This window comes from Phycicoccus sp. Root101 (genome assembly GCF_001426245.1).
Taxonomy (GTDB): domain Bacteria; phylum Actinomycetota; class Actinomycetes; order Actinomycetales; family Dermatophilaceae; genus Pedococcus.
On the sequence record NZ_LMCM01000010.1, the window covers coordinates 111,954 to 222,327 of the forward strand.

Genomic DNA, 110,374 nt, shown 5'->3' on the forward strand with positions numbered 1-110,374 from the left:
TCGCTTCTTCATCGACCACGGCATGGGGGTCGTCATCGGCGAGACCGCAGAGGTCGGCGATGACGTCATGCTCTACCACGGGGTCACGCTCGGCGGCCGGTCGATGCAGAAGGTCAAGCGCCACCCGACCGTCGGCAGCCGCGTGACCATCGGCGCCGGTGCCCGCGTCCTGGGCCCGGTCGACATCGGTGACGACGTCCAGATCGGCGCCAACTCGGTCGTCGTCAAGGACGTCCCCACCGGCGCGATCGCGACGGGGATCCCCGCCGTGATCCGCTTCCCGGAGGGTCGCGAGGACCCCTACGAGCTCATGTTCAAGGACCCGGCCATCTGGATCTGACGCCCTTCCGTGGCCTGGGGCAGGGTCAGTTCTCCTTGTGCCAGAACGGGATTCAGGCCGGCGTATGCGGTGCAGCCCAGTCCGCGCCGTACAGGCAGAACGCGCGGGCTCCCGGGTGCTCGGCCACGGTGACCGCGAGGGCCCGGGCGGCGGGGACCCCGCTGCTGAGCCGGCGGTGGTAGTCGACCATCGCGACCGCGGCCACCTCGTCACCCACCGGTGCCACCGCCGCCACGACGGAGCGCGCACCGAGCGAGAGCAGCGCTGCGGTGAGGCCGAACGGTTCGTCGCCGGGGCGCAGGTCCGACTGCCCGACGTCGCACGCCGACAGCACGACGTGCCGTGACCGCAACGGCCTGGGCAGCTCGTGCGCGAAGACCGGGCCGTCGGCGAGGTGCAACGAGGAGAAGAACGGGTTCTGGCGCTCGTGCGTCCCGTGCGCGGCCACGTGCACCACGGTGTCGGTGGCCAGGGCGGTGACGAGTCGCTTGCTGTCCTGGGTGCCCCCGTGGTCGGCGCCGCTGCCCGAACCCCAGACCGCGGCCACGTCTGCTGCCTCGGCGACCGCCCTGCGCAGGCTCGGGCCGGCGAGCGAGGTCACGGTGGTCGGGCCCTCGGCCGGGGGTTCGGGGGTGGCCCAGCGGGTCAGCGACGCGGCCACGGTGACGGGGCGGCCCGCGGCACCTGGCAGGGCGGTCCACGGCACGCTGGCCAGGGCGCGGCTCGGTGCCACGACCACCCCGCACCCGTCGGGGAGCCGGAGGTCGCCGAACACGACCCGGTCGAGCTCGGCGAGCGAGGCGTCGACGGCCCGTCCGACCGCTGCGGCCAGCGCGGGGTTCGTCGCGGCGAACGCCTGTGCGCGCAGGTCGCGGACCAGCCGGTCGGCCAGGGTGGTCACCGTGGCGACCGTCCCGAGGTGGCGCACCCGGCTCCGACGGTGCGCCCCGACCTCGAGGACGTACTGCTGACCCGCGTGTGCGAACAGCACGAGGGCGACCTCGTCACGCTCGCCGAGGGCGGCCCGCGTGCCGGTGAACCCCGCCGCCTCACCCGGGGTCCGTCCTGACGCGGTGCCCGCCACCGGCGCCGGCTCGTCCTGGGTTGCGTTCCGCTCGCTACGACCGGACGTCGACCAGTCGCGCTCGGCGATGCGCCCCTCCAACGAGGCCACCTGCGAACGCAGGGAGGCCTCCTCCTCGCCCGGCGCGGTGCTCCCGAGGCGCAGCCTGGCCTGCCGCAGGTGCGCCATGAGCTCGGCCGTCTCCGCGTCGGGCGGGGCGGACACCGGCGGCAGCCGGTGGGACACGGCACGCCACCGCTCGACGCTGTCGAAGATGCGGCGGGCGGACCCGCTGGAGAGGGCGTCACCGAGGTCGAACTCGCTGAGCCGCCTACCGTGCAGGGCGAGGGCGGCTCGCACCTCCAGGCTCTGGGTGGGCGCCGCCCGCCGTCCGAGCCGACGTGCGGAGGCGTGCACCTCGCGTCGAGCGCTGCGCGAGTCGCCCTGTGCCGCAGCAACCTTGGCGAACAGCAACCGGTCGTGCATGTCCCCGGCGAGGCCCTGGTGGGCCGCGCCACGGAGCCGCTGGGCGGCATCTGCGGCTCCGTCGACGTCGCCGCGCAGCAGCAGGGTCTCGACGTGGACGCGGGCCGCGAGCCGCTCCTCGGCGGTGACGGGGCGACCGGTCTGCAACCACGGCACGAGGAGGTCGTCGACGCCGCGCGGCACCCGGCCGCTGCCGAGGTCGACGGCCGCCCGGAGCAGCAGGGTGCTGCGTTGGCGACCCTCGGCTCCCCGAGCGCGGTAGATGCGGATCGCAGCCCCCAGCTCGTTGCGCGCGCTCGTGGCGTCGCCCTCGACGAGCGCGCAGGCGGCCAGGTCGAGCCGGATGTCGGCCTCCTCGAGGGCGAGGTGCTCGGTGCGGGCCTCCGCGAGGGCGCCGTGGAGCGTGTCGCGGGCCTGGGTGAGCAGCCCGGACTCGAGCAGCACCTGGGCCAGGTCCTGCTTGGCCCGGGCCCGGGCGACCGGTACCTCGACGTCGTCCGCGGCCCGCATGAGGGAGATCGCCTCGGGGAGGTTGCCGGCGTAGAACTCCAGGCACCCGAGGTTGTGGCGGGCCTTGAACTCCTGCTCGACCACCCCGCCCTCGACCGCGAGGGCGAGCGCCTCGTGCAGCTCGGCCCGGGCCTCGCCGAGCTCGAGCAGCGAGAGGTGGGACAGGCCGCCGTTGAGGAGCGCCGAGGTGCGTTCGCGTGGGGCGAGCAGCTGCATCGAGGCGTCGTCGACGTGCGCCAGGGCCGCGAGCGCGGACCGCCAGTCGGCCAGGGACACGTGGACCACGGCCTCCTGCACCCAGGTCAGCGCGTGCAGCCGGGGCGAGTCGGTGAGAGCGCGCACCTCCTCGAGCAGGGCCAGCGCCTCGTCCCGGCCGTGCAGCGCCACCGTGGTCCAGGCCAACGTGATGAGGATGCGCGACCGCGCCGTCACGGACCCACGCGTGGGCGACGAGGCGTCGAGGCGCAGTGCCCTGTGCAGTGCTGCCTCCGCCTCCCGGAAGCGCCCGATCCCGTTGAGGTGGCGTGCCCGGGTGAACAGCTCCTCGACCGCCGGGTCGACGACCTCGATGGCGTCCCCTAGATCTCGATGGCCGGGGTGATGACCGGCCTGCTGTCGGGCAGGTCCAGTCGTCGCAGGAGCAGGTGCACGAGCCCACGCTCGACCTTGGCGAAGCTGAACCGTCCCTCGGCGTCGGTCTCGGTGCTCTGGGTGCGCGAGCGTTCGCGCAGCTCGACGGCCGTGGGCCCGTTGCTCACCCAGCCGCTGAGCCGGGCGTGGACCCCGTCGATGGACTCGATGGTGATCATCGCGCTCAGGGTGTCGGTCGAGAACGTCACCGTGGCCGCCCGGTCGTAGACCTTGGCCCGGACCCCCACCGCCTCGGCGCTGGTCTGCATGATCTGCGCGACCTCGGCCTCGAGCGCCGCCACGGTCATCGCGAACTTGGCCCGCTCGGCCAGCCCCGGCGGCACGGGGTCGCTCGCGGCGAAGATGCTGCGGACGGTGGCCAGCGCCCGGAGGTCCTGTGCGTCCAGGGGTTCGGCCGCAAGACGGTCGAGCTCCCGATCGCGCTCCTGATCGCGCTCCTGGTCAAGCTCCCGGTCGTGGCTGCGGTCGGCGGATCCGGTCATGACGCCACCTCCCAGGCGGGGTCGTTGGTGAGTCCTGCCCGCAGCTTGGCGAGGCAGCGGCCGCGGGTGGGGCCGATGCTGCCGACGGGCATGCCGAGGGCCTCGGCGACGTGCTGGTAGTCGGGTCGCTCCGCGAGCGCCACGACGCGCAGCAGCTGCTGGCAGCGTTCGGAGAGGGTGGCGAAGTGCCGCCACAGCACCACCTGGTCCTGTCCGCGGACCACGACCTGCTCGGGTCCGTCGAGCGGGGCGGGCGTGCCGTCGAGCAGGTCGCCGATCTCTTCGCGCGAGTCCTCGCGACGGGAGCGGCGGGACACGGCCCAGGCCTCGCGGCGGGCGGTGGTGGTGAGCCACTTGAGGACGGCGAGCGGGTCCTGGATGGAGTCCTGGTGCTTGACCAGGGACAGCCAGGTCGTCTGGACGACGTCCTCGGCCGCCGCGCTGCCCAGGCCCTGGGCGCGGGCGGTGTGCCACAGCAGGGCCGTGGTCGCATCGACCAGGTCGGACATCGCCTCCGGGTCACCACCGCGGTATGCGGCGAACGCCAGCGCTGCGCGCTCGGCCAGACCTCCCGTGGTCCCGTCGGTCTGCATCACGAACCCCCCAGCGTCGTGGCGACCGCGCCGGCGGCTGCCTTGACGCGGGCCGCACGGTCCGGGCGGTCGAGCCCCTCGTCCGCCCCCTGGCAGCCGACGAGCTGGGCGGCCACGTCACCGGCGAGCGCGGGAGCGGCGAACGACGTCCCGCTCCACTGCCCGAACCCGCCAGAGTAGTCGTCGAGGTCGATCGAGCCGCGGGCCGGGTTCGTCGAACCGGGGAGGTTGAGCACGCTGCGGATGCTGCCGTCGAACGTCGTCGGCATGGTGCTGACCACGGCGGTGCCGCAGCGGTAGGCGGTGACCCACGAGCCGGTGTTCGAGTAGACCGAGACGGTCGGTCCGGTGGGGTTGAGCCCACCCGGGTTGTGTGCGCCGACGCTGACGAGGGGCACGTCGAACCCCGAACCCGTCGCGAACGCGGCCGGGAAGAACTCGACGTCGCTCGACCCGTTGCCGGCGGCTGCCACGACCACGACACCGGTCGAGCTGAGGCCACGCAACGCGGTCACCAGCGCGCCCTCGTCCTCGAAGGTACCCGGGGTCTCGTGGTAGTAGCCCAGTGACATCGACAGCACGTCCACGGCGGGGCCGCGACGGCCGGGGTCTCGCAGGGCGAGGAGCTGTCGGGCGTAGAGCAGCTGCAGCGCGTCGATGACGTCGGCCTCGTCCGCGACCCCGTCGCCGTACATGATCGGGATGGCCATGATGGTGGCCTCGGGGCAGTGCTGCCTGACCACCCCGGCGATGAACGTCCCGTGGCCGGCCAGCCGGTCCAGCACACCGTTGACACGGTCGACGGTGACACCGGTGTTCTCCGGGTCGTCGGCCGGGGTGAAGACCAGCCCGACGGGGACGCCCTCGACCTCGACGTCCTTGATGACGCCTCGCTCGAACCAGGGGTGGGCACCGATGCCGGTGTCGAGCAGGGCCACGACCGGGCCGTCGGGCAGCTCGGCCGGGCACGGGTCCGGTGCGGCCCAGGTGACCGGGGACCGTCCGGACGGACCGCCACCGGGCAGGCCGGCCAGCCCCACGCCGTCGCCGTACCCGACGCCGTCGCCGTATCCGACGCCGTCGCCGTACCCGACGCCGTCCCCGTAACCCACACCGTCGCCGTACCCGACGCCGTCGCCGTAGCCACTGCCCACCATGACGTGGCACAGCTCGACCGCCGACGCGAAGCGCGGGTGCTCGGCACGGAAGTCCTGCAGGATCTTCCAGGCGTCGGGGGGTTCGACCGACTCACCAGGCAATGGCGCGATGAGGACGCTGGTCGAGCCGACCCGGTCGAGCTCGTCGGACAGCTCGAGGCGCCGGAACAGGTCACCGAGCCCGGTCTCGCGACGTTCCTCGACGGTGTAGCGACCCTCGAGCTGCTTGCGCAGGGCGCTGATCGGGCCCTCCGCGCGGCCCTCCAGCTGCCCCCTGACGAGCAGGGTGTCACCGACGTACACGGTGGGGCTGGGCACCGGCTGGTCGCCGAGTCGCTTGCAGGTGGCCGGGTCCAGCGCGCGGGCTCCGAGGCGGCGGACCGCGCTGCCGGGCACCGAGAGGTGCGGGATGCGGCGGCCGGGTCCCCTGCTGGGCGTGGGGGTCACGTGTGCCATGAGCTCTCCTGAGGGCGGTGCCGACCCTGGGGGGCGCGGGTGCGTCCACGGTCAGCGTAGTGAGGCGGGTGCGTCACAGACAGGAGTTCGGACGGTTCTTCCTGATACCTCCCGCGCGGGGCGAGTTCGGCGAAGCCGGTCAAGAGTCGCCCAAGAACGGGGCAAGGACTGGTCACGAAAGTTTCGCGCCGGATGTATCAGCGCGGCGGTCCCGCGCTCTTCTCCGGTGTCGGGCCCGATTCGGGGGAACGAGCCCGGCGGCAAGGAAAGGAAGACCTCATGTCATGCCGGAAAGACGCACGCCGACGGCGCCGTTCTGGTGTGGCTGGGGCGCTGGCTCGGGGGTGCCAGCGTGGAAGCCGGTGGTGCGGGGGGTCGCGCTGCGGGTTTGCCCTCAGGGGCACGTCACCGGGTCGGCCGGGTCAGAGCAGGTGCTGGTCAGGGGTTTCCGGCACTCGTTCGACCAGGGCCACCCGGTGGCGTCCCTGAAGGTCTTGGCTGAGCCGCACGGGGGTGCGCGAAAGCCCGCGACGCGGCATACCGATCAGGTATGCCGCGTCGCGGGCCTCGTCGTGTCCGTCGCCCGGCGAGGCGGTCGGCTCAGGGGAGCTTGTCGCCCCCGGGCCCGAAGCCCGAGGTGTCGGCGTGGAGCCGACCGTCGGTGCCGCGGTGGAGGGTCTCGGGCAGGTCCTCGCCGGTGAGGCGCTCCTTGGCGCTCGCCCCGGCCGTCTTGGCGGCCTCGCCGAGCTTGGCGCCGAGGACGGGCGCCTGTTCCTTGACGGCTTCCTTGACGGTCTCGACCCGGTGCTGGACCGGTTCGCTGGACCAGACCTGGCTGGCGCGGCCGCGGATCTGCTCGTAACGCTTCTGGCCCGCCTTCGCGCCGAGGACGTAGCCGGCGGCGACGCCGGCGATGAAGGACAGCTTGCCCATGGTGGATCCTTTGGTCGGTGTCCTCCGACAGTAACAAAAGCCCTGCTCAGGGGCCTTTCGGGCGGGTGAGGCGGTGCCGCAGCCCGAGCGGGAAGACCACCCAGGCAGCGACGAACAGCACCGCGCCGACGAGGGCCGCGACCACCCCGGCCCGCTGGCCGAGGACCAGGGCGAAGGTGAGCGCCATGACGCTGACGACGGCAGCCGCCAGGGTCGCCAGCCCGATGACGGAGACGTGGTGGGCGATGCTGACCAGGGTCTCCTTGCGCTGCTGCCGGAACAGCCAGCGGTGCACAGCCACCGGCGTGATGAGCAGACAGGTGGCGAGGATGCTCGCGCTGATCGCCACGACGTACGCCGAACGCTCGAAGTGGGTGATGTCGCGGAACGCAGGCTGGATCGGCAGGGTGAGCAGGAAGCCGGTGAGGATCTGGACGCCGGTCTGTGTGACGCGGAGCTCCTGCAACAGCTCGTCCCAGTTGCGGTCGAGCCGTTGGGCCTTGGTTTCGCCCTCGCGTTGGTAGCCGTCCACGACGTGACGATACCGTTGGCCCCGGTCCGGCGGTCGTGTGTCGCAAGGCCTGGAGGGCTCGCATAGTGGCCTAGTGCGGCGGTCTTGAAAACCGCTATGGCGGCAACGTCATCGTGGGTTCGAATCCCACGCCCTCCGCCGACCCTCCGTGGGCACGGAGTCGCCCACCGTCGCCACCACGACCCTCGTTGCGTCAGCGAGCGGACAGAGCCGCAGCAGTTCTGGGACGAGTCTCTGATCATCCGATCAGCACGCGTCCAGGGAGTTGCGATGAACACACTGACCACCCACCGGTTCCCGTTCCGGCCGCTCGTCCTCGCCCTGGCCCTGGCCACGCCGTTGGCAGTGGCCGGGACGGCCTCGGCCCAGTCCTCACCGAGCCAGCCGCCCTCGGCCCAAGCACGGTCCACCGCCTCCGGCGGGTCCGCCTCCCACGGCCGACCCGAGTCCGGACGCCCGGCGAAGGCCGGTACCCACAGCCCGGCCAGACCCGAGCACGCCTGTACCGAGAAGATGCACGTCGTCGAGCACCAGGGCCGGTCCTGCAAGGTCGCGAACGGCTTGTTCAAGGTCGAGCTCGCCGACGGGTCCTTCACCTACACCCACGGCCCGGACCCGGTCGAGGTCGACCACGACCACCACGACCACGGAACGACGACACCCTCCACGAGCGGCCAGACGGGCAACCTCGCCAGCGTCGCCCGGAACCCGGTCTGCTCGTCGGCGAACCCGCACGGCAACTACGGGATCCGCGCCGTCATCGCCATGCCGTCCGACGGGTCGCAGACCATCACGGTCGACCAGTTCCGGACCATGCTGAAGACGATCAACGGTGCCATCTACAAATCGGGCGTCGAGTCCGGGAGCGTCGGCGGGGCGGACCTGGTCTTCGAGTGCGACAGCACCGGGGCGATCCGGGTCGACGTCCAGCGGCTCGCCCACACGAACGCCACATCGACCTTCGCCACCATCGTCGGGGACCTCAAGGCCCTCGGCTACACGTCGACCGCCCGCAACTACGCGGTCTACTACACCCACACGGCCAGCGCCGGCGGCCAAGGCTCCCTGATGAGCGACAGCAGCAACAGCGCCAGCAACGCCAACAACACCGGCGGTCGCTTCGCCATCGACTACGGCATCCCCCAAGCCGAGACGATGATGCACGAGATCGGCCACAACCTCGGCGCCGTCCAGCCGGGGGCCCCCTACGCGACCGGCACCACCACGACCGCCAGTGCCGGGAACTGGGGTCACTGCTGGGAGGGCCAGGACGTCATGTGCTACAACGACAAGGGGTCCACGGACCCCGGCTACATCAGCTGGGTGTGCGCTGACTTCGACCACTTCGACTGCGGCCACGACGACTACTTCGACGCCGTGATCGGCGCGGGCCAGGGCGCCACCTCGACGAGCTGGCTCGCGAGCCACTTCAACATCGCGGCCTGCTACGACGTCTTCGTCGTCAACCGGGCCTGCTCCGTGACGACCGGTGGTGACGTGACACCGCCCGCCGTCTCGGCCCCCACCCAGACCGTCCAGTACCTCGGACAGGTCAGCAACGGACTCGTCCCGGTGACCTACGCCTGGACGGCGAGCGACGTCAGCGGGGTGACCCAGGAGGACGCCTGGATCAAGGTCAACGGCACCTGGCTCCAACTGAGCCTCGCCTCTGCCGCCGTGCGGTCGGGCACGTGGTCGCTCACCCCCGGCTCGACGTACCAGTTCGCGGTGAGGGCCAAGGATGCCAAGGGCAACTGGAGCGGGTTCGCGATGGGCCCGTTGCTCACGGTGGATGCCTTGCAGGAGAACTCGACGTCCATCAGCTACAGCTCTGGCTGGCTCGCCTACACGGGCAGCTACTTCGGCGGCCGGCAGTACTCCTCAGGCACCACCGGGGCGACGGCGAAGGTCACCTTCACCGGACGCGGGTTCGCCTGGTACGCGGCCACCGCGACCAACCGTGGCGTCGCGTACGTCTGGGTCGACGGCGTCTACGCCGGCACCGTCGACACCTACTCGCCCTCGACCTACCTCGCCCGGGGCGTGCTGACCCGCAACTGGACCACATCCGGGACGCACACGGTCCAGGTTCAGGTGGTCGGGACCACCGGGCGCCCGACCATCGACGTCGACGCATTCGTGGCGGGGGCGGGGGACGAGCCGGGCGGCTCGTCCCCCGCCCCGCTGTCGTCGCGAGTGTCGTGGATGAGGTGGTTTGCCCACGCCAGCGCAGGAAACCATGTACAGCAGTACGCGAATTGCACGATCCTGTCCCTGACCGCCCACGCCTAGCGTGGGGTCAGAACCTGTCACAGGGGATTGGACGTCCGCTTTCGGGCGGCGGGCCGGAGGCCGGGCAACCCTGCAGCCCGGCCTTCGTGCCGCCCGGATCAGGTGGCGGCAAGCCGGTCAGCGGGCAGCAGGCTGGGTCAGCGGGCGCGGCCGTTCCATCCGCCGGTCGTCGCGGCGTCGGCGAGCGCGTCGGCCAGCGAGTCCAGGGCCGCCTCGTCGCGGACGAGCCCGACCGTGGCGCGCACGTGGCCGCCGGGTCCGCTCGGCCCGATCCGGAACGGCGTCCCCGGCGCGACGCCGATTCCCTGGCTGGCCAGCCGAACGACCGCGGCCGTCTCGTCCTGGACGGGCACCCAGATGTTGATGCCCTCGGTCCCGCCCACCTCGACCCCGCGCTCGCGGAGGCGGTCGACGACGCGGGCTCGCCGCGCGGCATACGTCTGCGCGGCGGTCTGGACCTGCGCGGTGGCGACGTCGTCGGTGAGCAGTCCGAGCAGCACCTGCTGGAGCAGCCTGCTCGACCAGCCCTGTCCGAGCTGGCGACGACCGTTGAGGTCGTTCAGGATCCGCGCCGGTGCGCTGAGGGCGGCGAGGCGCAGGTCGGGTCCGTGCGACTTCGAGAACGAGCGGATGTGCACGGTCTGCTCGGGGCGCCACTGCCCGAGGCTGACGAGCGGTGAGGGGGACAGCCCGGCGGCGGAGTCGTCCTCGACGACCACGGTCGGCGAACCCGACAGCAGGGCGGCGATGCGCTCAGCACGGCGGGACGTCATCGTCACTCCCGTGGGGTTCTGCGCCCGCGGTTGCAGGACGACCGCCGCCACCGGTTCGCGCAGGGTGGCCTCCAGGGCTTCGAGGTCCAGGCCCTCCTCGTCGACGGCGACGCCGACGAGCTGCACGCCGACGGACTCGAGCAGGTCGACCAACGGCGGGAACCCCGGGTCCTCCACGACCACCCGGTCCCCGAACCGCAGCTGGGTCCGCACGAACAGGTCCATCGCATCCATCGCCCCGTCGACGACGGAGACCTCCTCCACGGCGAACGGCCAGTCCGCCACGAGGACCTCCGCGAGCGCCGGAAGCACCGGGTCGTCGAGGTAGCTGCCCGTCGTCGGAGCGGTGCGAAGGCCGGCGAGGGCCTGCCCCAGGTCGGGGAGCAGCTCAGGGTCCGGGACGCCCGTGGACAGGTCGTGGGCGAAGGTCGAGGGCCGTTCGAGGGCGGCGCGGTAGCGGACCGTGCCGCCGGACCGCTGGTCCAGGACGGTGGTGCCGCGGCGACCGTCGGTGGCCACGGTGCCCGACCGGGCGAGCAGCGCCCAAGCCGCACTCACCGTGGTCGGCGACAGGGCCAGCTCCGCCGCCACGGTCCGGATCGGGGGCAGGCGGTCGCCGGCGACGAGGAGCCCGTCGCGGATCGTCGCGGACACGGCATGCGCCAGTCCCTTCGCGGAGGGGGTGTCGAGGCGGGCCTCGAGGGCCGTGAGGGTGACGTGCGGCATCTTTGCACCATAGCAATACTTCTATTGTGTTACCAGTGGATGGATCGTATGGTGTGAGCATGACGACGCGCATTTCCCACTGGATCGACGGCCGGCCCACCGAGGGCACCTCCGGACGCACCTCACCGGTCTACAACCCGGCGACGGGTGCGGTCACCGGCGAGGTCGACCTCGCCTCGGTCGAGGAGCTCGACGCGGCGGTCGCCAGTGCCGCCGCAGCGGCCAAGGAGTGGCGCCACGCCTCCTTGTCGCATCGCAGCGCCGTCCTGTTCGCGTTCCGCGAGCTGCTGCACGCGCGCACCCCGGAGCTCGCCGCGATCATCACCTCAGAGCACGGCAAGGTGCTGTCCGACGCTGCCGGCGAGATCGCCCGAGGGCTGGAGAACGTCGAGTTCGCCACCGGTGTCCCGAACCTGCTCAAGGGTGGCTTCACCGAGCAGGCCGCCACCGGGGTCGACGTCTACAACATCCGCCAGCCGCTCGGTGTCGTCGCCGGCGTCACGCCGTTCAACTTCCCCGCGATGGTGCCGCTGTGGATGTGCGCCAACGCGATCGCCTGCGGCAACGCGTTCATCCTCAAGCCCTCCGAGAAGGACCCGTCGGCCGCGCTCTTCCTCGCCCAGCTGTGGAAGGAGGCCGGCCTGCCCGACGGCCTCTTCACGGTCCTGCACGGTGACAAGGTCGCCGTCGACGCGATCCTCGACCACCCGGGCATCGCGGCGGTGAGCTTCGTGGGCTCGACGCCGATCGCCAGGTACATCTACGAGCGCGGCACGGCCAACGGCAAGCGCGTCCAGGCCCTCGGCGGCGCCAAGAACCACGCCCTCGTCCTGCCCGACGCGGACGTCGACATGGCCGCCGACTCGGTGGTGTCCGCGGCCTACGGCTCCGCGGGCGAGCGCTGCATGGCGCTCTCCGTCGCCGTCGCGGTCGGCGACGTGGCCCAGCCGCTCGTGGACGCGATCGCGGCCCGCCTGCCCAAGCTCACCGTCGGCAACGGCACCGATCCCGACACCGACATGGGTCCGCTCATCACCGCCGAGCACCGCGACAAGGTCTCCGGGTACGTCGGGGCCGGCCAGGAGGCCGGGGCCACGGTCGTCGTCGACGGCCGCGAGGGCGACCTGCCGACCGAGGGGTTCTTCCTGGGCACCACGCTGCTCGACCACGTCACCCCGGAGATGACCGTCTACACCGACGAGATCTTCGGACCGGTGCTGTCGGTCGTCCGCGTGGACACCTACGAGGAGGGCCTGGAGCTCATCAACTCCAACCAGTACGCCAACGGCACCGCGATCTTCACGCGGGACGGTGGCGCGGCCCGCCGGTTCCAGTTCGACGTCGAGGTCGGCATGGTCGGGATCAACGTGCCGATCCCCGTCCCGGTCGCCTACTACTCCTTCGGCGGTTGGAAGGACTCCCTCTTCGGCGACACCCACATGTACGGTCCCGAGGGCATCAACTTCTACACCCGCGGCAAGGTCGTGACGCAGCGCTGGCCCGACCCGGCCACGTCGAGCGTCGACCTCGGCTTCCCGCGCACCCGCTGATCCCCCGAGCCTGCCGAGAGGGCCCCATGACCGACACCACCGTCCAGCAGGGCGTGCTCGACGCCGTCACCGGAGCGACCGAGGAGCAGGTCCGCCGCGACGACCGGGGCCACGTGTTCCACTCGTGGTCCGCCCAGGGGCTCATCGACCCCCTGCCGATCGCGTCGGCCCTCGGCTCGTACTTCACCGACTACAGCGGCAAGCGGTACCTCGACTTCTCGAGCCAGCTGGTCAACGTGAACATCGGGTACCAGCACCCCAAGCTCGTGGCCGCGATCCAGGAGCAGGCCGGTCGCCTCACGACGATCAGCCCGGCGTTCGCCAACGACGCCCGCTCCGAGGCCGCGCGCCTCATCACCGAGCTCGCCCCGGGGGACCTCAACCGCGTCTTCTTCACCAACGGTGGTGCCGAGGCGAACGAGAACGCCCTGCGCATGGCGCGCCTGCACACCGGCCGCCACAAGGTCCTCGCTGCCTACCGGAGCTACCACGGCGCGACCGCGGGCTCCATCGCCCTGACCGGGGACCCGCGCCGATGGGCCTCCGAGCCCGGTATGCCGGGCGTCGTGCGGTACTGGGGTCCCTACCTCTACCGCTCGGCGTTCCACGCGACCACCGAGCAGGAGGAGAGCGAGCGCGCGCTGCAGCACCTGCGCGACCTGCTCATGGTGGAGGGGGCCCACACCGTCGCCGCGATCATCCTCGAGTCGGTCGTCGGCACCAACGGCATCCTCGTCCCGCCACCGGGCTACCTCCAGGGCGTGCGCGACCTGTGCGACGAGTTCGGCATCGTCATGATCGCGGACGAGGTGATGTCCGGGTTCGCCCGCTGTGGCGAGTGGTTCGCCGTGGACCACTGGGGCGTGGCCCCCGACCTGATCACCTTCGCCAAGGGCGTCAACAGCGGGTACGTCCCGCTCGGCGGCGTCATCATCTCCGAGCGCGTCGCGCAGTCCTTCGACAGCAAGCCGTTCCCCGGTGGCCTCACCTACTCCGGCCACCCGCTCGCCTGCGCCTCGGCCGTCGCCTCCATCAACATCTTCAAGGAGGAGGGGGTCGTCGAGCACGCCCGGGCCCTGGGTGAGGACGTCATCGGCCCCGGCCTGCGGGCGCTCGCCGAGCGCCACCCCAGCATCGGAGAGGTCCGTGGCCTCGGGACGTTCTGGGCGCTGGAGCTCGTCCGTGACCGCGAGACCCGCGAACCCCTGGTGCCGTTCAACGCCGGCGGCGCCGACGCCAAGGCGATGAACGAGTTCGCCGCAGCCTGCAAGGCGCGTGGCCTGTGGCCCTTCACCCACTTCAACCGCACCCACGTCGTGCCCCCGTGCACGACGACCGTTGACGAGGTGCGCGAAGGGCTGGCCATCCTCGACGAGGCGCTAGAGGTCGCCGACCAGTACTCCACCGGCAGCTGACGGTCATGCCACCCTCCCCGCAGGCAGCGGGGTCGACGGGGACGCCGCGCGGCCCGGCCGCGACCCTTGCCGATGCGGCCCTCGCCGACGCCGCACCGTCGGTCTTCTGGCTGGACCGGCCCGACCGCCCGGCACCCCGGCCCCGCCTCGAGGCACCCACCAGTGCCGACCTCGTCGTGGTCGGTGGTGGGTACACCGGTCTGTGGACCGCGCTGCTGGCCAAGGAGGCCGACCCTGGTCGGGACGTCGTCGTCGTCGAGGCCGGCCGCATCGGCTGGGCGGCATCGGGACGCAACGGCGGGTTCTGCTCGGCCAGCCTGACCCACGGCGAGGCGAACGGCCGCGAGCGCTGGCCGGCGGAGTACGAGCAGCTGCACCGGCTCGGCCTCGCGAACCTCGATGCGATCGAGGACACCGTGCAGCGACACGGTATCGAGTGCGACTTCCAGCGCACCGGCGAGCTCACCGTCGCCACCGCGCCGCACCAGGTGCAGTGGCTGAAGGAGGACCTCGGCGGCGGCACGTTCCTCGACCGCGACGCGATGCGCGCCGAGCTGGACTCCCCGACCTACCTCGCCGGGGTCCACACCCCCGACGAGACCGCGATGGTTGACCCGGCCCGCCTGGCCTGGGGCCTGGCAGCCGCGGCGGAGTCGCTCGGCGTGCGGATCGTGGAGCGCGCCAAGGCGACCGGCCTGGACCGCGACGGCGCCGGTATGCGGCTCACCACCGACCGTGGGCACGACCTGCGGGCCGCCCGGGTCGCCCTGGGCACCAACGCCTTTCCCTCACTGCTGCGGCGGACCCGACTCCACACGGTTCCCGTCTACGACTACGTCCTCATGACCGAGCCCCTGAGCGCCGAGCAGCTCGAGTCGATCGGCTGGGGCAGCCGCGCCGGGGTCGGTGACATGGCCAACCAGTTCCACTACTACCGGCTCACCGACGACAACCGCATCCTGTGGGGCGGGTACGACGCGATCTACCACCTCGGCCGTCGGGTGCGCCCGACCAAGGACCAGCGGCCGGAGACGTTCCACCGGCTGGCGACCCACTTCTTCGAGACGTTCCCCCAGCTCGCGGGGCTGCGGTTCAGCCACCGCTGGGGCGGGGCCATCGACACGTGCACCCGTTTCTGCGCGTTCTACGGCTCGGCCCACGACGGCCGCGTCGCCTACGCCCTGGGCTACACGGGACTCGGGGTCGGGGCGTCCCGGTTCGGTGCAGCCGTCACCCTCGACCTGCTCGACGGTGCCGACACCGAACGCACCAGCCTGCAGATGGTGCGGGAGAAGCCGTTGCCGTTCCCGCCCGAGCCGTTCGCGTACGCGGGGATCCAGCTGACCCGGTGGGCGCTGGCACGTGCCGACGAGAACGACGGCCGGCGCAACGCCTGGCTGCGCACGCTCGACCGCCTCGGCCTCGGCTTCGACTCCTAGAGGCGGGACAGGGCCCGGTCGACGAGGAGCGGCACCGAGGCACCGACCCGGTCGTAGCCCTCGCCCATCGACTTCCCCGCGAGGTAGCGCGCGTGGACGCCCTCGAGGATCACGGCCAGTCGGAAGTCTGTGAACGCGCGGTAGTAGTCCAGGCCGGACACGTCACGCCCGGTCACGGCGGCATACCGCTGCGCGATGTCGTCCGTCGTCGGGAAGCCCTCGTGCGCGGTGAGGCCGGCGGCGACGGGCACGGCGCTGCCGTCCTCGCCGGGGCCGGAGTAGTAGGTCAGCCACGTGGCGAGATCGGCGAGCGGGTCGCCGAGGGTGCTGAGCTCCCAGTCGACGACGGCGGCCACGGTGGGGCGGCCGTCCTGCTGGGTGACGAGGGTGTTGTCGAGGCGGTAGTCGCCGTGGACCAAGGTCACCTCACCACCCTCGGGGCGCCGGGTGTCGAGCTGCCGGACCAGCTCGTCCATGGCGGGGAGGTCCCGGGTACGGCTCGCGTCCCACTGACCGCTCCAGCGACGGACCTGGCGCTCGAGGTACCCGTCGGGCTTGCCGAAGTCACGCAGGCCGGTCTCGTCGAGGTCGACCGCGTGGATGGCGGCGAGCACGTCGACGAGGGAGTCGGAGAGCTGGTCGCGCTGGGTGACGGTGAGCTCCGCGGTCTGGGCGGCCTCGCGGTAGACCGTGCCCTCGACGAGGGCCATGACGTAGAAGGGCGCGCCGACGACCTCGGCGTCGGACGTGGCGGCGAGCACCTCGGGCACCGGGACGCCCGTCCGCCACAGGGCCGAGAGGACCCGGGCCTCGCGCCCCATGTCGTGCGCGCTGGGGAGCAGCTTGCCCAGCGGCGGTCGGCGCACGATGACGCTGGCCGTGGGGCTGGTCACGCGGTAGGTGATGTTCGACAGCCCGCCCGAGATCACCGCGGGGGTCCAGTCGGGGCCGAGCTGCGGCACGGCGTCGGCCGCCCAGGCCGTGAACGAGGCCCGCGGGAGCCCGGGGACGTCCTCCGGTCCGCTCGGGCCGGCCGGTGCGGACCGCGGTGCGCCGTCCTGCGGGCTCACGCGCGGACCTCGCCACCGGGGGTGTCGCGGGCCGACAGCCGTGAGGTGGCCCGTCGCGCGGCGCGCTTGGCGATCGACATCTTGTGGACCTCGGTGGCGCCGTCGTAGATGCGGAACGACCTGATGTCGCGGTAGATCCGGCCCAGCACCAGCTCCTCGGAGGTGCCCATGCCGCCGGCGAGCTGGACCGAGCGGTCGACGACGCGGCAGGCCGCCTCGCTGGCGAACACCTTGGTGCGCGAGGACTGCTCGCTGCTGCGTTGTCCCTCGGCGATCGCCCACGAGGCGTGCCAGATCATCGAACGAGCCGCGTCGAGGTCGATCTCGTTCTCGGCGATGAGGGCCTGGGCCATGCCCAGGTCCGACAGCGGGGTGCCGAACAGCTCGCGGCCGACAGCCCGCTCGACGGCGATGTCGTGGGCACGCCGGGCGGCACCGAGCCAGCGCATGCAGTGCGTGAGGCGGGCGGGGGCGAGGCGTACCTGGGCGCTCTGGAACCCCTTGCCGACCTCGCCGAGGACGTGGTCGTCCGGGACGAAGCAGTCGCGCAGGGCCACCCGGCAGTGACTACCGACCCCGGTGGCGTCGATGGTGTTGAGGTGCTCACCCACGATGAAACCCGGGTTGTCCGCGTCGACGAGGAACATCGTCGCGCCCTCCGGAGCGTCGTCGCCCTCGTTCAGGGCCATGACGATCGAGAAGGCCGCGCCGTCGGCGCCGGTGATGAGCCACTTGTCGCCGTTGACCAGCCAGCCACCGTCGGTGCGGCGGGCGCGGGTCCTCAGGGCTGACGGGTCGGACCCGGCGCCGGGCGGGGGCTCGGTCATCGAGAAGCAGGACCGCACCGCGCCGGCGACGAGCGGCTCGAGGTACTTCTCCTTCTGCAGCGCCGACCCCGTCATGTGCAGGAGGTGGATGTTGCCCTCGTCGGGGGCGGCGCAGTTGAGCGCGAGGGGCCCGAGCAGTGAGTAGCCAGCCTCCTCGAGCAGGACCGCGGACTCGTCGAACCGGAACCCGCCACCACCGAACTCCTTCGGCGCCTGGGGTGCGAAGACCCCGGCGGCCCGCGCCCTCGCCTGCAGCTCGAGTCGCAGCGCGTCGGTCATCCCCTCGGCGAACACCGTCTGCTCGAGCGGGATCACCTCGCTGGCGACGAACTCCTCGACCCGACGGCGTTGCTGCTCGACGGCTGGGCTCATGCTGAAGTCAAAGGCCACTCCTCGACACTACCCAGCGCGCTCGCCCCCGGCCCCCGGACGGGTCGTCCAGGTGACCCGGCCGGCCGGAGCCCCGGCCAGGCGAGGGCCCGACCGTGGCGGTGCGAGGATGACGCGGTGACCACTGCGGACCCCCAGCCGTTCGACCTTCCCCGCACGCCGCCGCTCGTCCTGCGCGGCCGGACGTTCGACGCGTCCACCCCGGCCGTGATGGGCATCATCAACCGCACCCGCGACTCCTTCTTCGCCGGCAACCGGCACGCCGACCTCGACTCCGCGAAGCGCGCCCTCGAGAACGCCGTGGACGCGGGCGCCGACATCGTCGACGTCGGGGGCGTCCGCGCGGGTCAGGAGGGGGAGGTGGTCTCGGCCGCGGAGGAGATCGACCGCGTCGGCCCGTTCCTCGAGCACGCACGTGCGACCTACCCCGACCTCGTCCTCAGCCTCGACACCTGGCGCAGCGAGGTCGCCCGTGAGGCGGGCCGCCACGGTCTCGACCTGGTCAACGACACCTGGGCCGGCCACGACCCCGAGCTGGTCCGCGTGGCGTCGGAGATCGGTGCGGGAGTGGTGTGCTCGCACACCGGAGGCCTGCCCCCGCGCACCGACCCGGTGCAGATGACCTACGGCCCGGACGAGCTCGACGTCGTCCGCGACGTCCTCCACACCCTGGGCACCGGCGCCCGCACCGCGGTGGAGGCGGGCATCCCGACCGAGCGCGTCCTCGTCGACCCGACGCTCGACTTCGGCAAGACGACGGCCCACTCGCTGGTGGTCCTGCGGCACACCGCGGACCTGGCCGGGTTGGGCTTCCCCATCCTGCAGGCGCTGTCCCGCAAGGACTTCGTGGGCGAGTCGCTCGGGCTCGAGGTCGACGACCGGCTCGAGGGGACGCTCGCGGCCACGGCGGTCGCAGCCTGGCTGGGGGCCACGGTGTTCCGCGCGCACGACGTCCGGGCGACCCGCCGGGTCGTGGACATGGTCGCGACCATCCGCGGCGACCGGCCGCCGGTGCGCGCCGTGCGCGGCGTCTGAGGCCGGCGGGGAGCACTCCGGGAGCCTCCCCGACTGGTGAGAAATTGACTGTGGTTGGTCTCCACGATCTGCATCGTGCGTGCTAGCGTCTGTCGCGGTTGCATCAAGCAGTTCCTCGCAAAGGTCGACGAAGTGCCCGCCCTAGCACCATCAGAGCGGGCTTTTCTCATCTGAGGCGGGCATGTCTCGTCGGTGGGGTTGTGTACGGCAGCCTGGTGTTTCGCAAAGTGCGTGGCACCAATGGCTACGAAGGAAAGAGTTACCCCATGGCACAGGGAACCGTTAAGTGGTTCAACGCTGAGAAGGGCTTCGGCTTCATCGCCCAGGACGGCGGCGGCCCGGACGTGTTCGTCCACTACTCGGCGATCGACTCCTCGGGCTACCGCTCGCTGGACGAGGCGCAGCGCGTGGAGTTCGAGGTCACCCAGGGACCCAAGGGTCCCCAGGCTGACGCCGTTCGCCCGATCTGATCCGAGGACTGCTCAACCACAGTCTTCAGCGAGGCCCCCACCGGATCCCGGTGGGGGCCTCGTTCTGTCGCAACGGTGCTCGTCGCGGCGGGGCTACTTCGCCAGCGCGGTGAGGAAGTCCTTGACGACGGGCGCCGCCACCGTGCCGCCGCTCTTGCCCTTCTCGACCAGCGCCGCGAACGCGATCCCGTCCTGGTACCCGACGAACCACGCGTGCGTCTCCGGGGGGTTCTTCGACCCGAACTCAGCTGTGCCCGACTTCCCCCGCACGGCCCCGCCGGGGGCGTCGCGCAGCACCGTGCCGGTCCCGTCCGTGACGACCTGTCGCATGAGCTGGCGCAGCTGGCCGACGGCGTCGGCATCGAGCGGTTTGGCGGTGCGGTCGGCCCCCGACGCGGCCGGCTCGGTCACGAGTGCCGGCGGTATGGCGCTGCCTCGCGCCACGGAGGCGACCATCGTCGCGAGGGCGAGCGGGGAGGTGAGGTTGCGTCCCTGCCCGATCATGGCCGAGGCCTTGTCGGTCTTGCCGTTGTTGGTGGGGATGCTCGCGTCGAAGGCGTTCCCGACCCCCAGCGACTTGGCCCAGCCGGTGAGCCCGAGGGCATCGGCAGCCTTGGCCAGGTCCCCGTCGCCGAGGTCGGTCGACAGCTTGACGAACGCCGTGTTGCACGAGTGCGCGAAGTCGCTCGCGAAGTCCGGCGTGCCCAGCTCCTCGCCCTCGTAGTTCTTGTAGGAGCGGCCGTCCACGGCGAACGTCTTCGGGCAGTCGACCGACGTCGTCGGGGTCACCTTGCCACCGGTGAGGAGGGCGTAGGTGCTGGCGATCTTGAACGCCGAACCCGGCGGGTACTGCCCGGTCAGGGCCCGGTCGAAGCCGAGCGCGGGCGAGTTCGCCGAGGCGAGCACATCACCGGTCTTCACGTCGACCGCCACCAGCGCCGAGGGGACGTCCCCGGTTCCGGCGACCGCGGACTCGGCGGCGGTCTGCACGTCGGGCGAGAGCGTGGTCTTCACGTCGGTGCCGTCGACGGCCGCCTTGCTGAACAGCGGGATGTCCGGGTTGGCGCTCGACGTGACCTCGACACCGGGTGTCCCCCCGAGCTGGGTGTCGTAGCGCCCCTGCAGACCGCTCAGCCCGGCGTAGTCGCCTGCGACGTAACGCCCTTCGCTCTTGGCGACGAGCTCGGCGCTCACCGCACCATACGAACCGAGCAGGGGCTGTCCGAACGTCCGGGTCCGGGCCAGCGGCTGCTCGCGGGCCGGGTAGATGACGCCCTTGAGGCCGTCGAGGGCGGCCTTGCGGTCCTGGAAGTCGGACTCCCGGTAGGTGATCACGGCGATGGGCGCCTTGCTCCCGGCCTTGGTCGCCGCCTCGAGCTTGGCGACGAGCGACCCGGCCGGTTCGTCCACCACCTTCTCCAGCTCGCGGACGGTCGCGGCCGTCGCTCGGGCCGGGTCGATCTGGACCGGGTAGACCTTGCCGATCGGCATGAGCGGTTGGCCGTCGCGGTCGAGCAGGTCGCCGCGCTTGGCCCACGTGCGGGTGGCGCTGAGCTTGTCGGTCGCCTTGATCGCGGGATGCCACAGCGAACCGTTGGGGGGCGGCACGACGGCCCACTTCTCGCCGTCGCGGCGCACGGTGACGGGCACGTCATACGCCCAGGGGACGTCGCCGCCGAGGGTCCAGGCGACCTTGAGGGTCGAGGTCGCCCGGTCGCCGTCTCGGGTCACCGGGCCGGGGGTGACGCTGACCGGGCCCTTGCCGAGACCCGCGGTGGTGGCGGTGAACCCGTCCTGCACCGCCTGCACCTGCGCCCCCGCGAAGGTGACCCCGGCCTGCGTGAACGACCGCTGCGACCAGCCCTTCGCGAAGGCGGCCACCGCGGCCTTCGACTCGTCGTCGGCCTTCTGCTCGGCCGCCGTGTGGCGCCACCACAACCCACCGCCGACCAGGGCCGCCACCACGGCCGCCGCGGTCAGGGCCCCCACCAGTGCTCGCTTGTTCATGGCCCCATCCAACCCCACGAGGCTGAGAGCTTCCGTCCCATATGTCCGTGCCCGACGCGTCTTCCACGGTGGGGGCAACCGAAGGGGCGGCTGGGGCGTCACTGAAGTAGACGCATACCCATCGGTCTGCTCAGGTTCCGCCTTTACACTCGGCGGGACGATGCGTCGCCCCGCCACAGCACGGCGGTGCAGTCGAACCAGAGAGGTCCACGTGAGCGAGCCCACCAACGGCTCTGCGCAGGGCGGCACGCCCAGCCAGGATGCAAGTGCCCCGGGGGGCGGCACGCAGGACGACAGCCCGGTCGGCGACCGTTCGCGTCGGCACCAGGGCAAGACGCACCGGCACCCGTGGCTGCGCCGCTCCCTGTTCGGTGTCGCGGCCCTGCTCGTCGTCGTCCTCGTCCTCGGCATCGCCGCCTACGTGAAGCTCAACGGCAACATCAGCCGGGTCGACATCACCAACGCGCTGGGCGACCGCCCCCAGCCGGCGGCGACCACGGACGCCGTCACCAACCTGCCGCCGGTCAACATCATGGTGATGGGTTCGGACAGCCGGGAGGGCACGAACCTGGGGAAGGGGCAGACGGAGTACGGCATGACCGGCGCCCGGTCGGACACGAACCTCGTCGTCCACCTGGCCGCCGACCGCAAGTCCGCGATCGTGGTGTCGATCCCGCGTGACTCGATGACGATGGCGCCGCGGGACTGCCAGAACAAGAAGGACACCGTCGAGAACGGCGTCATGCGCCAGTGGAACCAGAACTTCACCCTCGGCGGGCCGGCGTGCACGATCCGCACGTTCGAGGGCCTCACCGGCATCTTCATCGACCACTTCGTCGTCATCGACTTCCGGGGGTTCCAGAAGATGGTCGACGCCCTCGGTGGCGTCACCGTCTGCACCCCCGTCGCGATCAACGACAAGGACAGCCACCTCGTCCTTCCTGCGGGCAAGAGCAAGGTCAACGGCAAGCAGGCCCTGGGGTACGTCCGGGTCCGCAAGACCGTCGGCGACGGCTCCGACCTCGGCCGGATCGACCGCCAGCAGGCGTTCCTGTCCTCGGTCGTGCAGGAGGCCACGAAGTCCTCCCTGCTGCTGCGTCCCGACAGGCTGTTCCGCTTCCTCGACGCCGCGACCGGGGCGATGACGACCGACACCAAGCTCGACATCGGCGAGATGAAGGACATCGCGCAGAGCGTGCAGGCCATGGGCACCGACCAGATCCGGTTCGTCAAGCTGCCTACGACGGTCTACCAGCCCGACCCCAACCGCGTTCAGTGGCTCCCGTCGGCCGAGTCCATCTGGAAGTCGATCCGCGAGGACAAGGCCCTGCCGGGCACGAAGGTCCCGTCCAGCCCGACGTCGACGTCATCGCCGACGACCACCGCGGCGGCGCTGACCGTGGCCCCCGGAGACATCTCCGTGCGCGTCACCAACGACTCGGGCGTCGCCGGCCTCGCCAAGCAGGCGGCTGCTGACCTGTCCATCCAGGGCTTCAAGGTCCAGACCTACCTGACCGGCACCGGTGACAAGACGTCCGGCGTGCTGGTCCGCTACGGCCCCGGGAAGAAGGCGGCGGCGCTCACCGTCGCCGCAGTCTTCCCCGGCGCCAAGGTCAAGTCCGACCCCACCCTCGGAGCGACCCTCGAGGTCAGCATGGGACTGGACTCCCCGGACGCCGTCGAGATCCCCAACCGCGAGGGGACCGAGCCGCTGCCGAAGCCCTCGGTGACCGCCAAGAGCAACCCGACCGACACCCAGACCATCGCCGCCCGCACGGCGAACCAGGACATCTGCAGCTGACCTCCGGGGCGGCCGGGCCGCTCGATCCTCGACGTGCTCGGGGGGTCGCTTTGCTCCTGCGCGCGGCGTCCGGATACCCTGTGCGGGCTCGGTCGACCTGTCGTCCGGGCGTGGAGACGTCGCCTAGTCCGGTCTATGGCGCCGCACTGCTAATGCGGTTTGGGTTTATCGCCCATCGAGGGTTCAAATCCCTCCGTCTCCGCAGAACGCACGAAGGACCCGACACGCTTTTGGTCGGGTCCTTCGTGCGTTCTCTGGACTGCACCCGGGATTTGGGAGGAGCGAGGAACGAGCGACGGTTCCCTCCGTCTCCGCAGAACGAAAGGGCCCCCTCGCGCTGAGCGCGAGGGGGCCCTTCGGCGTCGTGGCTCAGGCGACCCGGCTCGTGACCTCGGGTGAGAGGTGGGAAGCTGCCGCTTCGGTATGGGGCACAGGGGCGCTGGGCCGACCCTCGCCGAGCGTCGTGGGGGTCCGGAACATCCAGGACCGCATCGCGACGAACCGCACCGCCGTCGAGGCGGCCGTGGCCAGGGCGACCACCGCGGTCTGCACGGTCGTCGCAGGCGAGGCCACGGCGAGGTGCAGCAGCGCGAGCGCCGCGGCTGTCATCAGCCAGGTGATCCCGAAGATGACCAGCCCCTGCACCTGGTGCCGGGCGGCCCCGCGACCACCCTGGATGCCGAACGTCCAGCGCCGGTTGAGGGCGGTGTTGGCCACCGTGGCGATGAGGAGGGCGACCAGGTTGGCGACCTGCGCCGACTCGACGCCGGCACTCAGCGCCGCGAACAGCCCCAGGTGGATGACCGTGCTGACGACCCCGACCGCGGCGAAACGCTGGAGCTGTTGCCAGGTGCTCCCGCCGGGTGTTCCCCGGCCGAGCCGGGCCGCGATGTCCCCGACCGGCAGGGCGCCCGAGGCCAGCGACCGCCGGACCCGGAGCACGCCGCGCAGGTCGTCCAGGGCCGTGCCCACGACGTCGACCCGCGAGTCGGGGTCGTCGAACCAGTCGACCGGCACCTCGTGGATCCGCAGGCCGCTGCGCTGGGCCAGGACGAGCAGCTCGGTGTCGAAGAACCAGGTGGTGTCCTCGACGAGGGGCAGCAGCTCGGCCGCGACGTCGGCGCGGATCGCCTTGAACCCGCACTGCGCGTCGGTGAACCGCGCCCCCAGCGCTCCGCGCAGGATGAGGTTGTACCCGCGGGAGATCACCTCCCGCTTGGCTCCCCGGACGACGCGTGCGCCGCGGGCCAGGCGGGATCCGATCGCGAGGTCGGAGTGACCCGACATGAGCGGGGCGACCAGCGGCCACAGGGCGTCGAGGTCGGTGGAGAGGTCGACGTCCATGTAGGCGAGGATCGGCGCGTCCGAGGCGAGCCAGACGGCCTTGAGGGCCCGCCCCCGACCCTTCTCCGCGAGCCGCACCACGGCCACACCGGGCAGCTCGGCCGCCAGCCCCGACGCGACCAGGGCGGTCGCGTCGGTGCTGGCGTTGTCCGCCACGGTGATCCGGAAGGGGTACGGGAACGTGTGCACCAGGTGCTGGTGCAGGCGCCGGACGCAGGCCCCCACCGTGTGCTGCTCGTTGTGCACCGGGATGACGACGTCGAGCACGGGCGCCGGGGTGGTGGAGTCGCTCATCGTCGTTCCTCTCACGTGGTCTGGGTGGTGGTACCGGTGGCCGTCGTCGCGGACAGCGGCTGGGTCAGGTCGTAGAACGTCGAGCTGCCGATGGTCACGGAGGTGAAGTTCGCCGCGACCCAGGTCGAGATCTCCGACGCGTTCCCGGAGCCACCCATGGCACCACCTCGACCCCCACCCTGTCCGCCGCTTGCGGCGAAGTAGTGGATCTCACCGGCTGCGACGTAGGCCTGGAACTGCGCCAGCGTGGGCGACGGGTCACTGCCGTTGAAGCCGCCGATGGCCATGACCGGGAGGCCGGTGCCGAGCTGGAGCCCGGCCGCGTTCTGCGAGCCGATCGCCGCCGCGACCCAGCGGTAGGAGCTGGCGTCGGCGCTCAGGGCCGAGACGACCTCGGTCGTGGGCGTGCTGGCGTCGAGGAGGCCGCCCATCCCACCCTGGGGTGCGCCGGTGGTCCCGGTACCCGTGCCGGGCGTGGTGCCCAGGCCACCCTGGGTGGTGCCGGCGCCTCCGTTCGCGGCTGCCCCGGTCCCGCCCTGGGTCATCCCCGGAGGCGTGCCGCCCCCGCCCGGGCCACCACCCGGCACACCCCCACCGAAGCCTCCGCGGCCGGTGGACGGGCCGGCGGTGACGATGGAACCGGTGTGGCCGGTGCCCACCGTCTGGATGCTGTATGCCGCGGGGCCCGCGAGGGCTGCCACGAGGGCACCCGCGATGACCACGGGGACGAACCGGCGCTGCAGCTGGGTGACCACGAGCAGGAGCAGGGCGCTCGCGAGGCCGAGGACGAGGACGGTGATGCGCAGCCAGTTCTGCCAGTCCGTGCGCGTCAGGAGGACGAAGGACCAGGCTGCTGCGGCGGCGGTCGCGGTGGCGAGGGTGATCGAGCCGATCGGTCGGGCCCGGTTCTCCCAGGCCTCCCCGGCACCCATGCCGACGACGGCGGCGATGGCCGGGGCGAGGGCGACGGTGTAGTACTCGTGGAAGATGCCGGCCATCAGCGAGAACGTGAGCATCGTGGCCAGGAGCCACCCGCCCCAGACGACGTAGGCCGCGCGGCGCGAGTCGGTGCGCGGGGCCCGGCCGCGAAGGAACAGGCCGACGGCGAGCAGGATGAAGGCCGACGGGATGAGCCAGGAGATCTGGCCGCCGATGCTCGAGCTGAACATGCGGGCCAGGCCCGGCGTGCCCCAGCCGTTGCCACCGCCGACGGAACCGGTCTCGTTGCCGCTGATCCGACCGAGGCCGTTGTAGCCGAACGTGACCGACAGGAACGAGTTGTCCTGGCTGCCACCGATGTACGGGCGCATGCTCGCCGGGACCAGCTCGACGATCGCGACCCACCAGCCGGCCGACAGGACCATCGCGGCCGTGCCGAGCAGGGCGCCGACGATGCGGCGACGGAGCGTGGTGTTGGCGAAGAGCAGGTAGGCGAGGCCGAAGGCGGGGACCACGAGGAGCACCTGCAGGGCCTTGGTGAGGAACCCGAGCCCGATGAGCACCCCGACGATCGCGAACCACTTGGGGGAGCCCTTGTCGATGGACTTGAGGGTCGCCCAGGCGCCCAGCGCCATGAGCAGCACGAGGAGGGCGTCCGGGTTGTTGAACCGGAACATCAGCACGGCCACCGGCGTCAGGGCCATGACGAGCCCGCCGATGAGGCCGGCAGCGGCGCCGAAGTGACGGCGGACGGTGGCGTGGACGACGCCGACGGTGCCCACGCCCATGAGGACCTCGGGCATGAGGATGGCGAACGAGTTGAGGCCGAAGACGCGGACCGACAGCGCCATGATCCACAGCGATGCCGGGGGCTTGTCGACGGTGATCGAGTTGCCGGCGTCGGAGGAGCCGTAGAACAAGGCCTCCCAGCTCTTGCTGCCGGCCTGGACGGCGGCGGAGTAGAACGAGTTCGCGTAGCCGTTGGCGGTGAGGTCGTAGAAGTAGAAGAGGGCGGTCGCGAACAGCAGACCCAGCAGCGCCGGGCGGGCCCAGGACGGGTCCTCCTCGTTCCCGCGCCACAGGCGCTGGATCCGGCTGGGTGCGGTCGGGCCCGCCTGACGGGCGGTCGCGCGGGGGAGGGCGGTGTCGCCGTCGGCCGCGCTGCGGTGGAGGGTCATGGTGTCCATGGCTCCAACAGTCGGGCCGGTCGCTGTGCGGCTGCTGTGCCACCCCTGAGGCTGCGTGATGAGGTGTCGCGCGGCCAGCGGCAGCACGGCGAAGGGTGGGAACCCGCCGCTTCCGGTCGTCCGGAGGCGGCAAGTTCCCACCCCTGGGTGGTGGAGGAGCCCGTATGGCGCCCGCTCGCCCGCGGGGGCCGCGTCAGTGGGCGGGGAGCAGGACCGTGAACGTCGTGTCGCCGGGGGCGCTGGCGAGCTCGACGCGTCCGCCGTGGGACTTGGCGACCGCGTCCACGATGGACAGGCCCAGGCCGGTGGAGCCTGCGGCCCGGTTGCGCGAGTCGTCACCACGCGTGAACCGCTGGAACACGTTGCGCTGCAGGGGCTCCGGGACCCCAGGACCGTCGTCGGCCACGCTCACGCGGATCCACTCGCCCTCGGGGCGGACGGAGGTGACGACCTTGGTGCCCTCGGGGGTGTGGGTGCGCGCATTGGCGAGGAGGTTGGCCACGACCTGGTGCAGCCGGGCCTGGTCGCCGGAGACCTCCACGGGTTCGTCGGGCAGGTCCAGCTCCCAGCGGTGGTCGGGAGCAGCGGCGTGGGCGTCGCTGACGGCGTCCATCGCCAGCAGCGACAGGTCGACCGGTTCGCGCTCGAGCGGGCGGCCGGCGTCCAGCCGGGCCAGCAGGAGCAGGTCCTCGACCAGGCCCTGCATGCGCAGCGCCTCGGACTCGACGCGCGACAGCGCGTGGGTGACCGACGCGGGCACCGGCTCGTGCTCGCGTCGGGACAGCTCGGCATACCCCCGGATGGAGGCGAGCGGCGTCCGCAGCTCGTGCGAGGCGTCGGCGACGAACTGACGCACCCGCTGCTCGCTCTCGTGCCGGGACTGGAGGGCGCCCTCGACGTTGTCGAGCATGCTGTTGAGCGCGAGGCCGACCTGGCCCACCTCGGTGCGCGGGTCCGTGTCCGCGGCGGGTACCCGCTCGGCCAGGGCCACGTCACCGGAGTCGAGCTTGAGGCGGGAGACCTGGGTGGCCGTGTGGGCGACCCGCTGGAGCGGGGCGAGGTTGCGACGCACCAGCCAGAGGCCACCGGCCCCCACGACGATGAAGCCGACCGCGGTCCCGCCGATGATGAGCGTGACCACCGTGTTGATGGTCTCGGTCACGCCGGCCATGGGCAGGCCGCTGACGGCCGTGGCGCCACCCGGTGTGCGGATCGAGACGACGCGGTAGTCGCCGAGGCCGACGATGTCGACCGTCTTGGGTGTGCTGCCGATGCTCGCGTCCTGCAGCTGGGTGATCTGGGCGCTCGTGAGCTGGCCGTAGGAGCCGGCCTCGGCGACCCGGTTCACGGTGGCCACGCCGTCGAGGAGGGTGAGGCTGAGGAATGCACCGCCGCCGCCGGGAGGACCGCCACCGCCGGGGCCGCGGTTGTCGTGGTCGCCGTCGGGTCGGCCGCCGTCACGCATGACGTTGGCGATCACGTCGCTGTCGAGCTGACCCTGCAGGTAGTTGTGCAGCAGGAACACGGTCAGCGACGAGGTCGCCAGGGTGACGGCGAGGAACAGCCCGACGACCGTGGCGACGAGCTTGGTGCTGAGCGACCACACGGCCGGTCGGAACCGGGTGCGGGCCGCGCCGACGGCGGCTGCGGGGCTCATGACGCGGGCTTGAGGACGTACCCGACGCCGCGCATGGTGTGGATCATGGGCTCGCGACCGGCGTCGATCTTCTTGCGCAGGTAGGAGATGTAGAGCTCGACGACGTTGGCCTGGCCGCCGAAGTCGTAGTTCCACACGCGGTCGAGGATCTGGGCCTTGGACAGGACGCGCTTGGGGTTGCGCATGAGGTAGCGCAGCAGCTCGAACTCGGTGGCGGTCAGCGCGACCTGCTCGCCCCCACGGGTCACCTCGTGGCTGTCCTCGTCCATGGTGAGGTCGCCGACGACGATCACCGAGGACGACTCGTCGGTCACGACGGCGGTGCGGCGCATGAGCGCGCGCAACCTGGCGACGACCTCCTCGAGGCTGAACGGCTTGGTGACGTAGTCGTCGCCGCCGGCCGTCAGACCGGCCACACGGTCCTCGACGGCGTCCTTCGCGGTGAGGAACAGCACGGGCACGTTGGGGGAGTCCGAGCGCATCCGACGCAGCACCTCGAGCCCGTCGAAGTTGGGCAGCATCATGTCGAGCGCCACCGCGTCGGGCTGGAACTCGCGAGCGGCGCGGACCGCGTTCGCGCCGTTCGAAGCGGTCCGCACCTCCCAGCCCTCGTACCGGAGGGCCATCGACAGCAGCTCGGTGAGGTTGCTCTCGTCGTCCACGACGAGCACCCGCACGGGGGAGCCGTCGACGCGCTGGAGCTTGGCGGAGGTGGACTGCTGCGTGTTCATGGTCCTAGACAACACCCGGATGCTGGGCACGGGCCACGCACAGACTGTGCGAATCCTGTGAAGCCTCTGTGCCGGTCCTCGCTGCGACCGTGGTGGGCGCGCGCTCGCAGGAGATGCCGGGGATACTGCAGCGGGTGGCGACCAGAGGGGACGACATCCGGGCGCACCCCGAGCGTTACCGGGTGGGGCGCGGCGAGCAGGGGGTCCTGACCGTGCAGCCGTACAAGGACGAGCTGCTGCCGTTGTGGCGGTTCCGCACGCCGGACGTCGCGACACAGAGTGCTGCCGCCCTGAGGTCGGCCTTCGACGCCTACCTCGGTGCCGGTGACCTCGTGGGTGCCGACATGGCTCGCAAGTTCCTGCAGATGGGGTTCACCCGGGCGCGCCGGTACGCCAACCACCCCGGCGGCCGCAAGTACGACGGACCGGTCCCCGCAGACCGCCGCGGCCAGAGCGGGGCCCACGGTCGGGCCGAGCTGCCCCGCGGTCCGCAGGACCCGGTCAAGGCCGAGTCGGCCCGCATCTTCAAGCAGGCCTGGGACGAGGTCGAGCGGGTGCAGGAGTACACGTCGTGGCGAGCGGCCCACAAGGCGCAGCACGGCTAGGAGCGGATGCTCAGTCGCCCGACACGCTTCCCACAGCCTGCCCACAGGCCGGACGCCGACTCTCGGTGGGACCAAGCCACCACCACCTCGCCGGAGGCGTCCGATGACGAACCCCACGATCCCCACCGACATCCACGACCCGAGCGCCGACACGGCACCGGTCGAGTGGGCCACCACCCGGACGATGCCGTATGCAGCGCCGCCGGCCGACGCTGCCGCTGCTCCCACCGCTGCGTCGACCGAGGCGTCCTCGGCCGTCGCTCCCACTCAGTCCGCGCCGGTGGCGATGGCCCCGAGCACCGCGCCCGCCCTCAACCCGCCGGTGTGGTCCGGCCGCAAGACCGCGATCGCCGCGGCTCTCGCCATCGGCATCTCGGCGATGGGCGCGGCCGGTGCCGCAGCGGCCCTGCCGGTCGGCTCGACCCAGGGCGGTTCGGGACAGTTCCAGCCCGGCGGGTTCGGCGGCCGCGGACCGGGTGGTCCGGGTGGCCCCGGCGGCTTCGGACCCCAGGGCACGCAGCAGGGCACCCAACAGGGAACGCAGCAGGGAACCACCCAGAACCCGAACGGCACCGGGCAGCAGTTCCCCGGGGGGACGACCCAGCAGGACCCCAGCCAGCTCGGCCAGCTCGGCCAGCTCGGCCAGCCCGGTGTCCCCGGTCAGGGTTCGGTCCCGGGTCAGGGTGTGGCCCCGGCCGACCCGAGCGCGAGGACGACATGAGCCCCGTGGCGGCGACCCGGTCGGTCCTGGGGTCGATCGCCTCGCACGCGCACGCGCCATACCCGGCTCGCCGGAGGCCACGCCGTCCGGCTGCGTTGCAGCGCAAGGACTTCGGGGCGCTGCCGATCTGCGGTTCGGTCCGTCCGCTCGCGTCCCAGCGCGAGCAGGCGGCGCTGCGCGCGGAGCGGCCCTAGGTCCTACTGCTCGGGGCGGATCTCGCCCGAGCCACGGACGACCAGCTCGGGCGTGAGCACCACGTGCTGGGGGGCCGAGGTGTCGCCGTCGATCCGGGCGAAGAGCCGCTTGGCGACCTCGAACCCGATCATGGCGACATTCTGCTTCACCACGGTGAGGGGTGGGTCGACGATGTCGGCGAGGGGGAAGTCGTCGAACCCGACCAGGGCGACCTGTCCGGCGACGCCGCGGTGGTGCAGTGCGCGAATCGCGCCGATGGCCAACGAGTTCCGCGCTGCGAAGACTGCGGTCGGGGGGTTGGCCGAGTCGAGAAGGAGAGTCAGCGCCGCGATGGCGTCGTCAGGCGAGCGCAGGGACGTCGCCTCGACGGCCGGGTCGGACTCGACGCCGGCGTCACGGAGGGCGGCGAGGAACCCCTCGTGCCGGGTCCGGGCGGTCTGGATCGTGGGGAGGTCGCCGAGGAAGGCGATCCGCCGATGGCCATGTGCGAGTAGGTGATCCACGGCCATCCGTGAACCGCCCGCGTTGTCCACCGTGACCGAGTCCGTGTCGACCCCGTTGGGTCGGCGGTCGACGAAGACGATCGGCAGACCGCTGCGCAGGTCGTCGGCGAGGTAGTCGTGGCGCTCGGTGGCGGGCATGAGCAGCAGTCCGTCGACGCGCCGGCGGACGAGCCCCTCGACGAGGGAGCGTTCGCGTGCCGGTTCCTCGTCGAGGCTGGAGGCGACGATCGCGACGTCGCGGTCGCGGGCGGCGTCCTCGAGGCTGCGCAGCAGGCTGGCCGAGAACGAGTTGCTGACGTCCTGGAGGAGGGCTCCGACCATGGCGCTACGGCCGTGGCCGCGGCGCAGGTTGCTCGCCGCGAGGTTGTGTCGATAGCCGAGCTGGGTCACGGCGCGTTCGACCCGGGCCGTGACGTCGGGGGACACCCCTGGTTCGCGGTTCACCACGCGTGACACGGTCTTCAGGCTGACCCCGGCGAGGGCGGCAACCTCGCGCATGGTGGCCCTCGGCCGCCGGGGGTCGTCCTTTGACAACGATGTCACGATCACGGGGCTAGTTGTACATTACCCGTTGACAAACGCACAACCGGGGGCTAGAAATTCTCCTGACAACGTTGTCACGCGGCGATGGAGCCGCCTGAGAAGGGGAGCACCCTGATGCCTCGTATCACCCTGCAGAACCCGTCCCTGCGCCGCAGCCTCGCGGTGACCGTCGCCGTCTCCGCCGCCTTTGGCCTCACGGCCTGCAACCGGGCCAGCTCGAGCGACGCCGGTGGAAGCGGTGGGGGCAACGCCACCGTCGGCGTCACGCTCATCACCAAGGACTCGACCAACCCGTTCTTCGTCGCCATGCAGAAGGGCGCCAAGGCCGACGCGGGCAAGAACAACGTCAAGCTCACCGTCGCCTCCGGCAAGCAGGAGGGTGACGACCAGGGCCAGATCACGGCCATCGAGGACGCGATCGCCCGCGGCGACAAGGGCATCCTCATCACCCCGATGAGCGACGGGGTCAACTCGGCCATCAAGAAGGCGCGCGACGCCAAGCTCTTCGTGATCGCCCTCGACACCCCGCCCGACCCGGCCGACACGGTCGACATCACCTTCGCGACCAACAACCGCAACGCCGGCAAGCTCGACGGCCAGTGGGCCGCCAGCCAGCTCGACGGCAAGCCCGCCGTGATCGCGCTGCTCGACCTGTTCAGCGACAAGATCGTCTCGGTCGACTACAACCGCGACCAGGGCTTCCTCGAGGGCATGGGCATCGACGTCGCCGACGGCAAGAAGAACGGCGACGAGGCCAAGACCGGCAAGTACACCGGTGGCAAGGGCGGCGACTACACGATCGTCTGCAACGAGGCCGGTCAGGGCGCCGAGGACGGCGGCCGTACCGCGATGGAGAAGTGCCTCGCGAAGAACCCGAACATCAACCTCGTCTACACGATCAACGAGCCGACGGCCGTCGGTGCCAACGCTGCCCTCAAGGCCGCGAACAAGACGGCCCTCATCGTCTCGGTCGACGGTGGCTGCGCCGGCGTCGGCAGCGTCAAGAGCGGCGTCATCGGTGCGACGGCCCAGCAGTACCCGCTGAAGATGGCCACGCTCGGCATGGAGGCCATCGCCAAGATCGCCCGTGGCGGCGAGAAGCCCAAGGTCACCGACGGCCTCGACTTCTTCGACACCGGTGTCGCGCTGGTCACGGACAAGCCTGCTGACGGCGTCCAGAGCATCACGTCCGACGAGGGTTCCAAGATCTGCTGGGGCAACTGACCATGAGCACCCAGGTCACCTCTGCTGCCGCCGAGTTCGCTCGGCGGCAGCAGTCCCCCCTCCAGCGCGTGCAGCACCAGCTGCACGGCAGGCCGTGGCTGAGTCCGCTCTTCCTGCTGTTCGTGGCGTTCGTGGCCTTCTTCATCGGGTCTCCGACCTTCCTGACGGCCAGCTCGATGGGCATCCTGCTCCAGCAGACCGCCGTCGTCGCCGCACTAGCGGTGGGTCAGACGATCGTCATCCTGACCGCGGGCATCGACCTGTCGGTCGGCGCGGTCATGGTGCTGTCGATGATGGTGATGGCGACCCTGGCCAAGGACGACGGCATGCCGGGCATCCTCGCCCTGGCCATCGGTGTCCTGCTCGCCACGGCTGCGGGGGCCCTCAACGGATTCCTCGTGACGCGGATCAACCTGCCGCCGTTCATCGTCACCCTGGGCACGCTGAGCATCTTCACGGCGATCGCCCTGCTCTACTCCGGTGGTGAGAGCATCCAGGCCGACCACCTGCCCGGACTGCTCAACTTCCTCGGTGACGGCTTCGGCATCGGACAGTTCCGGCTGACGTGGGGCATCGTCCTGGTGATCCTCATCTACGCCGTGATGGGCTTCGTCCTGTCGCAGACCGCCTGGGGTCGCTACGTCTACGCCGTGGGTGACGACCCCGAGTCGGCTCGCCTCTCCGGTGTGCCGAGCAAGCGGATCCTGCTGGCCGTCTACACCGTGGCCGGCCTGATCTACGGCCTCGCGGCGTGGATCCTCATCGGCCGTTCCGGTGCGGCGACCCCCAACGCGTTCCCGGACGCCAACCTGGCCAGCATCACGGCTGTCGTCATCGGCGGCACGAGCCTCTTCGGGGGCCGGGGTCGCCTGGTGGGCACGCTCATCGGTGCGCTCATCGTGCAGACGCTCCAGTTCGGTCTCTCCCAGATGGGCGTCGACCAGCAGTGGCGCGTCCTCGCGACCGGCATCCTCGTCATCGTCGCGGTCGCCGTCGACCAGTGGATCAGGAAGGTCAAGTCATGACGACTACATCCCTCGAGGTCGCCCACGGTGGTGTCCCGGCAGGCAAGGAGGAGATCTACGCCAAGCAGCCGGTGCTCTCGGCCCGCAAGCTGGTCATCACCTTCGGCCGCGTCGTCGGGCTCGACGGGGTCGACCTGGACCTCTACCCCGGTGAGGTGCTCGCGGTCATCGGCGACAACGGTGCCGGCAAGTCGACCCTGATCAAGTGCCTCACCGGCGCGTACGTCGCGGACTCCGGTGACATCACCCTCAACGGCCAGCCGGTGCACTTCAAGAAGCCGCAGGACGCCCGCGAGGCAGGCATCGAGACGGTCTACCAGCAGCTGGCCGTCATCCCGGCCCTCGACATCGCGAGCAACCTCTACCTCGCCCGCGAGGAGCGTCGCAAGGGTCCGCTCGGCTCGGTGCTGCGCATGCTCGACAAGAAGGGCATGGAGCGCCGCGCGGGTCAGTCGGTGCAGGACCTCGGGATCCAGACGATCCAGAACATGAGCCAGGCGGTCGAGACCCTCTCGGGTGGACAGCGCCAGGCCGTGGCGGTCGCCCGTGCGGCGGCGTTCGGGAGCAAGGTCGTCGTCCTCGACGAGCCGACCGCAGCCCTGGGCGTCAAGGAGTCGGGCATGGTCCTCGACATGGTCAAGCAGCTGCGTGACAAGGGTCTGTCGGTCATCCTCATCAGCCACAACATGCCGCACGTGTGGGAGGTCGCCGACCGCATCCACATCCAGCGGCTCGGTGGCCGGGCCGGCGTCGTCACGCCGCAGACCCACGACATGGGTGAGGGTGTGGCGATCATGACCGGCGCCAAGCGGCTCGAGGGTCCGTCGTGACCGGCGCCGTGGTGGTCGGCTACATCCCGAGCCCGGAGGGGATCGCCGCCTTCGAGCGCGCCAAGGACGAGGCCGTCCTGCACGGGTCTCGCCTCGTGGTGGTCAACACCGGGCAGAACGGTGACTTCGCGACGCCGAGCTTCGCGACGTCCCAGGACATCGACGCCATCAGGTCGGAGCTGGAGCAGACCGGGCTCGACCACGAGGTGATCCAGGCGACCGGTGGGCTGGCCGCGGCGGAGGAGATCCTCCGCGTGGCCGAGGCCGAGGACGCCAGCCTCATCGTCATCGGCATGCGACAGCGGTCGCCCGTGGGCAAGCTCTTCCTCGGGAGCACGTCCCAGCAGGTCCTGCTCGACGCCCCGTGCGCCGTGCTGGCGGTCAAGGCCCGCAAGGCGCAGTGACCGAGAGGGTCGGTGCCCCGCTCCCGGTGCCGACCCTCCACATCCGCGGACAGCGGTGCGGTGCGGCCCTCGCGGCCACTGCGCACCGCTGTCTCGCGTTCAGCCCCGCGCGGAGCCGAGGCCGAGGACGACGGCCAGTCCCAGCGCGCTGCGCGGGTCGTATGCCGTGCGCCAGAGCCCGCCGTGCACGGCGCCGTCCGCCTCGGCGAGCCAGGGGGCACGGGCCGGGCCGGCCTCCGTGTCGGAGGTCTGCAGGTCGTGGACGAGCAGGGCCGCCATGAGGGTGTTGCTCGTGGCGGGCTCGAACACCTCGATGCCGAACCGGTGGGCACCGGCGTAGGCCGAGGCCAGGGCGCGGTTCTTGACGACCGAGCGGGTCCGCGTCGGAGGGGCGACGTTGAGCGAGACCGTCACGCCGTCCCGGGCGGCGACGGTGGCGCGCCACCGCTGCAGCCGCTTGGCGAGGGCGTAGTTCGGACCCTGCTGCGGCACCAGGCTGTCGTTGAGACCGGGGTCGGAGCCGGGGGCGTAGTTGCGCTGGAGCAGCCGTCCCCCGCTCACGGTCCGCAGGGCCGGGCGGAGCACTCGGGTCACCGCGGACGGCGACCGGTACGCCCGGGTCGAGAACTCCACCGCCTCACGCGGCACGGCGAACACGTCGGTCGGGGTCGCCAGGAAGGCCAGGGCGACGTCCGACCGGCGGCGCAGCAGCTCGACGCTGAGGGCGTCGACGGCCGAGGACACGCGCACGTTGGTGGCGCCGTCGGCATACACGTAGTTGCCCAGCACGAGCGGGCCCTCGAGCTCGGTGAGCCAGTCGGCGACCGCGGGGAGTCCGTGGACGAGGTCCGCCCCGGCGCCGGAGGCGAGGTCGGCCGTCTCCGGTGCCACGCCGGGCGACGACCCGCCGGCGACGGGCAGGTGCAGCGTGCCGGCCGAACCCGCGGCGACGTCGACGACCCGCATCCAGATGTCGGGGCGGGGGAGGTCGACCCCGACCACCTCGGCGCCCCAGGACAGCAGGGCGCGCAGCGGACCCATCTCGGCACCGGCGCCGAGCACCACGACCTTCCGCCCGGACAGGTCGAGCCACTCGGGGTGCTCCAGCACCTCGCGGACCTTGTCCGCGGCGGAGGGTTCCAGCGACCCGGCCGCGACCCACCGGTCGAGCTGGCGCCGCAGGCCGTCACCGGCGAGGCGCTCGCCGTGCATGGGCAGCGTGAGCGAGGTGGCGCGCTCGCCGGACCCGCGGACGGTGGCGGTCTCCAGCGGGACCCGGGACCCGGTGGCGGCAGAGAAGGCCTCGCCCAGCGGTACCTCGCTCCGGGCCGTCGCGCAGCGCATCCGGGAGTGCAGCGAGTCGAGCCCGGACCGCGCGACGTCGACTGCCGCCTCGCCGTCCCGCAGCAGCCCGGCCTCGACCATCCGTCGGAAGTGGACCAGGTAGCCCTGGCGCCAGTTCGTCTCGCGCTCGGCTGCGTGTGCCCCCACAGGGTCGACCTCACGCAGGGCGTCGGCCACGACTGCCCGCCCCAGCGCGGACGTGGACCGCTTGCCGTCGACCTCGGGGAAGACCACTCCGGTGTGCGCCATGCGGGCGAGTATGCCGTGCTTCACCCACAACCGACTTCGGGTGCCCGGACGGTCGGAGTTCCGACCGTCCGGGCACCCGAAGCGGAAGAGCGCGGGGCGAGGACGCCCTCAGGTCACTCCACGCCGAGGCGCGCCTTGAGGCCGTCGAGCTCCACCTGCAGCTGGGTCGGGAGGTTCTCGCCGAACTTGGCGAACCACTCCTCGATCTGCGGGATCTCGGCCTTCCACTCGTCGGCGTCGACCGCGAGCGCCTGCTCGAGCTCGGCGTCGCTCATGTCGAGCCCCGTGGTGTCGAGCGACTCCGGCGTCGGCACGTGGCCGATCGGGGTCTCGACGGCCGCGGCCTTGCCCTCGATGCGCTCGATGGCCCACTTGAGGACGCGGCTGTTCTCGCCGAACCCGGGCCACAGGAAGTCACCGTCGTCGCCGCGACGGAACCAGTTGACGTAGAAGATCTTCGGCAGCTTGGTCGAGTCGGCGTCCTTGCCGAGGTTGACCCAGTGCTGGAAGTAGTCGCCGGCGTTGTAGCCGATGAAGGGCAGCATCGCCATCGGGTCGCGGCGGACGACGCCCACCGCGCCGGTGGCGGCGGCAGTGGTCTCGGAGGAGAGCGTCGCCCCCATGAAGGTGCCGTGGATCCAGTCGCGGGCCTCGGTGACCAGCGGGACGGTGGTCTTGCGGCGGCCACCGAAGAAGATCGCCGAGATCGGGACACCCTTGGGGTCGTAGTACTCCTTGGCGAGGATGTCGCACTGCTCGATCGGGGTGCAGTAGCGGCTGTTCGCGTGGCTCGAGAGCTCCTCGGAGTCGGGCGTCCAGTCCTCGCCCTTCCAGCTGGTGGCGTGGTCGGGGGTGTTCTCCAGGCCCTCCCACCAGATGTCGCCGTCGTCCTTGAGCGCGACGTTGGTGAAGACCGAGTTGCCCTTGTTGATGGTCTTCATCGCGTTCGGGTTGGTGTGCTCGTTGGTGCCCGGGGCGACGCCGAAGAACCCGAACTCGGGGTTCACGGCATACAGCCGGCCGTCCTCACCGAAGCGCATCCAGGCGATGTCGTCGCCCAGGGTCTCGACCTTCCAGCCGGGGATGGTCGGCGCGAGCATCGCGAGGTTGGTCTTCCCGCAGGCGCTCGGGAAGGCGGCTGCGATGTAGTAGACCTGCTGCTCCGGCGAGATGAGCTTGAGGATGAGCATGTGCTCGGCGAGCCAGCCCTCGTCGCGGGCCATGACCGACGCGATGCGCAGCGAGTAGCACTTCTTGCCGAGCAGGGCGTTGCCGCCGTAGCCGGAGCCGTAGCTCCAGATCATCCGCTCCTCGGGGAACTGCACGATGTACTTCTCGGGGTTGCAGGGCCACTTGACGTCCTGCTGGCCCGGCTCGAGCGGGGCGCCGACCGAGTGCAGGGCGGGGACGTACTTGGCCGCGTCACCGAGCTCCTCGATGCGACGGAGCACGTTGACGCCGCAGCGGGCCATGACGCGCATCGAGGCGACGACGTACTCGGAGTCGGTGAGCTCGACACCGAACATCGGGTTCTCGGAGTTGAGGTGGCCCATGACGAACGGGATGACGTACATCGTCCGGCCCTTCATGCAGCCGGCGTAGAGCCCGCGCATGAGGTCCTTCATCTCGTTCGGGTCCATCCAGTTGTTGGTGGGCCCGGCGTCCTTCTCGTCGACGGAGCAGATGTAGGTGCGGTCCTCGACCCGGGCGACGTCGGTCGGGTCGGAGGCGGCGTAGAAGCTGTTGGGCTTGAGCTCGTCGTTGAGCCGGACGAAGGTCCCGGCGGCCACGAGCTTGTCGGTGAGGCGGGTCCACTCGGCGTCGGAGCCGGTGACCCACTCGATGTGGTCGGGGGTGGTCAGTGCGGCCACCTCGTCGACCCAGGCCTGGAGGCCTGCGTGCGTGGTGCCCCCCGCCCGCTGGTCGGTGTGCTGCGTCGCCTCGGTCGTCATCGTGATCGGCCGTCCCTTTCGCCCGGGCGCGAGCGCCCCCGGGATCACCGCGGTTGAATGCGTCCACGTCGACCGGAGTCCACATGGTGAACGCTTCTGATCTGGCCAAGGTAGCCCCGCCGTCACGGTGCCAGGTACCACCGGCGCAGGAGATCGCTCGTGAAAAGCCTCACAACCGGCGGGTAGCCCTGACCTGCATGTTTGCTTCTTGCAAGGCTTGCAAGATCCTTCCGGAATCGGTGGCATTTCTTGCCCGGCGGCCGCCTCGGTGTCCCCTGCGGGTGGACCGCTGCGCCGGGCCTCGGGGCGCATCGGACGGGTCGTCAGTGGGTTCCCCAGCCGGTGACGAGCGGGGTATGGCGCGCCCCGCCGGGCCTCTCGCGCCGGTCGTCGGCGGGGGTGTCGGCGCTGGCCTGGCCCACCGATTTCGTGTGCGAGGGGGTCAGCCGGTAGTCTTTCCCGTCGTTGCCTCGGGCGATCCCTGAGGCGACATTCGCGCCCGTAGCTCAACGGATAGAGCATCTGACTACGGATCAGAAGGTTAGGGGTTCGAATCCCTTCGGGCGCACTCTGTGTTGAGACAGAACGACGAAACCCCGGTCCTGTTGGGCCGGGGTTTCGTGTGTCCGGGGGCGGTCGTCAGCCGTGCGCGAGGAGCTCCAGGCCGATGACGGCCAGCCCGAGCGCGAACTCGGCTCCCAGCGCGATCAGCCGCTTCCACCAGGCCATCGGCACCCGGCGCACCGCGAGGTAGCCGATGACGACGAGGGACGCGACCAGGGCGATCGTGGATGCGCGCAGCGCCGCCTCGAGCCGCCAGCGTCCGAGCGCGGCCAGGCCGAGGAACACCATCGGCAGCACCACCACGCTGAATGCTCCGAAGCTGACGGCGGCCATGTGTGCCAGCTCGGCCCGCGTCGGGAACGCGGCGTGCACGGCCAGGTGGGACACGAGGTCGGCCACGAACACCGCGAGCAGGGTCCCGACGACCGTGATGGCCAGGGTCGCGGCAGCCTCGCCGACGTGCAGCCCCTCGGAACGACCTCGGAGCGCGAGCAGGACGGCCAGTCCCGTGAAGGTGACGTAGACCCGCTCCTTGAGCGCATCGACGCGTTGCTCGGCGGTGGCGGGCGTCCGCGGGTCGTCCATGCCGTCAGGGTATGGCGCGGCCCACGCCAGGAGGAGCCCCTCGAGCATGCGGTGCCAACAGCTCCGCGCGCCCGCTGCGCCGATGGCTCGAGCGACCCGGACGAGGGTGCGGGTGGTGCCCCGTCACCGCCCGCACCCTGACGTCACCGATGCCTGCGGAACAGGGCGGCGTGGAGGAAGTCCTGGGTGAAGACGGGGGCGCCCACCTCGTCGGCGGTCGGCTGGCGCCCGGCAGCGACGAGGTCGAGGTCCTCGAACACGTCGACCAGCTCGTCGAGGTCGTAGCCCACACCGCCCTCCAGGGCGCCCTGTCGCAGGAGCATCGCGTCGTCCGCGGTCGTCCCCATCCGCCCGGCGGCGAACGTGACGATGCCGAACACCCCGTGCGGAGCGAGGGTCGCGTGCAGCGCAGCGCGGTAGGAGATCCGCCGGTGCGGGGCGAGGTGGTGGAAGCACCCGGAGTCGTAGACGAGGTCGAAGGGAGCGCCCGGCACCTCCTCCCGGATGAAGTCCCGGAGCAGGTAGGTGGGGTCCGGACTGCGACGCGCGGCCTCGGCCATGGCCGGCGCGGCGACGTCGATGCCGGTGACCGAGAACCCCTGGCGCGCAAGCCAGGCGGAGTTGCGGCCGAGTCCGCAGCCGACGTCGAGCGCGGTCGGTGGGCGGCCCGGGTCGGCCGACGGCGGCAACAGGTGGGCTGCCTGCCAGGCCACGAGGTTGGCGTCCGGCAGGTCCGTGCCCAGGAGGTGGCCCGGCTGCTGCAGGAGGCGTCCCCAGAACTCGGAGGCGCCGGCGCTCGTCCGGTCGGCGTCCGCGCCATACAGGCCGTCGAGCAGCTCCATGAGCTGCTCCGTGGTGCTCACGCGTCCGGGTGGCGGCAGGGGTGCGGAGGTCATGCGGCCCCTGGTCGGTCGGCGAGGTGGGCCCGCAGGGCGACGTAGACCTTGCGGACGCCGATCGCGCGCTGGAGGTCGTCCTCGATGCGGGTGAAGAACTCGCGACGGTAGTTCTCGTCGATGACGGCCTGGACGGTGAAGTACAGGCCGGAGAAGCCGGACAGGAACACCGCCACCGAGAACAGCTCGTCGCTGATCAGGTGGAACGGGCCGGTGAAGTGCGGCGGCGCGCCGACCCAGGTCTGGATCACGCTGGGACGGATGGCGATCGAGCCGAACACCACGAAGAACGCGAACACGATGAGCACCAGCGACAGCATCTGGATCGCCTGGGCGACGAACAGCATGAGCATGAGGTTGCGGCGCTGCAGCGGCGGGAGCCGGATACCGGCGACCTCGGTCGCGAGGTGGGGCTCGGCGAGGATCTCCCGGGCGGCCGAGGCGACCGGTGTGCCCCTGCACGTGTCGGCGAGGCGCTCGCCGTCGACCTCGACCCCGACGCGCTCGATCTCGCTGGCGAACGACGGCGCGAGGAAGGCCACGGCGAGGAGGGCGAAGATCCCGACGCTGGCCCACAGCAGCGGACGCGGCAGGGCCGAGGACACCTGCCAGACCTCGGTGTTGATGAACAGGAAGGTGATGAACAGCAGCAGGAACGGCAGCGCCCGCGTGGCGAGCGGCCCGATCAGCGACCGGTTCTCCCAGGCGTGTGCGAGCGCCCAGCGCCCGATCCGCCCGACGCGGAAGACCCGCACCCCGCGGGCGAGCACGCCGACGACCAGCACCGAGACGGCGGCGGTGGCGACGTCGCCGGCCGACCAGCCGACCGCGGCCGTCACCGCCGCGATCACGACGGCCGGGACGGTGAGCGCCAGCGCCCAGAACCCCACCGCCCGCGGACGCAGCGCCCGCTGGATGGCCTCGTGGCCGGACTCGACGAAGTACGGCAGGCCGTGCTCGTCGAACCAGCGCTCGCACTTGGCGACGTCGTTGGTGGTCAGCACGGACCCAACCCTGTCAGGTCGGCGTCAGAGCCGGGGGTCGCCGGGCGTGACGTCGTCGACGGCGATGTCCACCGACGCCGTGCGTTGCTCGAACGCCGGTGGTCCGAGGACCTCCTCGAGGGCCGCCAGCACGGCACGGCGGGCCTCGTCGGCGGCCTGGCGCAGGTCGGTGCCGTAGGCGGCGACGAGGGAGACGGTGGCGCCGGTGCACTCGTGGCCGTCGAGCAGCAGGGAGATCCGGCTGGGGGCGCACGACTCGACCGAGTCCAGGGCGCGGCGCAGGGTCGAGATGACGACCTGGTCGCTGATCGAGAGCCGGTCGGCACCGTCCGGCACGGGGAAGGTCGCGTCCACGGGCCAGGACCGGCGGGTCGCGGCACGCACGGCTGCCAGCACCCGCTGGCTGGCCTGGTCCCATCCGGGGTCGTGCGCCTCGCGCAGCGCACGGATGGACCGGTCGAGCATCGCGGAACCTGGGGAGAGGTCTTCGGGCTCGGGCGTCATCTCCTCCACCTTGCCATCCTCTCGCTCAGGTTGCGACGGGCTCGGAACAGGTGACCACGCACGGCGTCGGGGGTCATCCCCTGGGCTGCGGCGACCTCGGCTTGGCTCATCCCCTCGATCTCGACGAGGATCCAGCACGCGCGTTGACGATAGGGCAGCTCGCGCAGCGCGCGGTCGAGTGCGTCGACGAGCTCCTGGTGGGTCGCCTCGGCGAACGGGTCGCCACCCCCGGTCGGGATGGCGTCCATCAGCGCGTCGTCGATGGGGACGGCGCGGGCCCGGCGGTTCCGGTCGGCGACCTTGTGGGCGACGATCGAGAACAGCCAGGTCTTGAGCGAGGAGCGGGCGTCGAAACGGTCCAGCGCCTTCCAGGCGGCGACGAACGCCTCCTGCACGACGTCCTGGGCGTCGCCCGGGTCGCCCGTGGTGCGGGCGGCATACCGGTAGAGCGAGGGTCCGTAGCGGTGGACGATCACCTCGAACGACTCACGGTCGCCGAGGGCGGCGGCGCGGGCGAGAGCGGCATCGCCGGTGCGGTCCGAGGGCGCAGCCATGGCCCGCCCCCTGTCTCCCACGTCGACGATCCTCACACGGCTCACCGCACTCGGCATCGTGGGCGCGGGCGGCCCCGGTCCGAGCCACGCCCACCCCTGACCAGCCGGCCGGCAGCTGTGAGGCAGGTCACAGGGGAGGAGGCGTGCGGTTTGCGGCCCTCGCCGCGACTACACCTACGACAGACACGAACGACCGAAAGGAACGTCCCATGGCAGACAGCCAGACCGCCCAGACCTCCTCCGCTGTGACCAAGCCCACGGAGTCCGCCCTCACCACCTCCCAGGGCAAGACGGTCATCGCCGATGTCGTCGTCTCGAAGATCGCCGGCATCGCGACCCGTGAGGTCGCCGGTGTCCACGACCTCGGCGGCGGCGCGGCCCGCGCGGTCGGTGCCCTCCGTGAGCGCATCCCCGGCAGCCGCACCAACCAGTCGCAGGGTGTCGGGGTCGAGGTCGGCGAGAAGCAGGCCGCGATCGACATCGACCTCGTCGCGCAGTACGGCGTCGGCATCGCCGACCTCGCCGGCGCGATCCGCCGCAACGTCATCGCCGCCGTGGAGCGCATGACCGGGCTCGAGGTGACCGAGGTCAACATCACCGTCCACGACGTCTACCTCGAGGACGACGCGACGTCCGCGGACGAGGCCGACTCCTCGCCGCGCGTGCAGTGACCGGCGTCGAGGGCGGTCAGCCCGACGAGCGCGACCCGATCGACGACATCGCCGCCGCGGTGCTCGCCGTCCCGGGGGTCAGCGACCTGCACGCCGGCATGTTCGGCGAGGTCGCGACCTACCTCCCCGGTCGCCGCGTCTCCGGCATCCGCCTCCAGCCCGACCTCACCGAGGTGCACCTGACCATCGCGTTCGGCTCACCGGTGCGGGAGACCGCTGACGCGGTCCGCCGCGCCGTGGCCGAGCAGGTCGGTACCCCGGTGCACGTCACGGTCGAGGACGTCGTCCCCTGATGACCCCCGACCGACCCGGGACCGGGGACCGGGAGCAGTGGCGGGCAGCACGACGACGCGCCGCCCGGCTGCACCACCCGGACCTGGGCGGCAGCACCGAGGCGTTCGTTGATGCGCTGAGTGCTGTCGACGAGGCGTTCGGCCTGCTGCAGGGGGAGACCGGCCGCCTCGGCACCCCGGTGGGCGCGGTGCAGGTGCGCCGCACCCGCCGGGGTCGTCTCGAGCTCTGGCGGCGCCGGGGGCGCCGTCACCTCCTGCTCCGACGGCGCCGCAGCCACCGCCGGGTCCGCTGAACCCGACCGCCCCTCCACCGGGCACGACCGCCCCTCCACCGGGCACGACCGCCCACCCCCGCACACCCCGTATGCCGTGTCGGCCCCGCCGACGCACCACCACCTAGGAGTGCACCATGACCACCTCCACCGTCGGCCTCCTCGCCGGCCTGCTGCTCGGCATCGCCGCTGCCGCGGGCGGCTTCACCGGCTTCCTCATCGCCCTGGTCCTCGGGATCGTCGGGTACCTCCTGGGCGGCCAGCGTGACGGCGAGCTCGACCTCAGCGGCCTGTTCCGCGGTCGCGGCCGTGGCTGACCCGAGCACCGCTGCGGTTCGCGAGAGGACGCCGGACACCTCCGTGGCAGCGGTGGACGACCCTGCGACGCGCGGCGCGCTGGTCCTGCGCGATGCCGTGGTCCAGCACGTCTGCGAGCGTGCGGCGCTCGGCGTACCGGGCGTCCTGCGCCACTCCAGCGGTCTCGACGTCGTGACGCACCGCGACTACCCACGGGTCGACGCGGACCGCGCCGGTGACCGGGTACGCGCCAGCCTCGAGCTGGCGGTGACCTGGCCGACACCGTTGGCGGCCACCGCCGACGCGGTGCGCGAGGCGGTCGGTTCCGCCCTCGTGGACCTGCTCGGCCTGACCGTCGACGCGGTCGACGTGACCATCAGCCAGATCCTCCCCGCCTCGGCGGGGAGACCTCCGAGGAGGGTCGAATGAGCAGTCCGATCAGTCAGGGCTGGACCAGCGCCGAGTCCTCGGCGACCACCGGGCCACAGCAGGTGGAGCCGCGCGCACCGCTGCAACCTGCAGGCGCGCCTCCAGCGGCTGGCATCGCCGTGCTCCTCGCCGTGCTGCTGCTCGCGCTCGCCGCGGTGCTGGGCCGCGACACGCTCGTCATCGCCGGGGCCGTCACCGGTCGCCCCTGGACCACGGCGGCGCTCGGTGCCGTCGACGGGTTGCAGCCGCAGGCGTGGATGGTCCCGGTCGGGGTCGTCGTCGCGCTGGTCGGACTGTGGCTGGTCGTCGCGGCCCTGAGGCCGAGGCCGAGGCGCGACGTCGAGCTCGGCACCAGCGGGGCCATCTGGGTCGACCGGTCGGACACGGCCCGCCTCGCGCAGACGGCCGCCCTGACCGCCGACGGCGTCCTCGACGCCCGGGCCTCCACCAGCCGCAGAGGCGTGCGGGTCCGCGTGACCACGACGGCACAGGACACGTCCCCGGTCGTCGCCGACGTCCGCTCGCAGGTCGAGCGTGCCCTCTCCGAGCTCTCACCGACTCCGTCCCTGTCCATCAAGACGTCGACCACCGGAGGTGCCTCATGACCCGCCTCGCCGCCGCGGTCGACCGCGTCGTGGTCCTGGTCGTCGGGCTCGTGCTCGTGGTGGTCGGCGTCGCGGGCATCGCGTGGCAGCTCGACCTCGTCGCCCAGCTGCCCACGAAGCTCGATGCCGCGTGGGCGACCGATCTCCCGGAGCAGGGGTGGTGGCCCTGGGCGCTCGGCGCGGCGGCAGTGCTGCTGGCCCTGGTCGCCCTGCGCTGGATCGGTGCCCACGCCCCGTCGCGCAAGCTCGCCACGCACCCCCTCGCCGGGTCCGGTCCCGAGGGACGGCTGCGCATCGACCTCGATGCGCTCGCGTCCGCCACGGCGGACCGGCTCGCCGAGGCTCCCTCGGTCCGCTCCGCCAAGGGCGCCGCCCTGGGCGGCAGGGCGTCGGGCGCCGTCGAGGTGACGGCCACTGTCGACTCCCGTGCCGACCTCGGGCACGTCCGCACGGCCATCGCCGAGGTCGGGGCCGAGCTGGCCCGAGCCACCGACGGGACCGTCCCGGCCCGCTACCGCGTCAGGGTCGCCCGACCGGAACGGACCGCACGCCGACTCCGTTGACGCGGACCAGGCAACCCGCACCACCCAGACTCCTGACCCGAATCCCGCGGCCAGGACCAACGAAGAGAGAGGGACCCCTCATGGGAATCGCAGACAAGGCCAAGAACGCCGCCCAGGACCTCACCGGCAAGGCCAAGGAGGCCATCGGCGACGCCACCAACAACGAGCGCCTCGAGGCCGAGGGCCAGGCCGACCAGGCCGAGGCCAAGGTCAAGAAGACCGGCGAGGACGTCAAGGACGTCTTCAAGGGCTGACTGCTCGATCAACGGCCTGCCGACGTCACGGACGGCGGCAGGCCGTTGTCATGCCACCTGTCATGCCACGACTGTCATGCCACCTGTCATGCAACGAACTGTCATGCCACCCACGTACCTCGAAAGGACCTCCATGAGCCGCCCCAAGCGCAACCTGTTCACCGTCCTCGGCTGGATCGTCTGGAAGCTGCTCGCCGTCGTCGGCCTGCCGCTGGCCAGGAAGAAGATCCGCGAGCGCCGGTCCGCACCCCGGCACTGAGCCGGGTGAGGCGAGTCAGCTGATGCAGAACTCGTTGCCCTCGGGGTCGTGCAGCGTCACCGCGAAGTAGTCGGCACCCTCGGGGGCGTTGACGCGGGCGATGCTCGCCCCGAGGGCGACCAGCCGCTCGACCTCCGCCTCGAGGCTCGCGCGCCGCTCGGCATACGGCATCGCGTCGCGACCCGGCGTGTGACGCACGTCGATGTGGAGCCGGTTCTTCACGGTCTTGCCCTCGGGCACCTCCTGGAACCAGATGCGCGGGAGGACGCCCTCGGGATCGAGGATCGCGCCGCTGCCGTTCTCGGCGCCGACGAGGTCCTCCTCCGGGATCCCCGCCGCGAGCCAGTACTCCAACCAGCTCGACCACCCCTGTGGTGCGGGCTCGGGCACGTAACCCAGTGCGGCGCACCAGAACTCGACCACTCGCCCGGTGTCCGCACAGTCCACCGTCAGCTGCCACGTCTTCGTCATGGTCCGAGTGTGTCAGCGAGGGGTGTCAGCGACGGCTGCCAGCGGTCGCCGCGGTGAACCGTTCCCCCCACCGCGCGAGGAGCTCGTGCACCTCCGGGGAGGCCTCCTCGATCGTGAACGGTGCCTCGAGCACCCCGAGACCGAATGCCGCCCACCTCGCCTGCCGCCCGTCCATCTCGACCCGGCAGGAGTGCGCGTCCACGGCGGTCACCGTGGCCCATCGGGAGATCTGCTCCTCGACGGCCCCCTTCGGCGCGTGGACCAGGACGCGGAGCGAGTTGCCGATCTCGTTGCGGGACAGCCCCTTCCGCACGTATGCCGCTGCGTCACCCCCGGGGACCTCACGGGCGCGGAACCGGGCGCGGGTCCCGGATGGTTCGCTGAGGCGGTCGAGCCGGAACGACCGCCAGTCCTGCCGGTCGAGGTCGTAGGCCAGCAGGTACCACCGCCGACCCACCGTGACGAGGCGGTGCGGTTCGACGTGCCGCCGGACGGGTTCGCCCGCACCCACGCCACCACGCGCCTGGTAGGTGAACCGGACCCGCTCGGTGTCGCGGGTGGCCTGCGCCACCGTCGCGAGCACGTCGGCGTGGACGGTCGGAGCCTCGGCGAAGGGCGAGTCGTCGGTGACGGCCCGCAACGCCTCGGCGCGGCGACGCAGCTTCGGCGGCAGCACCTGGACGACCTTCGACAGGGCGCTGACGGAGGCCTCGGCCAGCGGGCCGGCGGTGAGCTGTGCGGCCCCGTTGAGGGCCACGACCATGGCGATGGCCTCGTCCTCCTCGACGGTGAGCGGCGGCATCGTCGCCCCGGCGCCGAGCTGGTACCCACCCTCGATGCCGCGGACGGAGTCGACGGGATACCCCAGCTCGCGGAGTCGTTCGACGTCGCGGCGCAGCGTGCGCTCGGAGACCTCGAGCCGGCCTGCGAGGTCCGGTCCGGCCCAGAAGCGGTGCGTCTGCAGCAGCGACAGCAGTCGCAGGGTGCGGGAGCTGGTGTTGGCCATGGATCCAGCATGACCCACAAAGCGGTCAGGAAGTGGCCGGAAGTCTCCCTAGCGTGGTGGACGAAGACCTCGACCACGACCGTCAAGGAGACGACCATGACCGCGACAGCCACCACCCGGCCGGAGCCGACCGAGCTCGACCCGCCGGCCCTCGAGGGCGTCATCGCCCGCAGCGCGCTTCCCGTGGGCCGGGCCCGCACCATCGCCCTGCTCAGCCTGTTCCTGGCATCGACGATGGAGCTGCTCGACAACACCATCGTCAACGTCGCCCTCCCGACGATCGAGAGCGGGCTGGGGGCCACCGCCTCCCAGCTCCAGTGGATGGTCGCGGCCTACCCGCTCGCGTTCGCGGTGGGCCTGATCACCGGGAGCAGGCTCGGGGACCTCCTCGGGCGCAAGCGGATGTTCGTCGCGGGCCTGGTGGGGTTCACCGTGCTCTCCGCGGCGTGCGGGCTGGCCCCGACGCCGGAGGCACTCGTCGTGTTCCGGGCGCTGCAGGGCCTCGCCTCCGCGGCGATGATCCCGCAGGTGCTCTCGAGCATCCAGGTGATGTACGCCCCGCACGAGCGCGCGAAGGCCATGGGCCTGTTCACCGGCCTCGCCGGTACCGCGGCCGTCGCCGGACCGGTCGTGGGGGCGCTCCTGACGGAGGCGGACATCCTGGGCATCGGGTGGCGCTCGATCTTCCTCGTCAACGTCCCCGTCGGGGTGTTCGCCGTCGTTGCCGCCCTGCGCTGGGTGCCGGAGTCGGTGGCGGTCACCCGTCCCCGACTCGATGCCCGCGGCGTCGCCCTGCTCGCCGGGTCGCTGCTCGCCGTCCTCTACCCGCTCACCATGGGACGCGAGCTGGGTTGGCCCGCCTGGGTGTATGCCGTGATGGCGGTCGGCGTCGTGGGGCTCGTCGCCTTCGTGTCCGTCCAGCGCCGGTCCGAGTCCAGCGGTCGTGAGCCGCTCGTGGCGCTCAGCCTGTACCGCGGTCGCGCGTTCGCCGCCGGTTCGGGTGTCTACACCTTCATGTTCGCCGCGATGGGGGCCCTGTTCATCGCCCAGACGATCTACTTCCAGGCCGGCCTGGGGTGGTCGGTGCTCAAGGCTGGTCTCGCCGGGCTCCCGTTCGCCCTGACGACCACGGTCACCGCAGGACTCGGTGTTGCCGTCCTCGGACCACGCATCGGGCGCAGGGTGCTCATGCTCGGTGGCGCCACCTGGGCCGTCGGCGCGCTGGTCATGGCAGCCACGGTGCACGGTGCCGACGCGTCGACGTCGACCTGGGCGTTCCTGCCGGGGTTGATGGTGTCGGGAGCAGGGTTCGGCCTGATGGTCGCGCCGGTGGGCGCCTTCACACTGGCCGACGTCCCGGTCGAGCACGCGGGTTCGGCGTCGGGGCTGTTCAGCACCACCGGCCAGCTCGCGAACGCCGTGGGGGTGGCCGTGATCGGCACGGTGTTCTTCTCGGTCGTCGACGCAGGGTCCTCACGGGTCCCGTCGGAGCTGTTCGGCCCGGCGTTCCAGGTGGCCCTGTGCATCGTCGCGGGCCTGATGGTGCTCGCCGGACTGGCGGCCCGCGCCTTCCCGGCCACCGCCGGGCTCGCGACCGCCCCGGAGCCGACCGACGACGACCACCACCAGCAGGGCTGAGGCGGACGGCTCGGCCGGGTCAGAGCTGCGTGCCGAGGACCCAGCCGAGCCAGACTGCCGCGAGGCCGAGTCCCAGCGACAGGGTGAGGTTCGCGGCGAACGGTCGCCACTCGCGTCGCTCGAGGAACACCCAGGTCTCGAAGGCCAGCGTCGAGAACGTCGTCAGGGCGCCGCAGAACCCGATGCCCACCAACGGCATCACCCAGGGGGGCGCCGTGGCCCACCCGGCGACCAGGCCCAGGACCAGGGAACCGACGACGTTGACGACCAGCGTCCCGAGGATGGTGCCGGCGTCGGAGCGGGCCCGGGCCCAACGGTCGACCAGGAAGCGCAGCGGTGCCCCGACGACCGCCCCCGCCGCCACCAGCAGGGCACCGGCGACACCCGTCACCGGAGGTCACCGAGGACGCGCTGCCCCACCCCCAGCCCGAGGCCGACGGCCACCAGGCCGAGGAGGAACGACGCGAGGACGTAGGCCAGGGCGAGGCCGGGGCGCCCGGCACCTCCCATCGCGTGCACGTCGAGCGCGAAGGAGGAGAACGTGGTCCAGCCCCCGAGGACCCCCACGCCGAGGAAGGGCCGCAGGGCCGGGTGCGGGTCGGTCATCGACAGCACCCACGCGACCAGCAGGCCCATCGCGAACGAGCCGGTGACGTTGACGAGGAACGTCGCCCACGGGAAGTCACCGGTGACGTGCGGCAGGGCCAGCCCGGCGGCATACCGGCCGAGGGAACCCAGCGCCCCACCCGCGGCGACGACGGCGAGCAGCGTCGGCGTCGGTGCGGTGCGGGCCGGGTTCACGCCGCACAGTCTGGCAAAGCGTGGCTAGGGTGGTGCACGTGACTGAGGGGAACAGCGCACAGGACCGTCGCAGCTCTCGCGACCTCGAGACCTCGCTGAGGCAGATCGACGAGGACATCGCGGGCGCCCACGACCGGGCGGCCAAGGCCGACGCGTGGGTGCACGAGGTCGAACGCATCACCGGGACCGGCACCGCCGAGCGCGGCGGAGTGAGGGTCGAGGTGGACCTGCAGGGCATGGTCACCGGCCTGTCGGTCACCGACGCCGTGGCCGCCCGCGGCGGACAGACGGTGGCGTATGCCGTGCTGTCGGCCACCGCGCAGGCCCAGGACGAGGTGCGTCGCAAGGCGGCCGAGAGCAGTGCTGCCACATGGGGCGCCGACTCCGCAGCCACCCGGCACTTCGCCGAGGAGGTCGCGGCCGACAACGTCACCGCACACCCGGACGCACCCCCGGCAGGTCCCCGCGACACCCGAGGGGGCACCTGGTGAGCACCGGACCCGAGATCTCGCGCTGGGTTCCCGGCGACCCGCCCCCCACCCCGATGCAGCTCGACGCCCTGGCCGCGCGGACCCGCACGGCGCTCGCCTGGCGCGAGTCGTTGACCGCTCTCTCGGGCGAGGGCGAGCACGAGGGCGTGGCTGCCGTGGTTGCCTCCAGCGGTGCGCTGACGGACCTCAAGGTCCCGGACCGCTCGGCCAGGGACGGTGGCGAGGAGGTCTCCCGTCGCGTGCTGGAGGCGATCGGCGCGGCGCAGCGAGACCTCGCCGAGCAGATCCGGGCCTCGGCTCGCGAGGCCTTCGGTGAGGACTCCGACGACGCCGCCACCGTGTCGGCCTCGCTGGAGACGCGGTTCCCCGGCACGGCGAGGGTGCTGCCCCCGGATGAGGGCACGCACGTCACCTGGGGCCGCTGACCGGCCTCAGGACCACCCGCCGGCGACCAGCAGGACCGCCTGCTGCAGGCCGCGCAGGACACCCAGCGTCAGGGCCACGGCGACGAACGCCCAGGCGGCCCAGCGCCACGCCAGGTCGCTGGGCTCGCGTCGCTCTGGGGCACGGAAGACCGACCACCAGCGGTTCTCGGCGAGCGGGCCGTAGCGGCCGTCCTCACGCGGGGTGAACGGCGCCCACCAGTCACCGAGCCGTCGGGCGCGCACCGCCTCCTTGGCGACGCGCACCGGGAAGAGCCAGAACAGCCACGCCAGGACGGCGACGAGCAGGACCGCCACGACGAGCAGGAAGAGCCGGGCGAGCCAGACGAAGAGCGTGACACCCGAGTCGTCGGTGGCGAAGGGGGCCAAAGCGGTCATGTCGCTCACCCTAGCCATGACGGGCCCGGGGAGCGCTCCCCATGGCGAACCGGGCGGGAGACGCCCTAGCATCGTGCCGTCCACAGGGGGAATCAGGTCAAAGGGGGCGCTTGTCCATGCGTATCGATCTCGAGGCCGACGGCGTCCGCGCCCACGCCTCATCCGTGGAGTCCTTGCGCTCCCGCACCAGCCAGGCGAGCTCGGCGGTCTCGACCACGATGTCGGCCGAGGCGTTCGGCCTGATGAACGTCGCGCTGGCGGGGATCGCCGCCGTCGTCGCCACAGCCGGGCGGATGGCCATCGAGGGCCTGGCGTCCGACCTCGGCGAGACCGGCACCAACCTGCGCCAGCTCGCCACCAACGCCGAGACGACCGACGGCAACGTCGACGCCCGCATGCGGGGCTACCGGTGAGCGGCCTCGTCGCCACTCCCGGCGAACGGTCCTGGCACTCCGGCGCCGGGCTGCTCGACTCGGGCATGACCCTGTGCGAGTCGATCAACGGCGACTCGTGGGTGGACCAGGCCCTGTCGGCCGGCGCCGTCGGCGTCGACATCTACGCCACCGTCTCCGACCCGCTCGGCAGCCTGTTCGCTGCCGGCATCGGATGGGTCATCGACCACCTGAACCCCATCAAGGACTGGTTCGACGAGCTGACGGGCAACCCCGAGGAGGTCGCCGCCTTCTCCGAGACCTGGAGCAACGTCCGCAACGAGCTCGACCGCATCAAGGCCGACTACGCCCGGCACGCCGAGGCCCAGATGGGGCACATGCAGGGCGAGGCCCTGGAGTCCTACCGCAAGCACGTGAAGGACATGACCGACAAGTACGGCCTGGTGAGCAACGGGGCGCACGCCATCTCGTACGGGTTCGTCGGCGCGGCCGGCCTCGTCCAGCTGGTCCACGGGCTGGTGCGTGACGCCCTCGCCCAGATCGTCGGGGCGCTGTGCAGCTACGTCGCCGAGCTCGTCATCACCCTCGGTGCGGCCACCCCGCTCGTCATCCACCAGGCGACCAGCCGCGTCTCCGCCCTCGTCGCGGAGATCGGGCCCAAGCTCAAGGGCCTGAAGAGCTCGGTCCACTCGCTCGACGAGCTGACCAGCGGACTCAAGGACATCCTCAACGACATCCCGCGCTTCCTCGGCGACCGCTACTCCGTGCCGAACCACCCCGAGCTCAAGTGGGGCGACATCCCCTCACGGAACCTCAAGTGGGCCGAGCGGATCAAGGCGATGCCCGGCGGTGAGGGCCTGACGCTGGGTGAGCGGATCCGGCTCATCAACATGCAGGACGAGTACAAGCACCTGCTCGGCACCGGTCAGGACGCCTGGGAGGGCCTGGTCAAGGAGGCGCTGGCGTCCTCGGCGCCGAACAACGTCAACGACGCGATCCGCAGGATCCGGGAGCTCGCCGGCAACCTCTGAGACCCCTCAGGCGCGCCGGGTCTCGAGGAACTCCGCGATCCGGCCGATCGCCTCGGTGAGCACCTCCACGTCGGGGAGGGTGACGAGGCGGAAGTGGTCCGGCTCGAACCAGTTGAAGCCGGTGCCGTGGGTGACGAGGATCTTCTTCTCCCGCAGCAGCTCGATGACGAACTGCTGGTCGTCCTCGATGGCGTAGACCTCGGGGTCGAGCCGGGGGAAGCAGTAGAGGGCGCCGTGCGGCTCGACGCAGGAGACACCGGGGATCTCGTTGAGCAGGCGCCAGGCCGTCTTGCTCTGCTCGTAGAACCGGCCGCCGGGGTGGATGTACTCCTCGATCGACTGGTAGCCACCCAGGGCGGTCTGGATCGCGTGCTGGCCGGGGACGTTGGCGCACATGCGCATGTTGGCCAGCAGGGTCAGGCCCTCGAGGAAGTCGGCGGCCATCGCCTTCGGCCCGGAGACCATGACCCAGCCGGCGCGGAAGCCGCACACCCGGTAGGCCTTGGACAGCCCGCTGAAGGTCAGGCAGAGGACGTCGTCGCCGGCATGTGTCGCGGTGTGGTGGTGCACCGGCTGGTGGTTGGCGTCGGCGAACAGGATCTTCTCGTAGATCTCGTCGGACAGCAGGACGAGGTCGTGGCGGCGGGCGATGTCGACCAGCCCGCGCACGACGTCCTCGCCGTAGACGGCGCCGGTCGGGTTGTTCGGGTTGATGACGACCAGGGCGTGGGTGTTCGGCGTGATCTTCGACTCGATGTCCTCGAGGTCGGGGTTCCAGCCGTTCGACTCGTCGCAGCGGTAGTGGACGGGTGTCCCGCCGGCCAGCGTGACCGCGCCGGTCCACAGGGGGTAGTCGGGCGCGGGGACGAGGATCTCGTTGCCGTCGTCGACGAACGCGGTGAGCACCATGGAGATCAGCTCGGACACACCGTTGCCGATGAAGACGTCGTCGACGTGCGTGTCGGTGAGGCCGCGTGACTGGTAGTAGTGCGCCACCGCCGTCCGGGCCGAGTAGATGCCGCGGGAGTCGCTGTAGCCCTGGGAGTTCGGCAGGTGGTGGACCATGTCCTGCAGCACGGCCTCCGGCGCCTCGAACCCGAACGGGGCCGGGTTGCCGATGTTCAGCTTGAGGATCTTGTGCCCCTCGGCCTCGAGGCGCTGGGCCTCGACGAGGATCGGCCCGCGGACGTCGTAGCGGACCTGGTGGAGCTTGCGGGACTGGGTGATTCGGCGCACGCGACCAGTCTTCCAGTTCCCACCACGCGGCGTGCGAGGATCATCGCTCGTGAGCAACGACGAGTTCGGCAGGCGCAAGGGCTGGGTGCCGTTGGCCCTCGGCGCCCTGGGCGTGGTCTTCGGCGACATCGGCACCAGCCCTCTCTACGCGGTGCAGACCGTGTTCTCGATCGACCACAACGCCGTGGAGACCACCCCCGGCGACGTCTACGGGGTGATCTCCCTCGTCTTCTGGTCGATCACGCTCGTCGTCAGCGTCAAGTACGTCGTGTTCATCCTGCGCGCCGACAACGACGGCGAGGGCGGCGTCATGGCGCTCGCCGCCCTGGCGCGTCAGTCGGTGCGGCCCGGGGGACGCAGGTTCGGCCTGGTCATGGTGCTCGGCGTGCTCGGCGCGTCCCTCTTCTACGGCGACAGCGTCATCACCCCGGCCATCTCGGTGATGTCGGCGATCGAGGGCCTCGCGGTGCCGGCGCCCGGCCTCGGCCACCTCGTGGTCCCGCTGGGCGCGGTCATCATCACCGGGCTGTTCGTGGTCCAGCGGTTCGGGACCCAGCTCGTCGGACGGTTCTTCGGGCCGGTGATGGTGCTCTGGTTCGCCGTCCTCGGGGTGCTCGGCATCGGTCAGGTGGCGCGTGACCCTGCGATCCTGCGCGGCCTGTCGCCCTCCTACGCCCTGCTCTTCGTGGTGGACCGGCCGTTCGTCGCCTTCGTGGCGATGGGTGCGGTCGTGCTCTCCATCACCGGTGCCGAGGCCCTGTATGCCGACATGGGCCACTTCGGCCGCTCACCGATCCGCCGGGCGTGGTTCTTCGTCGTCTTCCCCTGCCTCACCCTCAACTACCTCGGCCAGGGAGCCCTCCTGCTCGAGGAGCCGACGTCGGCACGCAGTCCGTTCTTCCTCATGGCCCCGGACTGGGCGCAGATCCCGCTCGTGGTCCTGGCCACGCTGGCGACCGTGATCGCCTCGCAGGCCGTCATCTCCGGTGCGTACTCGGTGTCCCGCCAGGCCGAACGCCTCGGCTTCCTCCCGCGTCTGACGGTCCGTCACACCTCGAAGGTCGAGCGGGGCCAGATCTACGTCCCGGCTGTGAACTGGACCCTCTTCGTCGGCGTCCTCATCCTGCTCGTGACCTTCCAGTCCTCGGCGAGGCTCGCCACGGCATACGGGCTGGCGGTGACCGGGACGTTCCTCATCACGACGACCCTCTTCCTGCTCCTCGCCGAGTCGGCGTGGGGCTGGAGCCGCGGCCGGCTGCTCCTGCTGGGCATCCCCCTGGCGGTGCTCGAGCTGACCTACTTCGCCGCCAACCTCACCAAGGTCGTCCATGGCGGCTGGTTGCCGATCCTCGTCGCCGTGGTCGTCGCGACGGTCATGCTCACCTGGCAGCGCGGGCGCACGCTCGTCACCCAGCGCAGGGTGGAGATGGAGGGGCCGTTGGCGCCCTTCGTGGAGTGGCTGGGCACGGACCCGGTGACCCAGGTGCCCGGCAGCGCGGTCTTCCTGCACGTCGACAAGGACACGACCCCGCTCGCCCTGCGGGAGAACGCGACGGTGAACCACGTGCTGCACGAGCACGTCCTCATCCTGACCACCCGCTCGGCCAACGTCCCGGTCGTCGCCGAGGCCGACCGGTTCGAGGTCGACCCGCTCGGCGACCCGTACGACGCGATCGACCACCTCACGGTGAGCTTCGGCTTCCAGGAGGACCAGGACGTGCCGCAGGCCATGGCCCGCGCCCGGGACCTGGGCCTGATCGACATCGACCCCGCCGAGGCCTACTACTTCCTGTCCCGGATCAGCATCCAGCGCGGCCAGGGCAATGAGATGCGGACCTGGCGCAAGCGGCTGTTCGTCGGCCTCGCGCACAACGCGGCGTCCCCGACCGAGTACTTCCACCTCCCCGAGGACCGCACCGTGGCGATGGGCGCCGCCGTCGTCCTCTGAGGGCCCTACCCGGCCAGGACCTCGACGGTGGTCACGACCGAGGTGACCCCGGGCGCGCGCGGCGTGGACGAGAAGCCGAACCGGCAGGGTGGGTCCACCGGGGCCAGCTCGCCCAGGTCGGTGCCGCGCCACGACCCGGTCAGCGAGGTGACGCGGTGCAGGTCGAGCGCCCCGTACCACTCACGTCGTCCGGACCGGGCCTGTCCGCGGGTGCTCACGCCGCGCAGGAGGGTGCGGGCCACGGGGTCGGCGGCAGTGGCGAAGGCGGTGCTCGAGGCCACGGGCGTCGGTAGGGCGCGCAGCGCCCACCCGAGGGGCGCCCGTCTCCCGAGCGTGAAGGAGAGCCGCAGCTCGCCGGCCGTCACCGCCCAGCCCTGGCCCATGCCTCCCGCAACGGGGGAGACGTCGACCCCGGTGACCACCACCTCGTCGAACACGTAGGTGTCGGACACGAACGCCGCCACGGCGGTGTCCGGGGCGAGGAGCACGCGGTGGCCGTCCGGCTGCTCGAGCATGACGTCCGCGAACGCCCCCATCGGGGACCGGTCCCAGCGGCCCACGACGACCCGGACCCCGGAGGTGCTGCCCACCCCCGCGATCCGACCGTGGAACCGCTGCCGTCCGTGCACGGTCCCACCCTGACACGGGCTCGAGGCCCCTGCGCCGCGGGTACGGCCTGGAAGGGCTCCCCGAGGGAGGCTCTCACCCCTAGGCTTCGGCCATGTCACCCCGGACCCCCCTCGGCGAGCTCGAGGTCGAGCTCACGAGGCTGCTGCGCCGGGCCCGCAGCTCCCAGCAGCGGACCGCCTCCCAGGTCCACCCGGACCTGGACGCCTCCGGGTATGCCGTGCTCGTCACCGTCCGCGACCTGGCCGAGGCCGGCGGGGGTGCGCGGGGCGGCGACATCTCCGACGTCCTCGGGCTGCACAAGTCGACGATGAGCCGCAACCTCGCGGTGCTCGAGGAGCTCGGCCTGATCGAGCGCATCCCCGACCCGCTGGACGCCCGGGCCCGTCAGGTCCGCCTCACGGCGGAGGGCTCGCGGGCCCTCGAGGAGTCGTTCGAGGGGCGCAGGGAACGGCTGCGCCAGCAGCTCACCACCTGGGAGACGCAGGACATCGCCGAGCTCGCGCGCCTCCTGCGCCTGCTCAACGACACCGCCGTCTGAGCCGGCCACCCGTCTCGGCTGCCTTCGGCCGGCCACCCGTCCCCGCCGTCCCGGCAGCACGGGCGGCTTCGGCGCGCGCTCCCGGCGAGGACCTCGTCGGAATCAAGTTGCATAGCGCAACCATGTAGATATACAGTTGTGTTCTGCAACCAAAGGAGTTGTCGTGGTCTCCACCCTCGCGACCAAGCCTGTCGGGACATCCGGGCCCGACCACCCCGATGAGGTCATCGCCGCCCTCGCCAGCCTGATCCGCGCCAGCCGCGCCGTCGCCCGCCAGCGACACGACCAGCTCGGCGCGTCGGGCACACCGTTGGCCGTCCTCAAGGCCCTCGCTCACGCCGAGGACGAGCAGGCCCGCCCCGGCGACCTCGCGGTCGCCGCCGGTGTGGCCCCCTCGGTCGTCAGCCGCGTGCTGCCCAGGCTCGAGGAGGACGGCCTCGTCACGCGACGTCGCGACGAGGCCGACGCCCGCTCGTGCCACATCATCCTCACCCCCGAGGGTCGCGAGCAGCTGGCCGCGATCCAGCGGGAGTACGCCGAGCTCCTCGGTGGCGCCCTGGTCGACGTCCCCCCGGAGGAGGTCCGCCGGATGCCGCAGACCCTCGGCCACCTCGAGCGGGCGCTCCTGCGCGCTGCCGACCAAGGCGGGCCGCGCCATACCGGGCTCGCTCCCAGCCTGCGGCCCACGCACGCCACCACTCCCCTCCAGCCCACCCCCGAGAACCGCCAGGAAAGCCACTGATGTCAGCAACCACCGTCTCCGCACCGCCCGCGCCCGCCGCGACCGTGCACCCCGCCGCCGACGAGATGAGCCACAAGCAGATCCTCGAGGCCATGACCGGCCTCCTCGCCGGTCTGTTCACCGCGCTGCTCAGCAGCACCATCGTCTCCACGGCCCTCCCGACGATCATCGGTGACCTCAACGGCACCCAGCACCAGTACACGTGGGTCATCACCGCCTCGCTGCTCGCGACGACGGTGAGCACCCCCATCTGGGGCAAGTTCTCCGACCTGTTCAGCAAGAAGCTGCTGGTCCAGCTGTCCCTCGTCATCTTCGTCATCGGCTCGATCGGGGCCGGCCTGTCGCAGAGCGTCGGGTTCCTCATCGCCTGCCGCGTCGTGCAGGGCCTCGGCATGGGAGGGCTCACCGCCCTGACCCAGTCGATCATGGGCGCGATCATCGCCCCGCGACAGCGCGGTCGGTACTCCGGCTACATGGGCGCCGTCATGGCCGTCTCCACCGTCAGCGGCCCGCTGCTCGGCGGTGTCATCGTCGACAGCTCGCTCGGCTGGCGCTGGACGTTCTTCGTCTGCATCCCGCTCGCCGTCATCGCCCTGTTCATCCTCCAGGCGACGCTGCACGTGCCCACCATCAAGCGGAACCCGAAGATCGACTACCTCGGCGCGGTCCTCATCGCCATCACGGCGTCGCTGCCGCTGCTGTGGATCACCTTCGCGGGCAACGACTTCCCGTGGTGGTCGCTCCAGACCGCGTACTTCCTCGTCGGCACCGCCGTGGCCCTCGCGCTCACCCTCGTGGTGGAGAGCCGGGCCAAGGAGCCGATGGTCCCGCTCAAGGTCCTCAAGAACCGCACCGCGGGGCTCGTCGTCCTGGCCAGCGCCGCCGTCGGCATCGCGATGTTCGGTGGCACGACCTTCCTCACGCAGTACTTCCAGATCTCGCGCGGCTACACCCCGACCAAGGCCGGTCTGCTCACCATCCCGCTGATGGCGGCGCTGCTCGTGTCCTCGACGGGCGCCGGACAGATCATCAGCCGGACCGGTCGCTGGAAGAAGTTCATCGTCGGCGGCTCGTTCTTCCTCGTGGCCGGCCTCGCCTGGCTCGGGACGATCGACCACCTCACCCCGATGTGGCACATCGGCCTGGCGATGGCCCTCATGGGCTTCGGGCTCGGCGCGATGATGCAGAACCTCGTCCTGGCCGTCCAGAACACCGTCGACGTCCGCGACGTCGGTGCCGCCTCCGCCACGATCGCCTTCTTCCGCACCCTCGGTGGCGCGGTCGGCGTCTCGGCCCTCGGCGCGGTGCTGGCCACGCAGGTGACCGGCGACATCCGCGACGGGCTCGCCAAGCTCGGTCCCCAGGCCGCCGCGGCCGGCGGCTCCAGCAGCGGGACCCTGAACCTCAAGGAGATGCCCGCGCCCGTCGCCCAGATCGTCCGTGCGGCGTACGGCGACGCGACCGGTCACATCTTCCTCATCGCCGCCGTGGTCTCGGTCGTGGCCCTGGTCGCGGTGCTGTTCATCAAGGAGGTGCCGCTGCGCACCACCGTGTCCATGGGTGACGAGGCGGCTGTCGCTGCCACGACCGGTACCGGGGCCCCGGCCCTCACCGAGGCGCTCGAGGCCGACACCGGGACCGACGCCGATGCCCTCGTCGACACCGACGCGGACACCGAGGCGGGCCGCGTGGTCGACGCCGAGTCGGACCGTGGGGACGTGGCCGACCGCGGGGTCGAGGGGGCCCCGCGGTCGGGGACGACGCGGGTCGACCGGCACGGTGACCCCGTCTCGGCCGACCGCCGCACCGAGGTCCGGGCCGAGCGTGCGCTCGCCTCCGAGCTGCCGTCCGACTCGCACGAGCTCACCGCGCTGGCGGCGCTCGACGTCCTCACCAGCGCCCAGGACGAGGTCCGCGGCCGGGTCGACGCCGGTGACGAGGCCATCACCGCCGCCCGTGACCTGCTCCTCGGTCTCGGCCGGGACGTGGACGCGGCCCTGGGCCAGTTCCACACCGGGCTGGAGTCCGTGATCCGGCAGCTCGAGGCCCCGGCAGCCGGACGCCACTCGCAGCAGCGGGCCGCGGACGTCCTGCACGACCTGGAGTTCACCCTCCTGCGCAGCACGCAGGCGGCCGCCGACCGGGTCGTCGCAGCGGCGCACGCCGAGGCCGAGGCCATCGTCGCCCGGGCACGGCTCGAGGCGGGGCGCACCAGCGAGCTCGCGAACGGTCTCGCGGCGCGCGCCGACCGCTCCTAGCCGGCGGCGCCGCCCCAGCTCGGCGGCTCGGTGAGCACGAACTGTCGGTATCCCGCCCGGATGCCGACAGTTCGCGCTCACTCAGGTGGTCCCCGCGTGACGAGACCCACTCGTCCCGCGGGTTCCTTCGCTACCAGCGGGTAACTAGTGTTCGGGCCATGACGAAGGTGTTGAGCGGGACCACGATCATCATGTCCGGCGGCAGTCGGGGCATCGGCCTCGCGATCGCGATCCGGGCCGCCCAGGCGGGCGCCAACATCGCCATCATCGCCAAGACCGACCAGCCCGACCCGCGCCTCGCGGGCACGATCCACACCGCCGCCGCCGCGATCGAGAAGGCGGGTGGGCAGGCGCTGCCGATCGTGGGCGACATCCGCGACGACGAGACCATCGCTGCCGCGGTCGAGAAGACCGCGGCACAGTTCGGCGGGATCGACGTGGTCGTCAACAACGCCAGCGTCCTCAACCTCAGCCCGACCGCCGACCTCGACCCCAAGCGGTACGACCTCATGCAGGACGTCAACGTGCGCGGGACGTTCATGCTGACCAAGGCGGCGATCCCGCACCTGCTCGCCTCGCCCGACCCCAAGGTGCTGACCCTCAGCCCGCCCATCAACCTCGAGCCGCGCTGGCTCGCCGGTCACCCCGGGTACACGATGGCGAAGTACGGGATGACGCTGGCAGCACTGGGGTTCGCCCACGAGCTCGGCCGCAAGGGTGTCTCGTCGACCTGCCTGTGGCCGGCGACCCTGGTCGCCACCGACGCGATCGGCAACCTGCCCGGCGGGGACCAGATGGTCAAGATGGCCCGCCGTCCCGAGATCGTGGCCGACGCGGCCTACGAGATCCTGCGCACCCCCGGCCAGGGACTGAACGGGCAGACGATCATCGACGAGGACCTGTTGCGCTCGCGCGGCGTGGCCGACTTCGCGCCCTACTCGATGACGGGCAAGGACGAGGGGCTCGCGCCCGACCTCTTCATCGGCTAGGTCGCCCCGGGTCCGTCGGCAGCCGGTCCGTCGGTCCGTCGGTCCGTCGGTCCGGTCTCGCCCACTCCCTCTGCTCGGCGTCTCAGATCTCGGTGAGGCGGCCGTCCTCGACGTGCCAGCGGCGGGTGGCGTTCACGTCGGCGAGCATCCGCCGGTCGTGGGTCACGAGCAGCACGGTGCCGCCGAAGGAGTCCAGGGCCTGCTCGAGCTGCTCGATCGCGGGCAGGTCGAGGTGGTTGGTCGGCTCGTCGAGGACGAGCAGGTTGACCTCGCGTGCCTGGAGCAGGGCGAGAGCCGCGCGGGTGCGTTCGCCCGGTGACAACGACTCCGCCGCGCGGTGCACGTGCTCCGCGCCGAGGCCGAACTTCGCGAGGAGCGTGCGGACCTCTGCATCCGGCCAGTCCGCCCGCGCCTCGCCGAAGGCACGGGCCAGGGTCTGCGGTCCGTGGAAGAGCGCCCGCGCCTGGTCCACCTCGCCGAGCCGCACCGAGGAACCGAGCCCGGCCGAGCCCTCGTCGACGGCGATGGTGCCGAGCAGCACGCCGAGGAGGGTGGTCTTGCCCGAACCGTTGGCGCCCGTGATGACGACCCGGTCGGCCCAGTCGACCTGGACGTCGACCGGCCCGAGGGTGAAGGCGCCGCGGCGCACCACGGCCCGCGAGGCGCTGGCGACGACCGACCCCGACCGCGGAGCGGCGGCGATGGTCATCCGCAGCTCCCACTCCTTGCGGGGCTCCTCGACGACCTCGAGCCGCTCGAGCATCCGGTCGGTCTGCTTCGCCTTGGCCGCCTGCTTCTCGGCGGAGTCCACCTTGAACGCCGTGACGAACTTGTCGTTGTCCGCCTTCTTGCGCCGGGCGTTCTTGACGCCGACGGTGGCCCAGTCGCGCTGCATCCGAGCCCGCTGCTCCAGCCCGCTCCGGGTGTCGGCGTACTCCTCGTAGGCCTCGCGCGCGTGCCGCCGGGCCACCTCGCGCTCGGCGAGGTAGCTGTCGTACCCGCCCTCGTACACCGCGACCTGCTGCTGGGCCAGGTCCAGCTCGACGACCCGGGTCACGGTGCGGGCGAGGAACTCCCGGTCGTGGCTGATGATGACGGCGGGGCTGCGCAGGCCGCTGACGAACTGTTCGAGCCGCTCCAGCCCGTCGAGGTCGAGGTCGTTCGTGGGTTCGTCGAGCAGCAGCACGTCGTAGCGCGACAGCAGCAGGGCGGCGAGGCCCGCGCGGGCCGCCTGGCCGCCGGAGAGCGCGGTCATCGCAGTGGTGAGGTCGACGCCCAGCCCGAGAGAGGCAGCGGTGACGGCACTGCGTTCGTCCAGGTCGGCGCCGCCGAGGGCGAGCCACGACTCGAGCGCGGCGGAGTAGCGGTCGTCGGCGCCCGGCGCCGCATCGGCGAGGGCCTCGGCCGCGGCGTTCATCGCGGCCTCGGCGGCTGCCACCCCGGTGCGGCGTCCGATGAACCCCGCGACGGTCTCCCCGTCCCGCCGCTCGGGCTCCTGGGGCAGGTGGCCGACGCTGGCGCCCGCAGGCGTCAGGGTGACCGTGCCGTCCTCGGGTTCGGCCTCGCCCGCGAGCAGGCGCAGGAGGGTCGACTTGCCGGCCCCGTTCGCACCGACGAGCCCGACGACGTCGCCGGGGCCGATGACGAGGTCGAGGTCGGAGAAGAGGGCGCGGGCGCCGTGTCCGGCGGCGAGGCCGGAGGCCTTGAGAGTGGTGCTCATGTCGCCCGCGACGCTACCCGCTCGTGACCGCTCGTCGACACCGGGTTTCCGCCGGACGACAGACCGTCCCTCGGGCTTGTGATCGGGACCGGGAGGGGATGGGATGGCAACCATGACATCGCTGTCGCACGCCGTGGGAGAGACCGAACCGCCGCTCCTCGAGCAGACCATCCCCGACAACCTCGACGCGACCGTCGCGCGCTTCGGGGAGCGGGAGGCCCTCGTCGACGTGGCGCAGGGGATCCGGTGGACGTATGCCGAGTTCGGCGCCGCGGTGGAGCGCCTCGCCCGCGCGCTGCTGGCCGTCGGGGTCGCCAAGGGCGACCGGGTGGGGATCTGGGCGCCGAACTGTGCACAGTGGACGGTCGTGCAGTACGCCACCGCCAAGATCGGCTCGATCCTGGTCAACATCAACCCGAGCTACCGCACCCACGAGCTCGAGTTCGTCCTCAAGCAGGCCGGGATCTCCCACTTGTTCCTCGCGCAGTCGTTCAGGTCCAGCGACTACGTGGCGATGTTCGACGAGGTGCGCGACAGCTGCGCCGACGTGGTCGGGTCGTACGTCCTCGGGGGCGACAGCTGGGACGCCCTGCTGGCCCGTGCCGACGAGGTCACCGCCGAGGAGGTGGCCGAGGTCCAGTCGGGGCTCGACCGCCACGACCCGATCAACATCCAGTACACGTCGGGCACGACCGGGTTCCCCAAGGGGGCGACCCTGTCCCACCGCAACATCCTCAACAACGGCTACTTCGTCGGCGAGCTGTGCCGCTACACGGAGGCCGACCGTGTCTGCATCCCCGTGCCCTTCTACCACTGCTTCGGGATGGTGATGGGCAACCTCGCGTGCACCACGCACGGCGCCGCGATGGTCATCCCCGCACCGGGTTTCGACCCTGCCGCGACGCTGCGGGCGACGGCCGACGAGAAGTGCACCTCCCTGTACGGCGTGCCCACGATGTTCATCGCGGAGTGGTCGCTGCCCGACCTCGCGTCATACGACCTGTCCTCGGTGCGCACGGGGATCATGGCCGGATCTCCCTGTCCTGCAACGATGATGACCAAGCTCATTGAGTCGGGGATCACCGAGGTGACCATCGCCTACGGCATGACCGAGACGTCGCCGGTGTCGACGCAGAACCGCACCGACGACACCTTCGAGCAGAAGGTGGGCACCGTCGGCCGGGTCGGTCCGCACCTGGAGATCAAGGTCGTCGACCCGGTGACGGGGGAGACGCTGCCCCGTGGCGAGGCGGGCGAGTTCTGCACCAAGGGCTACTCGGTGATGCTCGGCTACTGGGAGCAGCAGGACAAGACCGACGAGGTGCTCGTCGACGGGTGGATGCACACCGGCGACATCGCGGTCATGGACGAGACCGGCTACGTCCAGATCACCGGGCGCATCAAGGACATGGTGATCCGCGGTGGCGAGAACATCTACCCGCGCGAGATCGAGGAGTTCCTCTACACGCACCCCGACATCCTCGACGCCCAGGTCATCGGGGTCCCGGACGAGAAGTACGGCGAGGAGCTCTGCGCCTGGATCCGGATGAAGGACGGGGCGACGCCGCTGGATGCCGCAGCGGTCCGGGAGTTCTCGACCGGCAAGCTCGCGCACTACAAGATCCCGCGCTACGTCACCGTCGTCGACGAGTTCCCGATGACCGTGACGGGGAAGGTGCGCAAGGTCGAGATGCGCGAGAAGTCCGTGGCCGACCTCGGCCTCGGCACCTGACGCCCTTCACCCACGCCACTGCCCCCACCTCTGCGCCGGTTCGAGGTGCACGCGCCGGGGATCCCGGGGCGTGCACCTCGACTCGTATGGAGCGGGGTGGGTCAGCGGTCAGCGGGGTGGCTGGGCCACCAGAACCGCTCGCCCAGCAGGCTGACCACGGCCGGCACGAGGACCGACCGCACGAGCAGCGTGTCGAGCAGCACGCCGAACCCGACGATGACGCCGATCTGGGCCAGCTGCACCAGGGGCAGGACCCCGAGGACGGCGAACACCGCCGCCAGCAGGATGCCCGCGCTGGTGATGACGCCGCCGGTGACGGCGAGGGCACTGACGATCGCCTCGCGGGCGTGCGCGCCCCCGGCAGCCTCCTCCCGGGCCCGGGTGGTGAGGAAGATGTTGTAGTCGACGCCGAGGGCCACGAGGAACAGGAACGCGAGCAGCGGCGTGCTGACGTCCAACGGCGGGTAGTCCAGCAGGTGCTGGAACGCGAACCAGCTCGCCCCCATGCTCGCGACGTAGGTGGCGACGACGGTGGTGACCAGGACGACGGCGGCCACGACCGAGCGCAGCAGGAGCAGCAGCACCAGCACGACGATCCCGAGGATCAGGGGGAAGAGCACCAGGCGGTCGCGTTCGGTCGTCGTGCGGGCGTCGAGGGCCTCGGCGTCCGAACCGCCGACGAGGGCGTTCGCGCCCGGGACGTCGTGCACGGCGGTACGCAGGGCCCGCACCTGGTCGAAGGCCTGGGTGGTGCCCGGCGCCGCCGCGAGGACGGCACTGAGCTCGACGAGGTCACCTCCGCCTCCGCCCCCGGCCTTGCGGACCTCCTGGACGCCCTCGACGCCCTGGGCGGCGGTGGTGACGGCCTCGGCGGCCGAGGCCTTGGCGATGATGGTCGCCGGCTCGCTCGTCCCGGCCGGGAACGCTGCCGCGAGCTGCTCCTGCCCGACGACCGCCTCGGGCTTCTCGAGGAACTGCTCGTTGGGGGACTGGCCGACCGACAGGCCGAGCCCGCCGAGCGCCAGAGTCACCAGCACCGCGACGGCGGCGAGGCCGACCACCACGGGCCGCCCGGTGACCACGTCGCCGACCCGGCGCCACACCCCGGCGTGACTGGGGTCGGACGTGCCCACGCGCGGGACGAACGGCCAGAACAGGCGCCGACCGAACAGCACCATGGCGGCGGGGAGGACGAGCAGGGCGTAGGCGAGGGCGATCGCGATGCCCATCGCGCCGGCATACCCGAGGGACTGGGCGAACGGGTCGTCGGCGAAGCCGAGGCTGAGCAGGGCGAGGACCACCGTGCCGCCGCTGGCGAGGATCGCGGGAGCAGCGGACCCGAGGGCGGCGCGCATCGCCTCGTGCCGGTCCTCGGTGCGACGCAGCTCCTCCCGGTAGCGGGCGATGATGAGCAGGGCGTAGTTGGTGCCGGCGCCGAAGACGAGCACCGAGGTGATGCCGGTGACGGCTCCGTCGGCGCTGACCTCGGTGAACCGGGACAGCGCGGCCAGGGCCTTGCTGGCGACCTGGTCGCCGGTGCCGACGACGCTCAGCGGGACGAGCCACAGCCACGGGCTGCGGTAGGTGATGAGCAGCAGGATCGCCACGACCCCGGCGGTGGCTCCGAGCAGCTTGATGTCGGCACCGTCGAAGACCGCGCCGATGTCCGCCCCGAACGCGGGTCCTCCCGTGACGGTCGCGGTCAGCCCCTGCGGCAGGCCGTCGCGGACGGCAGCCCGCAGGGCGGTGACCGCCTCGGAGTTCGCCCCGTCGGGCAGGTCGGCCTTGAGGGGGACGATGACCAGCGCGGTGCTCTTGTCCTGCGAGACCTGGGGTGGGATCGCCGTGGTCGGGGCCCCGCCCGCGGCGGCGGCACTGGGGGCCCACTGCTTCACGGCGGCGATGCCCCGGTCACCGGAGGCCTCGACCGCCTGGGTGTCGACCGCGCCCGAGGCGGCCCGGTAGACGACGATGGCGGGAGTCACCCCGCTCGAGGGGAGCTTCTCGCGCAGGGCGGTGACCTGCGCGGCCTCGGCGCTGGCGGGCAGCGAGGCCGCGGTGGTCGAGACCGCCTTCGGCTCGCCGGCGAACGCGAACGCCGCGGCCGACACCAGCACGGCCACCACGACGACGAGCCACTTGACCCGTGGCCCGACCAACCTGCCGAGGGCGCGACCCGCCCCCGAGAACCCATGTCCGCCGGCCACGTCATTCCTCCATCACGTTCAGTGCGCTTCTACCAAGAAATAGTTCTACGATGGAAACAGTAGCGTGCGGCAGAATGACGCGCTAACCGAGGACGGCACGCCCTGCCGATCCCGTGCCGATCAACCTGAGAGGAGGGCCGATGACGCACCCCACCCCCGAGGGCGCGCCCGCGACCGCCGGCCCGTCCTCCGCCCGGATCGGCGCCCCGGGGCGACCCGTCGCGCCGCGTCCCGCCGGACCCGCCCTCGCGCTGGAGATCATCGATGCCCTGCGTGCGTTCTCGACCGAGATGGACCGCTACATCGACACCCGGGGCGGAGCGGTGGGCCTGCACCGCACCGACCTCAACGCGCTGGCCCACGTGCTCGATGCGCGCCGCACGGGCGGCGACCTCTCGCCCGGTGAGCTCGCTCACCGGCTGTCGCTCAGCCCGCCCGCGACCTCCGCGCTCCTGCGCCGCCTCGAGTCGGTCGGCCACGTGCGTCGGACCCACAGTGAGGTCGACCGGCGGCGGGTGGCGGTGGAGATGACCGACGAGGCGATGGGCGTCGCGGCGGGCATCTTCGCCCCGATCGCCACGACCATGCGCGAGACGATCGCCTCCTACTCCCTGGCCGAGCGGGAGACGGTGCTGCGGTTCCTCACGGATGCCGTCGACGCCGCCGAGCGAGCCACGAACGCCGGGGACGACGAGAGTCCGGGAATGGCTTGACGACGCCGGTCGTTGACCGTAATAGTTGAATATTGAACGATCCGAGGAGAGTCCCATGCCAGCTGTCACGGTCGCCGACCTGACCGTCCTGCCCCGCGTCCCCGCGGTGGCGCCGGCTGCCGTCCAGCGCCCGGTCCGCGCCATCTCCGACGCCCCCTCCGGCACGGAGGGCGAGGGCTTCCCGGTGAAGCGCGCCTTCGCGGGCGTCGACCTGCGTGACCTCGACCCGTTCATCCACATGGACGAGATGGGCGCCGTCGAGTACGCCCCCGGTGAGCCCAAGGGCACGTCGTGGCACCCCCACCGCGGCTTCGAGACCGTCACCTACATCATGGACGGGATCTTCGACCACCAGGACTCGTTCGGTGGCGGCGGGACGATCACCAACGGTGACACCCAGTGGATGACCGCGGGCTCGGGCATCCTGCACATCGAGGCGCCCCCGGAGCAGCTCGTCGTCAGTGGCGGCCTGTTCCACGGCTTCCAGCTCTGGGTCAACCTCCCCAAGGTCGACAAGCTCAAGGCCCCGCACTACCAGGACCTGCGCTCCTCCGAGGTCGGTCTGCTCACCTCCGCCGACGGCGGCAGCCTGCTGCGCGTCATCGCCGGTGAGGTCGGCGGCGTCACCGGACCGGGCTCGACGCACACCCCGATGGCGATGGTCCACGCGACGGTGGCCCCGGGTGGGGAGCTCGTCCTGCCGTGGCCCAAGGACTTCAACGCCCTCGTCTACGTCATGAGCGGCGACGGGTTCGTCGGCCCGGACCAGACGCCGATCGGCCCCGGCCAGCTGGCGGTGCTCGGCAAGGGCGACGCGCTGCGCGTCTCCTCGGCCCGCACCCAGCAGGAGCGGTATGCCGCGGGCCTGGACCTGCTCGTCCTCGGCGGCCGGCCGATCCGTGAGCCCGTCGCCTGGGCCGGACCGTTCGTCATGAACAACCGCGCCGAGCTCGTCCAGGCGTTCGAGGACTACCAGGCCGGCCGCCTCGGCCAGCCGGTCCCGCACGGCGACGTGTCGGGCACCGCCTGACGCACGCGCCATACCCGTCCCGCCCCGAGGTCCTCGAGGGATCCGTCGCGCTCCGGTGCGTCGGGTCCTTCGAGGCCCTGGGGCCGACTGGCGAGAGCACGCAGAGTTACGATACGATACGTAGCGTAACCACGAAGGAGGTGAGTCCCTTGACCACCAACACCACCCGCGTCCACGGCGCCCACCGCGCCGAGCGCAGCCCGCGTGAGCGTGTCTCCCACGACCGCCGCCGGCACCCCAGCACCTACCCGAACGACTACCTGCACAGCGACCGCCCCTACGAGGAGTCGCAGCGCGACATCGGTGGCGGCCTGTTCCTCGGCGCCATCACCCTCATCGCCCTGATGGCCCTCATCGTGACCGGCCTGCTCTTCTGAGCCGGTCGGTCCCCGGCTCCTGCGCGCCCGTCGTCCACGCTGTGGACGGCGGGCGCGACCGTGCTCACAGCTTCACCCCACGGCTGCGGGTTTCCCTCTAGGTTGGCGACCACGCGAGCCCAATGACGGGAGCAGCAGTGCTGATCGGTGTGCCAGCAGAGTCCAAGCCGGGGGAGACCCGGGTCGCCGCGACGCCCAAGACCGTGGGGCAGCTCCTCGGCCTCGGTTACGACGTCGTCATCGAGCGCGGCGCGGGGTCCCTCGCGTCCTTCTCCGACGAGGCGTATGCCGCGGCCGGCGCCACCGTCGTGGACGGCGCGCAGGCCTGGGCGAGCGACCTCGTCCTCAAGGTGAACGCCCCGGACGACGCCGAGATCGCGCTCCTTCGCCCGGGCTCGCTCCTCGCCTCGCTCGTCTCGCCGGCGCTCAACCCCTCGCTCGTCTCCAGCCTCACGGCGGCCGGGGTGACCGCGCTCGCCATGGACGCCGTGCCCCGCATCTCCCGCGCCCAGTCCCTCGACGTGCTCTCCTCGATGGCGAACATCGGCGGCTACCGCGCGGTGATCGAGGCGGCGCACGAGTTCGGCAGCCTGTTCACCGGCCAGGTCACCGCGGCAGGCAAGGTCCCGCCCGCCAAGGTCCTGGTCGTCGGTGCCGGCGTCGCCGGGCTCGCCGCGATCGGCACGGCCAGCAGCCTCGGCGCGATCGTCCGCGCGTTCGACGCCCGGGCCGAGGTGGGGGAGCAGGTCGAGTCGATGGGCGCGCAGTTCCTGCGCATCGACGTCGAGGACGAGGGGCCGTCGGCCACCGGGTACGCCAAGGAGATGGGCGAGGACTTCAACGCCAAGGCCGCCGCGCTGTACGCCGAGCAGGCCAAGGACGTCGACATCGTCATCACCACCGCCCTGATCCCCGGCCGCCCCGCTCCGCGGCTGCTCACCGAGGAGATGGTCGCCTCGATGAAGCCCGGCTCGGTCGTGGTCGACATGGCAGCGGCCAGTGGTGGCAACGTCGCCGGCTCGGTCGCCGACCAGCTCGTCACCACGGCCAACGGTGTGCGCATCATCGGCTACACCGACCTGCCCGGTCGGTTGCCGACGCAGGCCAGCCAGCTCTTCGGCACCAACCTCGTCAACCTGCTCAAGCTGCTCACCCCGGGCAAGGACGGCCGGGTCGTCCTCGACCTCGAGGACGTCGTGCAGCGGGGGATGACGGTCTGCCGCGACGGCCAGACCCTGTGGCCCCCACCGCCGGTCCAGGTGAGTGCGGCGCCGCCCGCGGCCGCTGCCGCCCCGGTGGCGCCCAAGCCAGAGCCGAAGCCGCGTGACCCCCGCCGCAAGTACGTGCTCATGGCCCTGGCCGCTGTGCTGTTCGCTCTCGTCGCAGGTGGCTCGCCGTCGGACTTCCTCGGCCACTTCACGGTCTTCGCGCTCGCGGTCATCGTCGGGTTCTACGTGATCTCCAACGTCGCGCACGCCCTGCACACCCCGCTCATGGCCGAGACCAACGCGATCAGCGGCATCATCCTCGTCGGCGGCCTGCTCCAGGTCGACAGCGACGACGCGGTCGTCAAGGTGCTGGCGCTGCTGGCCATCACGGTCGCCAGCATCAACATCTTCGGCGGGTTCGCGGTCACCGGTCGCATGCTCCAGATGTTCCGGAAGGACTGAGGCCACGATGACCCTCAACCTCGTCCAGGCGGCCTACATCGTCGCTGCGGTCCTGTTCGTCCTCTCCCTCGCGGGCCTGTCGAAGCACGAGTCCGCCAAGGAGGGCAACGCCTTCGGCGTGACCGGTATGGCGCTGGCCCTCGCCGCCACCGTGTGGGGGGTGCTCGACCGCTCGGCGCACCCGCTGACGACCTTCCTGCTCATCGCCGTCGCGATGGCGGTCGGTGGAGCCATCGGCCTGTGGCGGGCCCGGGTCGTCGAGATGACTCAGATGCCCGAGCTCGTGGCGATGCTGCACTCGTTCGTCGGCCTGGCGGCGGTGCTCGTCGGCATCAACTCGTTCCTCACCGAGGGCGACGGCGCCGACGCGGTGCACAGCGTCGAGGTGTTCCTCGGGGTGTTCATCGGCGCCGTGACGTTCACGGGGTCCATCGTCGCGTTCCTCAAGCTCAGCGCGCGGATCAAGTCCTCGCCGCTGATGCTGCCCGCCCGCCACTGGCTCAACCTCGCCGCGCTGGTCGTCTCCGCCGGCCTGCTGGTGTGGTTCGTGCAGTCGCACTCGATCATCCCGCTGCTGGTCATGACCGTCATCGCGCTGGCGTTCGGCTGGCACCTCGTGGCATCGATCGGTGGCGGCGACATGCCGGTCGTCGTCTCGATGCTCAACAGCTACTCGGGCTGGGCAGCCGCGGCCGCCGGGTTCATGCTCGGCAACGACCTGCTCATCGTCACCGGCGCGCTCGTCGGCTCCTCCGGCGCGATCCTGTCCTACATCATGTGCACGGCCATGAACCGCTCGTTCTTCTCGGTCATCGCCGGTGGCTTCGGCCAGGAGGTGTCGGTCGGCGACGACAAGGACTACGGCGAGCACCGCGAGACCATCGCGGCGGATGTCGCCGAGCTGCTGCGTGACGCCTCGACCGTCGTCATCACCCCGGGCTACGGCATGGCGGTCGCCCAGGCGCAGTACCCCGTCGCCGAGCTCACCTCGCAGCTGCGCAAGAAGGGCGTCAACGTCCGCTTCGGCATCCACCCGGTCGCCGGACGGCTGCCCGGGCACATGAACGTGCTGCTCGCCGAGGCGAAGGTCCCCTACGACATCGTCCTGGAGATGGACGAGATCAACGGCGACCTCTCCGACACCGACGTCGTGCTCGTCATCGGCGCCAACGACACCGTCAACCCGTCGGCCGCCGAGGACCCCGGCAGCCCCATCGCCGGGATGCCGGTCCTCGAGGTGTGGAAGGCGCGCAACGTCGTCGTGTTCAAGCGCTCCATGGCGACCGGCTACGCCGGAGTGCAGAACCCGTTGTTCTTCAAGGAGAACAGCCAGATGCTCTTCGGCGACGCCAAGGAACGCGTCGAGGACATCATCAAGGCCCTCTAGTACGCCCCCACTGGGGGGTGGCCCGGGTCGGCGACGACGTCGAGCTCGTTGCCCTCGGGGTCGGCCATCGTCTGCCACCAGATGCCGAGGTCCTCGAGGAGGCCGGTGACCGGCTCGCCCAGGCGCCGTCCGCCGAGCGCCTCGAGCCTGGCCACCAGGGCCGGGACGCCGAGATCCAGCGGCGGGTGCACGTCGAGGTGCATGCGGTTCTTGCCCACCCTGGGTTCGGCCACCTGCTGGAGCAGGAACGTCGGGGAGCCGGGCTCGTCACCGGCTGCCAGCACCTCGAACCCGGGCACCGAGGCGACGTGGGTGTAGCCGAGCGCAGCGGACCAGAACGGCACCAGCGCGGGTGCGTCCGCGCAGTCGAGCACGACGGCGAGCCTCATGTGGCGAGTATGACGTCGCGGGCCCACCCAGGGCACGTGGCGGGCACGCAGGAGGGGTGTGCCGCGTGGTGACCACACGGCACACCCCTTGTCCGGGTGCGGGCGACGCTAGGTGCGGGCCGGCTCCTCCTCCTGCGCGCCGCGGCGGGCGAGGCGGCTGTTGCGGATGCCGTAGGTGAAGTAGATGACGAACCCGATCGCCATCCAGATGAGGAACCTCAGCCACGTCTCCACCGACAGGTTGACCATGAGGTAGATGCTGATCAGGGCGGCCACCACCGGCAGCACCGGCGAGAACGGCACCGTGAACGCGCGCTTGAGGTCGGGGCGACGGTTGCGCAGGACCGGCACCGCGAGGGACACGAGGGCAAAGGCCGACAACGTGCCGATGTTGACCATCTCCTCGAGCTTGCCGATCGGTGTCAGCGAGGCGATCAGCGCGACGAGCGTGCCGATGATCAGGGTGAGCCGCACGGGCGTGCCGGTCCTGGGGTTGGTGCGGCCGAGCCCCTTCGGCAGCAGCCAGTCGCGGGACATCGCGAACGTGACGCGGGTGGCGCCGATGATCAGCGTCATGACCACGGTCATCAGGCCGGCGACGGCGCCGGCGGCGATCATCGTGGCGTAGCCGGGTTTTCCGACGGACTCGAAGGCCGAGGCCAGGGCGGCCTTCGGGTCGATCTTGTCGTACTTGACCATGCCGGTGATGACCAGCGTCGTGGCGACGTAGAGGATCGTGCAGATGACCAGCGAGGCGATGATGCCGATCGGCAGGTCGCGCTGCGGGTTCTTGGCCTCCTCGGCGGTGGTGGCGACGACGTCGAAGCCGATGTAGGCGAAGAACACGATCGAGGCACCCGAGACGATGCCGAGGATGCCGAACGTGGTCGGCTGCAGCCCGAACAGCACCTGGATCAGGGGAGCGGCCAGGCCTTCGGTGGCCTTGCCCGGTGTGGCCGGCGGGATGAACGGTGTGTAGTTCGACGTCTTGATGAACCCGATCCCGGCGACGATGACGAACAGCACGATGAACAGCTTCACGCCGACGAGCACGAGGTTGACGCGCAGCGACTCCTTGATGCCGATGGCGATCAGGGCGGTCAGCGCGACGATGAGCAGGAACGCCGGGAGGTCGAAGTGCGACCCCGGCGCCACCGATGCAGGGACGGTGAAGCCGATCTTCTCGAGGAAGAGCGTGGCGTACTGCGACCAGCCCTGGGCGACCACGCTGGCGCCGAGCATCAGCTCCAGCAGCAGGTCCCAGCCGATGATCCAGGCGACCAGCTCGCCGAGCGAGGCGTACGAGAACGTGTAGGCCGACCCCGACACGGGGACGGTCGAGGCGAACTCGGCGTAGCAGAGCGCGGCGAGGCCGCAGCAGATCGCGGCGAGCACGAACGACAGGGCGATGGACGGCCCGGCGTACTGCGCGGCGGCCCTGCCGGTGAGCGTGAAGATGCCGGCGCCGATGATGACGCCGATGCCGAAGACGGTGAGGTCGAGGGCGGTCAGCTTCGTCTTGAGCTGGAACTCGGGATCGTCTGTCTCCTTGATCGACTGCTCGATCGACTTGGTCCTCATCACGGACATGCGGGTCACCTTCCGGCCGACTGCACGGCCGCCGCAGCGGCCCGGACGACAGATCACGCTAGCGCTGGGTGCGCAATGACGCCCACCCGTGCCGAAACGGGTCAGTTCGGACAGGCCCCGCGCGGGTCAGTCGTCGTCGAGCCAGGGGTCGCGCCGCGGGGCCTTCGGCGGGTAGATAGGGATGGGCCCGGTGTCGGCGCTGCGGTCACGCTCACGCAGGTCCGGACTGCGGTACAGCGAGTCGGGGCGTCCTGTCCCGTGACTCGGATCGTCCCACCCCGCATAGGGATCCGGCACCGGAGCCGCCGGGGCCACGCCGTTCTCCCAGCGCATGTCGATGACCTGGCTGTCGTGGTCGGTGACGCCGAAGATCTCGGCGCAGATCGCCCGGTAGTGGTGGTCGGGCTGGGGCACCCAGTTGACCTCGCGCAGGGCCTGGTCCTGGCCGGCCGACTCCATGACGAAGCGGCCGTAGCCGAGGATGCGGCCGGGGATCGAGCGCTCGTACGACATGTCGGTGACCTTCGCGAGCGGCATCATCGAGACCTTGCGGGTGATGAACCCGTAGAACAGCAGCAGCCGCTTGTCCGTGGCCACGAACCAGTCGTGCCGCCACTCGGCGACGAGGTAGGCCATCCGCAGGACGAGGGCGAACCACACCCACCACAGGATCGTGCTGACGACCGCGATGGAGGGGTCGATCTTGATGTCGGCCCAGAGGGCCACCACGAGGCCGGCCGCAGCGCTGCCGACGGGTTCGGCCACCTTGCCCCAGTGCTGGTGGACCGCGGTGACGAGCCGCTCACCGTCCAGCAGGTACCGGTCGAGCTCGGCGTGGCGGCGCTCGCGGGCGGCCATGGGGCGGGCTACCGCCGACCGAGCAGGGCGTCGAAGAAGTTGCCGATGTTGCGGACGCCGTCAGCCAGGATCGACCACGAGGTCTTGACGATCTGCGCGGCCTGGTCCGGCGAGGTGATGATCGCGTAGATGGCAAACGCGACGAGGACCCACAACAGGATCTTCTTCACGCGGTTCATCGTCGTCTCCTTGAGCTGGGGGGTGGGGCGGGCCCGACCGGGGCACACCTCAGCGACCATCGTGTCCGATCACCCTGTCGGAGCGGAACAGGCGCGCCGGAGGCGACGGATCCGCCGGAGGCGCGGGGCGTCAGACGACGCCGTAGAGCCGGTCGCCCGCGTCGCCGAGCCCGGGGACGATGTACCCCTTGTCGTTGAGCCGCTCGTCGAGCGCGCCGGTGACGAGGTTGATCGGGATGTCGAGGTCGGCGAGGGCCTCCTCGACGGCCTTGATGCCTTCGGGGGCGGCGAGGAGCGTGACCGCCGTGATGTCGTCGGCGCCGCGGTCGGCGAGGTAGCGGATGGCGTCGGCCAGCGTGCCGCCGGTCGCCAGCATCGGGTCGACGACGTAGCACTGGCGTCCGCGAAGGTCGTCCGGGAGGCGGTTCGCGTAGGTGATCGCCTCGAGCGTCTCCTCGTTGCGCTGCATGCCCAGGAAGCCCACCTCCGCGCTCGGGAGGAGGCGGACCATCCCCTCGAGCATGCCCAGCCCGGCACGCAGGATCGGCACGATGAGGGGCTTGGGGTTGGACAGCTTGATGCCGGTCGTCGGTGCGACGGGCGTCTCGATGTCGAAGGGCTCCACGCGGACGTCGCGGGTCGCCTCGTAGGCCAGCAGCGTCACCAGCTCCTCGGTCAGCCGCCGGAACGTGGGGCTGTCCGTGCGCTTGTCGCGCAGGTAGGTCAGCTTGTGGGTGATGAGCGGGTGATCGGCAACGTGGACGCGCATAGGCGAAACTTAGCGCGTGACCTCCACCCGCGGACCAGCCGCCGACCCGGGGTATGCCGCATGGATGGACCGGGCGCTCGAGCTCGCCGCCGAGGCGGCGGGCGACGGGGACGTCCCCGTCGGAGCGGTGGTCGTCTCTGCGGACGGGGAGGTCGTCGGCGTCGGCCGGAACCTGCGCGAGGTCGAGCAGGACCCCACGGCCCACGCCGAGGTCGTCGCGCTGCGCGACGCCGCCCGACGACTCGGGTCCTGGCGCCTCGACGGCTGCACCCTCGTCGTCACCCTCGAGCCGTGCCCGATGTGTGCGGGAGCGCTCGTGCTGGCGCGGATCACGCGCCTGGTGCTGGGCGCCTGGGACCCCAAGCTCGGCGCAACGGGCTCGGTCTGGGACCTCGTCCGGGACCGACGTGCCACCCACCGCGTGGAGGTCGTCAGCGGGATCCGGGAATCAGAGTGCTCTCAGGTCCTGTTGGCATTCTTCGAGGGACACCGACGCCAACCGGCGCACGACCGCCACCTCGGCGGCGACCAACCAGTGCAGGGAGCAGGATCATGAGCGGGTTGGTCAACAGCTTGGTGAACACGGTGCTCGGAGCGCCGCCGTGGCTGGTCTACCTGCTCGTCGCCGTCGTGGTGTTCGCCGAGGACGCGCTCTTCGTCGGGTTCGTGCTCCCGGGCGAGACGCTGGCCATCATCGGAGGGGTCACGGCCAGCCTCGGCCACACCTCGTTGTGGGTGGTGTTGACGATCGTGGTCGTGGCCGCGATCGTCGGGGACTCCGTCGGGTACGAGATCGGCAAGCTGTTCGGGCCCAAGGTGATGGGGTCGAAGATCTTCGACCGCCGACGCGCCAAGCTCGAGAAGGCGCAGGAGTTCCTCCAGCGTCGGGGTGGCTCGGCCGTCTTCCTCGGTCGGTGGACGGCGTTCTTCCGGGCCGTCATGCCGGCGCTGGCCGGTCTCAGCGGCATGAAGTACCGCGTGTTCCTGCCGTGGAACGCCGTCGGCGGGATCGCCTGGGGCGCGACCGCGGTCACCGCGGGCTACCTCGCCGGCGAGTCGTACCACAAGGTGGAGGCCTGGCTGGGCAAGGGCGCTGCGATCATCGTGGGCGTGATCGTGCTCGTGGCGGTCGTCGTCTGGGCCGTTCGTCGGCACCGTTCCGAGGGCCGGCCCGAGGCTGCCTGATCGTTCACCCGCTGGCCACCCCAGCGGGGGGCCGGTGTTCACCCGGCTCGGCAAGAACTCTCCTGTCCCCTCTGACAGGAGCTCGTCCATGCCCTCGACCGCCCGCCGCCCCCTCCTCGGGGTCGCCGTCCTGACCCTCCTCGCCGCCGGCATCGCCGGTGCCGCACCCGCCCTCGCGCACGACGCTGGTCCCGGCGGCGGCGGCGGCCACGGCCGCGACAAGCCCGGCCACGAGACCTTTGCCGTCATCGGCGACGTGCCCTACGGCGCCGACCAGGTGGCCCGGTTCCCCGCGTGGATCGACCAGATCAACGCCGACCCGCAGGTCGGGCTCGTCTTCCACGTCGGCGACATCAAGAACGGGTCCACCCGGTGCGACGACGCCTACTACCGGATGATCCGCACCCAGTTCGACCGCTTCACCGACCCGCTGGTCTACACCCCGGGCGACAACGAGTGGACGGACTGCCACCGCGCCAACAACGGTGCCTACAACCCGCTCGAGCGGCTGGCCTTCGACCGGTCGGTCTTCTTCGACCGCCCCGGGACCACGCTGGGAGCCCCGGCGCGTGTCTCGGTGCCGAACGCGGCATACCCGGAGAACGTGCAGCTGCGCCGCGCCGGGGTCTCGTTCGCGACGCTCCACGTCGTGGGCAGCAACAACGACCTCCAGCCCTGGACCGGGATCGGCCAGACCGTGGCGACACCGGAGCAGGTGGCCGAGCAGGAAGCCCGCATGAAGGCGTCGATCGCGTCGCTGCGCCGGACCTTCGCCGACGCGTCGAAGCGGCACGACCGCGCGGTCATGGTCCTGCAGCAGGCCGACATGTTCGACCCGACGTACACGCCCACGCCCAGCGACATCTCGGCGTTCCGGCCGCTCGTCCAAGCACTCGCCGAGGAGACCAACCGGTTCCGCGGCGACGTCTACCTCGTCAACGGCGACTCCCACATCTACAACTCCGACCGCCCGCTCGCGCCGGGCTCGGTGTGGTTGGAGCGGTATGGCGTCGAACGCCCGGCCGCGGGGCTGGAGCGGATCACCGTCGACGGCTCGGACAACAACAAGGACTGGCTCAAGGTCACCGTCAACCGTCCCGGCGCCGCGCAGACCCTCAGCTGGACCCGCGTCCCCTACGCCGGCTGAGGCGTCCTCCGGTCGCTCGGACCCGTCGGTTCGGGGCGATTTCGCCGGGCGTCACCTGCTCTAGTAACCTGCTCCGCGGTGGCGTGTCCGAGCGGCCTAAGGAGCACGCCTCGAAAGCGTGTGTGGGTGAAAGCCCACCGTGGGTTCAAATCCCACCGCCACCGCCAGAAGACGAAGGACCCGACACGCTTTCCGTCGGGTCCTTCGTCTTGTGTTGGAGCTGCGGGATTTGGGAGGAGCGAGGCACGAGCGACGGCTCCCACCGCCACCGCCCCGCGACGAACAGCCCCGCCCGCCAGGAGCACCACCCCCGCCCGCCGCCTTCGTGGGGGTCATCGCCGGGACTACGTCACTGATCGCCGATCGTGATCAGTGACGTAGACGCCAGCGCACCCCCAGAGGTCCAGCCCCGCCGCACGCCGGCTGCTCCACCGGGCGTAGGACGTGCTGCTCCCGGTGCAGGACGCCACGAGCCGATCGGCGCTCCTACTGTGGGGTGCATGCACGAGCGTGAGGACCGGGCCGTTCGTCGGCCCGGTCCGTGGACGGGAGCTCCACCACGACCGCTGCGAATGCTGGGTCTGGTGCTCCTCGCGCTCGTCCAGGTCGGCGGCACGCTGGGTGCGGCCCACAACCAGCCGGCGCGGCGACCCGTCGACGCCCTCGCGGTGGGCCTGCTCGTGCTGGGTCCGGCCGCTGTGTGGTTCGGCCGCCGGGCGCCGCGACTGGTGTGCGCGGTGGTGGTGGCGACCACGGGGCTGTTCCTGTTGGCCGGCTACCCGTACGGACCCGTGTACGCGAGCCTCGCGCTCGCGCTGGTGTTCGCGGTCGCACGTGGGCACCGCGTGACGGCCTGGTCCGGAGCCGGGGCGCTGGTGCTGGCGGACGCCGTCGGCCGGATCCGGCTCGACCGCGACCACTGGTCGTGGGGGACGCAGCTCGGGGTCGTCGGCTGGGTCCTCGTCATCCTGGCGGTGGCCGAGGTGGTCCGGGTGCGGGCCGAACGGGCTGCCTCGTTCCGGGCCGCGGTGCAGGAGCGACGCCGGCGCCAGGCCGGCGAGGAACGACTGCGCATCGCCCAGGAGCTGCACGACGTCGTGGCCCACCACATGTCCCTCATCAACGTGCAGGCCAGTGTCGCGCTCCACCTCGCCGACCGCAGGCCCGAGAACGTCGAGCCGGCCCTGCGTGCCATCAAGGCCGCCAGCAAGGAGGCCCTGGCCGAGCTGCGGTCCCTCATCGACGTCCTCCGCGACGACGGCCCGGCGCCCCTGGCGCCGGCGCCCACGCTCGCGGCGCTCGACGACATCGTCGAACGCAGCGGTCACGCCGGCCTTGTCGTGTCGAAATCTGTTGAGGGACAGGCCCGTGCCCTGCCCGCTGCGGTGGAGCTGGCGGCATACCGCATCGTCCAGGAGGCGATCACGAACGTGGTCCGGCACGCCGGTGCACACCACGCCGCGGTGACCCTCGGCTACGGTGCCGAGGTGCTCACGGTCCGCATCGACGACGACGGTGACGGTGGTCGTCGCCACGCCGACCTCGTGCCGGGCAACGGCCTGCGGGGCATGCACGAACGGGCGGCCGCCCTCGACGGCACGTTCTCGGTGGCGGCGTCGCCGCTGGGCGGGCTGCGGCTCGAGGCCGGCCTCCCCGTCGGGGGTGGCGGGTGATCCGGGTGGTGCTGGCCGACGACCAGGCCCTGTTGCGCGCCGGCCTGCGGGCCCTGCTCGACGCCGAGGACGACCTCGAGGTCGTGGGCGAGGCCGCCGACGGCGCCGAGGCAGTCGCGCTGGTCCGGTCGACCGGCCCCGACGTCGTGCTCATGGACATCCGCATGCCCGGCACCGACGGCCTCGCGGCCACCAGGCAGATCGTCGACGACCCCACCCTGTCGGGCACCAGGGTCGTGATCCTCACGACGTTCGACCTCGACGAGTACGTCTTCGAAGCCGTGCGGATCGGTGCGAGCGGGTTCCTCGTCAAGGACACCGAGCCGGCCGAGCTCCTGCGCGGGGTGAGGGCCGTCGCGGCGGGCGACGCCCTCCTCAGCCCGGGAGTGACCCGACGGCTGATCGGCGAGTTCGCCACGCGCAGCCGGGGGACGGCCGCTCCCGCCGCCGACCGCCTGGCCGCCCTCACCGACCGCGAGCGTGAGGTGGTCGCCCTGGTCGGGGAAGGGCTGAGCAACGACGAGATCGCCACGCGGCTGTTCCTGAGCCCGGCGACCGCCAAGACCCACGTCAGTCGCGCCATGGTCAAGCTCCACGTCCGCGACCGCGCCCAGCTCGTGGTGCTTGCGTACGAGAGCGGCCTGGTCCGACCGGGTTGGTCGCAGGAGTGACGGTGGCGAAGGCCTTCCAGGGCAACAGTTCTCGTCGGGAGAGGGGTTTCGGGTGACTGACGTGATCATCTGTGGAGGCGGGCCGACCGGCATGGTGCTGGCGGCCGAGCTGCGGCTCCACGACGTCGACGTGGTGGTGCTGGAGAAGGAGGCGGAGCCCAGTCCCCTGGTCCGGTCCCTGGGGCTGCAGCCGCGCAGCATCGAGATCCTGGACCAGCGCGGCCTGCTCGACCGGTTCCTCGAGGTGGGGACGAAGTACCCCGAGGGAGCGCGGCGGTTCCCCGGGGCCGACACGCCATCGCCCGTTCCCCTCGACAGCGCCCACGCCTACGTCCTGGGCATCCCGCAGCCGGTGACCGACCGCCTCCTCGCCGAGCGGGCGGTCGAGCTCGGGGCCGACGTCCGCCGCGGCCACGAGGTGACGGGAGTCGAGCAGGACGAGGAAGGGGTGCGGGTCGAGCTCGCCGACGGTACCGGCCTCCGTTCGCGTTGGCTGGTCGGGTGCGACGGTGGGCGCAGCCTCGTGCGGAGGCTGCTCGGCATCGGGTTCCCCGGTGAGGCCGCGAGGACCGAGTGGCTCCTCGCCGAGCTGGAGGTGACGACACCGCCCGAGGAGCTGGCCGCGATCGTCGCCGAGGTCCGCCGGACCCATCGGGGGTTCGGGATCGGGCCGGCCGGTGGCGGCCTGTTCCGAGGCGTCGTCCCTGCCGCCACCGTGGCCGAGGACCGCACCACGCCGCCCACCCTGGCGGAGTTCCGGACGCAGCTGCTGGCCTACGCGGGCACCGACTTCGGGGTCCACTCGCCCCGGTGGATGTCCCGCTTCACGGACGCGACCCGCCTCGCCGACCGCTTCCGCTCGAGCCGGGTCCTGCTCGCCGGGGACGCCGCGCACGTCCACCCGCCACTGGGGGGACAGGGCCTCAACCTCGGGGTCCAGGACGCCTTCAACCTCGGCTGGAAGCTCGCTGCAGACGTGCGGGGCTGGGCGCCCCCGGGGCTGCTGGACACCTACGAGTCCGAGCGACGTCCGGCGGCCGCCGACGTCCTCACCACCACGCGCGCCCTGTCGGAGCTCATCTCGCCCGAACCCGGCCCGCAGGCGGTGCGCGCCCTGCTGAACCAGCTGATGGACTTCGAGGACGTGGGACGGTTCCTGCTCGAGAAGGTCTCGGGGACCGGCGTCAGGTACGACCTCGGCGACGGCCCCGACCTCGTCGGGAGGCGGCTGCGGGACGTCGCGCTCTCCGATGGCCGCCTCTACGCGCGGCTGCACCGGGGCAGGGGACTCCTGCTCGACCAGGAGGGACGGCTCGAGGCCGACGGGTGGGCCGACCGGGTCGACCACGTCGTCGACACCAGTGCCGAGCTGGACGTGCGCGGCGTGCTGCTGCGTCCCGACGGCCACGTCGCGTGGGTCGGCGACGACCAGCAGGAGCTGCACCGGCGACTGCGGGCCTGGTTCGGTCCTGCGACGCCGCCGGACTGACGCCCGGGGGACCGACGCCTGGGGGATTGACGCCCTGGGACCGACGCCCTGGGACTGGCGCCCACGGCATACCTCCCGGGGCGCAGCCGAGGTGTCGACCTCGGGAGGATTCGCGGGCCCGCCCACCGGCGAAGGATCGAGTCGTCAGCCCGACCCGACCCAAGGAGCACGTCATGCACTCCCTCCTCGCCCCAGCGACCACCGCGATCGCCGCTCACGACCACTGGAACGGCCCCGGTCCGTGGTGGCCGATCTTCCCGATCCTGTGGCTGCTGTTCGTCATCGCCGTCTTCACGACCTTCGGCTTCTTCGGCCGACGCAGGTTCGGCCGCATGCACGCCCTGGCCGGCCAGCGCGCAGGTGAGTCCCGGCTCGCCGAGCGCTACGCCGCCGGCGAGATCGACGAGCAGGAGTACGAGCGCCGGCTCGCCACCCTCAAGCGGCTCGGTGCCTCCTGACCGACCCCCGCGGGCGCCGTCTCAGGAAGCGGTGGTCTGGAGGTACTGCTCGACCTGCTCGGCCGACAGCACGTGCTGGATCACCATGGTGGCCGCGCCGATCACACCGGCGTGGTCACCGGTGTGGGCGGCCACGATCTGGAGGTTGCCGGTGGCCAGCGGCAACGAGCGGCCGTAGACCACCTCCCGGACCCCGGCGAGGAGGCTCTCGGCCGACTGGGCGAGGATCCCGCCGACGACGATGACCGACGGTTGAGCATGCTGACGCAGGTCGCCAGCACCTCACCGATCTCGCGTCCTGCCTGGCGGATCGCGGTAGCAGCGGCCATGTCGCCGCCCTTCACCAGGGCGATGAGGCCGCGGCTGTCCGTGGCCTCGATCCCTTGTGCGCGCAGGGCTTTCACGATCGCCGGGCCAGTTCACCAACAATGACCGGGACGTGCGGCGGTTCGCGATCCGCAAGGTCGCCGACAACATCGACCTCGCGGTCGAGCTGGGTGCGCAGACCTTCGTGGCGTGGGGCGGTCGCGAGGGCGCCGAGTCAGGGGCCGCCAAGGACGTGCGCGCCGCGCTGGACCGCTTCAAGGAGGCCTTCGACGTTCCGTGCCGACCCCGAGGTGCAGGCGGCCCTGCAGGCAGCCCGGGTGGACGAGCTGTCCACCCCCACCCTCGCCGCGGGGGAACGCGTCGCGTCCCTGCGGGACGACAGCTTCGACCCCGAGGAGGCCGGGCGCAGGGGCATGGCGTTCGAGCACCTCGACCAGCTGGCCCTGGAGCACCTCTACGGCGTGCGCTGAGGTCGGTACCCGCCTGCTCGTCCCAGCGCGCGGGGGGCGAGCAGGGGAGGGGGAGCGCGGACACTACGTCACTGATCACGATCTGTGAGCAGTGACGTAGTGTCCGGCGAGCCCGGCGCCCTACTGGCCCCCAGCGCCTAAGAGGTCGGGCGAGCGGGGAGGTATGGCGCGGGGGCGAGCAGGCGGCTCACCTGTCCGTCGTGGTGGCCGGCCACGACCGGCCGACGACCAGCTGGCTGGCAGCGCGCCAGGTGACCCGCTCGGCCGCCGCATGCGCAGGTCGAGCTGATCGTCGGCTGGTAGGTGCCGCGGGCAGGGAGGTTGCGCGCGGGGGCGAGCAGGCGGCATACCTGTCCGTGGTGGTGGCCGGTGCAAGCGGAGCGCGGACGTTTGGCGCGCCCGCGCCATACGCGGGTGGTGCGCCGGGGTCAGGCGGTCAGGCGGTCAGGCCGTCGGGCGGTCCGTGCCGTCAGGCTCGTCGGGCTCGGGAGCCGCCGCCTCCGCGGCCGGCGCGGACTGCCCACGGATCGCGGCCGCGAGGTCGGCAGCGGCTGACGGCGACGCGGACGCGGCCTCGAGGTTGGCCTTCTGCACCTCGAGGTAGACCTCCTGGCGGTGCACCTGGACGTGCGACGGGGCGTCGATGCCGATGCGGACCTTGTCGCCGCTGACCTCGAGCACCGTGATGACGATGTCGTGACCGATGCGGAAGCTTTCCTGCGGGCGGCGACTGAGCACGAGCACGTCCCGGCTCCTTCCTCGGCCTTCTCAGGCCATGGTCGACGGCTGTGTGCGGCGGGTCAGTGACCCGCGGCGGCCGCCACGAGAGGAGCCCGCAGCGGGAAGTCCTGCCCGCTGAGGACGACCTGCTCGGCCGCGCCGGTGCGTGTGTTGACCACGACCGGAGCGAACAGGTTGCCGTACGCCGCACTGATGTCAGAGCCCACAGTAACGATCACGAGGACCAGGGCATCATCTGCATCGCTGAGGTCCAACCGCTGGGCGGTCACGTCGTCCAGGACCGGGTGGTAGTCCGGGAAGAAGAAGCCGGCCACGGCCGCCACGAACGTCGGACCCGCTCTGTCGACCGGCGCGAGCTCGAAGACCCCGCCGTCGCCACCGATGACGCTGTAGGACTCGGTGTCCGGGAACCCGACCAGGCCCTCGTGGAGCCGGATGGTGGCGAGCTCCGTGGCGTGGGGGCGGGGTGCGGTGGTCATCGTGGTCATCATGCCCTCAGGAGCTCTGGTCGAACAGGCGGCGGGTGGGGTCGTGCTCGGGGGTGCCCGCCGCGCTGTACGTCGACGAGGTGTGCGGTCCGGAGAACTGGGCGAGGACGTCCTCGACGGCCCGGGCGCCGTTGGCGAGCAGGTCGCGGTTGGCCAGCGCAGCCTGGGTGAGGTCGCTGGTGGCCTCGAGCAGGGCGTGGCGGTGCTCGGCGATCACGTGGTCCCAGGGGGCCGGCGCTGCTGCGGCGATCTCTCCCAAGGAGGCGTCGTCCGAGAGCATGAGGGCCTGGGCGGCGGGCGCGGTCTCGATGGCGCGCATGAGCTCGGCGGTGCGGATCTGCTGGAGCAGCTGGTCCACCTCACGGGTGGAGCGGGCGATCCAGGTGGCCCGGCCGGTCTCGACGAGGGCACGCTGCACCTCGACGCGGTAGGCGAGCAGCTCGAGGAGGTCCCGGACCCGCCACAGGGACTCCGAGAGCTCGGCGCAGGCCATCGCGGCCTTGTCGTTGTCGACCTTCATCACGGCCTCCCCATCGGCCGGGTCGACGTCGATGTGAGTGTTTCGTCGAACTTTCGGTCCTGCGGACGCTCGCGCCGGAGGCCCGCGAAGGTGTCGGGACGCTCCTCGACATGGTCGGTATTCCGCCACACGGAACTACTTGACCAACGGCATACCTTCCGCGTCGTCCCTTCGGCTGACCTTGCTCAGCCGAAGAGGCTGTGGGCCCCACTGGTGTCTGGAAGCACTCGTGTCGCACCACCATCCTCTACAACGTGACTGTTACTGGATGTCGAGAGCGGGGTTCGGCGAGCGTTGACGCCGAGAGGCTGTGCCGAGAGCACCTGGCCGTCGTTCACTACGAGGTGCGTTCGTTGAGCGTGCGACTGCCGTCGCACGTCACGCTCGACGACCTCACGTCCGCCGGCATGGCAGCCCTTGCTGCTGCGGCGCAGTCCTTCGACCCCGAGCGCGGGGTGCCGTTCGGCCGGTACGCAGCCCGCCGCATCAAGGGCGCCCTCCTGGACGAGCTCCGCTCGCTCGACTGGGCGTCCCGCAGCCTGCGCGCCAAGGCCCGTGAGCGGGAGGCCGCCCGCGACGCCCTCTCCAGCTCCCTGCGCCGCGAGCCCGACGACCGCGAGCTGGCCACCCACATGGGGGTCAGCGTCGACGAGGTCCGCGAGCTCGGCCGTGACCTGCACCAGTCCGTGGTCCTGCGCCTCGACGCCCTCGTCGACGCCGGAGCCGACTCGATGCTTCCGCGCCACAGCCAGACACCCGAGGCCGTCGTCGTCGAGCGTGAGCGCGAGAGCTACCTCGACGCCGCCGTCGAGTCCCTCCCCGAGCGCCTGCGCGTCGTCATCCGCGCCACGTTCTTCGAGGACCGTCCGCTCAAGGAGGTCGCCGACGAGCTCGGGGTGACCGAGTCGCGGATCTCGCAGATCCGGACCGAGGCGCTCAAGATGCTCAAGGACGGCATGAACGCCCACCTCGACCCCGACCAGCTCCCGGCGATGGACGAGGGCCTCGTGGCTCGCCGTCGCGCCGCGTACTACGCCGAGATCGCGGGCCGGGCCAGCCACCGCCAGCGCCAGACCATGCAGGCGGCCGCCCACCAGGGTGGACGCCAGGGCGGACGCCTCGGAGCAGTGGACCAGTTCGCCGCCGGTCAGTAACCCCCACAGGACCTGCCGGGAAAACTTCTCGGCAAATTCCTCAAGTGCGTCAGTCGCCGGCCGATGAGGCTGGTGTCGGTCCACTGAGGAAGCGACAAACGGGCTCGTCACGGATGACGGCCCGCGACCCCATTCAAGGAAGAGGAAACCATCATGGGTCTTCAGATCAACACCAACGTTTCGGCGATGAACGCGTACCGGAACCTCAGCTCCACCCAGAACGCGATGTCCACCAGCCTCGAGCGCCTGTCCTCGGGCCTGCGCATCAACAAGGCCGCGGACGACGCTGCCGGCCTGGCGATCAGCGAGAAGCTGCGCGCCCAGACCAACGGCCTCAACCAGGCCACCGCGAACGCCCAGGACGGCATCAGCCTCATCCAGACCGCTGAAGGTGCCCTCAACGAGACGCACTCCATCCTGCAGCGCATGCGTCAGCTCGCTGTCCAGAGTGCCAACGACACGAACAGCACCGAGGACCGCGCGGCCATCCAGAAGGAGGTCACCCAGCTCACCGGTGAGCTCGACCGCATCTCCGGGTCGACCCAGTTCAACGGCAAGAACCTGCTGGACGGCACCTTCAACGGCAAGTTCCAGGTCGGCGCCAACTCGGGCCAGAACCTGACCGTGTCGATCACCAAGACGGACACCACCACCCTCGGCCTCGGCAACACCACCAAGGCCTCGTCCGCCACGGGCGCCGTCGGCACCCTGACCAGCGGCACCCCGGTGCAGGGCTCGTTCACGGTCGACACCGGCAAGGTCAAGGACTCCGCCGGCACGGTCATCGGTGCCTACGACGACACGACCAAGGCAGTCACGTTCAACGCGGACAACGGCGGCGCCGTGGTCACGTTCGACAAGACGGTCCTCTCCGGTGGCACCTCGGGCTCGTTCTCCATCAGCAAGGGTGTCGACGTGTCGACGCAGTCGGGTGCCGACTCGGCCCTGTCCGCGATCGACAGCGCCCTGGGCCTCGTGTCCGGCCAGCGTGCCGACCTCGGTGCCGTGCAGAACCGCCTGCAGCACACGATCAACAGCCTCAGCGTCGCCGCCGAGAACGCGTCCGCCGCCGAGTCCCGCATCCGCGACACCGACATGGCCAAGGAGATGACGTCCTTCACCCGGTCGCAGATCCTGCAGCAGGCCGGCGTCTCGATGCTCGCCCAGGCGAACTCCGCTCCGCAGTCGGTCCTCAAGCTGCTCGGCTGAGTCCGTGACGTGGCCCGGGACCGGGGGAGACCTCGGTTCCGGGCCCGCACAGCATCCCTGGCGATAGGAAGGAGGCGACACCGTGGCCTCGATCGACGGACTCGTCTCCGGACTGAACACCACCCAGATCATCAGCCAGCTGATGAGCGTGGAGCGCGCCTCGGGCAGCTACCTGACCAAGGGCAAGACCGAGAGCCAGACCATGGCGACGGTCCTCCAGGCGCTCAACGCCACCCTCACCGGCCTGCAGACCGCAGCCAAGGCGATGATCCCCGACTCCATCACCAAGGCGTCGGCCTGGACCCTGGCCACCGCGGCCTCCTCGTCCCCTGCCCTGGCCACCGCGGCGGTCGGGCCGAACGCCCAGACCGGGACCGCCACGTTCACGGTCCGCAGCGTCGCCACCGCCGGTGCCTCGATCTCCTCGGGTTCGGTCGGTTCGCTGTCCAGCGCCGTGACCAACGGCCCGGTGCTGCTCGGCAAGGGCACCGCGGCACTCGGTATGGCGTCGATCGCCTCCGGGGCGCAGCTCGCCAAGGGCGCTCACACCCTGGCCGTCACCCAGTCCTCCGCCGGCGCCGCCCTCACGGGCTCGCCGCTCGCGGACACCGTCACGATCGACGCCGGGTCCAGCACCCTCTCGGTCGAGGTGGACGGAACCCCCACGTCCATCACCCTGGCGCAGGGCACCTACACGCGTGACCAGCTCGCGGCCGAGATCGGCCGTGCCTCTGGCGGGACCCTGACCGCCAGTGCTGGCCCCGACGGTGCCCTGCGCCTGGCCACCGGGCACGAGGGGTCGGCCGCCTCCCTGCGGCTCGCCTCGGCCAACGCGGCCCTCGGCCTCGCCGACACGAGCACGGTGGCGACGGGCACCGACGCCGTCGTCTCCCTCGACGGGGTGGCGACCACGGTCGCCAGCCTCACCCGTGGCAGCCAGGTCACCCTGGGCGGCGCGAACGGCGACAGCATGGTCTTCACCCTCTCGGGTGGGCTCCGTGCCGGCACCGCCAGCGCCACCGTCGTGGAGGTCGGCAACGGGGCGTCCCTCACCCAGGTGGTCTCCTCGATCAACGGCGCCGGCGCGGGCGTCCGCGCCACCGCCGTCCAGGTCTCCGCCAACGCCTACCGGCTGCAGCTGACCTCGCTCACGACGGGTTCCAGCTCCGACGTCTCGCTGGGGGAGGGAGCCTTCCCCCCGGGGCTCTCCGGCCTCGGCGGCTCGGTGGAGCTGACGGCCGGCTCCGACACCCTGCTGCGCGTGGGTACCGGTCCGGGCGCGTTCGACGTGACCTCGTCGACCACGACGGTGTCGGGCCTGCTGCCCGGCGTGACGATCACGGCGGCGAAGGCCGACCCCACCACGTCGGTGACGCTCACGGTGACCTCGGACACCGCGGGCATCGCCAACAAGATGGACGCGCTGGTCTCCGCGGCCAACTCCGCCCTGGGGTACATCGCCGACAAGTCGTCCTACGACGCGGACACCAAGACCGGCGGCCCCCTCCTCGGCAGCTCGCTCGTGCGGGACCTGGCGCAGCGGATCGCGAACTCCGCGATCGGCACGTCCTCGGACCTGCCGTCCATGGCGGGCGTCGAGGTGGGGCGCGACGGCAAGATCGCCTTCGACAAGGACGCCTTCCTCGCGGCATACACCAAGGACCCCGCCGCGGTGGAGAAGACGATGACCGCCCTGGCCACCCGGCTTTCCGACACGGCCAAGGCCGCGGCGGACCCGATCAGCGGGTACGTCACCGGCCAGATCAACCTCGAGCAGGACAAGGTCAAGGACTACACGGACCAGATCGCCAGCTTCGAGAGCCGCATGACCCTGCGGCAGCAGACGTTGCAGCGCCAGTACGCCGCCCTCGAGACCATGCTCGGCAGCCTCAAGGCGCAGAGCGAGTGGCTCACCGGGCAGCTGGCATCGCTGCCCACCCCGAACAGTGGAAAGAACTAGGAGCCCTACCGTGACCACCTCCGCGATGCTGCGGCGCCGCTACCACGGCGACGCAGTCACCACCGCCTCTCCGAACCGCCTCGTCGTCATGCTCTACGACCGGCTGCTCAAGGACCTCAACACCGCCTTCACGGCCGTCGCCGCCGGCGACATCGAGGTGGCCCACCGGAACCTGCTGCACGCGCAGGACATCGTCGCCGAGCTGTCCGGCTCCCTCGACCTGGACCTGTGGCCCGAGGGCACGCAGCTCAAGGCGCTCTACGACTACCTGACCGACCGGCTGGTGCGTGCCAACGTCACCAAGGACGCGACCTTCGTCACCGAGTGCCTCGAGGTCGTCGAGCCGCTGCGCGACGCGTTCGCCGAGGCCGCGCTCGCCCCGGACCCGGCATGAGCGCCGACTCCTGGGCCGTGCGCTGGGTCGTCGCCCTGGCCCAGCTCGAGGCTGCGGTGGACGAGGGCGAGCGCCTCGTGGAGGAAGGCCGCCTCGAGGAGTTCCGGGCCCTCCCGGTGCCCGTCGTGGCCGCCGGCCTGCCCGCCGAGCTCGTCGACCGTGCCCGCACCCTGCAGGACCGCATGTCCGCCCTGACCGACCGGGTCGTGGACGCGATGGCCGCCACCCGTCGTGAGCTGGAGCTCGCGGCCACCGAGCGGGCCGACCGCCCCGAGCGGGCCGACCGTCCGGTCCGGCGCCAGTGGCAGCCGGCCTACGTGGACGCGAGGGCCTGATGTCCGGCTTCAGCAGTCTCGGCATCGGCGCCCGGGCGCTCCAAGCGGCCCAGCGCGGCCTCGAGGTCTCCGGCCAGAACATCAGCAACGTCAACACGGCCGGCTACTCCCGCCAGCGACTGGACCAGGTCGCGGCGGGAGGTTCGCCCGTTCCCGCGATGTACTCGCGCTCCACCGCCTTCGGCGACGGCGTGATGGTCCGGGGCACGGAGCGCATCCGTGACGAGTTCCTCGAGGCCCGGGCGCAGCAGGTGCGCGGCAGTGCGTCGTCGCTCACCTCCAGCGCGGCGACCCTGAAGTCCGTCGAGGGGATCTTCGGCGAGCCGAGCGACACCGGCCTGCAGGCCCAGATGGCCAGCTTCTGGAGCTCGTGGCACGACCTGGCCAACGACCCGACGAGCACGGCCCCGCGCACCCAGGTGCTCGAGGAGGCCAAGCAGCTCGCGGCGACCCTCGGGCGCACCAGCCAGCAGCTGGGCCAGCAGTGGTCCGGCACGCGCGAGGCCCTGACCGTCACCATCTCCGAGGTCAACCGCACGGCGAGCGACGTGGCCCGCCTCAACGACGCCATCCGCAGCGCGAAGGTGTCCGGCGCCTCCACGAGCGAGCTCTCCGACCAGCGCGACCAGCTCGTCCTCCAGCTGGGGGAGAGCATCGGCGCGGTCGGCCGGCTCAACGACGACGGCACCGTCAGCGTGACCGTGGGAGGGAGCCAGCTCGTCAGCGGCTCACGCGCGACCGAGCTGCGGGTCGACGGTCCCACCCTGCCGGGCCAGTCCGGTCAGGTCCAGGTCTCGTGGGCCGCCAGCGGCACACCGGCGACGGTCACCGGCGGCGACGTCCAGGCCCTGACGACGGCGCTCACCACGACCATCCCCGGCTACGTCTCGGCGCTCGACTCGATCGCCGCCAAGCTGGCGACCACCGTCAACGCCCAGCAGGCGGCGGGGTACGACCGCAACGGGGCCCCCGGGGCGCCGATCTTCAGCGGCACCACCGCGGCCACGCTCACCGTCTCCATGACGGCGACCAACGGCATCGCGGCCTCGAAGGCGGCCCCACCGGCCTACGACGGCGACAACGCGTCCGCCATGGCCGGCCACCTCAACGACCCCACCGGTCCGGACGCCACCTACCGCGGCCTCATCGTCGAGCTCGGCGTGCAGTCGGCGAGCGCGTCCCGGCAGGCCGACGTCCAGGGCGTCATGCTGCGCCAGGTCGACGCGGCGCGCCTGGGCGTCTCCAGCGTCAGCCTCGACGAGGAGATGACCAACCTCATGTCGTACCAGCACGCCTACGAGGCGGCTGCCCGCTTCGTCAGCGTGATCGACCAGGCCATGGATTCCCTCATGAACATGGCTCGCTGACCGATAGGTCTATCGACAGCACGGCCCACCCGACCACCCACCCGACCACGAGCCACGAGAGCACCGGAGACCCGACATGACCCGCGTCACGCCTGCCACCTTGAACAGTGGCGTGATGGCCGGGCTGCAGAGCAGCCTGAGCCGGTTGCAGCAGACCCAGGAGCAGCTCTCCTCGGGTCGTCGGCTGAGCCGCCCGTCGGACTCGCCGGTCGACACCGTGGCGGCCATGCAGCTGCGGGCGGAGCGCAAGCAGTCCGACCAGCTGGCCCGCAACATCGACGACGGCATGGCCTGGCTCAACACCTCCGACCAGGCGCTCAGCCAGACCAACACGGTCCTCACCCGGATCCGCTCGCTCGTGCTCGCGGGCAGCAACAGCACGAACGGCCCCGACGAGAGGCGCGCCATGGCAACAGAGGTCGACCAGCTGCGGGAGGCCGTCCTCGGGATGGCCAACACGCAGTACCTCGGGCGTCCCGTCTTCGCCGGCACCCAGGACACCGCCACCGCCTTCGACCCCGCGACCGGGGCCTACTCGGGCAACACCGCCACGGTGAAGCGCACCGTGTCCCCCGACTCCGGGTCGGGCACCCTGGCCGTCAGCGTCACCGGCGACCAGGCCTTCACGACCTTGCTCCACGACCCCTCGGCGGCCGGTGGCGCCGGTGTCCTCGAGCGCATCAGCAACGCCCTGCGCAGCGGCGACCCCACCGCGATGGACGCCGCGCTCGACGACCTCGACACCGCCTCGGAGGCGCTGCGCTCGACGCAGACCACCGTGGGTGCCCGGACCAACCGCCTGCTCACCGTCCAGGCCAACGGCGAGGTCCGCTCCGACGCGGTCGCCGCGAAGCTCGCCAGCGTCGAGGGCATCGACCTGGCCAAGACGATCACCGACCTCACCCTCCAGCAGACCGCCTACCAGGCGGCCCTCGGTGCGGCGGCCAAGGTCGTTCAGCCCTCCCTGATGGACTTCCTGCGCTGACCCGTATGGTGCCCGCGCGCCCCTGACCGGGCCCGGCGCCATACCGCTGCGGCCGGGTGCCGGCCGGTGCGTTCTCCGACCCGCTGGACGCCGACCTGCCGAGGACGCACTAGCGGGAACGCCGCGGCACTGCGGCTGTTTGCCCCCTTCTCCTCCGGCCGTCGTGCCCGAGATGGGCCGAACGGTTGATCTTCGTCCCTGACGGCGTTTCGCGCTCAGGTCGACGGGGGCGGTGCCGATGTGGGGACTGGCCATGGATGGCCATCGCCGCCAAGGACGTGTGGCAACACCACGACGTGTCCTTGTCACGCGCCCCCACGCGCGGCGAACGCCCTCCAGGAGAGCCATGATCGACCCGATTGGCGACACCACGATGCGCGCCCTCGGGCAGGCGCTGAACGGCCTGTCCCTGCGTCAGCGCACCATCGCCGACAACATCGCGAACGTCGACACCCCCCGCTTCCTGGCCGGCAAGGTCGACTTCGAGAGCAGCCTGATCTCCGCGCTCAGCAACGGCTCCGACCCCGCATCTGCCGCTCCGACCTCGGCGCGTTCGCTCGAGCCCACCCGTGAGAACGGCAACAACGTCAACCTCGACGAGGAGACCCTCGCCGGTGCCGAGACCGGGCTGACCTACCAGCTGGGCGTCCAGGCCATGACCGACCACTTCCAGCGCATGCGCATCGCGATGGGGAGCGCCTGATGGGCCTGTTCGGTGCGATGAACATCGCCGGGTCGGGCCTCGTCCTGCACCGCAAGTGGATGGACGCGGTGTCGGACAACATCGCCAACATCAACACCGTCCGCCCGACCAGCGGCAACGCCTTCCAGGCGCGCTACGTCGTGGCCCAGGCCGACGGGTACGGCAAGCCCGAGGGCGTCCAGGTCGCCGGTGTCGAGTTCGGCAGCGCGGAGGGCCGCATGGTCTACCAGCCCGGCCACCCGCTCGCCGACGCCGACGGCTACGTCAAGCTCCCCGACATCGACATGTCCGACCAGATGACCCAGCTGATCATGGCCCAGCGCGGCTACCAGGCGAACCTCGCCGTGGTCGAGCGTGCGCAGGCCGCCTACCAGCAGGCCATCGGGCTGGGCCGCTGACCATGGTCATCCCTCCCATCTCCTCGATCGGCGCCCTGCCGCCGGTCACCGCCACCGCTCCCACCGCGGCGGCGAACCCGGCCGGCTTCAGCAACGCCCTCGAACAGGGCCTCGAGAAGCTCCAGTCCCTGCACCAGACGAGCGACAAGATGGCCGTCCAGGCGGTCACCGGTCAGCTCCAGGACGTGCACCAGTACACGATCGCCGCCAATGAGGCCGCCGTCGCCACCCAGCTGACCGTCGCCGTGCGCAACAAGGCCGTCGAGGCGTTCACCGAGATCATGAGGATGCCGATGTGAACGGCTTCGACCCGAAGGCCCTCCTGGGCCGGTTCAACAGGTTGTTCGGCGGCTTCACGCCGGGGCAGCGCGTCGTCACGGCCGTGGCGGCGCTCGCCGTCGTCGTCGGTGGCGTCATGTTCGTCTCGTGGGTGTCCAAGCCCAGCTACGCACCGGTGTTCACCGGCCTCAGCTCGGCCGACGCCGCCGCGATCACCGCCAAGCTCACGGACTCGGGCGAGCCGTACCAGCTCGCCGACGGCGGCCAGACCGTCATGGTCCCGCAGGCCGACGTCTACCAGACCCGCATCACCCTGTCGGGCGAGGGGCTGCCGGCCGGCGACTCGAACTCGCAGGGCTACTCGCTGCTGGACAAGCAGAGCATGACGAGCAGCGACTTCCAGCAGAAGGTCACCTACCAGCGCGCCCTCGAGGGCGAGCTCTCCAAGACCATCGAGTCGATCGAGGGCGTGCAGGCCGCGGTCGTGCACCTCGCCGTCCCGCAGGACGACGTGTTCACCACCGACGCCGCCAAGCCCACCGGTTCGGTGCTGGTCAAGACCGCGCCCGGCACCAACCTCTCGTCGACGATGGTCGACTCGATCGTCCACCTGGTCGCAGGATCCGTGGCCAAGCTCGACCCCGCCCAGGTGACCGTCGCCGACGCCAGCGGCAAGGTGCTCAACGCCGCCGGTGAGAACGGTGGCGGGTCGGCCGGCGCCGACGCCCGCCAGTCCCAGCAGATCGCCGTGTCCGACGCCACTGCCGCCGCGGTGCAGTCGATGCTCGACAAGGTCGTCGGCCCCGGCAAGGCCGTCGTCCGGGTCGACGCCCAGCTCAACTTCGACCAGCAGACGATCGACCGCCAGGAGTACGTCCCGACCAAGCCGAACACCACGCTCACGCAGACCAAGAGCAAGGAGACCTACAACGGCGCCGGTGGCGCCCCGGTCGGTGGGGTCCTCGGCCCCGACAACGTCGGCACCGGGACCACGGGCTCCGGCAAGAACAACTACGTCAAGGAGGACTCGACCCAGACGAACGCGGTCGGCACCCTCAAGGAGCAGACGACCACGGCGCCCGGCAAGATCCAGCGGCTGAGCGTCGCGGTCCTGCTCGACGCCAAGTCGGCGGGCTCGGTCGACCAGACGCAGCTGAGCTCGCTGGTCTCGGCCGCGGCCGGCCTCGACCCCAAGCGCGGCGACGTCGTCCAGGTCAGCCAGATGGCCTTCGACACCACGGCCGCGGCCACGGCCAAGAAGGAGCTCGACGCGGCGGCCGCCGACAAGAAGCGCGCCGACATGATCAGCCTGGGCAAGACCGTCGGGCTCGGCGTCCTCATCCTGCTCGCCCTCGTCATCGGCCTCCTGCGCTCGCGTCGCCGTGGCGGGCCGGCCGCCCCGCAGGAGATCGAGGTGTACCGGGTCCCGACCGGACCGGCGCCCGTCGACGCCCTGCTGGAGCAGGCGGAGTCGCGCTCGGCAGCACCGCACCGCGAGAGCGCCGGCGAGCTGCGTGCGCAGTCCCGCGAGACCATCGGCACCCTGGCGCGCGAGCGCCCCGACGACGTGGCCCGCCTCCTGCGCGGCTGGATCGCGGACGGCAGCTGATGACCGTGATGACGACGGAGCTCACCGGGCTCCGCAAGGCGGCCGTGCTCCTGGTGCAGCTCGGCAGCGAGGACTCCGCGCACGTCCTGCGTTCGCTGCGCCCCAGCGAGGTCGAGGCCCTCACGGCCGAGATCGCCCGGCTCGACGGCGCCGACCTGCACACGCAGGACGTCGTGCTCGGCGAGTTCACCTCGATGGTCCGCGCCCAGGAGTACTACGTCCAGGGTGGCATCGAGCTGGCCGAGGAGATGCTCGTCAAGACCCTCGGCCCCGAGCGCGCCAAGGACGTCCTGTCCCGCCTCAACACCTCCCTCTCGCAGACGCCGTTCGCGTTCCTGCGCCGCGTCGACGCCCGCCTGCTGCTGACGTACCTGCAGGACGAGCACCCGCAGACCATCTCGCTCGTGCTCGCCCACATGGCCACCGACCAGGCCGCCATCCTGCTCAGCGGTCTCCCGGAGGAGATGCAGGCCGACGTCGCGCACCGCCTCGCCGTCATGGACCGCACCGCACCCGAGATCGTGCGGCAGGTCGAGAGCCACCTCGAGCACCGCCTGGCCAACCTCGTGCAGAGCTCGGACTACACGTCGGTCGGGGGCCTCGGCCCGCTCGTCGGCATCATCAACAGCTCCGAGCGCTCGACCGAGCGGCTCATCCTCGAGGGCCTCGAGCAGCGCGACCCCGAGCTCGCCGAAGAGGTCCGGGCACAGATGTTCATGTTCGAGGACATCGTCAACCTCGACGACCGGGCGGTCCAGGCCGTGCTGCGCCAGGTCGACACCAAGCAGCTGGCCCTGGCCCTGAAGGGTGTCTCGACCGAGGTGCGGGACAAGATCACGCGCAACATGTCCGAGCGTGCGGGCGCCGGCCTCGTCGAGGAGATCGAGGTCATGGGCCCGGTCCGGCTCAAGCAGGTCGAGGAGGCGCAGGCCGTCATCATCCGCCTGATCCGCTCCCTCGAGGAGTCCGGCGACATCATCGTCTCGCGCGGGGGTGGCGGCGATGACCTCGTCCTCTGACCTGCGTCCCGCGACGGTGCTGCTGCGCAGCTCCGCCACGGCCGGGGTGCGTCCCGCCCTGTTCTCGACCCGCCAGCTCAGCCACGCCTCGGGTGTCGTGGGAGCCGGCTCCGTGTCGTCCCAGCAGTTCGAGGAGGGGCACGACGCCGGGTACCAGGAGGGCCTGCTCGCGGCAGCCCGCGAGCAGGAGCTCTGGGTCGAGCAGGCCGCGGCCCGCGAGCAGGCCGCCCGGGCCGAGCGCGACCGCCGGTTCGCCGCCGAGCTCGACGCCCTGCGGGCCGCCGTCGCCGATGCGACCGCGTCCGCGACCGTGGCTGACGTGTATGCGGTCGCCGTGCCGATGGCGGTCGAGATCGCCGAGGCCCTGGTGGGCCACCACCTGCGCGTCGACGACTGCGCCGCCCGCGACGCGGTCGAGCGCGCCCTCGTCGGCATCCCGCGGGGCTCCGACGTGACGGTGCACGTCCACCCCGACGACACCGAGCTGACCCCCGACTCCCTCGCGGACCTCGTGCCCGGCTGCGCCGTGCACGTCGTCCCGGACGCCTCCGTCGAGCGCGGTGGCTGCCTCGTCGACATCGGCGACCGCACCATCGACGCCCAGCTGGGCACGGCACTCGCCCGGGTCCGGGAGGTGCTGTCCTCGTGAGCCCCGTGCTCGACGACCTGCTGCGTGCCGCCCGGCCCCGCGTGACCGGGCGGGTCACCCGTGCCCTCGGTGTGGGCATCGAGGTCTCCGGTCTCGACGTCGCCGTGGGTGAGGCGGTCGAGGTCCTGGGCGACCAGGGCCCGATCCTCGCCGAGGTCGTCGCGCTCGACGGCGACGCCGCGCGCTGCCTGCCCGTCTCCGACCTGCGCGGTGTCCGCCGCGGCGCCGCCGTCGCCTCCACCGGTGGCCCCCTCCGGGTCCCGGTCGGGGCCGGCCTCATCGGCCGCGTGGTCGACGCCCTCGGCCGGCCCATCGACGGCGGCCCGGCCCTGTCCGACGTGACGTGGGAGACCTCGGACGGCACGCCCCCGCCGGCGATGACCCGCGACCGGATCGACACCCAGCTCGGCCTCGGCATCCGTGCCATCGACACCCTCGTGCCGTGCGGTCGTGGCCAGCGCATGGGCATCTTCGCCGGGTCGGGCGTCGGCAAGTCCAGCCTGCTCTCGATGATGGTCCGCGGCACCGAGGCCCCGGTCTGCGTGCTCGCCCTGGTCGGTGAGCGCGGTCGCGAGGTGCGCGAGTTCGTCGAGCACGACCTCGGCCCCGAGGGCCTCGCGCGGGCGGTCGTCGTCGTGGCGACGTCCGACGAGCCTGCGCTGGTGCGCCTGCACGCCGCCTTCACCGCCACCCGCATCGCCGAGTGGTTCCGCGACCAGGGCCAGGACGTCCTGCTCTGCATGGACAGCGTCACCCGCGTGGCCATGGCGCAGCGCGAGGTGGGCCTCGCCGCGGGTGAGCCACCGGCCACGCGCGGCTACCCGCCGTCGGTGTTCGGCCTGCTGCCGCGCCTGCTCGAGCGTGCCGGCACCTCCCACTCCGGCAGCATCACCGGCCTCTACACGGTGCTCGTCGAGGGCGACGACATGAACGACCCCATCGCCGACTCCGTCCGCTCGATCCTGGACGGCCACATCGTCCTCGACCGCCGGCTGGCGACCTCGGGCCACTTCCCCTGCATCGACGTCCTCGAGTCGGTCTCGCGGACCACCCGTGCCCTCACCGACGGGCCGCAGCGGGCGGCTGCGTCGTCCCTGCGCCAGCTGTTGGCGGCCCGTCGCGACGCCAAGGACCTGGTCGAGATCGGCGCCTACGTCGCCGGGAGCAACCCGCTGGTCGACCGTGCCCTGCAGTTCTCCGCCCCCATCGACCTGTTCCTGCGCCAGGACCTCGACGACGTCGCCGACCTCGGTGAGAGCTGGTCGGCCCTGCACCAGCTGGCAGGTGCGATGTGACCGCCCGTCGTGACCGCCTCGCCGTCGTGCTGAAGGTGCGCAAGATCCAGGAGGAGCGCCGTCAGGCCGATCTCTCCCGGGCTCTCGCCGACGCTGCCGTGGCCCAAGGCCACGCGGACGCTGCCCTCGAGCGCTACACCGACGTCACGCAGGCCCCCCAGGTGCTCGGTGCCGCGGCGTTCGTCGCTGCCCGCGCCCTGGCCAGTGGCCGCGCCGAGCAGGTCGCCGTCACCACGAGCCGGCACGAGCTGGCCGTCGGCGAGAGCGACCGTGCGCGGGCGCTGCTCACCGAGGCGATGACCCGCACCTCGGGTCTCGAGCGCCTCGTCGAGCGTGAGGACTTCATCGCCCTCCGCGGGCTGCTGGCCGCAGACCAGCGGGCTGCCGAGGAGAGCGCCGGCGCGCTGAAGCGAGGCCTCTCATGAGCATCGACACCGTCGGCCCCGCGGGCGCGCTCGCGCGGATCGCTGCCATCCAGAGCCGGTTCACCGTCGCGGCCCCGACCGCGACCACGAGCACCTCGGCGACGTCCGCCACCGCCACGACCGCCACCTCCGGGTCGACCGCGACGTCCTTCGACGACGTGCTAGGTAGCGCCCTCGACCAGGTCAAGGCCCTTCAGGCGCAGTCGATCTCGAATCCCTCGAGCACCGGTGGCGACCTCGGTGCCCGGGCGGTGGACGCCGCGAAGAAGTACCTCGGCGTCCCCTACGTGTGGGGCGGCACCGACCCGGCGAAGGGCCTCGACTGCTCCGGCCTGGTGCAGCGGGCGTACGCCGACGTGGGCGTGACCCTGCCCCGTGTCGCCGCCGACCAGGCGCGGATGGGGACGGCCGTGCCGGACCTCGCCGACGCGCGGCCCGGGGACCTCGTCGCCTTCGGCAGCCCCGTCGACCACATCGGCATCTACGTCGGCGACGGCAAGATGGTCGTGGCCCCGCGGGCCGGCCAGGACGTCAAGATCCAGGACGTCTACCGCACCCCCACGGCCATCCGGCGCATCGCGGCGCCGGCCGACCCGTCCTCCGCCGCCGTGGGTGGCACGGGTGGCCCGGCCGGTGTGCCGGCCCAGCTCAAGAGCCTGTTCGCCAGCGCCGCCCAGCGGTATGACGTCCCGGTCGCCCTGCTCACGTCGGTCGCCAAGGCCGAGAGCGGCTTCAACCCGAACGCCGTCAGCCCCGCCGGTGCGGTGGGCCTCATGCAGCTGATGCCCGCCACCGCCCGGGGCCTCGGGGTCGACCCGCGCAACCCGGCGCAGGCCATCGACGGTGCGGCGCGCCTGCTCGCCAGGCACCTCGACACCTTCGGGTCCACCTCGCTGGCGGTCGCCGCCTACAACGCCGGCCCCGGTGCCGTGCAGCGGTACGGCGGTGTGCCGCCCTACCGGGAGACCCAGCAGTACGTGCAACGCGTGATCGGCTACATGGGAGGTGCCGCGTGACCCGCGTCGAGATGTTCCCCGTCGCCCCGGCGACCCCCGCCACCGCACCGGTCGGCGGCCGCAACGCCGACGACGGTGCGGGCTTCGAGGTGGCCATCCGCTCCCAGCTCGACTCCGGTCGCGGTGTCCACGCCCGCGACCGGGTCGACCCAGCGGACCCCCGTGGCCGTTCCACCGTGAGCGAGCGCAGCCAGCGCCCCACTCCTGACTCGGTGTTCGAGCGCCCGGACCGTCCGATCCAGTCGGACCGCACGGACCGCACCGACCACCCGCACCACCCGATCCGTCCCGGCCACCCCGCGCGGTTCGAGCGGCCGACCCGGGACGAGTCCCCGGCCGGGCCCGTCCACGGCAAGGACCCCTCCGCGAGCTCGTCGAAGGGCGCAGGGGACTTCGTCGCCTGCGCGTCGCAGCCGTCCTCCGACGCAGACCACGCCCCCGAGCCCGGCACGACGACGGCCGTCGGTACCCCGACGACCGGGGGCGAGGCGACGGTCGTCGCGGCGGGTGCGACCTCGTCCGCCACGTCCACCCCGAGCGCCTCGACGCCGGGTGCCCCCGACGGCACGTCCGCCGTCGCCGCGGCGACCCAGGCCGAGGCGACCGCTGCCACCGACGCCCTCCCCACCGGTGCCGGTGACGTGGCGGCAGGGACCCCGGCTGCGGGCACGACCGACGCCGACCAGGTCGCGGCTCGACCCGAGGGCGGCCAGCCCGGTGGAGCACAGCCCGGTGGAGCCCAGTCCGGTGGCACCCAGTCCGGGACCGGGCAGGGCGGCGCCGGTCAGCAGGGTTCCGGCCAGTCCGAGGGCCCCGTCCCGACCCTCGTGCACGGCCGCCCGGCATCCCTCGGTGGCGTCGCCTCGTCACGCGCCGACGCCGGCACGGACACCTCGGTGACGGGGGGGGCGCCGAAAGGCCAGGTCACGCCCGTCGACGCTGCCACCGTGCCGGTCACGGCGGGCGTCGCCCCGGCCCTCGCCGCGGCGACGGTCACCTCGGGACTCACCTCCACGGCCGCAGCCGCTGCCGCTGCGGCGGCGTCGGCGTCGGCGACCGCACCGGCCGCACCCGCCACGGGCACCACCGCTGCGTCCCCCGCAGCGACGGCCCCGGCAGCCAACCCCGTGGTGCCGCTGCCCCCGCAGGCGCAGGTGCTCAGCGCGGTGTCGCCCCTGCTGACCGGTCCGGACGGGACGCACCGCGTCACCGTGCACCTCGAGCCCGAGAACCTCGGCAAGGTCCGGGTCCAGCTCTCGCTCAGTGGGGGAGAGGTGGCCCTGCACCTCATCGCCGCCGACGCCGCCACCCGGGAGACGCTGCGACAGGGGCTGCCGGAGCTGCGGGCGCAGCTCGAGCAGTCCGGCCTGCGGACGGCGGAGATGGACGTCCAGTCCGGACCCTCCGACCTGTTCGGCCAGGCCGGGGCGGGTGCCGGCACCAGCGGTGGCCACGCGCCGCGGACCGGGCACGGCGCCATACCGCGCCACCGCACGACCACCGCCGACACCCCCCTGCCGAGCCCGAGCCCCACCCGCTCCCTGTCCCACGACGTCGCCCTCGACGTCAGAATGTGAGCCCGTCCATGACGACCCCGATCGGTTCGAACCCCGCGGCCACGGCCGCGGCGTTCAACGCCCAGGCTGCCGCCAACGCGGCCGCGGCGACCCAGGGAACCTCGAAGACGTCGACCGGCAACGAGATGACCGGCGACGCGTTCCTCAAGCTGCTCGTCGCCCAGCTGAAGTACCAGGACCCGAGCAAGCCCGTGGACAGCGCCGCCTTCATGGCGCAGACCGCGCAGATGCAGATGGTCGAGACCCTCCACGAGCTCGTGGCCCAGAACGCCGCCGTCATCGCCGGCCAGAACAGCCTCAACGCCCTGACCCTCGTGGGCCAGCGCGTCACCTACTCCGTGGGCAGTGCCACTGCCACCGGCACCGTCGACTCGGTCAAGCTCACCGCTGCCGGGCCGAAGCTCATCGTCAACCACACCGAGGTGCCGCTCAGCACCGTCACCGAGGTCGGCACCGCCACCTCGTCCACGTCTTCCGCCCCCACCACCGCAAAGGACTGACCCATGCTTCGCTCCCTCTTCTCCGCCGTCTCCGGTCTGCGCAGCCACCAGACGATGATGGACGTCATCGGCAACAACATCGCCAACGTCAACACCACGGGCTACAAGTCCGGCCAGACGGTCTTCGAGGACACCCTGAGCCAGGCCGTGCGCAACGCCGGTGGCGCCTCCCAGGGTGGCGGCGGCACGAACGCGGCCCAGGTCGGCCTCGGTGTGCGGGTCGCCGGCATCGCCACGAACTTCAGCCAGGGCAGCACCCAGGTGACCGGCCGCCAGGGCGACATGGCCATCCAGGGCGACGGCTTCTTCGTCGTCCAGAAGGACGGCCAGGCGATGTACACCCGCGCCGGGTCGTTCTCGTTCGACTCGCTGGGCAACCTGACCACGCCGGAGGGCGCCACCGTCCAGGGCTGGCCCGCCGCCAACGGCGTCATCAACACCAACGCCTCGACGAGCGGTCTCAAGCTGCCGTTCGGCCAGGTCCTCGCGCCGACGGCCACGGGCACCATCGACATCGGTGGCAACCTGCCGTCCGACGCGGCCAACGGCGCCAGCGTCACCCACAGCATCGACATCTTCGACGCCCAGGGCCGGACCATCCCCGCCTCGACGACGTACACCAAGACCGGCACGAACGCCTGGACCGCGACGACGACCGTCCCCGGCGCCAACGGCGGCCCGGTCACCGTCGGCACGACGAACCTCACGTGGAACCAGACCACCCAGAAGTTCAACACCGACACCATGACCCTCGGCCGCGCCGCCATGGCGACCGCGGGCTACACCTTCCCCGGCGACGTCACGATGAGCATCGGTGGCGACGCGACGCCGCTGACGCAGTTCGCCGGCTCCAGCTCGGCCACCGCCCGCACCCAGGACGGCTCGACCATGGGCCAGCTGCAGAGCTTCACGATGGACACCAGCGGCATCCTCGTGGGCGTCTTCTCCAACGGCCTCACCGAGAAGCTCGGCCAGGTCGCGATCGCGAACTTCGCCAACCCCGGTGGCCTCGAGAAGGCCGGGGACTCGATGTACCGCGGCAGCGCCAACTCCGGCCAGGCCCAGGTCGGCGTCGCCGGCACCGGCGGTCGCGGCCAGCTCAACAGCGGCGTCCTCGAGATGAGCAACGTCGACCTGGCCCAGGAGTTCACCAACCTCGTGGTCGCGCAGCGCGGCTTCCAGGCGAACTCCCGCGTCATCTCCGCCTCCGACGAGATCCTCCAGGACCTGGTCAACCTCAAGCGCTGAGCCTGGCGCTGGACCACCCACCGCGGGCGGTGGGGTGCGGGAGAGCCGCGCCCCACCGCCCGTCGTCGTGCCCGGGGTCGGGAGGGTCGTCGTGCCCACCGCCGGGCCAGTGGCCGGCCCGGCGCCATACCCCGCCGGTCCGTTCCGCCGCCTGCGTCCCTTTCCGGACGTGGGCACCCAAAGCCCCTCAGGTATGGCGCGGGGCTGCCGATAAGGGGGGTGCGCGCCACGGATGGTCGCGCTTGTTTGGACCCAAGGACGGACGCACCATGATCGCTGTCACGCGCCGAAACGGCACATGTTTCGCACTCAACCCTGACCTCATCGAGCGGGTCGAGGCCACCCCCGACACCGTCATCACCCTCGTGGGTGGGACGCGCTACGTGGTGACCGAGTCGGTCGAGCAGGTCGTGGCCGAGGTGCGCGACTTCCGGGCCGCGGTCATCTCCGCCGCCGACTTCGTCCAGCACTCACCGTCGCAGCGCGCAGGCCTGCACGCCGTCCGGGACTCGGACATCTGAGATGGAGATCGCAACCCTTCTCGGCATCGTCGTCGTCTTCGGGGCGGTCGTCGCCTCCCTCATCATGGAGGGCGCCTCGCCGACCTCCATCCTCCTGCTCCCGCCGATCATCCTCGTCTTCGTGGGCAGCATCGGTGCCGCCATGGCCGGTGGGTTCATCACCGACATGGGGCTGATCTTCAAGCAGCTCACCCTGGCGTTCACCGCCAAGGAGCCCAAGAGCGACGAGGTCGTCGCCGAGCTCGTCTCCATGGCGGACACCGCCCGCCGCGAGGGCCTGCTGGCCCTGGAGGAGCGGGCCCGCAGCATCGAGGACCCCTTCCTCAAGGACGGGATCGAGATGACGGTGGACGGCACCGACGGTGACGAGATCTACGACGTCCTTCACACCCAGATCGCCACCCGCCGCAAGCGCGACAAGCTCGGCATCAAGTTCTTCGCCGACATGGGCGGCTACGCGCCGACCATCGGCATCATTGGCACCGTCATCGGCCTGATCCACGTCCTGGGCAACCTGGGCGCACCGGAGAAGCTCGGCGAGCTCATCGCCAGCGCCTTCGTCGCCACCCTCTGGGGCGTCATGAGCGCCAACGTCATGTGGCTGCCGATCTCGAGCAAGCTCAAGCGCGTCAGCGAGGCGGAGATCGCCCACATGGAGCTGCTGCTCGAGGGCGTCCTCGCGATCCAGTCGGGCACCAGCCCGCGGGTCGTCGAGAAGCGGCTCCGCGCAGCCCTGGCCGACGGAGGCGGTGGCGACGTCGCTGCCGAGGCCGCATGAGCGCCCGGGCCGGTGGCGGTCGCCGCCGGGCCGAGGAGCACGAGGAGCCCGAGCACGAGAACGCCGAGCGGTGGCTCCTCAGCTACGCCGACATGATCACCCTGCTCATGGCGCTGTTCATCGTGCTGTTCGCCATCAGCCAGGTCGACCAGGCCAAGCTCATCGCCCTGTCGAACGGGCTCGAGCAGTACTTCGGTGAGCCGGCGGCGGTGTCCGCGTCGACAGGCATCCTCAACGGTGGTGTCCAGGGCCAGCCCGACAGCAAGGCAATCGGTCCGACGCCCCCGGAGAGCATCGTCCCGGTCCTCGTGAAGCCCAGCACGTCGGGCGAGGCCTCCGACGCGGGCAAGGGTGCGGGCAAGGGCGCCGGCACCGGTACCGGCAAGTCCCAGAAGGACGACCTCACCGCCATCCGGGACCGCATCGCGAAGTCGCTGGCGGCCAAGGGCCTGTCCGGGTCGGTGCAGTTCCAGGTGCGCGACCACGGGCTCGTCGTCAACGTCGTCACCGACCGCGTGCTGTTCGACGCCGGCGAGGCGACCCTGCGGCCCGAGGGGCGCAAGGTGCTCGACGCCATCGCCCCGATCCTCAAGACCCTGCCCAACGAGCTCACCGTCGAGGGGCACACCGACAACGTGCCGATCACGGGCCAGTTCCCCTCCAACTGGGAGCTGTCGACGGAGCGGGCGACCACGGTGCTGCGGTACGTCCTCAGCCGCGGGGTCGCCGGCTCGAAGATCTCGGCCTCCGGGTACGCCGACCAGCGCCCGCTGTCCTCCAACGCCACGGCCGCCGGCCGGGCCCGCAACCGCCGGGTCGCGATCGTCGTGCACGCCCTGCCCGAGTCCACGGTGCAGACCACCTCCAAGTCCGCCTCGTCCATCCCGTCCATCCCAGGAGACTGACCATGAGCGCCACCGCCACCGCGCCGGCCCCTGTGGCCGCCGCCCCCGAGCCCAAGGGCAAGAGCAAGAAGCTCCTGATCATGATCGTCGTGGGCGTCCTCGTCCTCGGCGGCGCCGGGTACTGGTTCTTCCTGCGCCCCTCCGGGGACACCGCCGCCGCGAAGGTCCCCGTGCCCGGCAAGGTCGCCGACCTCGAGCCGCTCACCCTCAACCTCGCCGACGGCCGCTTCCTCAAGGTCGGGCTGTCCCTGCAGCTGTCCGCGGACGCGAGCGCCGGTCACGGCGCCGACGAGTTCAACGGCGCCAAGGCGCGCGACGCGGCGATCCAGATCTTCGGCCAGCGCACGTACGCCCAGCTCCTGGCACCCAAGGGGCGCGAGGCCGCCCGCAAGGCGCTCGACACCGAGGTGAAGCACCGGTACGAGGGCGAGGTCCTCAAGGTGTACCTCACCGAGTTCGTCATGCAATGACCCCCTGACCCGGGTGGGGACGCGTGAGGTCCCCCGTCCACGCGCCCCCAACCCGAACAGCTCCACCGCACCGCCGCCCACCGCGGCGGTGGTCACCCGGCCAGAGCCGCCTCCCTCGTGGGGTCGTCCTTTCGGCCGGGTTCTGGACAAAGCCTCAGGTGGGCACCCCACCTGCCGATCTGGGGCTTCGTGAGTGCCGAGCCGTTGTCCTACGACTTCCGCAGTCCGGGCCGGCTCAGTCGTGAGCGGGTGCGGGCCCTGCAGGTCGCGAACGAGACCTTCGCCCGTCAGCTGTCGACGGTGCTCTCGACGACCCTGCGGACCGTGGTCCACGCCCGCGTGCTCTCCGTGCGCCAGGTGACCTACGACGAGTACATCCGCACCGTGCCCAACCCCAGCCTCCTGGCGGTCCTCTCCTTCGAGGAGCAGCCCGGCACCGCGCTCTTCCAGCTGCCGATGGGCGTGGTCATGAGTGTCATCGACCGGCTGCTGGGCGGCGCCGGCGGCAGGGTCCAGCCGATCCGTGCCCTGAGCGACATCGAGACCACCCTCGTGCGTGACCTCGTGCAGCGGGTCGCCGCCGAGCTGACGTATGCGTTCGAGAGCCTGGCGCCCGTCCGGGCCGGCCTCGAGACGCTCGAGTCCAACACCCAGTTCCTCCAGGTCGCCGTGCCCGCGGACCCCGTGGTGGCCAGCGAGGTCGAGGTGCGCATCGGCGACCAGGCCGCGACCGCCACCCTCTGCATGACCCTCGCCACGCTCAAGCCGATCCTCGCGTCCGTCGACGCGCTGTCGGCCGTGGCCGCCGCCGACAGCCGCGTCCTGGCTGCGGCCCGCGTGGTCGAGGCCCGCCTCCAGCAGGTCGAGATCGACGTCACCGTGGCCTTCCGCGAGGTGACGCTCACCTCTGCGGAGGTCTTCTCGCTCGCGGTCGGCGACATCGTCCCGCTGCGCCACCCCGTGGCCGAACCGCTCCTCGTCGCCGCGGACGGCGTCCCTGTCGCCTCGGCCACCCCCGGCAGCCACGGCAAGCGGCTCGCCGCCCAGATCGTCACCCCCTGATCCCCGCCCCACCCGAAGGACACACCATGAAGTTTGACGAGACCCAGGTCGCCGACTCCCCGGTCGACGCGCCGGTCGACGTGCCGCTCGAGGGTGTCCCCGCGCCCGCGGCTGCCTTCCAGCCGCTGGTGGGTGGCTCGCCGTTCGCCGACGTCGACCCGCGCCGCCTGCACCTGCTGCGCGACGTGGAGATGGGCATCAGCGTCGAGCTCGGCCGGACGCGCATGAAGGTCCAGGAGGTGCTGTCGCTCGCCCCCGGTGTCGTCCTCGAGCTCGACCGCGCGGCCGGGAGCCCGGTCGACGTCCTGGTCAACGGCACGCTCATGGCCCGGGGCGAGGTCGTCGTCGTCGACGAGGAGTTCGCCGTCCGGATCACCGAGGTCGTCAGCGCAGAGGCTGACGCGCGGGGCCGGGCATGACCGACGGCTCGGTCGTGCTGGCGGTCCTGCGCCTGCTCGTCTCGCTCGCCGTCGTGCTGGTGCTCCTCGTCATGCTGGCCCGCTGGGCCTCCAAGCGCGGCCTCGGCTCCGGCCGTCCGGGTCGCTCGACGGTCGAGGTCGAGGTGCTGTCCCGTCGTTCGCTGGGCAAGGCCTCCACCCTGCAGGTGGTCAAGGTCGGCTCGCAGGTCATGGTCCTCGGGGTGACCGACCGTGGGGTCACCGTCCTCGGCGAGCTCGGCGACGAGGACGTCATCCCTGCCACGCCGCCGCTGTCCGTCGTGCGCTCGGTGCTGCCCGCGGGCGTCTCGTCGATCGCTCCTGCCGTCTCCCCGGGTGCCCCGGTCACGCCCGCCGCCCACCCGCTCGTCGCGTCGGACCCCGGTGCGTCCGCTGCGGGGCCGTTCGATCCCTCCGCGTCCGCCCAGGCCTGGTCGGCGCCCCTCACCGCCCCGGTCGCGGCGCCGGCCGTCACCCCTGCGCGCTCGGCCACCTGGGCCGAGGCCGAGAACCGCGCCCTGGTCGCCGCCGGCCTGCAGACCCGCAGCAGCGCCCGCGCCGCCCGCGAGGCGAGCAGGGCCAACCGGCCCCGCCGCCTGTCCCTCGGCGCGCTCGCGCCCGCCGCCCGCCCCCGCCGCCAGCACCGGTCCGCCCAGGCGGTGCCGACCCTGCACGCGATCCAGGCCCTCCAGTCGGCCCAGGCCCTCGAGTCGGCGCAGGGTCTCCAGTCGGCGCAGGGTCTCCACTCAGTCCCGGCGGCCCCCGCCCTCCAGCTGGCCCAGCCCGCGCAGAGCCGACGGTCACGTCGGTCGCGCACCATCGTCACCCCGGTCGACTCCCGCGCGACGCGTCGGGCGGCCCAGGCACCGACCGGGTGGCCGTGGAACGCTGCCGCCGTCGTCCTCGGCGCGACCGGGATCAGCCGACGTGGCTGAGCTCTCCCGCGCGCTCCGGCGTCCTGCCGGAGCCGTCTGGCTGCGCCGCGGTGTCGCGGTGGGACTGCTCACCCTCTCGGCGGTGGGCCTGTCGGGCGCCGTCGCCCAGGCCGCACCGTCCGCGGCCGCCTCCTCGACGCAGGTCGGCGTCGCGTCCGTGGCCCCCGGCTCGGTCACCGGCGTCCGGGCCGCCACGGCTCGGACCGCCACCCCCGCGCTCGCCGCCACGACGCCGTTCTCGGTGCCCGGCGCCATACCCTCGCTGGTCGCCGCGCCCACCCCCACCCCGTCGCCCACGTCGACCGGTGGCGTCTCCGTCGAGGTCGACCCCAGCCTGGGCAAGCCCAGCCAGACGGTCAGCATCATCCTGCTGCTCACGGTGCTCTCGGTGGCACCGGCGATCCTCGTGCTCTGCACGTCGTTCACCAAGATCATCGTCGTGCTGTCCCTGACGCGGAACGCGCTCGGCACCACGACCATCCCGCCGAACCAGGTGCTCGCCGGCCTGGCCCTCTTCCTCAGCCTCTTCATCATGTCGCCGGTGCTGTCGGCGATGAACGACTCCGGGGTGCAGCCTTACCTCAAGGGCGAGATCACGCAGAGCCAGGCGTTCGACGCCGGGGTGAAGCCGCTGCGCGAGTTCATGATGAAGCAGACGCGTCCCGCCGAGCTCGCGACGATGGTCAAGCTGAGCGACCAGGCCGCACCGGCCACCCCCGACGACGTCCAGCTCACGACGCTGATCCCCGCCTTCGTGCTCTCGGAGCTGAAGTCGGCGTTCATCATCGGGTTCGTCGTCTTCATCCCCTTCCTCGTCATCGACGTCGTCGTCAGCTCGGTGCTGATGTCGATGGGCATGATGATGCTGCCCCCTGCCCTGATCTCGTTGCCCTTCAAGCTGTTGCTCTTCGTCATGGTCGACGGCTGGAGCCTGATCGCGACCGCCCTCGTGCAGAGCTACCACTGAGGGACGGGGGACGACAGTGACCGATGCCGACGTGGTGCACATCGGCCTCCAGGCGATGATCCTGGCGGCCAAGCTCTCCATGCCCGTGCTCCTCGTGGCCCTCGGCATCGGCTTCGGCGTCTCGCTGCTGCAGGCCGTGACCCAGGTGCAGGAGGTCACCCTCTCCTTCGTCCCCAAGCTCATCGGGGTCGCCATGGTCATCCTCGTCGCGGGTCACTGGATGCTCCAGGAGACCATCGCGTTCACCAAGGCGATGTTCACGATGCTCCCGCAGCTGCTGAGCTGATGCGGGCCAACCTGTCGGCGGACACCCTCGTGGTGCTGCTCCTCGCGACGGTGCGGATGTCGGCGTTCTTCGCCATCGCCCCGCCCTTCAGCAGCCGGTCGGTGCCGGCCCGCATCAAGGCCGCGCTGGCCTTCGCCCTGGCGCTGTGCCTCCTGCCGAACCTCAAGGACCAGTCGCCCACCATCAGCCTGCCGTCGCTGGTCGGCGCCACCCTGTGGCAGGTCGCGGTCGGCATGACGATGGGGTTCGTCGTGCACCTCGCCATGGCCGCCATCCAGGCCGCCGGTGAGCTGATCGACCTCGCCAGCGGGTTCACCCTCGCCAGCCTCTACGACCCGCTCTCCAACGTCTCCAGCAGCATGTTCGGCCGGGTCCAGCAGCTCCTCGCCATCACGCTGCTGTTCGCCGCCAACGGCCACCTGATCCTGGTGCGCGGGTTGATGATGACGTTCGAGACGGTGCCGCTGCGCCCGCTGTCGATCGGTGACCTGGCCCGCCTCGCCACCGACGACCTGGGCCGGTTCCTCGCCGGCGCGCTGCAGATCGCCGCACCCGTGCTCGTGGTGCTGTTCCTCGCCGAGCTCGCGCTGGGCCTCGTGAGCCGGGCCGTGCCC

117 protein-coding genes, 4 tRNA genes and 1 pseudogene (2 of these 122 only partly in view) are annotated in these 110,374 nt (G+C 71.6%); 82 read left to right on the top strand and 40 right to left on the bottom strand.

From position 1 onward, the window contains the following. Nucleotides 1-340 carry the 3' portion of a serine O-acetyltransferase gene (gene cysE / locus ASC58_RS17405; RefSeq protein ID WP_056920197.1) on the top strand. 260 nt of this gene lie to the left of the window's left edge, so the window shows 340 of its 600 coding nt (coding positions 261-600); the start codon falls outside the window, past its left edge; the stop codon is at nt 338-340. 52 nt (nt 341-392) lie between these two features. Here cysE and ASC58_RS17410 read toward each other — a convergent pair whose 3' ends face one another. The 6 genes from ASC58_RS17410 to ASC58_RS17435 all read right to left on the bottom strand — a co-directional run bounded on the left by ASC58_RS17410 (nt 393) and on the right by ASC58_RS17435 (nt 7,203). Beyond that, nucleotides 393-2,831: a CHAT domain-containing protein gene (locus ASC58_RS17410; RefSeq protein ID WP_056920198.1), complete on the bottom strand. Its 2,439-nt coding sequence runs from the start codon at nt 2,829-2,831 to the stop codon at nt 393-395. A 146-nt stretch (nt 2,832-2,977) separates the two neighbouring features. After that, nucleotides 2,978-3,532 (bottom strand): hypothetical protein, encoded by a 555-nt coding sequence (locus ASC58_RS17415; protein ID WP_056920199.1) that lies wholly within the window; start codon nt 3,530-3,532, stop codon nt 2,978-2,980. Then, nucleotides 3,529-4,125 (bottom strand): RNA polymerase sigma factor, encoded by a 597-nt coding sequence (locus ASC58_RS17420; protein WP_056920427.1) that lies wholly within the window; start codon nt 4,123-4,125, stop codon nt 3,529-3,531. The genes ASC58_RS17415 and ASC58_RS17420 overlap by 4 nt, the downstream gene beginning before the upstream one ends. Then, a complete protein-coding gene (locus ASC58_RS17425) occupies nt 4,125-5,738 on the bottom strand; it encodes a S8/S53 family peptidase (protein ID WP_056920200.1) in 1,614 nt (537 codons plus the stop codon). Before ASC58_RS17425 ends, ASC58_RS17420 begins: the two co-directional genes overlap by 1 nt. 600 nt (nt 5,739-6,338) lie before the next feature. Continuing rightward, nucleotides 6,339-6,671: a hypothetical protein gene (locus tag ASC58_RS17430; RefSeq protein ID WP_056920201.1), complete on the bottom strand. Its 333-nt coding sequence runs from the start codon at nt 6,669-6,671 to the stop codon at nt 6,339-6,341. A 46-nt stretch (nt 6,672-6,717) separates the two neighbouring features. After that, nucleotides 6,718-7,203 (bottom strand): DUF6328 family protein, encoded by a 486-nt coding sequence (locus tag ASC58_RS17435; RefSeq protein ID WP_056920202.1) that lies wholly within the window; start codon nt 7,201-7,203, stop codon nt 6,718-6,720. Nucleotides 7,204-7,254: 51 nt separating this feature from the next. On the opposite strand from ASC58_RS17435, the gene ASC58_RS17440 reads away from it, so the two are divergent. Continuing rightward, nucleotides 7,255-7,341: transfer RNA gene (locus tag ASC58_RS17440), tRNA-Ser, on the top strand. Nucleotides 7,342-7,473: 132 nt separating this feature from the next. Continuing rightward, complete coding sequence (locus tag ASC58_RS17445; RefSeq protein ID WP_056920203.1) at nt 7,474-9,495, top strand: hypothetical protein; 2,022 nt, start codon at nt 7,474-7,476, stop codon at nt 9,493-9,495. A 137-nt stretch (nt 9,496-9,632) separates the two neighbouring features. Here ASC58_RS17445 and ASC58_RS17450 read toward each other — a convergent pair whose 3' ends face one another. Then, the gene (locus ASC58_RS17450; RefSeq protein ID WP_056920204.1) at nt 9,633-10,994 is read right to left on the bottom strand and encodes a PLP-dependent aminotransferase family protein; all 1,362 of its coding nucleotides are present in this window, start codon (nt 10,992-10,994) and stop codon (nt 9,633-9,635) included. 59 nt (nt 10,995-11,053) lie between these two features. Between ASC58_RS17450 and ASC58_RS17455 the strand changes: the two genes are divergently transcribed. From ASC58_RS17455 to ASC58_RS17465, 3 genes are read left to right on the top strand one after another with little or no spacing between them, the layout of a single operon-like run. Continuing rightward, entirely contained in the window at nt 11,054-12,544 is a 1,491-nt protein-coding gene (locus ASC58_RS17455) for a CoA-acylating methylmalonate-semialdehyde dehydrogenase (protein WP_056920205.1), read from the top strand. A 26-nt stretch (nt 12,545-12,570) separates the two neighbouring features. Further along, nucleotides 12,571-13,959 carry an aspartate aminotransferase family protein gene (locus ASC58_RS17460; RefSeq protein ID WP_082553425.1) on the top strand — a complete coding sequence of 463 codons (1,389 nt, stop codon included), beginning with the start codon at nt 12,571-12,573 and terminating at the stop codon, nt 13,957-13,959. Nucleotides 13,960-13,964: 5 nt separating this feature from the next. Next, complete coding sequence (locus ASC58_RS17465; protein WP_082553426.1) at nt 13,965-15,398, top strand: FAD-binding oxidoreductase; 1,434 nt, start codon at nt 13,965-13,967, stop codon at nt 15,396-15,398. On the opposite strand, the gene ASC58_RS17470 is transcribed toward ASC58_RS17465, so the two are convergent. Beyond that, nucleotides 15,395-16,468, bottom strand: coding sequence for a phosphotransferase family protein (locus tag ASC58_RS17470; RefSeq protein ID WP_056920206.1), 1,074 nt, complete (start codon nt 16,466-16,468; stop codon nt 15,395-15,397). The two genes, ASC58_RS17465 and ASC58_RS17470, sit on opposite strands and share 4 nt — an antisense overlap. Next, nucleotides 16,465-17,667, bottom strand: coding sequence for an acyl-CoA dehydrogenase family protein (locus ASC58_RS17475; protein ID WP_200947865.1), 1,203 nt, complete (start codon nt 17,665-17,667; stop codon nt 16,465-16,467). Before ASC58_RS17475 ends, ASC58_RS17470 begins: the two co-directional genes overlap by 4 nt. A 135-nt stretch (nt 17,668-17,802) precedes the next feature. Here ASC58_RS17475 and folP point away from each other — a divergent pair, with 135 nt between their 5' ends. Both folP and ASC58_RS17485 read left to right on the top strand, forming a co-directional pair. After that, nucleotides 17,803-18,720 carry a dihydropteroate synthase gene (folP, locus tag ASC58_RS17480; protein WP_056920208.1) on the top strand — a complete coding sequence of 306 codons (918 nt, stop codon included), beginning with the start codon at nt 17,803-17,805 and terminating at the stop codon, nt 18,718-18,720. Between the two features lie 266 nt (nt 18,721-18,986). Then, a complete protein-coding gene (locus tag ASC58_RS17485) occupies nt 18,987-19,190 on the top strand; it encodes a cold-shock protein (protein ID WP_056915917.1) in 204 nt (67 codons plus the stop codon). A gap of 93 nt (nt 19,191-19,283) precedes the next feature. Here ASC58_RS17485 and ASC58_RS17490 read toward each other — a convergent pair whose 3' ends face one another. Next, entirely contained in the window at nt 19,284-21,197 is a 1,914-nt protein-coding gene (locus ASC58_RS17490; RefSeq protein WP_056920209.1) for a penicillin-binding transpeptidase domain-containing protein, read from the bottom strand. 211 nt (nt 21,198-21,408) lie between these two features. Here ASC58_RS17490 and ASC58_RS17495 point away from each other — a divergent pair, with 211 nt between their 5' ends. Both ASC58_RS17495 and ASC58_RS17500 read left to right on the top strand, forming a co-directional pair. After that, nucleotides 21,409-22,998, top strand: a complete 1,590-nt coding sequence (locus ASC58_RS17495) for an LCP family protein (RefSeq protein ID WP_056915915.1) — start codon at nt 21,409-21,411, stop codon at nt 22,996-22,998. 112 nt (nt 22,999-23,110) lie between these two features. Next, nucleotides 23,111-23,200: transfer RNA gene (locus ASC58_RS17500), tRNA-Ser, on the top strand. Between the two features lie 167 nt (nt 23,201-23,367). Here the strand turns inward: ASC58_RS17500 and ASC58_RS17505 are convergent. From ASC58_RS17505 to ASC58_RS17520, 4 genes are all read right to left on the bottom strand, one after another. After that, the gene (locus ASC58_RS17505) at nt 23,368-24,636 is read right to left on the bottom strand and encodes a bifunctional glycosyltransferase family 2/GtrA family protein (RefSeq protein ID WP_082553427.1); all 1,269 of its coding nucleotides are present in this window, start codon (nt 24,634-24,636) and stop codon (nt 23,368-23,370) included. Between the two features lie 11 nt (nt 24,637-24,647). Then, nucleotides 24,648-26,762: a glycosyltransferase family 39 protein gene (locus ASC58_RS17510; RefSeq protein WP_056920210.1), complete on the bottom strand. Its 2,115-nt coding sequence runs from the start codon at nt 26,760-26,762 to the stop codon at nt 24,648-24,650. A 193-nt stretch (nt 26,763-26,955) separates the two neighbouring features. Continuing rightward, on the bottom strand, nt 26,956-28,419 hold the full coding sequence (locus ASC58_RS17515) for a HAMP domain-containing sensor histidine kinase (protein WP_056920211.1): 1,464 nt from the start codon (nt 28,417-28,419) through the stop codon (nt 26,956-26,958). Then, entirely contained in the window at nt 28,416-29,150 is a 735-nt protein-coding gene (locus ASC58_RS17520) for a response regulator transcription factor (RefSeq protein ID WP_056920212.1), read from the bottom strand. Before ASC58_RS17520 ends, ASC58_RS17515 begins: the two co-directional genes overlap by 4 nt. Before the next feature lie 134 nt (nt 29,151-29,284). Between ASC58_RS17520 and ASC58_RS17525 the strand changes: the two genes are divergently transcribed. The 3 genes from ASC58_RS17525 to ASC58_RS17535 all read left to right on the top strand — a co-directional run bounded on the left by ASC58_RS17525 (nt 29,285) and on the right by ASC58_RS17535 (nt 30,670). After that, on the top strand, nt 29,285-29,755 hold the full coding sequence (locus ASC58_RS17525; RefSeq protein ID WP_235529303.1) for a DUF4385 domain-containing protein: 471 nt from the start codon (nt 29,285-29,287) through the stop codon (nt 29,753-29,755). Nucleotides 29,756-29,858: 103 nt separating this feature from the next. Beyond that, complete coding sequence (locus ASC58_RS17530) at nt 29,859-30,476, top strand: hypothetical protein (RefSeq protein WP_056920213.1); 618 nt, start codon at nt 29,859-29,861, stop codon at nt 30,474-30,476. Continuing rightward, entirely contained in the window at nt 30,473-30,670 is a 198-nt protein-coding gene (locus tag ASC58_RS17535; protein ID WP_056915910.1) for a hypothetical protein, read from the top strand. The genes ASC58_RS17530 and ASC58_RS17535 overlap by 4 nt, the downstream gene beginning before the upstream one ends. Nucleotides 30,671-30,673: 3 nt before the next feature. On the opposite strand, the gene ASC58_RS17540 is transcribed toward ASC58_RS17535, so the two are convergent. Continuing rightward, nucleotides 30,674-31,717, bottom strand: coding sequence for a LacI family DNA-binding transcriptional regulator (locus tag ASC58_RS17540; protein WP_235529304.1), 1,044 nt, complete (start codon nt 31,715-31,717; stop codon nt 30,674-30,676). Nucleotides 31,718-31,831: 114 nt separating this feature from the next. Here ASC58_RS17540 and ASC58_RS17545 point away from each other — a divergent pair, with 114 nt between their 5' ends. From ASC58_RS17545 to ASC58_RS17560, 4 genes are read left to right on the top strand one after another with little or no spacing between them, the layout of a single operon-like run. Next, on the top strand, nt 31,832-32,941 hold the full coding sequence (locus ASC58_RS17545) for a substrate-binding domain-containing protein (RefSeq protein ID WP_056917310.1): 1,110 nt from the start codon (nt 31,832-31,834) through the stop codon (nt 32,939-32,941). A 2-nt stretch (nt 32,942-32,943) separates the two neighbouring features. Beyond that, a complete protein-coding gene (locus tag ASC58_RS17550; protein WP_056915908.1) occupies nt 32,944-33,966 on the top strand; it encodes an ABC transporter permease in 1,023 nt (340 codons plus the stop codon). Next, complete coding sequence (locus ASC58_RS17555) at nt 33,963-34,796, top strand: ATP-binding cassette domain-containing protein (RefSeq protein WP_056915907.1); 834 nt, start codon at nt 33,963-33,965, stop codon at nt 34,794-34,796. Before ASC58_RS17550 ends, ASC58_RS17555 begins: the two co-directional genes overlap by 4 nt. Next, a complete protein-coding gene (locus ASC58_RS17560; protein ID WP_056920214.1) occupies nt 34,793-35,200 on the top strand; it encodes a universal stress protein in 408 nt (135 codons plus the stop codon). The genes ASC58_RS17555 and ASC58_RS17560 overlap by 4 nt, the downstream gene beginning before the upstream one ends. 99 nt (nt 35,201-35,299) lie before the next feature. On the opposite strand, the gene ASC58_RS17565 is transcribed toward ASC58_RS17560, so the two are convergent. Both ASC58_RS17565 and ASC58_RS17570 read right to left on the bottom strand, forming a co-directional pair. Next, nucleotides 35,300-36,793 carry a hypothetical protein gene (locus ASC58_RS17565; protein WP_056920431.1) on the bottom strand — a complete coding sequence of 498 codons (1,494 nt, stop codon included), beginning with the start codon at nt 36,791-36,793 and terminating at the stop codon, nt 35,300-35,302. A gap of 113 nt (nt 36,794-36,906) precedes the next feature. Continuing rightward, complete coding sequence (locus ASC58_RS17570; protein ID WP_056915904.1) at nt 36,907-38,745, bottom strand: phosphoenolpyruvate carboxykinase (GTP); 1,839 nt, start codon at nt 38,743-38,745, stop codon at nt 36,907-36,909. A gap of 495 nt (nt 38,746-39,240) precedes the next feature. On the opposite strand from ASC58_RS17570, the gene ASC58_RS17575 reads away from it, so the two are divergent. Then, nucleotides 39,241-39,313 (top strand) — tRNA-Arg (locus ASC58_RS17575). Between the two features lie 71 nt (nt 39,314-39,384). On the opposite strand, the gene ASC58_RS17580 is transcribed toward ASC58_RS17575, so the two are convergent. The 5 genes from ASC58_RS17580 to ASC58_RS17600 all read right to left on the bottom strand — a co-directional run bounded on the left by ASC58_RS17580 (nt 39,385) and on the right by ASC58_RS17600 (nt 42,852). Further along, complete coding sequence (locus ASC58_RS17580; RefSeq protein WP_056920432.1) at nt 39,385-39,894, bottom strand: hypothetical protein; 510 nt, start codon at nt 39,892-39,894, stop codon at nt 39,385-39,387. 143 nt (nt 39,895-40,037) lie between these two features. Then, on the bottom strand, nt 40,038-40,790 hold the full coding sequence (locus ASC58_RS17585) for a class I SAM-dependent methyltransferase (protein ID WP_056920215.1): 753 nt from the start codon (nt 40,788-40,790) through the stop codon (nt 40,038-40,040). Then, the gene (locus tag ASC58_RS17590; protein WP_056920216.1) at nt 40,787-41,794 is read right to left on the bottom strand and encodes a hypothetical protein; all 1,008 of its coding nucleotides are present in this window, start codon (nt 41,792-41,794) and stop codon (nt 40,787-40,789) included. Before ASC58_RS17590 ends, ASC58_RS17585 begins: the two co-directional genes overlap by 4 nt. Nucleotides 41,795-41,818: 24 nt before the next feature. Beyond that, a complete protein-coding gene (locus ASC58_RS17595; protein WP_056915901.1) occupies nt 41,819-42,307 on the bottom strand; it encodes a hypothetical protein in 489 nt (162 codons plus the stop codon). Then, nucleotides 42,295-42,852 (bottom strand): RNA polymerase sigma factor, encoded by a 558-nt coding sequence (locus ASC58_RS17600; RefSeq protein ID WP_056917308.1) that lies wholly within the window; start codon nt 42,850-42,852, stop codon nt 42,295-42,297. The genes ASC58_RS17595 and ASC58_RS17600 overlap by 13 nt, the downstream gene beginning before the upstream one ends. 209 nt (nt 42,853-43,061) lie before the next feature. On the opposite strand from ASC58_RS17600, the gene ASC58_RS17605 reads away from it, so the two are divergent. From ASC58_RS17605 to ASC58_RS21835, 9 genes are all read left to right on the top strand, one after another. After that, complete coding sequence (locus tag ASC58_RS17605) at nt 43,062-43,523, top strand: Asp23/Gls24 family envelope stress response protein (RefSeq protein WP_056915900.1); 462 nt, start codon at nt 43,062-43,064, stop codon at nt 43,521-43,523. Beyond that, nucleotides 43,520-43,816, top strand: coding sequence for an Asp23/Gls24 family envelope stress response protein (locus tag ASC58_RS17610; RefSeq protein WP_056915899.1), 297 nt, complete (start codon nt 43,520-43,522; stop codon nt 43,814-43,816). The genes ASC58_RS17605 and ASC58_RS17610 overlap by 4 nt, the downstream gene beginning before the upstream one ends. Further along, nucleotides 43,816-44,109 (top strand): hypothetical protein, encoded by a 294-nt coding sequence (locus ASC58_RS17615; RefSeq protein ID WP_056915898.1) that lies wholly within the window; start codon nt 43,816-43,818, stop codon nt 44,107-44,109. Before ASC58_RS17610 ends, ASC58_RS17615 begins: the two co-directional genes overlap by 1 nt. A 116-nt stretch (nt 44,110-44,225) precedes the next feature. After that, the gene (locus ASC58_RS17620; RefSeq protein WP_056915897.1) at nt 44,226-44,405 is read left to right on the top strand and encodes a hypothetical protein; all 180 of its coding nucleotides are present in this window, start codon (nt 44,226-44,228) and stop codon (nt 44,403-44,405) included. Next, nucleotides 44,398-44,814 (top strand): Asp23/Gls24 family envelope stress response protein, encoded by a 417-nt coding sequence (locus ASC58_RS17625; RefSeq protein WP_162246873.1) that lies wholly within the window; start codon nt 44,398-44,400, stop codon nt 44,812-44,814. Before ASC58_RS17620 ends, ASC58_RS17625 begins: the two co-directional genes overlap by 8 nt. Then, nucleotides 44,811-45,419: a DUF6286 domain-containing protein gene (locus ASC58_RS17630; protein WP_056915895.1), complete on the top strand. Its 609-nt coding sequence runs from the start codon at nt 44,811-44,813 to the stop codon at nt 45,417-45,419. The genes ASC58_RS17625 and ASC58_RS17630 overlap by 4 nt, the downstream gene beginning before the upstream one ends. Further along, nucleotides 45,416-45,982 carry a hypothetical protein gene (locus tag ASC58_RS17635; RefSeq protein ID WP_056915894.1) on the top strand — a complete coding sequence of 189 codons (567 nt, stop codon included), beginning with the start codon at nt 45,416-45,418 and terminating at the stop codon, nt 45,980-45,982. Before ASC58_RS17630 ends, ASC58_RS17635 begins: the two co-directional genes overlap by 4 nt. Nucleotides 45,983-46,062: 80 nt before the next feature. After that, entirely contained in the window at nt 46,063-46,236 is a 174-nt protein-coding gene (locus ASC58_RS20775; protein WP_082553430.1) for a CsbD family protein, read from the top strand. A 133-nt stretch (nt 46,237-46,369) separates the two neighbouring features. Further along, nucleotides 46,370-46,495, top strand: a complete 126-nt coding sequence (locus ASC58_RS21835; protein WP_255353309.1) for a hypothetical protein — start codon at nt 46,370-46,372, stop codon at nt 46,493-46,495. A gap of 15 nt (nt 46,496-46,510) precedes the next feature. Here ASC58_RS21835 and ASC58_RS17640 read toward each other — a convergent pair whose 3' ends face one another. Both ASC58_RS17640 and ASC58_RS17645 read right to left on the bottom strand, forming a co-directional pair. Beyond that, a complete protein-coding gene (locus ASC58_RS17640) occupies nt 46,511-46,966 on the bottom strand; it encodes a VOC family protein (protein ID WP_056920217.1) in 456 nt (151 codons plus the stop codon). A gap of 25 nt (nt 46,967-46,991) precedes the next feature. Further along, nucleotides 46,992-47,972: a YafY family protein gene (locus tag ASC58_RS17645; protein ID WP_056920218.1), complete on the bottom strand. Its 981-nt coding sequence runs from the start codon at nt 47,970-47,972 to the stop codon at nt 46,992-46,994. Nucleotides 47,973-48,068: 96 nt separating this feature from the next. On the opposite strand from ASC58_RS17645, the gene ASC58_RS17650 reads away from it, so the two are divergent. Continuing rightward, nucleotides 48,069-49,610, top strand: coding sequence for an MFS transporter (locus ASC58_RS17650; protein WP_082553470.1), 1,542 nt, complete (start codon nt 48,069-48,071; stop codon nt 49,608-49,610). Between the two features lie 19 nt (nt 49,611-49,629). On the opposite strand, the gene ASC58_RS17655 is transcribed toward ASC58_RS17650, so the two are convergent. Further along, nucleotides 49,630-50,001, bottom strand: a complete 372-nt coding sequence (locus ASC58_RS17655; RefSeq protein ID WP_056920219.1) for a CrcB family protein — start codon at nt 49,999-50,001, stop codon at nt 49,630-49,632. After that, nucleotides 49,998-50,411, bottom strand: coding sequence for a fluoride efflux transporter CrcB (gene crcB / locus ASC58_RS17660; RefSeq protein WP_162246874.1), 414 nt, complete (start codon nt 50,409-50,411; stop codon nt 49,998-50,000). The genes ASC58_RS17655 and crcB overlap by 4 nt, the downstream gene beginning before the upstream one ends. 38 nt (nt 50,412-50,449) lie before the next feature. Here crcB and ASC58_RS17665 point away from each other — a divergent pair, with 38 nt between their 5' ends. Both ASC58_RS17665 and ASC58_RS17670 read left to right on the top strand, forming a co-directional pair. Then, nucleotides 50,450-50,902 (top strand): YbaB/EbfC family nucleoid-associated protein, encoded by a 453-nt coding sequence (locus ASC58_RS17665; RefSeq protein WP_056920220.1) that lies wholly within the window; start codon nt 50,450-50,452, stop codon nt 50,900-50,902. Further along, the gene (locus ASC58_RS17670; RefSeq protein ID WP_056915888.1) at nt 50,899-51,327 is read left to right on the top strand and encodes a hypothetical protein; all 429 of its coding nucleotides are present in this window, start codon (nt 50,899-50,901) and stop codon (nt 51,325-51,327) included. Before ASC58_RS17665 ends, ASC58_RS17670 begins: the two co-directional genes overlap by 4 nt. 6 nt (nt 51,328-51,333) lie before the next feature. On the opposite strand, the gene ASC58_RS17675 is transcribed toward ASC58_RS17670, so the two are convergent. After that, a complete protein-coding gene (locus tag ASC58_RS17675) occupies nt 51,334-51,723 on the bottom strand; it encodes a hypothetical protein (RefSeq protein ID WP_056915887.1) in 390 nt (129 codons plus the stop codon). A 116-nt stretch (nt 51,724-51,839) separates the two neighbouring features. Here ASC58_RS17675 and ASC58_RS17680 point away from each other — a divergent pair, with 116 nt between their 5' ends. Both ASC58_RS17680 and ASC58_RS17685 read left to right on the top strand, forming a co-directional pair. Continuing rightward, nucleotides 51,840-52,136 (top strand): hypothetical protein, encoded by a 297-nt coding sequence (locus tag ASC58_RS17680; protein ID WP_056915886.1) that lies wholly within the window; start codon nt 51,840-51,842, stop codon nt 52,134-52,136. Further along, nucleotides 52,133-53,146 carry a hypothetical protein gene (locus tag ASC58_RS17685; RefSeq protein ID WP_056915885.1) on the top strand — a complete coding sequence of 338 codons (1,014 nt, stop codon included), beginning with the start codon at nt 52,133-52,135 and terminating at the stop codon, nt 53,144-53,146. The genes ASC58_RS17680 and ASC58_RS17685 overlap by 4 nt, the downstream gene beginning before the upstream one ends. Before the next feature lie 6 nt (nt 53,147-53,152). Here ASC58_RS17685 and ASC58_RS17690 read toward each other — a convergent pair whose 3' ends face one another. Next, nucleotides 53,153-54,382 carry a pyridoxal phosphate-dependent aminotransferase gene (locus ASC58_RS17690; RefSeq protein ID WP_056915884.1) on the bottom strand — a complete coding sequence of 410 codons (1,230 nt, stop codon included), beginning with the start codon at nt 54,380-54,382 and terminating at the stop codon, nt 53,153-53,155. Nucleotides 54,383-54,431: 49 nt separating this feature from the next. On the opposite strand from ASC58_RS17690, the gene ASC58_RS17695 reads away from it, so the two are divergent. Continuing rightward, on the top strand, nt 54,432-56,330 hold the full coding sequence (locus tag ASC58_RS17695) for a potassium transporter Kup (RefSeq protein WP_056920221.1): 1,899 nt from the start codon (nt 54,432-54,434) through the stop codon (nt 56,328-56,330). Between the two features lie 5 nt (nt 56,331-56,335). Here the strand turns inward: ASC58_RS17695 and ASC58_RS17700 are convergent, their stop codons facing one another. Beyond that, the gene (locus ASC58_RS17700; protein WP_056920222.1) at nt 56,336-56,959 is read right to left on the bottom strand and encodes a hypothetical protein; all 624 of its coding nucleotides are present in this window, start codon (nt 56,957-56,959) and stop codon (nt 56,336-56,338) included. Nucleotides 56,960-57,051: 92 nt separating this feature from the next. Here ASC58_RS17700 and ASC58_RS17705 point away from each other — a divergent pair, with 92 nt between their 5' ends. From ASC58_RS17705 to ASC58_RS17720, 4 genes are all read left to right on the top strand, one after another. Beyond that, nucleotides 57,052-57,498 (top strand): MarR family winged helix-turn-helix transcriptional regulator, encoded by a 447-nt coding sequence (locus ASC58_RS17705; RefSeq protein ID WP_056915882.1) that lies wholly within the window; start codon nt 57,052-57,054, stop codon nt 57,496-57,498. Between the two features lie 163 nt (nt 57,499-57,661). Further along, nucleotides 57,662-58,240, top strand: a complete 579-nt coding sequence (locus ASC58_RS17710; protein WP_056920223.1) for a MarR family winged helix-turn-helix transcriptional regulator — start codon at nt 57,662-57,664, stop codon at nt 58,238-58,240. Then, entirely contained in the window at nt 58,240-60,498 is a 2,259-nt protein-coding gene (locus ASC58_RS17715) for an MDR family MFS transporter (protein WP_235529305.1), read from the top strand. The genes ASC58_RS17710 and ASC58_RS17715 overlap by 1 nt, the downstream gene beginning before the upstream one ends. Nucleotides 60,499-60,656: 158 nt before the next feature. Then, nucleotides 60,657-61,487 carry an NAD(P)-dependent oxidoreductase gene (locus ASC58_RS17720; RefSeq protein WP_056915880.1) on the top strand — a complete coding sequence of 277 codons (831 nt, stop codon included), beginning with the start codon at nt 60,657-60,659 and terminating at the stop codon, nt 61,485-61,487. Between the two features lie 82 nt (nt 61,488-61,569). Here ASC58_RS17720 and ASC58_RS17725 read toward each other — a convergent pair whose 3' ends face one another. Beyond that, complete coding sequence (locus tag ASC58_RS17725; RefSeq protein WP_056920224.1) at nt 61,570-63,207, bottom strand: ABC-F family ATP-binding cassette domain-containing protein; 1,638 nt, start codon at nt 63,205-63,207, stop codon at nt 61,570-61,572. Nucleotides 63,208-63,310: 103 nt separating this feature from the next. Between ASC58_RS17725 and ASC58_RS17730 the strand changes: the two genes are divergently transcribed. Further along, nucleotides 63,311-64,939, top strand: coding sequence for an AMP-binding protein (locus ASC58_RS17730; protein ID WP_056920225.1), 1,629 nt, complete (start codon nt 63,311-63,313; stop codon nt 64,937-64,939). A 101-nt stretch (nt 64,940-65,040) separates the two neighbouring features. Here ASC58_RS17730 and ASC58_RS17735 read toward each other — a convergent pair whose 3' ends face one another. After that, nucleotides 65,041-67,146 (bottom strand): MMPL family transporter, encoded by a 2,106-nt coding sequence (locus tag ASC58_RS17735; protein ID WP_200947866.1) that lies wholly within the window; start codon nt 67,144-67,146, stop codon nt 65,041-65,043. A gap of 140 nt (nt 67,147-67,286) precedes the next feature. Here ASC58_RS17735 and ASC58_RS17740 point away from each other — a divergent pair, with 140 nt between their 5' ends. The 5 genes from ASC58_RS17740 to pntB all read left to right on the top strand — a co-directional run bounded on the left by ASC58_RS17740 (nt 67,287) and on the right by pntB (nt 72,323). After that, nucleotides 67,287-67,859, top strand: a complete 573-nt coding sequence (locus tag ASC58_RS17740; protein ID WP_056920226.1) for a MarR family winged helix-turn-helix transcriptional regulator — start codon at nt 67,287-67,289, stop codon at nt 67,857-67,859. 55 nt (nt 67,860-67,914) lie between these two features. Next, nucleotides 67,915-68,889, top strand: a complete 975-nt coding sequence (locus tag ASC58_RS17745) for a pirin family protein (RefSeq protein WP_056920227.1) — start codon at nt 67,915-67,917, stop codon at nt 68,887-68,889. 149 nt (nt 68,890-69,038) lie between these two features. Next, nucleotides 69,039-69,266, top strand: a complete 228-nt coding sequence (locus tag ASC58_RS17750) for a hypothetical protein (RefSeq protein ID WP_056915875.1) — start codon at nt 69,039-69,041, stop codon at nt 69,264-69,266. 122 nt (nt 69,267-69,388) lie between these two features. Next, entirely contained in the window at nt 69,389-70,936 is a 1,548-nt protein-coding gene (locus ASC58_RS17755; protein ID WP_235529306.1) for a Re/Si-specific NAD(P)(+) transhydrogenase subunit alpha, read from the top strand. A 7-nt stretch (nt 70,937-70,943) separates the two neighbouring features. Continuing rightward, entirely contained in the window at nt 70,944-72,323 is a 1,380-nt protein-coding gene (gene pntB / locus ASC58_RS17760) for a Re/Si-specific NAD(P)(+) transhydrogenase subunit beta (RefSeq protein WP_056920229.1), read from the top strand. Here pntB and ASC58_RS17765 read toward each other — a convergent pair. From ASC58_RS17765 to upp, 5 genes are all read right to left on the bottom strand, one after another. Then, on the bottom strand, nt 72,320-72,712 hold the full coding sequence (locus ASC58_RS17765; RefSeq protein ID WP_056920230.1) for a VOC family protein: 393 nt from the start codon (nt 72,710-72,712) through the stop codon (nt 72,320-72,322). The genes pntB and ASC58_RS17765 overlap by 4 nt on opposite strands. A gap of 108 nt (nt 72,713-72,820) precedes the next feature. Continuing rightward, the gene (locus tag ASC58_RS17770; RefSeq protein WP_056920231.1) at nt 72,821-74,302 is read right to left on the bottom strand and encodes an amino acid permease; all 1,482 of its coding nucleotides are present in this window, start codon (nt 74,300-74,302) and stop codon (nt 72,821-72,823) included. 126 nt (nt 74,303-74,428) lie between these two features. Then, a complete protein-coding gene (locus tag ASC58_RS17775; protein WP_056920232.1) occupies nt 74,429-75,160 on the bottom strand; it encodes a PH domain-containing protein in 732 nt (243 codons plus the stop codon). 8 nt (nt 75,161-75,168) lie between these two features. After that, entirely contained in the window at nt 75,169-75,399 is a 231-nt protein-coding gene (locus ASC58_RS17780; protein ID WP_056920233.1) for a hypothetical protein, read from the bottom strand. A gap of 70 nt (nt 75,400-75,469) precedes the next feature. Further along, complete coding sequence (gene upp / locus ASC58_RS17785; protein ID WP_056915869.1) at nt 75,470-76,108, bottom strand: uracil phosphoribosyltransferase; 639 nt, start codon at nt 76,106-76,108, stop codon at nt 75,470-75,472. Nucleotides 76,109-76,172: 64 nt separating this feature from the next. Here upp and ASC58_RS17790 point away from each other — a divergent pair, with 64 nt between their 5' ends. The 8 genes from ASC58_RS17790 (at nt 76,173) to ASC58_RS17825 (ending at nt 82,731) form a co-directional block, all read left to right on the top strand. Beyond that, complete coding sequence (locus ASC58_RS17790) at nt 76,173-76,664, top strand: nucleoside deaminase (protein WP_056920435.1); 492 nt, start codon at nt 76,173-76,175, stop codon at nt 76,662-76,664. Then, nucleotides 76,661-77,293 carry a DedA family protein gene (locus tag ASC58_RS17795; protein WP_056915868.1) on the top strand — a complete coding sequence of 211 codons (633 nt, stop codon included), beginning with the start codon at nt 76,661-76,663 and terminating at the stop codon, nt 77,291-77,293. The genes ASC58_RS17790 and ASC58_RS17795 overlap by 4 nt, the downstream gene beginning before the upstream one ends. Nucleotides 77,294-77,381: 88 nt before the next feature. After that, complete coding sequence (locus ASC58_RS17800) at nt 77,382-78,440, top strand: metallophosphoesterase (protein ID WP_056920234.1); 1,059 nt, start codon at nt 77,382-77,384, stop codon at nt 78,438-78,440. 77 nt (nt 78,441-78,517) lie between these two features. After that, nucleotides 78,518-78,607 (top strand) — tRNA-Ser (locus ASC58_RS17805). A gap of 417 nt (nt 78,608-79,024) precedes the next feature. Then, nucleotides 79,025-80,113, top strand: coding sequence for a sensor histidine kinase (locus tag ASC58_RS17810; protein ID WP_157598565.1), 1,089 nt, complete (start codon nt 79,025-79,027; stop codon nt 80,111-80,113). Continuing rightward, the gene (locus ASC58_RS17815; RefSeq protein ID WP_056915865.1) at nt 80,110-80,784 is read left to right on the top strand and encodes a response regulator transcription factor; all 675 of its coding nucleotides are present in this window, start codon (nt 80,110-80,112) and stop codon (nt 80,782-80,784) included. The genes ASC58_RS17810 and ASC58_RS17815 overlap by 4 nt, the downstream gene beginning before the upstream one ends. A gap of 52 nt (nt 80,785-80,836) precedes the next feature. Continuing rightward, complete coding sequence (gene rox / locus ASC58_RS17820) at nt 80,837-82,273, top strand: rifampin monooxygenase (RefSeq protein WP_056920236.1); 1,437 nt, start codon at nt 80,837-80,839, stop codon at nt 82,271-82,273. A 173-nt stretch (nt 82,274-82,446) separates the two neighbouring features. Further along, the gene (locus ASC58_RS17825) at nt 82,447-82,731 is read left to right on the top strand and encodes an SHOCT domain-containing protein (RefSeq protein ID WP_056915863.1); all 285 of its coding nucleotides are present in this window, start codon (nt 82,447-82,449) and stop codon (nt 82,729-82,731) included. A 21-nt stretch (nt 82,732-82,752) separates the two neighbouring features. Here ASC58_RS17825 and ASC58_RS21175 read toward each other — a convergent pair whose 3' ends face one another. Then, nucleotides 82,753-83,001, bottom strand: a complete 249-nt coding sequence (locus ASC58_RS21175) for a hypothetical protein (RefSeq protein ID WP_369796262.1) — start codon at nt 82,999-83,001, stop codon at nt 82,753-82,755. A gap of 142 nt (nt 83,002-83,143) precedes the next feature. Here ASC58_RS21175 and ASC58_RS21735 point away from each other — a divergent pair. Beyond that, a pseudogene (locus ASC58_RS21735) lies at nt 83,144-83,329 on the top strand (xylose isomerase); the annotation flags it as partial. 46 nt (nt 83,330-83,375) lie between these two features. Then, a complete protein-coding gene (locus ASC58_RS21740; protein WP_235529341.1) occupies nt 83,376-83,528 on the top strand; it encodes a hypothetical protein in 153 nt (50 codons plus the stop codon). Nucleotides 83,529-83,972: 444 nt separating this feature from the next. Here ASC58_RS21740 and csrA read toward each other — a convergent pair whose 3' ends face one another. From csrA to flgN, 3 genes are read right to left on the bottom strand one after another with little or no spacing between them, the layout of a single operon-like run. After that, nucleotides 83,973-84,272, bottom strand: a complete 300-nt coding sequence (gene csrA / locus ASC58_RS21840) for a carbon storage regulator CsrA (protein WP_082553433.1) — start codon at nt 84,270-84,272, stop codon at nt 83,973-83,975. 56 nt (nt 84,273-84,328) lie between these two features. After that, nucleotides 84,329-84,748 (bottom strand): flagellar assembly protein FliW, encoded by a 420-nt coding sequence (gene fliW, locus ASC58_RS17840; protein ID WP_162246875.1) that lies wholly within the window; start codon nt 84,746-84,748, stop codon nt 84,329-84,331. A 16-nt stretch (nt 84,749-84,764) separates the two neighbouring features. Continuing rightward, nucleotides 84,765-85,277 (bottom strand): flagellar export chaperone FlgN, encoded by a 513-nt coding sequence (gene flgN, locus ASC58_RS17845; protein ID WP_056915859.1) that lies wholly within the window; start codon nt 85,275-85,277, stop codon nt 84,765-84,767. A gap of 254 nt (nt 85,278-85,531) precedes the next feature. Between flgN and ASC58_RS17850 the strand changes: the two genes are divergently transcribed. The 29 genes from ASC58_RS17850 to fliR form a co-directional block, all read left to right on the top strand. Beyond that, on the top strand, nt 85,532-86,431 hold the full coding sequence (locus ASC58_RS17850; RefSeq protein WP_082553472.1) for a sigma-70 family RNA polymerase sigma factor: 900 nt from the start codon (nt 85,532-85,534) through the stop codon (nt 86,429-86,431). 153 nt (nt 86,432-86,584) lie between these two features. Further along, nucleotides 86,585-87,640, top strand: a complete 1,056-nt coding sequence (locus ASC58_RS17855; protein ID WP_056915858.1) for a flagellin — start codon at nt 86,585-86,587, stop codon at nt 87,638-87,640. An 82-nt stretch (nt 87,641-87,722) separates the two neighbouring features. After that, nucleotides 87,723-89,600, top strand: a complete 1,878-nt coding sequence (gene fliD / locus ASC58_RS17860) for a flagellar filament capping protein FliD (RefSeq protein WP_056920239.1) — start codon at nt 87,723-87,725, stop codon at nt 89,598-89,600. A gap of 10 nt (nt 89,601-89,610) precedes the next feature. After that, nucleotides 89,611-89,994: a flagellar export chaperone FliS gene (fliS, locus tag ASC58_RS17865; protein ID WP_200947867.1), complete on the top strand. Its 384-nt coding sequence runs from the start codon at nt 89,611-89,613 to the stop codon at nt 89,992-89,994. Beyond that, nucleotides 89,991-90,329, top strand: a complete 339-nt coding sequence (locus ASC58_RS17870) for a hypothetical protein (RefSeq protein WP_056915856.1) — start codon at nt 89,991-89,993, stop codon at nt 90,327-90,329. Before fliS ends, ASC58_RS17870 begins: the two co-directional genes overlap by 4 nt. Then, on the top strand, nt 90,329-91,696 hold the full coding sequence (gene flgK, locus ASC58_RS17875; protein WP_056920240.1) for a flagellar hook-associated protein FlgK: 1,368 nt from the start codon (nt 90,329-90,331) through the stop codon (nt 91,694-91,696). Before ASC58_RS17870 ends, flgK begins: the two co-directional genes overlap by 1 nt. Nucleotides 91,697-91,772: 76 nt before the next feature. After that, nucleotides 91,773-92,681, top strand: coding sequence for a flagellar hook-associated protein FlgL (gene flgL / locus ASC58_RS17880; RefSeq protein ID WP_056920241.1), 909 nt, complete (start codon nt 91,773-91,775; stop codon nt 92,679-92,681). A 346-nt stretch (nt 92,682-93,027) separates the two neighbouring features. Continuing rightward, nucleotides 93,028-93,384, top strand: coding sequence for a flagellar basal body protein (locus ASC58_RS17885; protein ID WP_056915853.1), 357 nt, complete (start codon nt 93,028-93,030; stop codon nt 93,382-93,384). Then, nucleotides 93,384-93,782, top strand: a complete 399-nt coding sequence (flgC, locus tag ASC58_RS17890) for a flagellar basal body rod protein FlgC (protein ID WP_056915852.1) — start codon at nt 93,384-93,386, stop codon at nt 93,780-93,782. Before ASC58_RS17885 ends, flgC begins: the two co-directional genes overlap by 1 nt. Nucleotides 93,783-93,784: 2 nt before the next feature. Further along, complete coding sequence (gene fliE, locus ASC58_RS17895; protein WP_056915851.1) at nt 93,785-94,081, top strand: flagellar hook-basal body complex protein FliE; 297 nt, start codon at nt 93,785-93,787, stop codon at nt 94,079-94,081. After that, nucleotides 94,078-95,670 carry a flagellar basal-body MS-ring/collar protein FliF gene (gene fliF / locus ASC58_RS17900; protein WP_056920242.1) on the top strand — a complete coding sequence of 531 codons (1,593 nt, stop codon included), beginning with the start codon at nt 94,078-94,080 and terminating at the stop codon, nt 95,668-95,670. Before fliE ends, fliF begins: the two co-directional genes overlap by 4 nt. Continuing rightward, entirely contained in the window at nt 95,670-96,689 is a 1,020-nt protein-coding gene (gene fliG, locus ASC58_RS17905; protein ID WP_056920243.1) for a flagellar motor switch protein FliG, read from the top strand. The genes fliF and fliG overlap by 1 nt, the downstream gene beginning before the upstream one ends. Then, on the top strand, nt 96,673-97,338 hold the full coding sequence (locus ASC58_RS17910; RefSeq protein WP_056920244.1) for a FliH/SctL family protein: 666 nt from the start codon (nt 96,673-96,675) through the stop codon (nt 97,336-97,338). The genes fliG and ASC58_RS17910 overlap by 17 nt, the downstream gene beginning before the upstream one ends. Further along, entirely contained in the window at nt 97,335-98,633 is a 1,299-nt protein-coding gene (locus tag ASC58_RS17915) for a FliI/YscN family ATPase (RefSeq protein ID WP_056920245.1), read from the top strand. Before ASC58_RS17910 ends, ASC58_RS17915 begins: the two co-directional genes overlap by 4 nt. Then, the gene (locus tag ASC58_RS17920; RefSeq protein WP_056920246.1) at nt 98,630-99,058 is read left to right on the top strand and encodes a hypothetical protein; all 429 of its coding nucleotides are present in this window, start codon (nt 98,630-98,632) and stop codon (nt 99,056-99,058) included. The genes ASC58_RS17915 and ASC58_RS17920 overlap by 4 nt, the downstream gene beginning before the upstream one ends. After that, on the top strand, nt 99,055-100,074 hold the full coding sequence (locus ASC58_RS17925; protein ID WP_056920247.1) for a transglycosylase SLT domain-containing protein: 1,020 nt from the start codon (nt 99,055-99,057) through the stop codon (nt 100,072-100,074). Before ASC58_RS17920 ends, ASC58_RS17925 begins: the two co-directional genes overlap by 4 nt. Beyond that, nucleotides 100,071-101,651: a flagellar hook-length control protein FliK gene (locus ASC58_RS17930; RefSeq protein WP_056920248.1), complete on the top strand. Its 1,581-nt coding sequence runs from the start codon at nt 100,071-100,073 to the stop codon at nt 101,649-101,651. Before ASC58_RS17925 ends, ASC58_RS17930 begins: the two co-directional genes overlap by 4 nt. A gap of 8 nt (nt 101,652-101,659) precedes the next feature. Then, on the top strand, nt 101,660-102,151 hold the full coding sequence (locus ASC58_RS17935) for a flagellar hook assembly protein FlgD (RefSeq protein ID WP_056915843.1): 492 nt from the start codon (nt 101,660-101,662) through the stop codon (nt 102,149-102,151). A 3-nt stretch (nt 102,152-102,154) separates the two neighbouring features. Beyond that, nucleotides 102,155-103,399, top strand: a complete 1,245-nt coding sequence (locus tag ASC58_RS17940) for a flagellar hook protein FlgE (protein WP_056920249.1) — start codon at nt 102,155-102,157, stop codon at nt 103,397-103,399. A 269-nt stretch (nt 103,400-103,668) separates the two neighbouring features. Continuing rightward, entirely contained in the window at nt 103,669-103,920 is a 252-nt protein-coding gene (locus tag ASC58_RS17945) for a flagellar FlbD family protein (RefSeq protein ID WP_056915841.1), read from the top strand. Nucleotide 103,921: 1 nt separating this feature from the next. Then, a complete protein-coding gene (locus ASC58_RS17950; RefSeq protein WP_056915840.1) occupies nt 103,922-104,698 on the top strand; it encodes a motility protein A in 777 nt (258 codons plus the stop codon). Continuing rightward, complete coding sequence (locus ASC58_RS17955; RefSeq protein WP_056920250.1) at nt 104,695-105,603, top strand: OmpA family protein; 909 nt, start codon at nt 104,695-104,697, stop codon at nt 105,601-105,603. The genes ASC58_RS17950 and ASC58_RS17955 overlap by 4 nt, the downstream gene beginning before the upstream one ends. Before the next feature lie 2 nt (nt 105,604-105,605). Then, a complete protein-coding gene (gene fliL / locus ASC58_RS17960; RefSeq protein ID WP_056920251.1) occupies nt 105,606-106,073 on the top strand; it encodes a flagellar basal body-associated protein FliL in 468 nt (155 codons plus the stop codon). A gap of 189 nt (nt 106,074-106,262) precedes the next feature. Continuing rightward, the gene (locus ASC58_RS17965) at nt 106,263-107,135 is read left to right on the top strand and encodes a flagellar motor switch protein FliM (RefSeq protein ID WP_056915837.1); all 873 of its coding nucleotides are present in this window, start codon (nt 106,263-106,265) and stop codon (nt 107,133-107,135) included. 26 nt (nt 107,136-107,161) lie between these two features. Next, entirely contained in the window at nt 107,162-107,554 is a 393-nt protein-coding gene (gene fliN / locus ASC58_RS17970) for a flagellar motor switch protein FliN (RefSeq protein ID WP_056915836.1), read from the top strand. Next, nucleotides 107,551-108,507 (top strand): flagellar biosynthetic protein FliO, encoded by a 957-nt coding sequence (locus ASC58_RS17975; protein WP_056920252.1) that lies wholly within the window; start codon nt 107,551-107,553, stop codon nt 108,505-108,507. Before fliN ends, ASC58_RS17975 begins: the two co-directional genes overlap by 4 nt. Next, nucleotides 108,500-109,474 carry a flagellar type III secretion system pore protein FliP gene (gene fliP / locus ASC58_RS17980; RefSeq protein ID WP_235529307.1) on the top strand — a complete coding sequence of 325 codons (975 nt, stop codon included), beginning with the start codon at nt 108,500-108,502 and terminating at the stop codon, nt 109,472-109,474. Before ASC58_RS17975 ends, fliP begins: the two co-directional genes overlap by 8 nt. A gap of 16 nt (nt 109,475-109,490) precedes the next feature. Continuing rightward, nucleotides 109,491-109,760 (top strand): flagellar biosynthetic protein FliQ, encoded by a 270-nt coding sequence (locus tag ASC58_RS17985; RefSeq protein WP_056915834.1) that lies wholly within the window; start codon nt 109,491-109,493, stop codon nt 109,758-109,760. After that, nucleotides 109,760-110,374, top strand: partial view of a flagellar biosynthetic protein FliR gene (gene fliR / locus ASC58_RS17990; protein WP_056915833.1) — the 5' portion only. Its footprint extends 162 nt past the window's final position; the window shows 615 of its 777 coding nt (coding positions 1-615); it begins with the start codon at nt 109,760-109,762; the stop codon falls past the right edge of the window. The genes ASC58_RS17985 and fliR overlap by 1 nt, the downstream gene beginning before the upstream one ends.

What these genes read in the sequence shown, in the direction of transcription:
- ASC58_RS17975 (WP_056920252.1), top strand. Translation starts at nt 107,551, where the DNA reads ATGACCGACGGCTCGGTCGTGCTGGCGGTCCTGCGCCTGCTCGTCTCG.
- ASC58_RS17945 (WP_056915841.1), top strand. Translation starts at nt 103,669, where the DNA reads ATGATCGCTGTCACGCGCCGAAACGGCACATGTTTCGCACTCAACCCT.
- ASC58_RS17730 (WP_056920225.1), top strand. Translation starts at nt 63,311, where the DNA reads ATGGCAACCATGACATCGCTGTCGCACGCCGTGGGAGAGACCGAACCG.
- ASC58_RS17520 (WP_056920212.1), bottom strand. Translation starts at nt 29,150, where the DNA reads ATGAACACGCAGCAGTCCACCTCCGCCAAGCTCCAGCGCGTCGACGGC.
- ASC58_RS17910 (WP_056920244.1), top strand. Translation starts at nt 96,673, where the DNA reads ATGACCTCGTCCTCTGACCTGCGTCCCGCGACGGTGCTGCTGCGCAGC.
- ASC58_RS17620 (WP_056915897.1), top strand. Translation starts at nt 44,226, where the DNA reads ATGACCACCTCCACCGTCGGCCTCCTCGCCGGCCTGCTGCTCGGCATC.
- ASC58_RS17645 (WP_056920218.1), bottom strand. Translation starts at nt 47,972, where the DNA reads ATGGCCAACACCAGCTCCCGCACCCTGCGACTGCTGTCGCTGCTGCAG.
- ASC58_RS17675 (WP_056915887.1), bottom strand. Translation starts at nt 51,723, where the DNA reads ATGACCGCTTTGGCCCCCTTCGCCACCGACGACTCGGGTGTCACGCTC.
- ASC58_RS17725 (WP_056920224.1), bottom strand. Translation starts at nt 63,207, where the DNA reads ATGAGCACCACTCTCAAGGCCTCCGGCCTCGCCGCCGGACACGGCGCC.
- ASC58_RS17530 (WP_056920213.1), top strand. Translation starts at nt 29,859, where the DNA reads ATGACGAACCCCACGATCCCCACCGACATCCACGACCCGAGCGCCGAC.
- ASC58_RS17640 (WP_056920217.1), bottom strand. Translation starts at nt 46,966, where the DNA reads ATGACGAAGACGTGGCAGCTGACGGTGGACTGTGCGGACACCGGGCGA.
- ASC58_RS21835 (WP_255353309.1), top strand. Translation starts at nt 46,370, where the DNA reads ATGAGCCGCCCCAAGCGCAACCTGTTCACCGTCCTCGGCTGGATCGTC.
- ASC58_RS17925 (WP_056920247.1), top strand. Translation starts at nt 99,055, where the DNA reads ATGAGCATCGACACCGTCGGCCCCGCGGGCGCGCTCGCGCGGATCGCT.
- ASC58_RS17415 (WP_056920199.1), bottom strand. Translation starts at nt 3,532, where the DNA reads ATGACCGGATCCGCCGACCGCAGCCACGACCGGGAGCTTGACCAGGAG.
- fliW (WP_162246875.1), bottom strand. Translation starts at nt 84,748, where the DNA reads ATGACCACCGCACCCCGCCCCCACGCCACGGAGCTCGCCACCATCCGG.
- ASC58_RS17705 (WP_056915882.1), top strand. Translation starts at nt 57,052, where the DNA reads ATGTCACCCCGGACCCCCCTCGGCGAGCTCGAGGTCGAGCTCACGAGG.
- ASC58_RS17770 (WP_056920231.1), bottom strand. Translation starts at nt 74,302, where the DNA reads ATGTCCGTGATGAGGACCAAGTCGATCGAGCAGTCGATCAAGGAGACA.
- ASC58_RS17565 (WP_056920431.1), bottom strand. Translation starts at nt 36,793, where the DNA reads ATGGCGCACACCGGAGTGGTCTTCCCCGAGGTCGACGGCAAGCGGTCC.
- ASC58_RS17455 (WP_056920205.1), top strand. Translation starts at nt 11,054, where the DNA reads ATGACGACGCGCATTTCCCACTGGATCGACGGCCGGCCCACCGAGGGC.
- ASC58_RS17940 (WP_056920249.1), top strand. Translation starts at nt 102,155, where the DNA reads ATGCTTCGCTCCCTCTTCTCCGCCGTCTCCGGTCTGCGCAGCCACCAG.
- ASC58_RS17825 (WP_056915863.1), top strand. Translation starts at nt 82,447, where the DNA reads ATGCACTCCCTCCTCGCCCCAGCGACCACCGCGATCGCCGCTCACGAC.
- ASC58_RS17585 (WP_056920215.1), bottom strand. Translation starts at nt 40,790, where the DNA reads ATGACCTCCGCACCCCTGCCGCCACCCGGACGCGTGAGCACCACGGAG.
- ASC58_RS17615 (WP_056915898.1), top strand. Translation starts at nt 43,816, where the DNA reads ATGACCCCCGACCGACCCGGGACCGGGGACCGGGAGCAGTGGCGGGCA.
- ASC58_RS17720 (WP_056915880.1), top strand. Translation starts at nt 60,657, where the DNA reads ATGACGAAGGTGTTGAGCGGGACCACGATCATCATGTCCGGCGGCAGT.
- ASC58_RS17650 (WP_082553470.1), top strand. Translation starts at nt 48,069, where the DNA reads ATGACCGCGACAGCCACCACCCGGCCGGAGCCGACCGAGCTCGACCCG.
- fliL (WP_056920251.1), top strand. Translation starts at nt 105,606, where the DNA reads ATGAGCGCCACCGCCACCGCGCCGGCCCCTGTGGCCGCCGCCCCCGAG.
- upp (WP_056915869.1), bottom strand. Translation starts at nt 76,108, where the DNA reads ATGCGCGTCCACGTTGCCGATCACCCGCTCATCACCCACAAGCTGACC.
- ASC58_RS17580 (WP_056920432.1), bottom strand. Translation starts at nt 39,894, where the DNA reads ATGGACGACCCGCGGACGCCCGCCACCGCCGAGCAACGCGTCGATGCG.
- flgC (WP_056915852.1), top strand. Translation starts at nt 93,384, where the DNA reads ATGGGCCTGTTCGGTGCGATGAACATCGCCGGGTCGGGCCTCGTCCTG.
- ASC58_RS17465 (WP_082553426.1), top strand. Translation starts at nt 13,965, where the DNA reads ATGCCACCCTCCCCGCAGGCAGCGGGGTCGACGGGGACGCCGCGCGGC.
- ASC58_RS17545 (WP_056917310.1), top strand. Translation starts at nt 31,832, where the DNA reads ATGCCTCGTATCACCCTGCAGAACCCGTCCCTGCGCCGCAGCCTCGCG.
- ASC58_RS17600 (WP_056917308.1), bottom strand. Translation starts at nt 42,852, where the DNA reads ATGGCTGCGCCCTCGGACCGCACCGGCGATGCCGCTCTCGCCCGCGCC.
- ASC58_RS17570 (WP_056915904.1), bottom strand. Translation starts at nt 38,745, where the DNA reads ATGACGACCGAGGCGACGCAGCACACCGACCAGCGGGCGGGGGGCACC.
- flgK (WP_056920240.1), top strand. Translation starts at nt 90,329, where the DNA reads ATGTCCGGCTTCAGCAGTCTCGGCATCGGCGCCCGGGCGCTCCAAGCG.
- ASC58_RS17740 (WP_056920226.1), top strand. Translation starts at nt 67,287, where the DNA reads ATGACGCACCCCACCCCCGAGGGCGCGCCCGCGACCGCCGGCCCGTCC.
- ASC58_RS17630 (WP_056915895.1), top strand. Translation starts at nt 44,811, where the DNA reads ATGAGCAGTCCGATCAGTCAGGGCTGGACCAGCGCCGAGTCCTCGGCG.
- ASC58_RS17505 (WP_082553427.1), bottom strand. Translation starts at nt 24,636, where the DNA reads ATGAGCGACTCCACCACCCCGGCGCCCGTGCTCGACGTCGTCATCCCG.
- fliN (WP_056915836.1), top strand. Translation starts at nt 107,162, where the DNA reads ATGAAGTTTGACGAGACCCAGGTCGCCGACTCCCCGGTCGACGCGCCG.
- ASC58_RS17800 (WP_056920234.1), top strand. Translation starts at nt 77,382, where the DNA reads ATGCCCTCGACCGCCCGCCGCCCCCTCCTCGGGGTCGCCGTCCTGACC.
- ASC58_RS17950 (WP_056915840.1), top strand. Translation starts at nt 103,922, where the DNA reads ATGGAGATCGCAACCCTTCTCGGCATCGTCGTCGTCTTCGGGGCGGTC.
- ASC58_RS17510 (WP_056920210.1), bottom strand. Translation starts at nt 26,762, where the DNA reads ATGGACACCATGACCCTCCACCGCAGCGCGGCCGACGGCGACACCGCC.
- ASC58_RS20775 (WP_082553430.1), top strand. Translation starts at nt 46,063, where the DNA reads ATGGGAATCGCAGACAAGGCCAAGAACGCCGCCCAGGACCTCACCGGC.
- pntB (WP_056920229.1), top strand. Translation starts at nt 70,944, where the DNA reads ATGACCCTCAACCTCGTCCAGGCGGCCTACATCGTCGCTGCGGTCCTG.
- ASC58_RS17935 (WP_056915843.1), top strand. Translation starts at nt 101,660, where the DNA reads ATGACGACCCCGATCGGTTCGAACCCCGCGGCCACGGCCGCGGCGTTC.
- ASC58_RS17550 (WP_056915908.1), top strand. Translation starts at nt 32,944, where the DNA reads ATGAGCACCCAGGTCACCTCTGCTGCCGCCGAGTTCGCTCGGCGGCAG.
- ASC58_RS17420 (WP_056920427.1), bottom strand. Translation starts at nt 4,125, where the DNA reads ATGCAGACCGACGGGACCACGGGAGGTCTGGCCGAGCGCGCAGCGCTG.
- ASC58_RS17680 (WP_056915886.1), top strand. Translation starts at nt 51,840, where the DNA reads ATGCGTATCGATCTCGAGGCCGACGGCGTCCGCGCCCACGCCTCATCC.
- ASC58_RS17555 (WP_056915907.1), top strand. Translation starts at nt 33,963, where the DNA reads ATGACGACTACATCCCTCGAGGTCGCCCACGGTGGTGTCCCGGCAGGC.
- ASC58_RS17765 (WP_056920230.1), bottom strand. Translation starts at nt 72,712, where the DNA reads ATGAGGCTCGCCGTCGTGCTCGACTGCGCGGACGCACCCGCGCTGGTG.
- ASC58_RS17430 (WP_056920201.1), bottom strand. Translation starts at nt 6,671, where the DNA reads ATGGGCAAGCTGTCCTTCATCGCCGGCGTCGCCGCCGGCTACGTCCTC.
- ASC58_RS17515 (WP_056920211.1), bottom strand. Translation starts at nt 28,419, where the DNA reads ATGAGCCCCGCAGCCGCCGTCGGCGCGGCCCGCACCCGGTTCCGACCG.
- ASC58_RS17715 (WP_235529305.1), top strand. Translation starts at nt 58,240, where the DNA reads ATGTCAGCAACCACCGTCTCCGCACCGCCCGCGCCCGCCGCGACCGTG.
- ASC58_RS17885 (WP_056915853.1), top strand. Translation starts at nt 93,028, where the DNA reads ATGATCGACCCGATTGGCGACACCACGATGCGCGCCCTCGGGCAGGCG.
- ASC58_RS17605 (WP_056915900.1), top strand. Translation starts at nt 43,062, where the DNA reads ATGGCAGACAGCCAGACCGCCCAGACCTCCTCCGCTGTGACCAAGCCC.
- ASC58_RS17775 (WP_056920232.1), bottom strand. Translation starts at nt 75,160, where the DNA reads ATGGCCGCCCGCGAGCGCCGCCACGCCGAGCTCGACCGGTACCTGCTG.
- ASC58_RS17795 (WP_056915868.1), top strand. Translation starts at nt 76,661, where the DNA reads ATGAGCGGGTTGGTCAACAGCTTGGTGAACACGGTGCTCGGAGCGCCG.
- ASC58_RS17780 (WP_056920233.1), bottom strand. Translation starts at nt 75,399, where the DNA reads ATGGTCGCTGAGGTGTGCCCCGGTCGGGCCCGCCCCACCCCCCAGCTC.
- ASC58_RS17460 (WP_082553425.1), top strand. Translation starts at nt 12,571, where the DNA reads ATGACCGACACCACCGTCCAGCAGGGCGTGCTCGACGCCGTCACCGGA.
- ASC58_RS17755 (WP_235529306.1), top strand. Translation starts at nt 69,389, where the DNA reads ATGACGGGAGCAGCAGTGCTGATCGGTGTGCCAGCAGAGTCCAAGCCG.
- flgL (WP_056920241.1), top strand. Translation starts at nt 91,773, where the DNA reads ATGACCCGCGTCACGCCTGCCACCTTGAACAGTGGCGTGATGGCCGGG.
- ASC58_RS17745 (WP_056920227.1), top strand. Translation starts at nt 67,915, where the DNA reads ATGCCAGCTGTCACGGTCGCCGACCTGACCGTCCTGCCCCGCGTCCCC.
- ASC58_RS17450 (WP_056920204.1), bottom strand. Translation starts at nt 10,994, where the DNA reads ATGCCGCACGTCACCCTCACGGCCCTCGAGGCCCGCCTCGACACCCCC.
- ASC58_RS17475 (WP_200947865.1), bottom strand. Translation starts at nt 17,667, where the DNA reads ATGAGCCCAGCCGTCGAGCAGCAACGCCGTCGGGTCGAGGAGTTCGTC.
- fliG (WP_056920243.1), top strand. Translation starts at nt 95,670, where the DNA reads ATGACCGTGATGACGACGGAGCTCACCGGGCTCCGCAAGGCGGCCGTG.
- flgN (WP_056915859.1), bottom strand. Translation starts at nt 85,277, where the DNA reads ATGAAGGTCGACAACGACAAGGCCGCGATGGCCTGCGCCGAGCTCTCG.
- ASC58_RS17490 (WP_056920209.1), bottom strand. Translation starts at nt 21,197, where the DNA reads ATGAACAAGCGAGCACTGGTGGGGGCCCTGACCGCGGCGGCCGTGGTG.
- fliE (WP_056915851.1), top strand. Translation starts at nt 93,785, where the DNA reads ATGGTCATCCCTCCCATCTCCTCGATCGGCGCCCTGCCGCCGGTCACC.
- ASC58_RS17635 (WP_056915894.1), top strand. Translation starts at nt 45,416, where the DNA reads ATGACCCGCCTCGCCGCCGCGGTCGACCGCGTCGTGGTCCTGGTCGTC.
- ASC58_RS17955 (WP_056920250.1), top strand. Translation starts at nt 104,695, where the DNA reads ATGAGCGCCCGGGCCGGTGGCGGTCGCCGCCGGGCCGAGGAGCACGAG.
- ASC58_RS17855 (WP_056915858.1), top strand. Translation starts at nt 86,585, where the DNA reads ATGGGTCTTCAGATCAACACCAACGTTTCGGCGATGAACGCGTACCGG.
- ASC58_RS17790 (WP_056920435.1), top strand. Translation starts at nt 76,173, where the DNA reads ATGGACCGGGCGCTCGAGCTCGCCGCCGAGGCGGCGGGCGACGGGGAC.
- ASC58_RS17425 (WP_056920200.1), bottom strand. Translation starts at nt 5,738, where the DNA reads ATGGCACACGTGACCCCCACGCCCAGCAGGGGACCCGGCCGCCGCATC.
- ASC58_RS17485 (WP_056915917.1), top strand. Translation starts at nt 18,987, where the DNA reads ATGGCACAGGGAACCGTTAAGTGGTTCAACGCTGAGAAGGGCTTCGGC.
- ASC58_RS17445 (WP_056920203.1), top strand. Translation starts at nt 7,474, where the DNA reads ATGAACACACTGACCACCCACCGGTTCCCGTTCCGGCCGCTCGTCCTC.
- ASC58_RS17535 (WP_056915910.1), top strand. Translation starts at nt 30,473, where the DNA reads ATGAGCCCCGTGGCGGCGACCCGGTCGGTCCTGGGGTCGATCGCCTCG.
- ASC58_RS17870 (WP_056915856.1), top strand. Translation starts at nt 89,991, where the DNA reads ATGAGCGCCGACTCCTGGGCCGTGCGCTGGGTCGTCGCCCTGGCCCAG.